Here is a 100046-nt window from a genome sequence, read left to right on the forward strand (position 1 = left end):
GGGGGGCGGGGGGGGGGGGGGGGGGGGCGCGCGCCCCCGCCCCCCCCCCCCGGGGGGGGGGCGGCCCCCCGCCCCCCCCCCCCCCCCCCCCCCCCCCCCCCCCCCCCCCCGCGCGGCCCCCGGGGGGGGGCCGGCCGCGCGGCGGGCACGCGGCGGGTCACTTCACCGGCATCGCCAGGTACTGGTACTCCAGGAACTCGTCGATCCCCACCCGGCCGCCCTCACGGCCCAGCCCCGACTGCTTGATGCCGCCGAAGGGTGCGGCCGGGTTGGACACGAGCCCCGTGTTGAGGCCGACCATGCCGACCTCCAGGCGTTCGCTGACCCTCAGCGACCGGTCCAGGCCCGCGGTGAAGACGTAGCCGACGAGCCCCCACGGGGTGTCGTTCGCCACCCGGATCACCTCGTCCTCGTCGTCGAAGGTGAGGATCGCCGCCACCGGCCCGAAGATCTCGGTGTCCATCAGCCGGCTGCCCGGGTCCACGCCGGCCAGCACGGTCGGCGGGTAGAAGCGGCCGGGCCCATCCGGAGTGGCGCCGCCGACCAGCACCCGGGCGCCTCGTCCGACGGCGTCGGCGACCAGTTCCTCGACCTTGGCGCGGCCCGCGTCGTCGATCAACGGGCCCACGTCCACGCCGTCCCGGGTGCCGGGTCCCACGACGAGCGCCCCCATGCGTTCGGCGAGCCGCACCGCGAACTCGTCCGCCACGGAGCTGTGCACGAAGAAGCGGTTGGCTGCGGTGCACGCCTCGCCCATGTTGCGCATCTTGGCGATCATCGCGCCGTCCACGGCGGCGTCGAGGTCGGCGTCGTCGAAGACGATGAACGGCGCGTTGCCGCCCAGCTCCATCGAGGCGCGTACGACGGTGTCCGCGCACTGGGCGAGCAGGATCCGCCCGACCTGCGTGGAGCCGGTGAAGGACAGCTTGCGGATGCGGCCGCCCCTCAGGAGCGGCTCGACGACCTTGTCGGCCCGTGACGTGGTGACGACGTTCAGCACACCGTCCGGCAACCCCGCCTCCCGGAGGATCCCGGCCAGCGCGAGGCTGGTCAGCGGGGTCTGCGGGGCCGGCTTGAACACCATCGTGCAGCCCGCCGCGACCGCGGGCCCGATCTTGCGGGTGCCCATGGCCAGCGGGAAGTTCCACGGGGTGATCAGCAGACAGGGGCCGACGGGGCGGCGCGTCAGCAGCATCCGGTTGCGGCCGTCGGGCAGCACGCCGTAGCCGCCGCCGTCGATGCGGACCGCCTCCTCGGAGAACCAGCGGAAGAACTCGGCCGCGTACGCCACTTCGCCGCGGGCCTCGGCCAGCGGCTTGCCCATCTCGGAGGTCATCAGCAGGGCGAGTTCGTCGGTGCGGGAGAGGATGATCTCGTAGGCGCGGCGCAGGATCTCACTGCGTGAGCGGGGCGCCGTCCGGGCCCACTCCTCCTGTGCCGCGACGGCGGCTTCCTCGGCGAGCCGGGCGTCCTCGGGCCCTGCGTCGGCGACCTGGCAGAGGATCTCGCCGGTCGCTGGGTCGTCCACCGGCATCGTGGCGCCGGCTTCGGCGTCCAGCCACTTGCCGCCGATGAACAGCTGCTTGGGTACGTCGTTCAGGATGCTCACGGTGTGTCTCCAGGCTGGTCGGCACGGGCGGGGGCGGCGGGGTCGAGCAGTTCCGCGAGATGCACGGCGCGGGTTCCCCGGCCGCCCGCGAGCTGGTCGAGGTGGTCGATCTGGGTGGCACAGCTGAAGCCGTCGGCCACCACGGTCGGTCTGCCGTCGGCCGCCGCCGCGTCGAGGTGCGGTCGGAGCGACAGGTCGGCGACGGCCATCGAGGTGTCGTAGTGCTGTTCCTCGAAGCCGAAGTTCCCGGCGAGTCCGCAGCAGCCCTCCGCCTCGGTCACCTCGTCCACCCCGAGGCGGGTCAGCAGATCGCGGGGGCGGCGGCTGCCGAAGGTCGCGTACTCGTGGCAGTGGGTCTGCAGCAGCACCGACTCCGGTAGCGGGGGCGGGCTCCAGTCGGGTGCGGCGAGGTCGGTCAACGCGCCGGTCAGGGTGTGGACCCGGGCCGCGACCCGCCGGGCGGCGTCGGTGCCGAGCAGTTCGGGCACATCGCGTTTGAGCGCGGCGGCGCAGCTGGGCTCGGCCACGACGATCGGCAGCTCGCTGTCGGGTCCGCCGTCGAGCCGGGCCACGGTACGGGCCATGACCCGCCGCGCCACGGACAGTTGGCCGGTGCTGACCCAGGTCAGCCCACAGCACAGACCCTCCCGCGCGGTGCTGGGTATCCCGGCGTCGGCGAGCACGCGTGCGGTGGCCCCTGCCACCTGGGGGCGGAAGGCGCGCGTGAAGCTGTCGACGAAGAGCAGTGCGGTCGGCTCGTCGGTGGCTGACGTGCGCAGGGCGGACCGCAGCGAGCGCCGGGAGGCGAAGGCGGGGATCGTACGTTTCCTGGTGACGCCGCCCACCCGCGCGAGCAGCCTGCCGACGGGCCCGCGGAGCAGCGCGTTCAGGGGCCTCGCGACCCGGGCGGCCAGGGCAGAGGTGAACGGCAGCCACCCAAGTGAGTAGTGGGAGCGGGGCCGGATCCGCCCCCGGTAGTGCTGGTGCAGGAACTCCGCCTTGTACGTGGCCATGTCGACGCCCACCGGGCAGTCGGTGGAGCACGCCTTGCAGGACAGGCACAGGTCGAGGGCGTCGCGGACGTCCGTCGAGCGCCAGCCGTCGTGGACGGTCTCGCCGCGCAGCATTTCCTGGAGGGCTCGTGCCCGGCCCCGGGTGGAGTCGTTCTCGTCGCCCGTGGCGCGGTAGCTGGGGCACATCACGCCGCCCGCCGACGCGTCGGAGCGACAGCGGCCGATGCCGACACAGCGGCGGGCGGCGCCCGCGAAGCCGTCCTCGTCGTGCGGGAAGGTGAAGAGCGTCGGTCGGCCGTCCGGTACCGGCGGGCCGTGCAGGGCCAGGTCGGCATCGAGCGCGGCCGGTGTCACGATGACGCCCGGGTTCAGCAGGCCTTCCGGGTCGAAGGCGCGCTTGAACGCGGCGAACGCCCGGATCATCCGGTCGCTGTACATGACCTCCAGAAGTTCACCGCGCGCCCGGCCGTCGCCGTGTTCGCCCGAGAGCGTGCCGCCGTGCCGGACCACCAGGGCGGCGGCCTCCTGGAGGAAGCGGCGGGCGGCGGCCCGGCCGGTGTCCGTGGCGAAGTCGAAGTCGACGCGGACGTGGACGCAGCCCGCGCCGAAGTGCCCGTACAGCACGCCGGTCAGTTCGTGCGCGGCCAGCAGCGCGCGGAAGTCCCGCAGGTAGTCGGCCAGGTCCTCCGGGGCGACGGCCGCGTCCTCCCAGCCGGGCCAGGACTCCCCGCCGTCCAGCAGGCGGGCGGCCAGGCCGGCGCCGTCCTCGCGGACCCGCCACAGGGACCGCCGCTCCCCCGGGCTCGCCACCAGCCGCCCGTCGACCATCCGTCCCCGAGCCTTGAGAGTGTCCAGGAGTTCGGCCGCGCGGGCGGTGACCAACTCCTCCTCGTCGCCGTCGAGTTCGACGTACAGCCAGGCCCGTCCGCCGGGCAGTCCGGTGACGGAGTCCGTTCCCCGGCGGGCACGCATGGTCGCGACGATGGCCTCGTCCATGCCCTCCACGGCGGTGGGCGACCAGCGCAGGATCTCCGGTACGTCCTCGGCGGCGTCCACGACGTCGTCGTAGCCGAGGGCCAGCAGGGCCGAGGCGGGAGCCGTCGCCACCAGGCGGACGGTCGCGGCGACGACGACCGCACAGGTGCCCTCGGTGCCGACCAGGGCGCGGGCCATGTCGAAGCCGTGCTCGGGCAGCAGGTGCTGGAGCTGGTAGCCGGAGACCTGGCGCGGGATGCGGCCGAGTTCGGTCCGGATGAGTGCGCGGTGCTCCGCGACCAACTTCCGTACCTCGTCCGCGATTTGGGCGACGCGCTCGACGGACGCGGTGTCCGCGGGATCGGCCGCGCGCAGCCCGGTGCGGTCGGCGATCGCGTGGACTCCGTCGGCGGTGACGATCTCCAGCGACTCGATGTGGCGGCCTGTCCGCCCGTGACGTACGGACCGGTTGCCGCAGGCGTCGTTGCCGATCATGCCGCCGAGCGTGCACCGGCTGTGCGATGACGGGTCGGGGCCGAAGGTGAGCCCGTGCCGCCCTGCGGCTGTGCGCAGTTCGTCGAGCACGACTCCGGCCTCGACCTTGGCGATTCCGGCCACGGGATCGATGTCCAGCACGCGGTTCAGGTGGCGGGAGAAGTCCAGGACGGCACCCGGGCCGATCGCGTTGCCCGCCATGCTGGTGCCGCCGCCGCGTGCCGTGACGGGGATGCCCAGTTCCCGGCAGGCGTTCAGTACGGCGGTGACGTCGGCGGCGGAGCGGGGGAAGGCCACGGCCCGTGGCGGCACCCGGTAGTTGGAGGCGTCGTACGCGTAGGCGGCGGTCCGGCCGCCGGTGTCGAGCCGCATCCCGGGGGCGGTCCCGGCGAGCAGTCGCGACAGCGCCTCGGTGCCGTCGGGTGCCGCCGAGCCGGGCCCGCGAGGCGGCAGCGTCGCCGCCTCGTGGCCCGTGCGAGGGTCCGGACCAGCGGTCACGGCGCCGAGGTTCCGGTCTCCACGGCGGCGGACCAGGCTCGCAGCCCGTCGTCGATCGCCGTCTCGTCGACGACGAGCGCCGGGATCATCCTTACGACCTGGTTCCAGGCTCCGCACAGCAGCAGGAGCAACCCCTCGTCCACCGCGGCCCGTTGCACACGTGCCGCCGTCGCGGAGTCGGGCTGCCCGTCCTCGGTCACGAACTCGGTGCCGAGCATCAGGCCGAGCCCTCGTACGTCCCCGATGCCGGGGGTGTTCGCGGCGACCGTCTCAAGACCGGCCCGCAGCCGAGCACCCATCGCCTCGGCGTTCTCGACGAGCTTCTCGTCGCGTACGACGTCGAGCGTGGCGCAGGCCGCGGCGCAGGCGACGGCGTTGGCGCCGTAGGTGCCGCCCTGCGAGCCCGGCCAGGCCTTCTGCATCAGTTCCTCGGAGGCGGCGATGCCCGACAGCGGGAAGCCGCTGGCCAGGCCCTTGGCGGTGACCAGGATGTCCGGGGTGACGCCGAAGTGGTCGTGGCCCCAGAACCGGCCGGTGCGGCCCACTCCCGTCTGCACCTCGTCCAGGATCAGCAGGAAGCCGTGGCGGTCCGCCCGCTCACGCAGCCCTTCGAGGAAAGCCTGGTTCGCGGGCACGTACCCGCCCTCACCGAGGACCGGCTCGACGATGACGGCGGCCGTGTCGTCGGGCGAGGAGATCGTCTGGAGCGTGTAGTCGAGTTCCTGGAGGGCGAAGCGGGTGGCGGTCTCCTCGTCCCAGCCGTACCGGAAGGTCGTCGGGAAGGGGGTGACGACCACCCCGCTCATCAGCGGCGAGAAGCCGGAGCGGAAGCGGGTGCCGGAGGTGGTCATGGAAGCGGCGGCCACGGTCCGGCCGTGGAAGCCTCCGTGGCAGACCAGGACGTTCGGCCGGCCGGTGGCCTGTCGGGCCAGGCGCAGTGCGGCCTCCACGGCCTCGCTGCCGGAGTTCATGAAGAACAGACTGTCCAGCCCGGCAGGCAGCACCTCGCCGAGCCTGTCGACCAGCTGCCGCAGCGGCTGGTGCATGACCGTCGTGTACTGGCCGTGGATGAGCGTGCCGACCTGCTCCTGGGCGGCGGCCACGACCCTGGGGTGACAGTGGCCGGTGCTGGTGACACCGATGCCGGCGGTGAAGTCGAGATAGCGGCGGCCGTCCTCCCCGTACAGGTGGACGCCCTCGCCCCGGACCGCCACCACGGGCGTGGCCTGGCGAAGGTGCGGCGACAGTGTGGTCATGTTCGTCTCCCGGCGCTGTGTCGGATGTCGCTCGGTCGGATGTCGCTCGGTCGTTTCTCGCTCGGCGTCTTCAGCATTTCCAGGGAGCCGGACCGCCACAACGTCTGATCTGTCCGCTCCGGGCACGGCATTTGGACGATGTGTCAACCTCCCGGGGCCGGGCACGTCGTCAACGACCCGGTCAACAGCCGCCGGACCGGCCTTGCGCAGGTGGCGGGTGCTTGTCAGGGTGGCCGGGCACGTATGGAGGCACCGTGAGTGAGAAACACCGGACGGCCGGAGCGCGGCGCGGGTACGAGCCGAAGGCCGTGACGGGCCCGGAGGCGGTGACGGGCCGTTCCCTCACCGTGGGTGACGTGCTGGGGCTTCCCGTGCTGGCCGCGGGGCAGCCCCGGGTGGTCGCCGGCGAGTCCGGTCTCGACCGGCGGGTCCAGTGGGTGCACATCACCGAGCTGACGGATCCCGCTTCGTTCCTGAAGGGCGGGGAGCTCGTCCTCACCACCGGTATGCCGCTGCCGGAGCAGCCCGCCGAGGTGCGGCGGTACGTGGACGAGCTCGCCGACATCGGTGCGGCGGCGCTCGTGATCGAACTGGTCCGCCGGTACCACCGTCCGCCCGAGGCGCTGGTGCGGGCCTGCCGGAGCCGCGGTCTGCCGCTCGTCACCCTCTCCGAGGACGTCAACTTCCTTGAGGTCACCCAGGTCGTCCACGCGCTCATCGTCGGCAACCAGATGCAGGCGATGCGCAGGACCCAGCAGATCCACGAGGCGTTCACCGCGCTGACGCTGCGCGGCGCCTCCCCGGAGGAGGTGGTCCGGGCGGCGGCGGAGACGAGCGGCCACACCGTCGTGCTGGAGAACCTGGTCCACCACGCGGTGATCTGCGAACCCTCGGGCCATACCGTCGAGGAGGCGCTCTCCGGGTGGGAGCGGCGTTCCCGGGCGACGCCTGCCCGCGACCACACGGAGGTGCTCGGTCCCGAACACTGGCTCGTGGCACCGGTGGAGTACCGCGGCGAGCCGTGGGGCCGCGTCGTCATGCTCCCCGCCCCGGCCCGTACCCCCCGTACCCCGTCGTTCGGCCCCGAGGACGTGGCCGTGCTGGAACGGACGGCGATGACCCTGACCATCGCCCGTCTCATCCACGCCACGACCTGGGAGCGGAGCGCGCACCGCAACACGCTGCGGGACATAGCCGAGCAGCGCCACCGCTCCCCCGACGAGGCCCGGGCCCGCGCCGCCGCGCTGGGTCTGCCCACCGAGGAGTGCCACTTCCTCGCCGTCCTGATCGACACTCGCACCCACCCGGGCGGCGAGGAGCTGGAAACCCGGCTGGCCGAGGACCTGCGGACGGTGACCGTGCCCGCCCTCGTGGGCGAACTGGCCCCAGGGCGCGTGGGCGTGCTGCTGTCCCTGCGCCCCTCGGGGTCCTGGCGACCCACGGTCGAACAGCTCGGCCGCACCGCGCTGAACCTGGACGCGGGCGCCGTCGTGAGCGTCGGCTCCGAGGTCACCGACCTCTCCCGCGCGGCCCGCTCCTTCCGCGAGGCGACACGAGTCGCGGAGGCGGCCCTGCCGCACTCCTCGGACAAGCCCTTCCACGAGCTGTCCGACATCGGTCTGCGGCACCTCCTGTACGCGCTGCGCCAGGACCCACGTGTGCAGAGCTTCGCCGAGCGGCAGCTCGCCCAGCTCATCGACCACGACAGCCGGCACGGCACCAGCCTGCTGACGACGCTGCGCCACTACCTGGACGCCGCCGGCAACAAGACCACCGCCGCACGCCGGGGCGAGCTGTCCCGGCAGACGCTCTACCAACGGCTGCACACCATCGAGCGGATGCTCGACCTGGACCTCGAGTCCGGTGAGCGCCGGACCGAACTGCATGTGGCCCTCATCGCGCTCGACGTGTCCCGGCTGGGCTGACGCCCCTTCAGGCGACCGCCGCGGCGCCCCGCTCTTCCCCCTCTCCATGGATCGGCTCTCGGTGGATCGGCGCGTCCGAGCCGGTCAGCGGGACGCCCGTGCCGCCCCGCCGGGCCGCGACGATCTCCGCCGCGATGGACAGGGCCGTCTCCTCGGGCGTACGGGCTCCCAGGTCGAGCCCGATCGGCGAGCTGAGCCGGGCCAACTCCCCTTCCGTCAGGCCCACTTCACGCAGCCGACGTTCGCGGTCGTTGTGCGTGCGGCGCGAGCCCATCGCGCCGACGAACGCGACCGGCATCCGCAGAGCCTCCTTCAGCAGGGGCACGTCGAACTTGGCGTCGTGGGTGAGTACGCACAGGACCGTGCGGGAGTCGGTCGTGGTGCGCCGGAGGTAGCGGTGCGGCCAGTCGACGACGATGTCGTCGGCGTCGGGGAAGCGGGCCCGGGTGGCGAAGACGGGTCGGGCGTCGCAGACGGTCACGTGGTAGCCGAGGAACTTGCCGACCCGGACCAGCGCGGACGCGAAGTCGATCGCACCGAAGACGATCATGCGGGGCGGCGGGACGCGCGTCTCGACGAGCAGCGTGATGCCACCAGGACAGTGCGATCCTCCCCCGGACTCCGTCCGGGGGGACCCCCATCTCGTCGCGCTCGCCGAGAGCTCGATCGTTCCCGTGCTGCCGTTGTCCAGCATGGCGCCGGCCTGCGCCGCCGCCGTCCGGTCCAGCTCGGGGTGTCCGCCGAGCCCTCCCTCGTACGACCCGTCGGGCCGTACGAGCAGGGCCCGGCCCAGGAGTTCGGCCGGGCCCCGGGCGACCCGGGCGAGGGCGGTCGGCTCGCCCTGGGCCGAGGCCGACAGCGCCGACCGGAACACCGTCCGGGCGGGCGCCGTCGCGCGCACCGGTGTGACGAGGATGTCGATGATCCCGCCGCAGGTCAGGCCGACGGCGAAGGCGTCCTCGTCGCTGTAGCCGAACCGCTCCAGCACGGTCTCGCCGTCTGCCAACGCCTGTTGGCAGAGGTCGTACACCGCTCCTTCCACGCAGCCGCCGGACACCGAGCCGATGACCGTTCCCTCGCTGTCGACCGCGAGTGCGGCGCCGGGGCCGCGCGGGGCGCTGCCGCCGACGGCCACGACGGTGGCGACGGCGAAGTCCCGGCCCTCCTCCGCCCAGCTGTGCAGCTCCTCGCTGATGTCAAGCATCCACGCCCGCCATGAGGACACGGTCGGGACGGATGGGCAGGTTCCGGTGGCGTACGCCGGTCGCGTGCCAGACCGCGTTGGCGACGGCGGCGGCCGCGCCCACGATGCCGACCTCGCCGATGCCCTTGATCCCGACGGGGTCGTCCGGGTCGGGGTCGTCCACCCAGTCCGCCTCGATGTGCGGTACGTCGGCGTGCGCGGCTACGTGGTAGCCGGCGAGGTCGGCGCCGTAGTGGCCGCCGGTACGGTGGTCGCGTACCGCCTCCTCGTGCAGGGCCATCGAGATGCCCCACGTCATTCCGCCGACCAACTGGTTGCGGGCGGTGAGGGGGTTGACGATCCGGCCCGCCGCGAAGACGCCGAGCATGCGGCGCACCCGTACCTCGCCGGTGGTGACGTCCACGGCCACCTCGGCGAACTGGGCTCCGAAGGAGTGGCGTTCCTTGGGAGCGAGGGCGCCGATGGCCTCGGTCGTGTTCGAGCGCGCCGTGATCCCTTCCGGTGGAATGCCGTCGGTGAGGGCGAGTTGCTCCCGCAGGTCGCCGGCCGCGGCGGTGATCGCCCAGGCCCAGGAACGGGTGCCCGCCGAGCCTCCCGCGATCATCGCCGGTCCGAGGTCGCTGTCGCCGAGGCGCACCTGGATTTGGTCCGGTGTCACCTCCAGGGCGTCGGCCGCGATCAGAGTGAGCGCGGTCCGGGCTCCGGTGCCGATGTCCGCCGCGTTGATCCGCACGGTGAAGGTTCCGTCCGCCTCCGCCGTGATCGCCCCCGTGGACGGCATGGCCATCGCGCCGAAAGAGGCGGCCGCCGTGCCGGTGCCGAGCAGCCAGCGCCCTTCGCGGCGCAGTCCGGGCCGCGGATCGCGGTCCGCCCAGCCGAACCTGCCCGCGCCCGTCCGGAAGCAGGCGAGGAGGTTGCGGCTGCTGAACGGCAGCCCGGACACGGGGCCCAGCTCGGGTTCGTTGCGTACGCGCAGTTCGATGGGGTCGAGGCCGCACTTCTCGGCGAGTTCGTCGAGCGCCGACTCGATTGCGAACGACCCCGGCGCCTCGCCCGGCGCGCGCATCCAGGTCGGGGTGGGCACGTCGAGCCGTACGACCCGGTTGGCCGTGTGGTGGGCGTCCGCGTCGTACATCACCCGTGCCACGCCGGCGCTGGGCTCGACGAACTCGTGCACGGTCGAGGTGAGGCTCAGCGAGCTGTGGTCCAGCGCGCGCAGCCGCCCGTCGGCGTCGGCGCCGAGCCTGACCTGCTGTGTGGTGGGGCTGCGGTAGCCGGCCAGCGAGAACATCTGACGGCGGGTCATGACGACCCGGACCGGGCGCTGCAGGACGGTCGCGGCCATCACGGCGGCCACCTGGTGCGGGCGGACGCCCTTGCTGCCGAAGCCGCCGCCGACGTGTTCGGACCGCACCCACACCGAGGCCGGGTCCAGCGAGAACAGGTTCGCCAGTTCGCCCGCGACCCAGGTCGTGCCCTGATTGGAGTCGACGACCTCGAGCCGGCCGCCGTCCCAGCGGGCCGTCGCCGCGTGGGGCTCCATCGAGTTGTGGTGTTCCTCCGGAGTGGTGTACTCCTCGTCCACCACGAAGGCTGACGCCGCGAGTTCGGCCTCCAGTTCGCCCTTCGCCACCACACCCGGCATATGGCCCTCCGCCGCGTACGCGTCCGGGTGTCCCGCGTAGAAGTCGACGTCGTGCGGTTCTTGCTCGTAGTGCACCACGAGTGCTTCGGCGGCTTCCCGGGCCTGCTCGGAGGTGTCGGCTACGACCAGGGCGACCGGCCAGCCCATGTGCGGCACCCGGTCGTGCTGGAAGACGGCGACGGTCGGGTCCGGCGCGGTCCCGAGCAGGCCCGGGTAGTCGGTCTCGACCCGTGGGGCGTTCTCGTGGTGCAGGACGGCGAGCACGCCGGGCATCCCGAGAACGGGCGCGGTGTCCACCGAGTGGACTCGGCCCCGGGCGACGGTCGACAACACCAGCCAGCCGTGGGCGAGTTCGGCGAAGGGGATCTCTCCGGCGTAACGGGCCGCTCCGGTGACCTTGTCGCGGCCCTCCACACGGGTGTGCGCGGTGCCGACTGCTCCCTTCACCGCCCTGGTGCCGGTCGTGACGGTGGTCATCGGGTGGCCTCCTCGGCGAGTCGGGTCAGCTCGGCCACCACGAGGTTGCGCATCAGGGTCACCTTGTATCCGTTGTGCGGCAGCGGCCGGGCGGCCGCGAGTTCGGCGTCCGCGGCGGCGGCGAAGGCCTCGGCGTCGGCCGGTCCACCTGCCAGTACGCGTTCGGCGGCGCGGGCCCGCCACGGCCGGGACGCGACCGCTCCGAAGGCCAGGCGCACATCGCGTACGACGCCGTCCTGGACGTCGAGCGCGGCGGCGATCGAGCCGATCGCGAAGGCGTACGAGGCGCGCTCGCGCACCTTGCGGTAGCGGGAGTTGGCGGCGACCGGGGCGGGCGGCAGCGTGACATGCGTGATCAGCGCGCCCGGCGGCAGATCCGTCTCGCGGTGCGGAGTGTCTCCCACGGGCAGGTAGAGCCAGCTGAGCGGCACTTCCCCCGGTCCGTCGGCCGTTTCGTACGACACGACCGCGTCGAAGGCGGTCAGCGCCACGCCCATGTCGGAAGGGTGGGTCGCGACGCAGCGGTCGGAGGCGCCGAGGATCGCGTGGTTGTGGTGCTCGCCCTCGATGGCGGGGCAACCACTGCCCGGGACACGCTTGTTGCAGGGCTTGGTCACGTCGGCGAAGTAGCCGCAGCGGGTGCGCTGGAGCAGGTTTCCGCCGACGGTGGCCATGTTGCGCAGCTGCCCGGAGGCGCCGGCCAGCACGGCCTGTGTCAACGCCGGGTAGCGGCGCCGGACTTCGGGGTGCGCGGCGAGGTCGCTGTTGGTGACGGTCGCTCCGATGCGCAGGCTGCCGTCTCGCATCAACTCGATGGTGTCCAGCGGCAGTTCGCGGACGTCCACGAGCCGTGCGGGCCGCTCGACGCCGGTCTTCATCAGGTCGACGAGGTTGGTGCCGCCGCCCAGAAAACGGGCGTCGGGATCGGCGTCGAGCAGCGCGACCGCGCCGGAGACGTCGAACACCCTCTGGTAGCCGAACTCCTTCATGCCGCCGCCTCCTCGGTCCGCGGAAGGTCCGCGGACGTCACGGCCTGCGTCTCGGCGGCCCCACGGGCGACGGCCTCGACGATCGAGACGTACGCGCCGCAGCGGCACAGATTGCCGCTCATCCGCTCACGGATCTCGTCGGCGCTCAGCGGTGGTGGTCCGGCTTCTGGCCGGACGTCGTCGGTGACGGCGCTCGGCCAGCCGGCCGCGTGCTCCTCGATCACCGCTATCGCCGAACAGATCTGGCCGGGCGTGCAGTAGCCGCACTGGTAGCCGTCCAGATCGAGGAACGCCTGCTGCACCGGGTGGAGTCGGTCGCCGGCGGCCATGCCTTCGATGGTGGTGATCTCACGCCCCTCGGCCGCCACGGCGAGCTGCAGACAGGACACGGCCCGACGGCCGTCGAGCAGGACGGTGCAGGCACCGCACTGCCCCTGGTCGCAGCCCTTCTTGGTGCCGGTCATATCCAGACGCTCCCGCAGGGCGTCGAGCAGGGTGGTGCGGTGGTCGACGGAGAGCGTGCGTTTCTCGCCGTTGATGTTCAGACTTATGGCGCTGTGCGTCGAGGGGGTGGCTGGGGCCATGATCAGCCTTCTTTCGCGTTCCCGGAGGGCGTCCGAGGGACGGTCCGGCGGGCAGAAGAGTCAGAGAGGGAATGCTGGTGACACCGGTCACGGGCGTACACACGGGCCGTGCCCAGCGCTAGAGTGGACTCAACCGGACAGTTGTCCGCTCACAGGAAACGTAACGGACAGTTGTCCGGTTGAGCAAGGTCGGGATTCGGACACGGACCCGCGAGGAGGACGAGTGCAGCCGAAGAAGGACGGACCCCAGCGCTCGGACGCGCAGCGGAATCGCGAACGCATCCTGAAAGTGGCCCTGGTCGAGCTGACGAACTCCGCGGACACCCCGCTCAGCGTGATCGCCAAGAAGGCGTGCGTCGGGCAGGGCACGTTCTACCGGAACTTCCCCAACCGGGAGACCCTCGTCCTCGAGATCTACCGCCACGAGATGCAGCAGGTCGCCGACAGCGCGGCCCAGCTGCTCGAGACGCGGGAACCCGAACAGGCACTGCGCGAGTGGATGGACCGACTCGCCGAGTTCGGCATGGCCAAGGCCGGCATCGCGACCGCGATCCAGCAGGCGACGAGCGGCCCGGGGAACCTGGCCAAACCGGGGCACGCCCCGGTCTCCGCCGCGGCCGAACTCCTCCTCCGCGCCAACGAGAAGGCCGGCACCATCCGCCCCGGCGTCACGGCGGACGACTTCACCCTCGCCATCGGCGGCCTCTGGCTGATGGATCCCGCCGGCGACTGGCGGCCACGCGCCACCCGGCTGCTGGACCTGATCATGGACGGGCTGCGCGTGGGAGCGCCCGGACCGGGCACCCCCGGCCGCTGAGCGGCGCAGTTCGGCCACCGCGAGCGAGCGCGCCACCCGCTCGACCGATGCCACTGGCGATGCCGCTGACGATGCCGCTGACATGATCAAAAAGGCGACGGTTTAGCATATGAGCGCCGCCTAGCTCGAAAGATAAACCTGTGACTGTCAATGACGACTCGTTCACCAACTGGAAGACCCGCGAGGAGATCGCGGAGTCGATGATCCCGCTCATCGGGAAGCTGCACCGGGAGCGGGACGTCACGATCCTGCTGCACAGCCGCTCCCTGGTGAACAAGTCGGTGGTCAGCATCCTCAAGACCCACCGATTCGCCCGGCAGATAGCCGGCGAGGAGCTCTCGGTCACCGAGACGCTGCCGTTCCTGGAGACCCTCACCGAGCTCGATCTCGGGCCTTCGCAGATCGACCTCGGCATGCTCGCCGCGACGTACAAGGCCGACCACCGCGGTCTGTCGGTGCGCGAGTTCACCGCCGAGTCCGTCGCCGGCGCCACGGGCGCCAACAAGATCGACCGCCGCGAGCCGCGCGACGTCGTCCTCTACGGCTTCGGCCGTATCGGCCGCCTCGTCGCCCGTCTGCTCATCGAGAAGACCGGCTCCGGAAACGGTCTGCGCCTGCGCGCGGTCGTCGTGCGTCGGGGTGGCGAGCGCGCCATCGACGATCTCGTGAAGCGCGCCTCGCTACTGCGCCGCGACTCGATCCACGGCCAGTTCCAGGGCACGATCACCGTCGACGAGGCGAACAGCACGATCATCGCCAACGGCAACGAGATCAAGGTGATCTACGCGGGCGACCCGTCGGAGGTCGACTACACGGCGTACGGCATCAGGAACGCCATCCTGATCGACAACACCGGCAAGTGGCGCGACCGCGAGGGCCTGTCGGGGCACCTGCGTCCCGGTATCGACAAGGTCGTCCTGACCGCGCCCGGCAAGGGCGATGTCCCGAACATCGTGCACGGCGTCAACCACGACACGATCAAGCCGGACGAGCAGATCCTGTCCTGCGCCTCCTGCACCACCAACGCGATCGTCCCGCCGCTGAAGGCGATGGCGGACGAGTACGGCGTGGTGCGCGGCCACGTGGAGACGGTCCACTCGTTCACCAACGACCAGAACCTGCTGGACAATTACCACAAGGCCGACCGCCGCGGCCGCTCCGCGCCGCTCAACATGGTCATCACCGAGACGGGTGCCGCCTCCGCCGTCGCCAAGGCGCTGCCCGACCTCAAGGCGCCGATCACGGGCAGCTCGATCCGTGTGCCCGTGCCGGACGTCTCGATCGCGATCCTCAGCCTGCGGCTCGGGCGCGAGACCACCCGCGACGAGGTCCTCGACTACCTCCGCAATGTGTCGCTGACCTCGCCGCTCAAGCGCCAGATCGACTTCACCAGCGCCCCGGACGCGGTCTCCAACGACTTCATCGGCTCGCGCCACGCCTCGATCGTCGACGCCGGCGCCACCAAGGTCGACGGCGACAACGCGATCCTCTACCTCTGGTACGACAACGAGTTCGGCTACTCCTGCCAGGTCATCCGGGTCGTCCAGCACGTCTCCGGTGTCGAGTATCCGACCTACCCGGCCCCGGCGGTCTGATCCCGCGGCACTGCCCGTCCCGGCCGCCCCGCCTCGGTGTGCGGGTCGGCCGGGACGTTCGTGTCGTGGCCCTGAGACTTCCCGGACCGCACCTTGCGCAGCAGCTCACGCGGCGACAGGCCACCCATGAAGCACCACACCGCGATGACCGGGTCGCAGATGGCGCAGCCCAGCGACGAGTCGTGGGCGAAGGGGATGATGGGGTTCCCCTTGACCTGGTGCCCCACGCGGTGTGCAGCAGCCAGCCGACACCGATGAAGGTCCACGAATCGAGACCGCGGTACGCGACACAGGTCACGACCGCCGTGAACGCGAACTCCCAGCCGCCCATCCCGCCGCCGCTGAGGTACGCGGCACCCGCCCCCGCGACCATCACGGCGTTGAAGCGCCGCCGGTGCGGTTCCTCTCCAGTGCCTCATACAGATCTGGAGGGGGATTCCCATGCGAAAGAACCCTGTCATAGCCGTGTCCTTCACAGCCGGTGCGCTGGCGGTTCTCGTTGCCGCCCCGGCCCAGGCGGCCGAGTACACATCGGCGTTGAAGGTCCGGGGTGTCCAGTACGACGCACCCGGCAGCGACTCCAACAGATGCACCACCGGCAACACGCACCTGGAATACCTGACCATCAAGAACTACTCGTCCTCGGCGACCGTCAATCTCAAGGGCTATGTCGTCAAGGACAAGACCGGCAACCGTTTCGCCTTCACCGCGAATCACTATCTCCAGCCCGGTGACTATGTGAAGTTGCGCGGCGGCAACGGCAACGACTCCGATGCCAACAACGTCGTCTACCGCGACAACTGCAACTTCATGTGGAACAACGACGCCGACACCATCTACCTCTACAAGCCCGCCGGCAGCCCTGCGGACGTGCACAGCTACACGAAGACCAACAACGACCGGGACCGTAACGGCTACATCGGCTACCACGGCTGACAGCACGCGGTTCGTCGGGCGCCGGGCCGACCCGGTGTCCGGCGAACAGGTGCATCCGCTACGAGGGGACCGGCTCGTTCAACTCACGTTCGGCGACCGCACGGAAGCCGTTCGGCGGGCGGCCGGTGAGAAGTCGGACGGTGCCGGTGGTGCGGTCCTCGGCTCCGTCGGCGATGGCGCGGTCAGGATGGCGCCGTCCGCACGGATGCTGTCGGCATGGGCGTGCGCGCCGGTGAAGTTCTGCATGAACCGAGAGGGCCGCAGCACCGCCCACTCCTCGAACAGGCCGGGCAGCGCCCGATGCACCATTCCCACCGCCGGGCCGCCCTCGGGTATCGCCGAGGAACTGAGGAGCACCGCGCGGCGCACCCCGGCGACGCGGGCCCGCCGCAGAAAGCCCGGCACTCCGCCGCTTGACCGCGTACCCGCCGTGCTCGACGCACTCCTCTGCTTCAAGTTCGACAACCGCCATCTCGCCCTGGCCCTGGAGGCGACCGGCAGCGACAGCCCCTACCAGGCGGAGCACTACGAGCGATGGCACAGCCTGCTCCGGTCGGCACTGGATGAGATTCCCGGCCGCGCCAACGCCGACTTCACCGCCCACGCACTGCTCGCGAGCGTCCGAGCCGACCTCGTCGAGCACCTGGCCGGTCAGAAGGGCGTGCCTCGGGAAGACATGCGGAAGCAGCTGGCGAGCTTCGTCGCCGAGGTCCTCGGCACGGGGCCGGACGAGGCGCGGTAGACGGTCGCACACACAAGTGAGGAGCCGACCGGGTTTCCCCGGTCGGCTCCTCGATGCCGTTACTGCGCCGTTACTGCGAGACGGCGTTACCTCGTTGTGGCGTTACCTCATGGTGGCGCTACCGCGTCACGTCTGCCTGCTGTTGATACGGCGGAGCAGTACGAACCCTGCGAGCAGGAGCAGCGCTCCGGCCGCGGCCGGCCACAACTGCGTCCCGGTGTCGGCGAGTCCGCCCGACGTCGCCTGCGGTTCGAGCACCGAGGCGCCCGACGGTTCGGGGCCCGGCACGGCGCCGCCGAGGTCGTTGTCGTCGCCGCCCGTCGCCGCGGCCTCGTCGCTCTGAACGGCCGACGGGGACGTTTCGGTCTTCGGCACCGCTTCGCCATTGCCCTTGTCCTCGCCGTCGGCGGGGTTGGGGGCCTGGGTGCTGTCGGCGGAAGGCTTCTGCGTGTTCTCGGCGCCGTTGTCGGCGGGCTCGTCGTCCTGGTTGTTCCCACCGGACGGTGCGGTGGCCGTGGGCGACGGGGTGTCCTCGCCACCGCCACCGTTGCCGTTCTCGCCGCCGTTGCCGTTCCCATTGCCGTTGTCCGCGGGGTCGTCGTCCCCGTTGTTCCCGCCGGGCGGGTTCTCGGGCGTCGGCGACGGGGAGTTGCCCGGCTCCTCGCCCCCGCCGCCACCGCCACCGTCACCCGCACCGTCGGCGGCGTCGCACTTCCGGCCTCCGTTGATGCAGTCCACCATCTCCCCCATCAGGTCCTCGTCGAAGACGTTGATGAAGTCGCCGTGGTCGGTGACCGGCTTGTGCAGCTGCTCCGGGAACGAGTCGACCGCGAACAGCGGAGTGGTGCGGCCGCCGTCGTTCAGGCTGGGCGCGTCGATGTCGTAGACGATCCGCTGGACGAGCTGCGGGATGGCCTTGAAGCCGTTCCCGCAGACGCCGTTGGCGTCGGCGAAGGCCACGTGGGTGCGGTGGTTGGCGCTGTCGATGTTGTTGCCGTCCCAGCAGCTCTGGAACTTGAAGGTGCGGACCACGTCACTGCCCTGCGGGCAGAGCGGGTACTTGTCCTTCAGCTGCCGGTCCTCGAACCCGGTGCAGCTCCATGAGGCGTTGGCGTTGGCGGTGCCGTTGACGAACGCCTTCGCGTCACCGGTGATGATGCGCAGCAGCTTCGGCATCTCGGTGACCTTGCTCTGCGGGTTGCCCACGAAGGTCATGGTCACCTGCTTGGGCGTGACGATCTCACCGGCGTTGCCCTCGATGCCGCCGCCGGGAGAACCCGCGTCCTGCTCCTGGGCGCCGTTCTGCAGACGGATCACGGGCCAGAAGTACGAGGACTTGTCGCCCTGGTTCTCGCAGGACGTATCGGCGTTGGCCAGGTCCTGGTCACTCGCGAAGGCGTTGTTGCCCTGGTTGCCGACGTAGTCGTGGAAGTGGTGGGCGCCGTTGGTGACACCGGGGGCCACGATCACGTTGTCGGAGTTGAAGAGGCCGTTCTCGTTCACACCGCAGGCGGTGCTGAAGGTGCCGCGGGAGGCGTTGCCCTGCTTGCGCGGGCTCTGCACGTTGGGCTGGACCGACTTGATGTCCACGAAGTCGGCGGCCACAGGGCCGTTGCCGGCCTGGCCGCCGTTGCCGCCCTGCTGATCGCCCTGCTCGCCGCCCTGACCCTGGCCGTTGTCCTGGTTCTGGCCGTTGTCCTGGCCTTCGCCCTGGTTCTGACCGTCCTGGCCCTGGCCGTCCTGGTTCTCGCCGCCCTGCTGGCCTTCGCCGCCCTGGTCGCCGTTCTGCCCGTCGCCGCCCTGCTCGCCCTGGTTGCCCGAGGCGCGAAGTATGCAGGCCGCGAAGGGCTCAAGGCCCTGCGGACGGTCCCCCACCCGGTCGACGGCAATCGCGATCCGCTCGATGGTCGCGGCTCGCTTCTCCTTCAGCGGGTTCATGATCGAGTTCTCGGCGAAGGCACCGTCCTGCTGGATGGCCTGCGTCGACTGCTGCAACCGCTGGTAGGCCTCGGCGATCTGCTTGTCGAGGAGGGCGAGTTCCTTATCGACCTCCACCTTCGCCTCGTCCGGCACCGCCGTCAGCTGACTGCCCACATCCGGGCAGTCGATCGTGGCGGCTCCCGAGGCCAGGACCTGACCGGCCTGGCTCTGACCGCTCTCGGAGGCCGTCGCGTAGACGTTCGCCGCTACCAGCCCACCTCCACCCAGCATCAGCGCGACCGCTCCAATGGTCGCGCGTCGTGCGCCTGTTGGGCGTCTGCGCGTGTTGCGTCCCAAGGATCTACTCCTACGCTTCTGTTGCCGGAGCCGGCATGGCAATCCCCTGCCCTATACGGAGGGGAGGCCCCGAGTGTTCAAACGTCCCGCGGATTCATAGAAACCTCTCATGAACCAGCCCACCCGAGGGCGCCATACGGCTTCTTGCTCCTCGTCCGCGTACGTCCTCCTCGTCCGGCAGGTGTACACGGCCGGACAATGTGACGGAGAGATACGGGCGACTCCGAAGTGACGAGGACCTTACCCCAGAGAGCGGCGGCGGGCGCGCGTCGCGTCTGCGCCGCCTCCATCGCCACGCAGCGGGCACCGACCCGGAAACGCCTTGCGGCGCCCGGGCAGACAGGCCTGCCGGGCGCCGCGAAGTCATGGTGTTGATGAGGGCGTACCACCGCGTATGTACTGGTGGCGGCCGGAGTTCAGCTGGAGCGATCCAGCTACTGCCGGTAACCAGGGGCGGCCGGCCCGCTGTCGGTCACCGGCCCGAAACGCCGACGGTCACCAGCGCACGGGAAGTTCGCGGGCACCCCTGATCAACAGCCCCCGCATCCACGGCAGCTCGGTCTCGTCGGCGTCCAGCCTCAGGTCCGGGCAGCGTTCCAGGAGGGTGCGGATCGCGATGCGGCCCTCCAGCCGGGCCAGCGGGGCGCCCAGGCAGTAGTGCAGGCCATGCCCGAAGGCGATGTGGCCGCGGGAGTCCCGGCGGATGTCGAACCGGTCGGCCTGCTGGAAGCGCTCCGGATCACGGCCGGCGCCGGCCATGGCGATCAGGACGGTGGAGCCGGCGGGGATGGTCACCCCGCCCATCTCCACGTCCTCCAGCGCCAGCCGGTCCGTGCAGTTCTCCACCGGGCCGTCGTAGCGGAGCATTTCCTCGATCGCGCCTTCGAGCAGCCCGAAGTCGGCGCGCAGATCGGCCAGTTGGCCAGGATGTGCGAACAGGGCCCGCATGCCGTTGCCGATCAGGTTGACCGTGGTCTCGTGGCCGGCGATGAGCAACAGCACGCACATGCCGATGAGTTCGTCGGGCGAGAGCCGGTCGCCGCCCTCGTCCACGGTGTGGATCATCGCGCTCAGCAGGTCCTGCCCGGGGTGGCTCCGCTTGGCCGCGACCAGTTCGGCGAGGTACGCCGGCATCTCCTGGTAGGCGCGCGCCTCCGCCTCCGGACTCGTACGGGCGACCATCTCGTTGGACCAGGCACGGAAGGCGTCCCGGTCGAGCGCGGGCACGCCGAGCAGTTCACAGATGACGGTCATGGGCAGCGGAAAGGCGAAGGAGGCCACCAGGTCCGCCTGCCGTTCCTCCCCCGTGAGCATCGCGTCCAGCAGTTCGTCTGCGATCTGCTGGACGCGAGGGGCCAGGGCGTCGATACGACGTGCGGTGAACTCCCTCGCCACCAGCCGCCGTAGCCGGGTGTGGTCCGGCGGGTCCGACATCAGCATGTGGGCGAGCGCCGGCTGGTCCTGCTCCGTGTTGACGATCTGGCCGATGTTGCCGGACTTGCGCCAGTCCCGGCTGAGCCGGGGGTCGGTGAAGGCGGTACGGCACGCGTCGTAACCGACGACGAACCACACCTCCTCGCCGTCGGTGTCGAGGACCCGGTGCACGGGTCCGGCCGCGCGGAGTTCGGCGTAGACGGGATAGGGGTCGCGGGTGAAGTCCCCTCCGAGTTGCTGCAGATCGACAACAGGCCCTGCTGACATGCTGTTTCCCCCTGATGATCGGTTGACAGCACGCTAACCGGCACTCGGCACGGGACCAACGGTTCTTTCGGCCAGCCGCGTCCCGCCGGAGGACCGGCATGGACTCCGCCGTCCCGTCACTGCCGGAGCGGTTCGGCGGACGGTGGAACGGGCGACTGATAGCCGCCGCTGGCCAGCATCCGCACCTCCCCCGCCGGGCTGATCTCGGCGCGGAGAATGCCGGTGGGATCGCAGTAGACCGGGTTTCCGCCCGGTCCCAGGGTGTCGGTCCGTTCGACGACCACCTTGTCCGTGGTCGCACCGACGCCCGACCCTCCATGGGTGAAGGTCAGCCGGTACCGGTCAGGGGTATGCATGACGACCTCCCACGCTTCAGGCATAAATCAGCGCAAAACGGAACCCCTCCCATGATGCGGCGAGATCGCGCCGACGGCAGCATCGGAGGGCCCGGAAACACCGGCACGGAGCCGTGGCCACTTGCGCCGCCCCGCATACCCGAGCCGCCCCTTCCGCCATTGGTCTGGGCCACTGGGCCCGGGCGGTCGCCCCTCCCGGGGTATGACCCTCTCGCCTCATGGCGCCCGGCAGTGTAGACATGGGCGTATGGTCCGACTCTTGGGTCGATCCTGGGCTCGGTCGACCCCCCGCCTCAAAGGCCTGCGTGCGCGGCGCAGGCGTGACCGCCCTCGCCGAGCGCATGCGCGGCGGGCACGACAGACGCCGCGCCATCCAGTCGATCCCCGGGGGGCCCACGACGACGGGCACGGGTCCTCGGCGGGGCCCCGGTCCGGGCTGGGCGGGCGCAGTCTCGCGGGCCAGGTGTTCGTCCTGCAAGTGGTGATCGTGCTGCTGCTGGTCGTGGCCGCGGTGGTGGCCCTGGTGCTGCAGGTGCGGCACGACAGCACCCAGGAGGCCACGAACCGTTCCCTGGCCGTCGCCGAGACGTTCGCCAATGCTCCCGGCACCCGCGACGCCCTGAGTTCCTCCGATCCCACCGCGGTGCTCCAGCCGCGGGCCGAGGCCGCCCGTGAGCGGTCCAAGGTGGACTTCGTCGTGGTGATGAACACCGACGGGGTCCGCTACACCCATCCCAAGCCCGACCGGATCGGCAAGAAGTTCGTCGGGACCCTCGAACCGGCGCTGGAGGGCCGCTCCTTCACCGAGGAGATCACGGGAACCATCGGGCCGCTGGTGCAGGCCGTGGTTCCCGTCAAGGCGGACGACGGCAAGGTCGTGGGCCTGGTGTCGGCGGGCATCACCACCGAGAACGTCGGCGGTGTCGCGGACCGGCAGCTCCCGCTCCTGCTGACCGCCGCGGCCGCGGCACTCGCCCTGGCCCTGGGCGGGACGGCGCTGGTGAGCAGACGGCTGCTGCGCCAGACACACGGGCTCGGTCCGTTCGAGATGACCCGGATGTACGAGCACCACGACGCGGTGCTGCACGCGGTCCGGGAAGGAGTGATCATCGCCAGCGGCGAGGGGCGGCTGCTGCTCGCCAACGACGAGGCGCACCGGCTGCTGGATCTTCCCCGGGACGCCGAGGGACGGCATGTGCTCGAACTCGGCCTCGACACGGACACGGCCGGTCTGCTGGCCTCCGGGCGCGTGGCGACGGACGAGGTGCACCTGGTCGGCGACCGGCTCCTGGCGATCAACCAGCGGCCCACGGACCTCAAGGGCGGCCCGGCCGGCAGCGTCGCGACACTCCGCGACTCGACCGAGCTGCGTGCCCTGTCCGGCAAGGCCGAAGTGGCCCGGGAGCATCTCAAGCTCCTGTACGACGCCGGGGTGGGCATCGGTACGGGCCTGGACGTGACCCGTACCGCCGAGGAGCTGGCGGAGGTGGCGGTACCGCGTTTCGCGGACTACGTCACCGTGGACCTGGCCGACGCCGTGCTGAGCGGCCAGGAGCCGGAGGCGGGCACCGATCTGCGCCGTACGGCGTTCAGCGGTATCCGCAAGGACGCTCCCCTCTATCCGGTGGGCGAGCGGATCAGGTTCGTCGCGTCCACGCCGCAGGCCCGCAGCATCGGCACCGGCCGGGCCGTGGTCGAGCCCAGCCTGCGGGAGGCTCCGGGGTGGCTCGCGCAGGATCTGGAGCGCACCGCGCAGGTCGTGGAGTACGGGATCCACTCGCTGATCATCGTTCCGGTGCGGGTGGGGCACCTGGTGATGGGCGTGGTCAACTTCTGGCGCTCGGAGAAGCCCGAGCCGTTCGACGAGGAGGAGCTGGCCCTCGCCGAGGAGCTGGTCGCCCGTGCCGCGGTCTCCATCGACAACGCGCGCCGCTACACGCGCGAGCACACCATGGCCGTGACGCTGCAGCGCAGTCTGCTGCCGCGCAATCTGCCCGAGCAGAGCGCCCTGGACATCGCCTACCGCTACCTGCCCGCGCAGGCCGGGGTGGGCGGCGACTGGTTCGACGTACTGCCGCTGTCCGGCGCCCGGGTCGCGCTCGTCGTGGGCGATGTCGTCGGCCACGGGCTGCACGCCGCGGCGACGATGGGGCGGCTGCGGACCGCCGTGCACAACTTCTCCGCGCTCGATCTACAGCCCGACGAGCTGCTCGGACTCCTCGACGAGCTGGTCGGCCGCATCGACCAGGACGAGGCGGCGGAGGACAGCGGTGCCGCGATCACCGGCGCCACCTGTCTGTACGCCGTCTACGACCCGACCTCCCGGAAGTGCGCCGTCGCCCGGGCGGGCCATCCACCGCCTGCCGTCGTCGGCCCCGACGGCACCGTGGAGTTCCCCGAGGTGCCCGCGGGCCCGCCGCTCGGTCTTGGCGGCCTCCCGTTCGAGACGGCCGAACTCGAGCTGGAGGAGGGCAGCCGTCTGGTTCTCTACACGGACGGGCTCGTCGAGGACCGGGATCGGGACATCGACGTCGGCCTGGAGCTGCTGCGCACCGCGCTGGCCGGCGCCGACCGGTCGCCCGAGGACACCTGCCAGGGCGTCCTCAACGCCCTCCTTCCCGACCGGCCCAGTGACGACATCGCCCTGATCGTCGCCGGCACCCGTGCCCTCGGAGCCGACCGCATCGCCGAATGGCAGGTGCCGTCCGACCCGGCCGCCGTCGGCGAGGTGCGCGCGTCGGTGACCCGGCAGCTGGCGGAGTGGGGGCTGGACGAACTGGCCTTCGCCACGGAGCTGATGCTCAGCGAGCTGGTCACCAACGCGATCAGGTACGGCACGGGCCCCATCCAGGTCCGTATGCTGCGCGACCGCAGCCTGATCTGCGAGGTGTTCGACGGCAGCAACACATCACCGCACCTGCGGTACGCGGCCAGCACGGACGAGGGTGGACGCGGACTGTTCCTCGTCGCCCAACTCGCCGAACGCTGGGGCACCCGCTACGCGCCCGCCGGAAAGGTCATCTGGACCGAACAGCCGCTGCCCTGAGGCCCAGCCTTGGGTTCAGCCGTGCGAGGGGGGATCCTCGCGGGGCCCCGGACGGGCCTCGGGCGGGTCCGAAGCAGGCCGGGTCGCGTCGGCCGTGCTCTCCGGTACGTCCCCGGCCTCCTGGGCGTCCCCGGCCGCCACGGGCGCCATGGCTCCGGCTCCCTGGAGGCGCTCCAGGTCGTCGGGGCGTACCTGAATGACGATCAGGGCGATCAGGGCGCCCACGACGGCGATGATCGCCGCGACGACGAACGCGCTCGAAATACCCGAGGTCAGCACCTGGTCGCTCCAGGGCGGCGGGAGTTCACCGGTTCTGCGGAACTCGAGCCGCTGGGCCGGGGTCGCCTCCGCCATGAAGTCGCGTACCTGATCGGTGGCTTCGTTGCGGCTGGCCGTACCGAAGACGGTCACCAGCACCGACAGACCGAGCGAACCGCCCACCTGCTGGGTGGCGTTGAGGATCCCGGATGCCGCTCCCGCGTCCTTCGACTCCACTCCCGAGACCGCCATCAGCGTCAGCGCCACGAAGTTGAGACCCATGCCGAAGCCGAAGACCAGCATGGGGCCCAGGATGCTGCCCGCGTATGTGCTGTCGACCCCGGTCAGGGTCAGCCAGCCGAGCCCGATGGCGGACAGGACCGCGCCGACCGTCATGAAGGGCTTGGGCCCCCACTTGGGCAGCAGTTGTGAGGCGAATCCCGCACCGATGGCGATGATCGCGCTCACCGGCAGGAAGGCGAGACCGGCCTCCAGCGGGCTGAAGCCCAGGATGTTCTGCACGAAGAGCGTCAGGAAGAAGAACATCCCGAACATCGCCGCGGCCAGGCTCAGCATGATCGCGTAGACACCCGCCCGGTTGCGGTCGCGGAACATCCACAGCGGCGTGATGGGTTGTTTCGACCTGCGCTCGATGGCGATGAATGCGGCGAGGAGCACGATGGCGGCGGCAAAGGCCGCGAGGGTCAGGCTGTCGCTCCAGCCGTCCTCCGAGGCGCGGATGAACCCGTAGACGAGCATCACCATGCCGGCGGTGGAGGTGAGCGCGCCGAGGATGTCGAAATGGCCGGGATGGCGCTCGGACTCCCGGATGTAGCGGGGTGTCGCCAGCACGATCAGCAGGCCGATGGGCACGTTGACGAACAGGACCCAGCGCCAGTCGAGCCACTCCACGAGCAGTCCGCCGGCCAGCAGGCCGATCGCGCTGCCACCGGCCGAGACCGCGGCGAACACGCCGAACGCCCTGTTCCGCTCGGGCCCCTCCTCGAACGTCGTGGTGATCAGCGAGAGAGCCGTCGGGGAGGCGATGGCACCACCGACACCCTGCAAGGCGCGCGCCGCGAGCAACTGCCAGGACTCCTGCGAGAGTCCGCCGAGCAGGGAGGCGAGCACGAAGAGCAGGACGCCGAACATGAAGACGCGGCGACGGCCGAGGATGTCGCCCAACCGCCCGCCGAGCAGGAGCAGACCGCCGAAGGTCAGCGTGTAGGCGTTGATCACCCAGGACAGGCTCTCGGTCGAGAAGCCGAGCGAACTCTGGATGTGCGGAAGGGCGATGTTCACGATGGTGATGTCGAGGACCACCATCAACTGGCAGGAGGCGATGACGAGTAGTGCGATCCCCCTGCCTCGGCCCCGCTCCGGGGACTTGGCAGTTTCCGAGGGTGTCGTCCGAGCGCCCGTCATGGCATGTGTCCTGCGTGTACGACGACCTGAAGGCCGACGTTCGCTGTACCGACGGTAGTCCTGAGCGCCGGGCCCCACCAGTCGATCTTGCCGTGGTCCGACTGGCGCCCGGGCCACTCGTCACTCGTCGGCGGTGGAACCCTGTTCGGAGACGGACGCCGTCTGCAGCTCCTGCGATCTGGTGTCGCGCTCGGCGTCGCGCTCGGCGTCGTGCTGCGCCAGCACGGAGAGCAGCCCCGCGACCGACAGCCCGGCGTCGGCCGGGTGGCGCAGGCCGGTCCCCGCCTCGATGTGGTACTCGTTCGTGCGCCCCTGCCGGGTGTGCGTGAGGTAACCACCCTGCTCCAGATCGGCGATGATCTTCTGAACGGCCCGCTCCGTGAGGCGGCAGCGCGCGGCGATGTCCCGGATACGGGTGTTCTGGTCATCGGCGATGGCAGCCAGCACGCGGGCGTGATTGGTGAGGAACGTCCAGCCGGAATGTGTCTCAGGTACTCCACCCATGCGCCACAGCATAGGACCTGCCATTCACGCATTCAAAAGGGCGAAAGAATTTTCATGTATCGCTTGACGTGTGACACTCGGGAGCTGAGCCTGGGGGAGTTAGACACGGCCGGATGCCTCAGGAGCGGCTGCCATGCGAGACACTGCACTCTCCGCGCAGTTCGAGAGCGGGTACGAGCCCGTCTGCGCGGCATCGGTCATCGCGGGGGAGGGACGTCCGTCGGCGCCCCTGAAGATCGAGGCACACCAGGTCGGCGCGCGTACCGCCGTCGTGATCGCCGGTGAGATCGACCTCGACGGCGAACAGCAGCTGAAACAGGAGCTGCGTCGGGCCCTCGCCGAGTCGGTCACCGGCGTGGATCTCGATCTGAGCGGAGTCGACTTCTGCGACTGCTCCGGTCTCAACGTCCTGCTGCGGCTGCGCCGGCGCGCCCTGAAGGACGCCAAGACCGTCGTCATACAGTCCGCCGACCCGGTGGTCGAACGGCTGCTCGCCGTCACCGAGACGTCGTCACTGTTCGCGCCCGCACCCACGGCCGACGCCGCCAGGACCCCGGCCCTTCCGGGCCAGGACACACGCCCCGGTCAGACACACCGCCCCACGGAGGAGGACGCGTTGCCCGGCGATGCCGAGCGGGACCTGCGCGCGGAAGTCGTCCAGCTCAAGCGCGCCATGCAGACCCGGCCGGTCATCGACCTGGCCCGCGGAGTCCTGATGGCCTCGTTCGGCCTGAGCCCGGAGAACGCCTGGAGCGTCCTGGTGGCGGTCTCCCAGAACACCAACACCAAACTCCATCACCTGGCCCAGGAGATGGTGGGCGCCGTCCAGGGCGAGCCCCTGCCCGAACCGCTCCAACAACACCTGGCGGCGGCGGTCGCCGAACTCACCACTCCCCCGCCCGCCAACACGACCGACGCCGGCCCCGACCACTCCAACAACAAGGAGCTGGAGAAGGAGGGAGCCCCGGAATCAGAACCGTGAACGGCGATGGCAGCGGCCTTGGGCCCTGCTCCACCCCGACCGCGGCACCGCCTCAGCCCTCGTCGAGACGCTCCGTGGACATCGATTCGCGGTGCAGTGCCTCCGTCACCTCGCGTTGGTAGTCGGTGTAGGCGGCGCGTAGGGCCGGTGCCGGCCAGGGGGTGGGGAGGAGCTCGTCGGGGAGTACGGGGTCGGTGACCAGGTGGCGGACCATGGCCGCGAAGGTGGCGAAGCGGTCGGCCGGGTGGGTGAGTTGGGCCACGTGGGCCAGTAGTGCGCCCCCGGTGTCGGCCCAGTCGTCGAGCGGCCACAGGGCCGCGGCCAGGGCGCGGGCGGGCTGTTCGGGGCGTGCGGTGAAGCGTTGGGTGAACTCCGTGAGGTGGGCCGGCCAAGGGCGTCGCAGGTTGGCCGGGCGGAGCCAGACGCCCTCGCGCAGTTCCGCCAGTCGCAGGCGGGACAACTCGGCGCGCAGTTCGGCCCGTTCGGCGGGTCCGCGGCCGGTCGTGGTGACGACGACGGTTTCCCACGAACCGTCCCAGGCCCTGGTCCTCGGGTGGACCGCGTCGTCCTGGCGGCGCTGGCGTTCCAGGAGCCGTTCGCTGAGGCGGTAGACCCCGTCGGCGCGGGCCAGGTCGCCCGCCGTCACCATCCGGCTGAGCGCGGCCCGCAGCGTGGAGCCGGCGATACCGAAGGGTTCGACGCTGCGGACCAGGTCCCGTACCGGAAGCTCCGGCGGATGCACGCCGAGCAGGAGGCTCAGGACGACCGACCGCGCGGACAGTGGGCGCGGTTCGACGTCGGCCGGCGACTGAGGGGCGTTCATCCGCATGGACCGCATTGTGCCCGGTCAGGCGAGGCGGGACGCGGGCACGGCCGTGTTCCGCATGCGTTCGGTGCCGCCCGCGCGAGCCCGGAGCGCGCCCCGGAAGCGGCGTGTTACACCCTTGATGCGACCGCAGAGATAGTGCAACACTGACCGTATGGTCCCGATACTCGCGCCCGAGCAGTCCGCCACGCACGACGTCACCAACCAGGCCCCGCCCCTGACTCCGTACGACGCCTCCGATGACGCGGCCCTGCTGGAGGGACTGCGCCGCGAGGGCGCCGACTGGGCCGAGGAGGACGTACGGCGTCTGGGCCGCGTGGCCGGCGGTGAGGAGGCCCAGCTGTGGGGCGAACAGGCCAACCGCCACGAGCCGGAGCTGCGTACGCACGACCGCTACGGCAACCGGATCGACGAGGTCGAGTTCCACCCGAGCTGGCACCGGCTGATGGGGGTGGCGGTGGCCGAGGGCCTGGCCGCCTCGCCCTGGGCCGACGACAGGGCCGGCGCCCATGTCGCCCGTACCGCCGGCGGACTGGTGTGGGGCCACACCGAGGCCGGACACGGCTGCCCCACCTCGATGACGTACGCGGCCGTACCCGCTCTGCGGCGGCAGCCCGAGCTGGCCGCGGTCTACGAACCCCTGCTGGTCAGCCGGGTCTACGATCCGGGGCTGCGCGTCCCGGGCGAGAAGCGCGGGCTGCTGGCGGGCATGGGGATGACGGAGAAGCAGGGCGGCTCGGACGTCCGTACCAACACGACGGTGGCCGCGCCGACGGCCGAGCCGGGCGTGTTCACGCTGCGCGGCCACAAGTGGTTCACGTCGGCGCCGATGTGCGACGTGTTCCTGGTCCTCGCCCAGGCGCCCGGCGGTCTGTCCTGCTTCCTCGTGCCGCGGATCCTGCCGGACGGCACCCGCAACACGTTCCGCATCCAGCGGCTGAAGGACAAGCTCGGCAACCGTTCCAACGCCTCCTCGGAGCCGGAGTTCGACAACACCGTCGCCTGGCTGGTCGGCCCCGAGGGCCAGGGCGTGAAGACGATCATCGAGATGGTCAACTGCACGCGTCTGGACTGCGTGATGATGAGCGCGACGCTTATGCGCAAGACCCTCGTGGAGGCGGGACACCACACGAGGCACCGCGGCGCCTTCGGGGCGCTGCTGGTCGACCAGCCCCTCATGCGCAACGTACTGGCCGATCTGGCGCTGGAGTCCGAGGCCGCCACAACGCTCACCCTGCGGCTCGCGGGAGCCGCCGACCGCGCGATCCGCGGCGACGCGCAGGAGTCGGCGTTCCGCAGGATCGCCACCGCCGTCGGCAAGTACTGGGTGACCAAGCGCGGACCGGCCTTCACCGCCGAAGCCCTGGAGTGCCTGGGCGGCAACGGCTATGTGGAGGAGTCGGGCATGCCCCGCCACTACCGCGAGGCGCCCCTGCTCTCCATCTGGGAGGGGTCGGGCAACGTCAACGCGCTCGATGTGCTGCGTGCCCTCGGTCGGGCGCCCGACACCGCAGAGGCCCTGTTCGCCGAACTCGCCCTGGCGCACGGGGCCGACGCCAGGCTCGACGCGGCCGTGCTCCGGCTCAAGGACCACCTGTCCGACGTGGCGGGAGCCGAGACGGGCGCCCGCCGGCTGGTGGAGCTGATGGCGCTGGCTCTGCAGGGCTCGCTGCTGGTCCGCCACGCCCCGCCCGCCGTCGCCGACGCCTTCTGCGCGACCCGCCTCGGCGGCGACTGGGGTTACGCCTTCGGCACGCTCCCCTCCTCGGCCGACCTGGACGCGATTCTCAACCGGGCCCTGCCGGAAGGCAGTTGATCCTGCCCGGAAGCCGGTTGGCCCTGCCCGGTAGGCCAGGTGTCTAGCTCTGAGGGGTCTCCGCGACATCGGCGGAGACCTGCTCGGCGCCGATCCGCCGGATGCGTTCGGTGCCCCACGCGCCAAGGGAGGCCAGGGCAGCGTTGAGCGAGACACCGTGCTCCGTCAGGGAGTACTCGACCTTCGGCGGCACCTCGCGGTACACCTCCCGATGGACGAGCCCGTCCTCCTCCATCTCCCGCAGATGCTGAATCAGCATCTTCTCGCTGACGCCCGGCAGTCCGCGGCGCAGCTCGGCGAACCGGCGGACCCCGTAGTGGTCCAGCTCCCACAGGATCAGCGACTTCCACTTGCCGGCCACCACGTCCATGGCCGCGTCGATGCCGCAGAAATCTGGGTGCGATGGGTACCGCCCTCGCGGGCGCCCTGGTGAAGGCCGGATACGCGACCACGTGCTGGAACCGCTCTCCGGGGAAGGCCGACGAACTCGTCGCGCAGGGCGCGGAGGTGGCCGCCACGGCCCGGGACGCGGTCCTGGCCGGCCGGCTGGTGATCGTGTGTCTGCTGGACCACGGGTCGGTCCATGAGGTGCTCGACCCGCTCTCCGACGAGCTGGCCGGACGGACCCTGGTCAACGTGACCACGACGTCCCCGGCGCAGTCACGGGAGTTCGCGGAGTGGGCCGCCCGAGCCGGGGTCGCCTATCTGGACGGCGGAATCATGGCCGTGCCGGACATGATCGGCCGGCCCGGGTCGTCGATCCTCTACAGCGGATCGGCCGAGGTCTTCGACGAGTACGAGCCGCTGCTCGAACTGTGGGGTACCAGTACCTACTTCGGTGAGGACGCCGGGCTGGCGTCCCTGTACGACCTCGCCCTGCTCGCCGGCATGTACGTCATGTTCGCCGGTTTCGTGCACGGTGCCGCCATGGTCGCGCCCGCCGGTGTGACGGCGGGCGAGTTCGCCGCACTGGCCGCGCCCTGGCTGACGGCCATGACCGGTGGTCTCCGGGGGTTCGCCGAGGTCATCGACGGCGGGGACTACACGGTGGCGGGACAGCAGAGCCTCGTGTTCTCCGACCTCGGTGACCTCGCGGCCGCCAGTGCGGACCAGGGCATCAGCACCGAGGTGGTCGCCATGGTCCAGCGGCTCATCCAGCGCCAGATCGACGCAGGCCACGGAGACGAGGGCTTCGCCCGGATCATCGAGAGCATCAGGCAGCCGGCCTGAGTCGGGCGCGCGGGGCGCCGGGGGCCGGTCAGGGGACTTCACCGGCCAGGCCCCCTGCCGCTGGGGTCCCGCCGCCTACAGTGGTGCGCCCGGGCAGCACATGGGTGTGCCCGGGCTGGAGGTGAGCGCGATGCCCGTCGCCGACGTCCCGGCGGCTCCCGCAGGGACCAGCCGCAGCACATCGGCCACGATCCAGCCGAACATCCTGCGCTATCTGACCTCGGTCGCGTTCGAGCGCGGTGTCGACCTGCGGCCGCATCTGGAGCAGGTCGGTCTGGACGAGACCCTGATGCGTTCGGCGGCCCTCAGGGTCTCCTACCGTCAGGGCAGCGCGGTGATCCGGCGGGCCCTGGAGCTCACCGGTGACGAGCACCTGGGCATGAAGGTGGGCGCGGCGCAGCACCTGACCGCCTGGGGGCTGCTCGGCTTCGCTCTCATGGCGGCGGAGAACCTGCGGCAGGCCGCCGAGACCGGGGTGACGTACCAGAATCTGTCCGGCGCGATGGTGGTGTGGTCGGCGGGCGAGGAGGACGGCGGTTTCGCCATCCGTGCCGACCTGCCCGATCCCGCCCTGGATCCGGGTGTCGCCGTCTTCCTGGTCGAGGAGGCGCTGACCTCCGCGGTCACGCTCGCCCGGTTGACCGTCGGCCCGGAATTCCGCCCGCGCGTGGTGGAGTTCGCCTTCCCCGCGCCGGCCCACGGCGACCCGTACGGCCCCTTCTTCGGATGTCCGGTCCGCTTCGGGGTCCCGGTCAGCCGTGTCGTCGTCGACCCCGTGTGGGCCAGGGCTCCGATGCCGGGCCGGGATCCGGTGACGTTCGCGTCGGCGCTGGAGACGCTCGACGAGCAGATGGCCTCGCGTCGGCACCACCAGGAGCTGCTGGAGGTCATGGAGATCTCCATCGCGCAGAGCCTCCCGGTGGTGCCCTCGTTCGCCGAGCAGGCGCGTCGGCACACGGCCAGCGAACGCACGCTCCGGCGCCGGCTGGCCGACTGCGGCACCACGTACGAGGCTCTCGTCGACGGAGTGCGCAGGGAGCGCGTCGAACGGTTGCTGCGGCGCCCGGAACTGACCCTCCGTGACATCGCCCATCAGGCCGGTTTCTCGGACGAGCGGACCCTGCGCCGGGCGGTGCGCCGCTGGCACGGCACCTCTTCGCGGCGGCTTCGGGAGGAAATGCTGGGCGCCGAGGGGCCGGCCCGGGGCTGACGCCGGACAGGGGCGCCGCGCAGGCCCCCGTACCTGCCCCCGTACACCCCCGTAGGTCCCCGTCTTCGGCGGGTCGGTCAGCGGCTGCGGATCCAGATGGTCTTCTCCCTGGTCCACTGCTCGAAGGCGTTCGTGGACTTCTCCGCGCCACCGAAGCCGGACTCCTTCCAGCCGCCGAAGGGGGTCGTGATGTCGCCTTCGCTGTAGGAGTTGACCGAGACGACCCCGGCCTGGATACCGCGTGCCAGGCGGAGGGCGGCGTCGAGGTCGCGGGTCCACACGGAGGCCGCGAGCCCGTACGCGGTGGCGTTGGCCAGGGCGATCGCCTCGGTCTCCGAGGTGAAGGTCTGCAGTGTCACGACCGGTCCGAACAGCTCCTTGGTGAGGACGTCGCTGCCCTCGGGGGCGTGGGTGACGACGGTCGGCGGGTAGTAGGCGCCGCGCGGCGGCAGACCGTCGGGCAGGCCCGCGGTGTGGATGTGGGCTCCGTCGGCGCGGGCGGCCTCCACGGCTCCCGCGACCCGGTCGAAGGCGGCCCGGTCGATGAGCGGGCCCATGTGCGTTCGGGGGTCGGCCGGGTCGCCGACGACCAGTTCCCTCGCGGCGACCGTGAACCGGGCCAGGACGTCGTCGGCGATGCTCCGATGAACCAGGATGCGGGAGCCGGCCGTGCAGTTCTGGCCCATCGTCAGGAACGCGGCCTCGATCATGCCGTCGATGAGATCGTCCCCGTAGGCGAGGGCGTCGGCCATCAGGACCTGCGGGCTCTTGCCGCCCATCTCCAGCGAGACGCGCTTGAAGTTGGTCTCGGCCGCGTCCTTGAGGATCCGCCGCCCGGTGGCGGTGGACCCGGTGAACGACAGCGCTCCCACAAGGGGGCTGCGGGCCAGGGCGGTCCCGGCGACCGGGCCGTGTCCGGGCAGGACCGTGAGGACGCCGTCCGGGAGGCCCGCCTCGGCGGCGAGCGCGGCCAGGTGGAGCGCCGAACGCGGTGTCGCCTCGGCGGGCTTGACCAGCAGACAGTTTCCGGCGGCCAGGGCGGGCCCGACCTTCCAGGCGGTCATGGCCAGCGGGTAGTTCCACGGCAGGATCGCCGCGACCACCCCGATGGGCTCCCGGCTCGTCAGGCCCAGGCTGTCGGACCCGGTGGGGGCCACGCGGCCGAAGACCTTGTCGGCCGCTTCGGCGAACCAGCGGATCGACTCGATCGCGCCGGGTACGTCCCCTGCCCGGCACTCGGCGATCGGCTTGCCCGCGTCCTCGCTGTCCAGCCGGGCCAGCAGCTCGGCGTCGCGTTCCATCAGGCCGGCCAGCCGCAGCAGCACCGCGCTCCGCTCGCGCACCGGCGAGCGCGACCAGACTCCCGAATCGAAGACCTGCTGGGCCTGCTCGGCGGCCTTGGCGACGTCCTCCGCCGTCGCGGCGGGGAGCGTGGTGTTCAGCTCCCCCGTGGTCGGGTTGACAACGCGCAGCACGGACCGGCTCTCCACTGTGGTCATGCCTCCTCCACCAGTTCCCATCGGTCGTCGACCCGGCACGCCAGCCCCCTGCGGCGCAGGTCCTCCAGATACCGCGCCATGCCGCGATCGCCTCTCCTGCGGAAGAGCGGGAGGACCTTGGGCAGCAGGTTCGGCGCGAGCATCGCGAACCGGACGAGCCACGACTCGCCGGGCCGGGGATACGCCTCCAGGCGTGGCCTGTCCAGCAGACCGACCACGGCTGCCACGACGTCGGCGGGCTGCTGCGGCGGGTCCTGGAACTGCATGGAGTTGCCGCCGTCCACGGCCTCCTGGCGCAGCATCCGGGTGTCGGTGGCGGACGGGAGCACCGACCCGGCGAGGATGCCCTTGCTCCTCAGGTCGAGCCCGATGGAGAGCATCGCGCCGCGCAGTCCGAACTTCGAGGCCGTGTAGATGGGGGTCTCGCCCAGCGGGAAGATTCCGCCGAGGGAGACGGTGGTAACCACACGGGCGTCCCGGGAGGCCTGGAGCAGGGGGATCGCGATCCTGGTCGCGATCAGCGGGGAGATCAGGTTGAGCGTGATCTCCCCTTCGATGCTCTCTACGCTGCGGACGTCGAAGCGTTCGGCGCTGGTCATGCCCACGTTGTTGACTAGGACGTCCAGCCGGCCGTAGGTGTCGGCGACCCGGTCGAAGAGACGCTCCACCTGGGCGCGGTCCAGGACGTCGCAGCCGATGCCCAGGTGCCCGGCGCCGGGCAGTTCGTCGGCGGTCCTCTCGGCGCGGGCCGTGTCGATGTCGACGACCACGCAGCGGGCACCGCCGGAGGCGAAGCGGCGGCACATCGCTCTGCCGATACCGCCCGCGCCGCCGGTCACCAGCATGACCTTGTCGGTGAAGTCGAAGCCACTCACGACACCGCCTCCGCACGCCGCGGGGACCTCACCGAAGGCGGCTGCCCCTCGGTGCGCCAGCCCATCCGGTCCGCGATCCTGCCGAGGTGCTTCACGATGGTCGCGCTGTCGACGTAGCCGGTGTGACGGGGCGAGTCGACGAACTTCAGACCCCCGGTCAGATCCGGTCGGTCGTTGCGGATCATCTGCGCGAAGCGCTCCGCGTTCGGCAGCCCGTGCCGCGTGTCGTGGACGTACCCGGCGATCAACTGGGCCTGGGTGTCGAAGAGTTGGTACGCCCCGGAGTTGGTCTCGATGAAGCCGACGCCGAACAGCCCCTGGTGCTCGCGGGAGAACGACGACAGGTACAGGTCGGGGTGCTGTTCGTCGCCGAAGTACTTCTGCGCGACCGGCACCTTGTGCACATAGCCGGTGGCCATCAGGACGAGGTCGAAGTCGTCGCTCGTGCCGTCGGTGAAGTGGACGGTGCTGCCCTCGGCGCGGGCTATCCCCGGTTTGGCGGTGATGTCCCCGTGCTGGAGGTGGTGGATCAGCATCGAGTTGACCGCGGGGTGCGTCTCGAACAGCCTGTGGTCCGGCTTCTGCAGGCCCAGACGCCTCGGGTCGCCGTTGACGATCCGCAGGAGGGCACCGAAGACCCGCTGCTCCAGCCACATCGGCAGCTTCGGACCGCCGGCCGCGATGGTGTCCACCGGCCGCCCGAACAGATGCTTGGGGATGAACCAGTAGCCGCGCCGCATGCTGATCACCGCGTGGTCCGCACTGCGCGCCGCGTCGCAGGCGATGTCGCAGCCGGAGTTCCCCGCCCCCACGACCAGCACCCGCTTTCCGCGCAGTTCCTCCGCGCTGCGGAAGCCGACCGTGTGGCGGACCTCGCCGGTGAAGTTCCCCGGCAGTTCGGGGAGGTTGGGGTGCCACTGCGCGCCCGTGCACACCACGACCTCGCCGTGCACGCTCCGCCGTCCGTCGGCCCGGGTGACGGTCCAGGTCCCGTCCGCGTTCTTCTCGACGCCCTCGACGCCGACGCCGAACTCGATCCGGTCCGTCAGCCCGTAGGCGTCGGCGAACGACCGCAGGTACGACAGGATCTGGCGGTGCGGAGGATAGTCCGCGAAGTGGTCGGGCATCGGCCAGCCGCCGTATCCCGAGAGCGTCCTGCTGGAGATGAAGTGGGCCGACTCGTACATCGGACTGCCTGGATTGTCGATGTCCCAGATGCCGCCGGGCCCGGTGTGCCGCTCCAGGTGCGTGTACGGCAGGTTCCTCTCGGCCAGGGCCCTCGCGACCGCCAGCCCGGCAGGTCCCGCCCCGATGACACAGGTGTCGTACTGGGTCTTCTCCACGAGCCCGCCTCCTTTCTCCTCGCACTTCGCCGGTGTTGCCGGAAACCTATGCACCGGGCGCCCGTCGCGAACTGGTCTGCGCGGCCACGGAGGGGACTTCGGCGGCCACAGGTCTGCCTCCCTGGGCCCGGTCTCTCGAGTCCCGGGGTGATCGAGGGCACGTTCACGGCCGACCCCGGCCGGGGACGTCGACACGGGCCGTCAGCGGTCCCACCGGCTTCCCCAACGCCCCCGTCTACGGCGTAAAGAAGGCGGGCGTCATCCATCCGACCAAGGTCACCGCCCTCGATCGCGCGCTCTCTCCCTCCCCCGTGCGCCGCAACTGTTTCTGCCCTGCGTCATCGACACACCGCTCGCACAGGGCTTCTCCAGGCTGCCGCCCAACCGCCCAGCCCCCCCGGGTCTACGCCGGAGACGTCCCCACCGGGTCCTCCCGCACATAGCCGTGGGCCTTGTCGACCACGTTGCGCAGTCGTCTGCCCTCGGCCCTGCGGGTCAGGTTGTCGAGGAACAGGTCGGCGAGGTCGTCGCGCCAGCCGGTGACCTCGCCGGCCGTGTGCGGGGAGACGATGACGCCGGGCAGGTCCCACAGGGGCGAGGCGGCGGGCAGCGGCTCGTGGGCGAAGACGTCCAGGGCCGCTCCGGCCAGGCGGCCGTCGGTGAGGTGCCGGACGAGCGCCTCCTCGTCGACGAGTCCGCCCCGGCCCACGTTCACGAGCCGCGCGCCGGGCTTCATCGACGCGAGCACGGACGCGTCGACCATGCCCCGGGTGGCCGCCGTGAGGGGAGCCGCGAGCACCACGTAGTCCGCCCCGGCCAGGGCGGGGCGCAGTCCGGAAAGGGCGTGCACTGTGCCGAAGTCGGGGTCCGCCGCGCACTCCGTACGTCCTACGGCGGTCACCCGCATCCCGACGGCGCGGAGCATGCGGGCCACGGCCCGGCCGATGGGGCCCGTGCCCCACACGAGGACGGTCCGTCCGTCGATGCGTTCGCTGTCCCGGGGCCGCCACTCGCGGCGCCGCTGGTGTTCCCAGGTGCCCGGGAAGTCCTTGGCGAGGGCCAGGATCAGACCGAGTACGTACTCGGCGATGGGCCGGTCGTAGACGCCGCGCGAGTTGGTCAGCACCACCCGGGGGTTGTCCACCAGGGCCGGGAAGAGCAGTGCGTCGACGCCGGCGGCGGCCACATGCACCCAGCCGGGCGCGCTCGACGGGTCCTCGGGCCAGGCCGCCTCGACCGCCGGGGTGATCGAGTGCCAGCAGAGCAGGGCGTCCGCGCCGGGCAGGAGGTGCGGCAGTTCCTCCTCGGTGGCGTACACCGTGTCCGCGAGGCCTTCGATGTCGGCGGCGTTGTGCGGCAGGATGCCGCGGTGCAGGACGACGAGCCGGTCGGCCAAGGCGGTTCTCCCACGGCGTGAGTCGGTGCGGGGCGGCTGGTACGAGGTACCGCTCCCACCCTCCGGGGGTCGTGGCGGGAGGGTCAATGACCACGGTGTTCTCCCGGGACGGCCGCTGTGGACGGTGTGTCAACCGGTCGGCGGCCACGGAACACACTGTCCACCCGCCGTCTCCCAAGAGAACACCATGTTCATTGACGGTGGATCCGCGCTGAACCAGGGTGATGGCCAACCCCGGACCGCTTCGCCCGGCCACCCCGGTGACGACCGGTCCGCACCGCGTACAGCGCTGTGCGCCTTCCCCCGCCCTCGCGTCCCCCTCCCCAAAAAGATCCCGCGGATCCCCCACGTCCTCCGCGCCCCCACACATCCCCGAATCTCCCGGGTCCCCGAATCCCCCGTATCGCCGCTTTCCAATGCTTGACGTACGAAGCCTCCTTCGCCCGGTCCCCCTGCCGGCGCGCGTCCCCCTCGCCTTCCCGCGTCCCCCAGGAGCCTCAAGCATGTCCCTGACCTCATCGACCACCGGCGGGGCCTCGTCGCTCGACGACGCGCCCGTCAGCTCCTTCCACCGCCGGATCATGGTGGTCGCCATGGGCGGCCCCTTCTGCGACGGCTATCTGCTCGGAGTGATGGGCGTCGCCCTCGGCCTCATCACGCCCGCACTCGCCCTCGACACCCTGTGGACGGGCCTGATAGCGGCCTCCGTTCTGGTCGGTGTGTTCATCGGCGGCGCGGTCTTCGGCCCGATCACCGACCGGGTCGGCCGCCATCTGATGTACGTCCTCAACCTGGCCACCTTCGTGATCTTCTCGGCGCTCCAGTTCTTCGTCACCGAGGCCTGGCAGCTGCTGGTGCTGCGGCTGCTCATCGGCATCGCGATCGGCGCCGACTACCCCATCGCCTCCGCCCTCACCACCGAGCTGGTGCCCCGCCGGATGCGCGGCCCGGCCCTGTCCGGTCTGGTCCTCGCCTGGTGGGTGGGGTACGGCGTGAGCTACTGGGTGGGCTGGGCGCTGACCGGCCTCGGCGACGACTCCTGGCGCTGGATGCTGGCCTCCGGAACGGTCCCGGCGCTCATCTTCCTGTTCATGCGGGCCGGTATCCCCGAGTCCCCGCGCTGGCTGGCCTCGCGCGGCCGCGTGGACGAGGCGAAGGCGGTCGTCCGCAAACACCTCGGCCAGGAGGTGAGCGACGAGGAGCTGCTCGCGGAGGGCCGCCAGGAGAAGCGGGGCGGCTCCGGGCTCGGCAATCTCGTCGAGATCTTCAAACGCGGCTACACGGTCCCCGTCGTCTTCTGTTCCGTGTTCTGGATCTGCCAGGTGGCGCCCGCCTTCGCGGTCCGCTCCTTCCAGCCGCAGATGCTGTCCGCGTTCGGCGTGGGCAGCACGTACGGTGCCAGCGCGCTGATCACCACCATCGCGGTGGCGGGCATCGGGCTCGGCCTGGTGGTCGTCAACCGGATCGGCCGCCGCTCGCTCCTGATCAGCAGCTTCGTGTGCATCAACGTCTCGCTGATCGCGCTGGCGGTCCTGCCGCTGCACTGGGCCTTCGTGGTGGTGGCCCTGTTCGCCGCCTTCCAGTTCTTCGAGGCGGCGGGCAGTGGTCTGCAGTTCGTCTACCCGAGCGAGCTGTTCCCGACCGATCTGCGGGCCACGGGCGTGGGCATCGCCACCGCGATGAGCCGTGTGGGCTCCGCCTCCTCCACGTTCCTCCTGCCGATCGCCGCCGAGGACCTGGGCGTACGCGGCACGCTGGGCATCGCCGTGGCGATCACGCTGGTGGGTCTCGTCGTCTCCTACTTCCTCGCCCCCGAGACCAAGGACCTGGGCCTGACCGAGGCCAGCAGCCGGTCCTGAACCCGCTCGCCCCGTCACCACTTCGCCTTCAAAACACCTCAACCCCCGCCCCACACCGAGGAGTTCACTCCATGCGCAAGGTCGTCAGCTTCGACTGCTACCGGACCCTCATCAACTTCGACACCCGGACCGCCACGCACGAGATCGTCAAGGACCGTCTGGCCGAGTTCGGCGTCGACCCGGACCAGTTCCACCACGACGCGTACGTCATGCGCTTCCAGGGCGTCGTCGACGACTACCGCCCCTACCGCGAGGTCGTCCGCCGCACCCTGCGCAACGTCATGCTGCTGCACGGCCTGGAGTACCGGGACGAGGACGGCGAGGCGCTGATCGAGGCCATCAAGAAGTTCACGCCGTTCCGCGAGGTCCCGGACGCGCTGCGCCGCCTCAAGGGCGAGTACGACATCGCCATCCTCTCCAACAGCGAGGACGACCTCATCTCGTACGCCGTCGACGAACTCGGCGTGGAGTGGGACTACGTCCTCACCGCCGAACAGGCCGGAGCGTACAAGCCGCTGCCGCAGGCCTTCGAGTACCTGATGAAGGCCACCGGGCGCGGCCCCGAGGACATCATCCACACCGCGCAGGGCTGGGAGTACGACATCATGCCGACCAAGCGGTACGAGGGCATGCGGCGGATCTGGGTGAACCGGTACGGCTTCCCGGGGTCGGCCGCCTACCAGCCGTACGAGGAGATCAGCGACCTCTCCGAGCTGCCTCCCCTGCTCGGCGTCTGACCTTCTTCGTCGTCTCCTGGTCTTCTCGTCTCCTCGTCCAGCCGCCGTGAAAGGACATCCCGTGAGCGCCACCACGCTCGGTCAGCCCGGCCCGGTCAACGGCCGGATCTCCCACTGGTTCGCCGAACTGCCCACCCCACGCGCCGCGTTGCCCGGTGACCGCGACGCCGATGTGTGCATCGTGGGCGCCGGGCTGACCGGACTGTGGACCGCGTACTACCTGAAACTGGCCGACCCGTCGCTGCGGATCACCGTCCTGGAGGCCGAGTTCGCCGGGTTCGGCGCCTCCGGCCGCAACGGCGGCTGGGCGTCGGGGCTCGTGCCCGGCGCCCGCGACCGACTGGCGAAGCGGTACGGGCGGGAGGCCGTGCTCGACTACCAGCGCGTGATGAACGAGGCCGTCGACGAGATCGTCGCCGTGGCCGAACGCGAGGAGATCGACGCCGGCATCGTCAAGGGCGGCACCCTGCGGGTGGCCCGCACCCCCGCACAGGCGACCCGGCTGCGCCACAAGACCGAGGCCGACCACGAGTGGGGCGTGCCGGACGCCGTGATGCTCACGCCGGAGGAGGCCGCGGACCGCATCCGCGTCGACGGGATGACGGCCGCGGCCTGGACCCCGCACTGCGCCCGGCTGCAGCCCGCAGCCCTGGTCAAGGGGCTCGCCGAGACGGTCGAACGGCTCGGCGTGACCCTCTACGAGAAGTCCCCGGTCACGGCCATCGAGCCCGGCCGGGCGGTCACCGCGCACGGCACGGTCACCGCGCCCGTCGTCCTGCGTGCGACGGAGGGGTTCACGGCCTCGTTCAAGGGGCTGCGCCGCGCCTGGCTGCCGATGAACAGCTCGATGATCGCCACCGAACCGTTGGCGAAGGATGTGTGGGAGGAGATCGGCTGGGCGGGGCGCGAGACCCTGGGCGACACGGCACACGGGCACATGTACGCGCAGCGCACCCCGGACGACCGGATCGCGATCGGCGGCCGCGGTGTCCCGTACCGCTTCGGCTCCCGCACGGACGACGCGGGGCAGGTGGACGCCCGGACCATCGGCCAGCTCACCGACACGCTGTACGGGATGCTGCCGCAGACCGCCGGTGCCCGGGTGGACCACGCCTGGTGCGGTGTGCTCGCCGTGCCGCGCGACTGGTCCGCCACCGTGGGGCTGGACCACGTCACGGGGCTCGGCTGGGCCGGCGGCTATGTCGGGCACGGTGTGACCTCCACGAACCTCGCCGCCCGCACCCTCACCGATCTGGTGCTCCGGCGCGAGTCCCGGCTGACCCGGCTGCCGTGGACCGGGCACCGGCCCGGCACCTGGGAGCCGGAACCGCTGCGGTGGCTGGGGGTGCGCGGGCTGTACGTCGCCTATCGGTGGGCGGACCGGCACGAGGCGGGTGGGCGGGCCCGGACGTCTCCGATCGCGACGGTCGCGGATCTGATCGCGCGGCGGCCCTGACGCGTGCCGGACCGCGCGGCGGAGCCTGACATGTTTCGCCGGCTCGGGCCGCCTTCTCGCCGCGGGACGCGTGGTGCGTCGGCGGCTGTCAGTCCGGTGTGGTCGCTCGCGCCGTTCCCCGCGCCCCTACGGGGCGGGGCGCGGCGCTGAGCTGGGCAATCGGGCCTTGCGTCGGTCTGTCTCACCCCTCAGAGTGGTCCGGACATCGTGCCGGGTCGGTCGGCACGTCGTCGGACTGGAGCTGTCCCCATGCCGTTCCTCACGGTCGCGGACGTGCTGCGGCTGCCCGTCATAGCCGCCGGTCTGCCCCGGGTGGCGGCAGGCGAGGACCAGCTGTCGCGCAGGGTCCGCTGGGTCCATGTCACCGAGCTGCTGGACCCCGCCTCCTTCCTGGAGGGCGGCGAACTCGTCCTCACCACCGGCATGCCTCACCCGGCCGATCCCACCCAACTGCGCGGCTACGTCGACCAGTTGGCGGATGTGGGCGTGGCCGGGCTGGTCGTCGAGCTGGGGCGCCGCTACCAACACGCGCCGCAGGAACTGGTCACCGCCTGCCGGGAGCGGGACCTGCCGCTGATCGTGCTGGCGCGCGGGGTGCGGTTCATCGAGGTCACCCAGACCGTCCACGCGCTGATCCTGGACGCGCAGGGCGAGCTGTTGCGCCGCGCCCAGCAGGTGCGCGAGCTGTTCACCTCGCTCACCCTGCGCGGAGCGGACCCGGAGGAGTTCGTACAGGCGGCCGCGGACCTCACGGGATGTCCGGTGGTCCTGGAGAACCTGATCCACCACGCGGTGATCTGCCGGACCGCCGGTCCTCCCGACGGACAGGTCCTGGAGGCCTGGCCGCGGCGCTCGCGCACCGCCCCGACGCCGGACCGGGCGGCGGCGAGCGGGCCCGAGGGCTGGCTCGTGGCGCCGGTCGAGGACCGGGGCAGACGGTGGGGGCGGTTGATCATGCTGCCCCACGTGTCCGGCCCGCCGATCGGTCCCGAGCAGACGATGATCCTCGAACAGGCCGCCACCGCCCTCACTCTGGCGCGGCTGACCGGCAGACCCGAGTGGGGCCGGCGCGCGCACAGTTCCGTCCTGCTCGATCTGCTGCACTGGCGCTACCGGAGCCGTACCGAGGCGCGCCTGAGGGCCGAGGCGCTCGGTCTGCCCACGACCGGCCACCGCCTCGTCCCGGTCGTCGTCGACCACGCGGACACCGCCGACAGCGACACCACGGTGACCGGGCACCTCGCCGCGGAACTGCCCATCTCGGGGGTCAAGGCCCTGGTGGGAGACCTGTCCGAACGCCGGACCGGACTGCTGCTCGCGCTGGCCCGCGCCTCGGCCTGGCAGCCGGTGGTGGAACGCGTCGGCCGGGATCTGCGCGGCACGTTCGGGGAGGGGCTCGTCGTGGCGGTCGGCCCCGGCGTCACCGAACTCAGCCAGGTCACCAGATCGTTCCGCGAGGCCGAGCAGATCGCCGACGCGATCGGCCCCGGGACGCTCGACCGCCCCTTCCATGTCGCCTCGGACATCGGCCTGCCGGAACTTCTGTACTCCCTGCGCGACGACGTCCGCGTCCAGCGGTACGTGGAACAGCAGTTGGGACGCCTCGTCCAGCACGACGCCCGACACGGCAGCGACCTCCTTTCGACCCTTCGCGAATATCTCGTCGCCGCCGGCAACAAGTCGATCGCGGCCAAGCACGTCGGGCTCTCCCGGCAGGCCTTCTACCAACGGCTGCGGACCATCGAGCGGCTCCTGGGCAACGACCTGGAGTCCGGCGCCCATCGCACCCAACTGCACGTGGCCGTCACGGCGTTGGACGTGCTCGGCGGTGCGGGCGGGACCGTCCGACCGGCTTCCCTGTGAGTCGCCCGCGGGGATGAACACCGCTGTCGACGGACGCGTATCTGATCCCGGAGCGGCTCCCACAGCGTGCGTGCGCACGTCGGGAAGAGACGAGGGATCATGACTGAACAGCGGTACCACGTCATCGGAATGACCTGCGGCCGCTGTGCCGACGCCCTGGAGACCAAGGTCGGAGGGGTGCTGGGCGTCAACCGGGTGGGCATCGACCTCGACACCGGCTCGGTGACCGTGACGGGCGAGGCGCTCGACGGTTCGAAGGTGTGCGCCGCGATCACCGAGGCGGGTTTCGAAGTGGCCGCCGTGCTCTGACAACCGGCCGGCACACCTCTGGTCGCGGCAGGCCCCGCTGGATACGTTCCACCCATGCCCCCCGAGCCGACCGCCCTGAGCAAGCTCAACACCGAGGTCGTCCTCCGCTACCTCCACGTGTTCGAGACACGGGACCTCGACGAACTCGCGGAACTCGTCGCCGAGGACGTGGTGGTCCACGGCGCCGGGCAGCATGTGCGGGGGCGGCGCCATCCGGAAGGGGCGATATCGAGCCCCGGTCTGTCCAACTGCCGCGTGCGAGTGGACGATCTGTTCGCCGCCGAGGACCGGGTGGTCACCGCTTTCACCCTGACGTACAGGCACGACCGCACCGGGCGTGACCTGACCATGTCGGGCATCAAGTCCTATCGCCTGAGCGAGGGGCGGATCGTCGAGTTCTGGGGTGAGACCGATCTTCACGGCCTCCTCCGGCAGCTCGGGCTCGTTCCGGAGGAGATCCCGCCCTTCTGACGGTGGGCCGGGGTTTCGGACTTCGCACCCCTGTCCAGCGGAAACGGGGCCTTTCACCCTAACGAAGTGCCCGTGCCCGACGACCGGACGGGCGGGGCCGGTCGTCCACTAGCTTCCTTCCCCTGACACCAGGGGACATAGGAGCGACGTGGCCGGAGTGAGCCTCCCGGAACATCCGTACAGCCGCACGGAGGCGACCCGGCTGTTGTGCGCCGGCGTCTATCAGGACGCCGGTTTCCGGCGCCGGGTCATCGATGAACTCGTGGATCACCAGGAGCGGCCGGTGGCCCCTCCGCTGGGGGTCGACGTCCTGCCCGTACTGGCCCATGCCGTGCGTGTCACACGGCAGGAGGCGCGCACGGCAGGGCTGATGCTCGTCGCCTGGCTCGGATTCCTGCTGTCCGACGTCGTGATGTTCTGGGACCGCGTCGCCGACAGCTGGGGCGACGGGGCCGAGGTCGGCTTCGGTGACGTGATCACCGCGTTCTACGCCGGTGACGACAAGCTCACCGCCGGAATGCCCATGCCGTGGTCGCAGTTCTACGCGTTCGTCGCCCTCGGCCTGTGGTTCGCGCACGCCGTGAAGGCGCAGAGCTCCGAGGGGCGTCAGGCGGGCCTCCCCGACCCGGTGGCCAAGGCGGCCGAGGGCTTCGGCCGCACGGTGACCTGGTGTGCGGCGATGTTCGCCGTCTTCTACTGGTACTGGTACGTGGCCGGGGTGCTCCGCGGCACCGTACAGACGCCCTATCCACTGCTGTTTCCGCTGCTCATCGCCTTGATCGCATGGTGGCACCAAGCCACTCAGCGCCGGTCCCTGTGCCACTGGCTGTCGCGCTGGACCTTCCAGAAGACGACTCAACCCGACCTGCCCGCAGGGCCGTTGTACGAGGATCTGCTCGCCAACATCCAGCGCGAGCAGAAGGCCAAACTGACCCTCTACGAAGCGGACAGCCCCTTCGTCGGACTGGGCACACGGCGTCGGGCCTGGTCCTTCGCGATGGAACTGCGCAAGCGCTCCGGGCCGCCGACCGCGCCCGCCGCCCCGGCCGATCCCGCTTCGAACGGGGCCCTGATCCCGCACCAGGACAAGGGACCCCTCACCGCCGAGGGCGCACTCGCCATGATCGAGCCGCAGTTGCTGCGGCTGCGCGACTCGGCGGCACGCACCGGGAAGGACCGGCTCCGCGAGCTGGAGATCGACCGGTTCGTCTATCTGCCGGGCGGTGTGGGCCGTGACGAGGAACTGCACGTCGGCGGCAGCCCGGACGCGAGCGCGACGGCGGCGGGCGGAGCCGGCCGGGACGGTCTGACGGTCTACGACCCCGTCCAGGTCGCCGCCCACCTGAAGGAAGCAGTCGACGAGGGCGGCGAGGGACGGCGCGTGTTCCTCCGCGTCCGCATCGGCACATGGCACGAACAGGTCGTGGTGACGGTCCTGGTCCGCGTCCACACCCAGGGCGGCATGCTCGTACTGGAGGTCTCACCGTACGTACTCGGCCCGGTCCGCAAGGACTTCAGGAACGTGGACGCCCTGGTGGACCAGCTGCCCGAGGGCTGGGCGCGCGGCGCGGTGCGCGCTCTGGGGCACGGTCCCGCGACCGGCGTCAGCGCGGGCATCAGCGCCGTGAAGACCGTCTCCAGGGAACTCACCACCGGCTGGTCCACCCGCGAACCGGCCCCCGACGTGCCCCGGGTCTCGCTGCGTCAGCTGACCGCCACCTCCTGGCTGTCGCCGTATCAGGAGATGGACGTCACCCGGTACATCAAGACCGTCGAGGAGCGCATCGTGAACGGCGTGCGCCAGGCGCTCCACGCACACGGCTACCAGACCGAGCAGTTCGAGCAGCACGTCTACCAGGTCAGCGGCGGAAGCGTCTTCGTCCAGGAGATGTCCGGCGGCTCCGTCGCCACCGGCTCCCACGGCAGCGCCACCTCCCACAACACCGCCCCCGCACCGGCCCACGGCACACCGAGCACCGACCCCAGCTAGGCACCGGACCCCAAGGACCCAGCACATGAGCGACACAGGACACCCCACCCCCGGCCGGCCGACGCAGGACGGCGGTGCCGGCAGCGTGCACATCGGCTCCATGAGCGGCGGCTCGATCGCCACCGGCAGCCATGGCAGCGCGTACTCCGTCAACCAGACGGGGGCAGAGCCGGACGTGCGCCACGCAGAACTGCTCCAGGCGATTCGCTCCCTGCGCGAAGCCCTTCCCGCGCGGGAGCGAAGTGCCGAGGACACGACCCTCGACGGTGAACTCGCCGACGCGGAGGCGGAGATCACACGCACCGGCGCCGCCGGGCCGGAACGCCTCACCCGCCTGCTGACGGGCGTACGCGGCTGGCTGGGATCACAGGCCGCGGCCGCCGGGGCCATTGCCTCGGCGACAGCCGTCGTCCAGGGCATCGCCCAGCTCCTCGGATGACCGACGGGATGACGACGGACGACGGCAGGCAGCCGATGACGAGCGCGGGACGGCGAAACGGAGGGCCGCGGCGATGAGGGTGTTCGACATCGAGCGGCAGGAGTGGGGCGGTTCCCGGCGCGAACGTCTCTTCCACCCTGACCAGTACCTGGACGTGCCGCGGCAGAAGACGGTCCGGCAGCAGACGGGGATCGTGCTCGCGGTCGCCGGGCTCGCCTTCGGCATCTGGGCACTGGCCTGGAAGGACGAGCCGGAACCGTACAAGGACCCCGCCGCCACCAGGCAGGAGACCTCTGAGACGACCTCGGGCGGGACCGGAGACGACGTGCCGCCGGACGGGTCGCCCTCGCAGGACACCACCTTCGAGTCGTCGGCGGCCCTCCCCGAGGACTACGAGTCCCTCCGGGACATCGCGGGGTATCGGGTGGCGTTGCCGAAGGGCTGGGAGCGCAAGAGCCGGTCGTCGCAGTACGGCATCGACATCGTCGACTACCGCAGTCCGGACGGCACCCGACGGCTTCAGGTGTTCCAGGTGATGGAGACCTCTCCGTACTCCTCGCTGCAGGCCGCGCAGATCGAGGCGGAGAAGCTCGACGGATACGAACCGGTCGCCATGGAGGAGGTCCCGAGCGCCGTGGGGCAGGCGGCCGAGCACGAGTACCGCGCGGACGAGATCGCGGGCGAGCTGGGCGGCGGCGGCACCCGGCACGTCATCGACCATCGCTTCGAGGCGACGGACGGCGAACGGTACGCGCTGGTCGCGTACGGCTCCGAGGCCGACGGAACCGAGGACGAACGGGAACTCGTGGACACGGCCCTGCTCTGGTTCTGCCCGCCCGGGACGCAGTGCGACGACCCGGTCGGCTGACCGGGTCGGTCAGCCTGTGACCGGCCCGGTCAGAAGATTCCCTGTCCGGGGACGAGGTTCCCGCGCGGGTCGTACGTCTTCCGCGCGGCGGCGAACTGGGGCCAGGCGGACCCGAAGTGCCGTCGCCAGTCGGCCCGGTCGAAGGGCACGGAGCCGACCGGGTACCGGGTGCCGCCGGCCGCGCGGACGAGGTCGTACGCGGACCGGTTGGCCGCCAGCAGTCGCCGGACCGATGCCGTGTCGTCGGGAGGGGTGCTCCGCAGGATCGCGAAGAGGTAGGGCATGGGGTCGTCGGGCATGCGCAGCAGCGGAGTCCGCAGGTGTTCGCGCACCAGCGGGTAGAGCAGCACGACGCCGCCGGGACCCACGTCGTCCGGGGTGAGCGTGTCCAGGAGCCGGCCTGTCACCTCGGCCGCCTTCCGGCCGGGCACGAGCAGGTTGAGCCATGGATGGGCGTACGCCCACAGCCCGGCTTCCTTGAGAGCGGCGACGGCCGGGGCGAGCCGGTCGAGGAAGTCGTAGTACGGGATGTCCGTGATCTCCGCGCCCGACGGGTCGTGCCGCAGGCCCCGCAGGAGCGCGGTGTCGTCGGGAACGTCTCCCGCGGGCGGTCCGTAGGCGACGGCCTCGATGACGTACCCGCGGAAGGCACCCGTGGCATCCGGAACGATCTGCCCCTCGACGTAGGAGAACCGCCGGTCGCCGACGAGCAGACGCTGGTCGTCCACGAAGGTCCGCAGATCGTCGTACGGCAGGAGGTAGTGGCGTACGGTCTCGGGCGCACGGACCAGCCGAATGGTCGCGCCGACGACCACGGCGCACTGGCCGAGGCCTGCGAGTGCGGCGAGGAACAGGTCTTGGTGGCGGGTCGGGGAGCAGCGCAGCAACTCCCCCGCGCCGGTGACGACTTCCAGCTCCAGGACGTTGTCGACCTGCGCGCCGTGGCGGTGGGTCTGGCCGCCGAGGCCGCCGACGGACAGCGTTCCGCCGACGGAGAGTTCGAGGTAGTCGGTGAAGACGGGAGGGGTCAGGCCGTGGACGAGGGTGGCCTTGGCGACGTCGCTCCACTTCGCGCCGGCGCCGACCCTGACGCCGGTGCTGCCGGGGCCTAGCGGCTGGATTGCGTTGAGCGGAGTGGTCTCGACGACCAGGCCGCCGGCGACCTGTGCCTGGCCGTTCGTGGCGTGGCCCTGTCCGCGTGGGGCGACCGGGATTCCGCGTCTGTCGCAGAACCGCACCATCGCCACGACGTCCGCGACGGAGCCCGGGCGCAGCACCGCGGCCGGTCGGCGGTGCACGATGTGGCCGAAGTCGTCGGCGGCGGCGCTCAGTGAGGCGTCGTCGGTGTGGAGGGTTCCGTCCAGGTCGGGGATGCCGTGCAGCGGCCCGTCGGACGGGGTCACCGCCCAGCTGCGTGTGAAGGGGTCGAAGCCGATCACCGCGGTTCCGGCGGCGGCCAGGCCGCGCAGCACGGAACGTCGGGGCGGTCTGCGGGACATGCGTTCCTCCAGGGGAAGGACCCGATGAACCGGTCAACAGCCGCCCACTCTAGAACCCTTGGCGCACGAGGACACGGCCCCGCGCCGGTGGTCCCCGGGCTTCGTTCGGGTCGTGCCTTCGCCCGCGCCGTCCGCCGTCGGGGCTCGTGGTGTGCGTGACTCAGGCGCGGGACTCGCGCGGCGCGGCCGTCGTGCCCCGTACCTCCAGCACCGGCGTGCTGAGGACGGTCTCGGCGCGACGGGCGGGGTCGGCAATCCGGTCGAGCAGGCACTGTGCGGCGCGGCGGCCGACATCGTGGCCGGCGCTGTCCACGCTGGTGAGCCACAGGTGGCGCAGGCGCGCGAGGTAGGTGTTGTCGTAGCCGACGAGAGAGAGGTCGTGCGGCACGCGTAGGCCGAGTTCCTCGGCGGCCGACAGGGCGCCGACACAGGCGATGTCGTTGAAGGCGAAGACGGCGGTGGGCCGTTCGCCCGCGCTCAGCAGCCGGACCGTGGCCCGGTAGCCGCCCTCCTCGGTCGGGTCGCCCTGTTCGACGACGGCCGTGTCGGCCAGTCCGTGTTCGCGCATGACGGTCTCGAAGCCGCGGCGGCGCAGTTCGCCGACCATGCCCTGCCCGGCGATGTGGGCGATGCGCCGGTGGCCGAGCGCGATGAGGTGCTCGGTGGCGAGCCGGGCCCCGTACTGGTCGTCGTTGACGACGAGGTCGACGTGCGGCAGAACGGGTTCGCGGGCGCCCGCGACGACGGTGGGCACCCGCGTGGCCGCCGTGCGCAGCGCCTCGGGGCCCGGCAGCGTACCGACGGCGATCAGGCCATCGACCCGCAGGTCCGTGAAGGCGCGGGTGAGGTCCTCGCCCAGGCGCAGGTTGAGATGGCCGTCGGCAAGGAGCATGCGCAGGCCGTGGGCGTGCAGCAGGGAGTTGAGGCCGTCGAGCAGTTCCACGAACCAGGGGTTGCGCATGTCGTTGAGGAGCACGCCGACCGTCCGGGTGCGGCGCTCGCTGAGGCTCCGTGCGGCGGCGTTGGGACGGTAGCCGAGTTCCTCGACGGCGGCCAGCACGGCCTGCCGTTTCTCGGGGCGCACGCGGTCGGATCCGCGCAGCACGAGCGAGACCAGGGATTTCGACACTCCGGCCCGTTCGGCGACGTCGCGGATCGTCGGTGGTCTCATGAAATGGACCGTTCCACAGGGATCGATGGCTTGTCAAAGGGTTCCGAGGGTGCTCCAACGGGCTTGACACGTGCGGGAACGGGCCTTCAGTGTGAACCGGGAGAGTTGTGGACCGGTCCAAAGAAGGGCAGTCATGGTGAGTACGCTCGGCGTCGCCGTCGTGGGTTTCGGCTGGATGGGGCGGGTGCACACCCAGGCGTACGCCCGTGTGCCGCACCACTTCCCCCGGCTGCCCGTGCGGCCCGAACTGGTCGCCGTGGCCGACGAGGTGCCCGGCCGGGCCGAGGAGGCCGCGGAGCAGTACGGCTTCGCGACGGCGGCCCGGGACTGGCGGGAGGTCGCCGCCGATCCCCGGGTCCAGGCGGTGAGCATCGCCGCCCCGAACTTCCTGCACCGCGAGATCGGCGTCGCCATGGCCGAGGCGGGCAAGCACATCTGGATCGAGAAGCCGGTCGGCCTCACCGCCGAGGACGCGCGGGCCGTGGCCGGCGCCGTCTCGAAGGCGGGTGTTCGGGGCACGGTCGGCTTCAACTACCGCAACGCGCCGGCCGTCGCGGCGGCCCGCGAACTGATCGCCGCGGGCGAGATCGGCACGGTCACACATGTCCGCATCCGCCTCTTCAGTGACTACGCGGCCCACCCCGAGGGCGCCCTGACCTGGCGGTACGAGCGTGAGCGCGGCGGGAGCGGAGTGCTGGGCGACCTCGCCTCGCACGGTGTGGACCTGGCCCGCTTCCTGCTCGGCGAGATCGCGTCGCTGGCCGCCGACACGGCGGTCTTCGTCCCCGAGCGCGCCCGTCCGACCGGCGCCACCGCGGGTCACACCCGCTCGGCGGGCGGCGAACTGGGCCCGGTGGAGAACGAGGACTACGTGTCCTGCCTCCTGCGCTTCGCGTCCGGCGCCCGCGGTGTCCTGGAGGCGTGCCGGGTCTCGGTCGGCGAGCAGAACAACTACGGCTTCGAGATCCACGGCACCCAGGGCGCGGTCTCCTGGGACTTCCGCAGGATGGGCGAGCTGAGCGTCAGCCGGGGCACGGCGTACCAGGACCAGCCGGTCAGCACGCTGTACGTGGGCCCCGGGCACGGCGAGTACGCCGCCTTCCAGCCGGGCTCGGCCAACAGCATGGGCTACGACGACCTCAAGGTGATCGAGGCCTACAACTTCCTGCGCTCGATCGCCGAGGGCACGGCGTACGGCGCCACGGTCGAGGACGCAGTCCACTGCGCGGCCGCCCTGGACGCGATGTCGCGCTCCGCCGAGAGCGGGATCTGGGCCAGTCCCGCGTAAGGACGGAAGCCCGGGCAAGGACCGTAGCCCGCGTAAGGAACGAGGCCCGCGCCTACGAGGTGTGCCGGGTGAACAGCCCGTGGAAGCCGAAGGGGATGGCGTGCGGCACGTCCGCACGCGCCAGCACCTCGTACGTGCGGGCGTCCAGCACCAGCAGGAACGACGTGCCCCGCGCCGAGTCGAGGACGACCGACAGCACGACGCCGTCGTCCTCGCCCTCCGCGCCGGGAGCGGCCGTCGGTGCCGCCACGAAGACCGGCTCGCCCGGGTAGCAGCCCTCCTCGGACCACTTCAGCGCGTGCCCCGTCGTCACGTCGACCTTCACGAGCTGGTTGAGGAAGTCGTCACCGCTGCGGTCGCGGGCGCCCACACCGTACGCGTAGCGGTAGTCGACGCCGTTGTGCCGCCCGTACTCGATGCGCGGCAGCTCCAGTGACTCCTCCGACAGCGGCCGCACCTCGACCTCGCCGGTCCCGAGGCCGATGCGGTAGCGGGTGGGCAGCGCGAACGGGATCGCGTCGCCCGCGCGCAGTCGGTCCAGATACAGCGCATCGATGACGGAGGCGTCCTCGTACGAGCAGATGTCGAGGACGACGTCATCGCCGTCGTCGAAGGCGTTGATGTGGTGGAACGCGAAGAACGCCGGCCCCTCGTACACACCGCGCACCGAGCCGTCGCGCAGGTCCATGACCGTGAAGCGGGTGCCGCGCTCCGGCTCCCAGCGGTAGTTCTCGATGAACGGCCGGCCGCTGAGGACGATGTTCAGCGGGTTCACCACGAGCGGGAACTCCGCGAGGACCGCGTACCGGCGGGTGATCGCGAAGCTGTGCATGTAGGAGGGGCGGGCGATCCGGCGGCTGCCGATCAGCTCGCGGGCCGTGCCCGTGGCCTGCTGCCGGTAGACGCGGTATTCGCTGGTGCGCGAGAAGTGCAGCAGGTAGTTGACCAGGTCGCCGGTGGTGGGGTCCTGGTGCGGGTGGGCCGTGGTCAGCTGGCCGCTCAGCTTGTCCTCGTAGCCGACCACTCCAGCGGTCGCGAGCGTGTCCCGGTCGAAGGCGACCGGTATCGGCGTCTCGGTGAGTGCCACGAAGCGGTCGCCGAAGCGGGTGATGTTGACGTTCGCGTTCACGGAGGGCCTGCGCGAGAAGCGGGTGAAGAAACGGGCGAACAGCGAGCGGCACGGGTCGGTCGCGAACTCGGGGTAGGCGATCGTCCCCGACTCCACGGCGCGGTGGGCGGCGGTGTCGAGGAACCTGTTGGCGTAGGAGACCTTCCCGTCGTCGATGGTGAAGCGGTGCAGCATCGCCTGTCCGTCGAACCAGTGCCGCAGGGAACGCTCCCCCGCGTCGTAGCGCGCCGGCCCGTTGCGCAGCAGGCTCCCCTCCAGCCAGCCGGGGAGCGTCCCCTTGACCGACACCTCTGCGACTTCGGCCTCGTCGTGCAGCCCCTGGAACCCGGCCGCGAAACCCGGTGTACTCATGATCGCCTCCCGACATGCCACAGTGGACTGTGCTCTTCATTTCATGGCACACCGTCCACAGTGGAATGTCAAGGGAAGAACGGGATGGCCGACCTCAACCCCACCGCGGCTTCGCTGCTCGGTTTTCTGCACGGCGGGGAAGCCAGCGGGTACGAGCTGGTGCACACCGCCGAGCAGCTCATCGGCGACTTCTGGACCCTCACCCGGAGCCAGGTCTACCGCGAGCTGGCGGCCCTCGCCGGCCGCGGGCTCGTCGAGGCCGGGCCCGCGGGCCCCCGGTCGCGGCAGCCCTACCGGCTCACCGACGAGGGCCGGGCCGCCTTCGCCGCATGGCTCGCCGAGCCGCCGGGCTCCGAGCAGATCCGCTACCCGCTGCTGCTCACCATCGCCTTCGGCTCCGCCCTGGACCGGGACCGGCTGACGGAGTTCATCGCCGGGCACCGCGCCGACCACGAGAAGCGGCTCGCGGACTACCGCGAGAGGGTGGCCGCGGGCGCCCCGGACCGCTTCACGGAGGCCACACTGGCCTTCGGCATCCGTTACGAGGAGGCGGTGCTGGCCTGGATGGACGAACTGCCCGCGATCCTGGACGGACGGTAGGGCCTCGGCGTGGGCGGACCGCCCTCGGCGCGGCACCGGACGCAGCACCGGAGGCGGGCAACTGCTAGCGTCCGGCCGCGTGAACGACAGTGTGTATGTGGGAAACGCGGGCAAGGACGCGGCACTGGACCGGGGGTGGCTGCTCGGGCACTTCAAGGACGCCGACGATCCGCGCCACAGCGAGGCCCTGGAGATCAAGTGGGGCGTACACCCCAAGGGCGACGAGCGGGCGCGGTGGGTCGAGGGCGAGGAGCGCACGGCCCTCCAGGTCCTGGTGAGCGGCCGGTTCCGCGTCGAGTTCCCCGGCCGCAGCGTGACGCTGCGACAGCAGGGTGACTACGTGGTGTGGGGGCCCGGAGTGGACCACTCGTGGTTCGCGGAGGAGGAGTCGGTCGTGCTGACCGTCCGCTGGCCGTCCGTGCCCGGCTACGCGGTCCCGGAGACGGACCGAGATCCTCATCCTCAGTAGGATCGACCGCTCATGGACACGAGCACGGTGAACGAGATGATCGCTGTCCCACCGGGGCAGGTCACGCTGTCGGACCGGCGGACGCAGCGCAGTTGGCAGGTCGACCTCGCGCCCTACCGGCTCGGGGCGTTCCCGGTCACGCAGGCGCTGTACGCACAGGTCACGGGTGCGCGGCCGAGCAGCGCCGAGGGCGACCGGCTGCCCGTCGAGGGCGTTTCCTGGTGGGACGCCGTCCGGTTCTGCAACGCCCTGTCCCGGCACGAGGGGTTCGCCCCCGCCTACCTCCTCCACACCGACGACGAAGGCGTCGAGGGCATCGAGTGGAACGCGGCCGCGGACGGGTACCGGCTGCCCACCGAGGCCGAGTGGGAGCACGCCTGCCGCGCCGGTACGACCGGGCCGCGGTACGGGCCGCTGGACGACATCGCCTGGTACCGCGGCAACTCGGACGAGCGCGTCCACGACGTGGGCGGCAAGCAGCCCAACCCCTGGGGCCTGCACGACATGCTCGGCAACGTCTGGGACTGGTGCTGGGACGTCTACGACGCCGAGGTCTACGGGACCTACCGAGTCCTGCGCGGCGGCGGCTGGTTCGACGAACACTGGAGCTGCCGCGCCTCCGCTCGGCGCCGCAGCCACCCGAGCTACCAGGTCGACGACGTGGGGTTCCGCGTCGCACGCTCCGTCACGCCCTGATCCGCGCACTGCGACAGGGAGTTGCCCGGGTCGCCACGGAACCCCGTGGTCAACGCGCCCTCCACACCCGGGCGACCACACCTCACACAACGTTCACATTTGTTGACGCAGCGCATCGGGTTGGACCAAGATCTTCAACGGATCAGCGCTCGCGCCCTCGGCGAGGAGCGCGAACTCCCCCCATGCCCCACCCGTGTTGACCGCGGCCCGCCAGGCCGCGCCGCCACCGGCAGCCGGGGCCTCCCCCACACCGTTCATCTCAAGGAGTCTGTCTTGCTGCGCCACAATTCCGCGCTGCGCGCCGTCGCACCCGCCGCTGTCCTCGCGCTCACCCTCAGCGCGTGCGGCGGTGGCGACGACGCCGGCACGGACGCGAAGAAGTCCTCCCGGCCCAAGGCCACCGCCTCGCAGTCCAAGGCCGCGTCCGGGGGCGAGTTGGCCACCGGCGAGAGCGCCACGGGGAAGGTCGAGGAGGAAGACGGGAAGGTCACTTACGAGATCACCGCCCAGAAGGTCGACCTCGGCACCGAGGCCGAGGCCGCGAAGCTGGTCCAGGACAAGGCCGACGCCAAGGGCATGGCCCTCGCCGTCGCCCATGTGAAGTACACCCACAAGGCGGGCCCGGCCCTCACGAGCGACTCCGACGCGGGCGACGGCACCACCATCTGGGCCGACGGACAGCGCGGCACCCTGCTCCTCGGCTCCGCCGACGACGCCCCCGGCTGCGAGGACCCGTACGACGTCACCAGCTGGAAGTCCGGCGAGAGCCACACCTTCTGTGAGTCGTACCTGGTCCCCTCGAACGCGAGGTCCCTCGAGGTCCACTGGTCGGAGGAGGACGGCGAGCCCTACATCTGGAAGTTCCCCAACAAGTAGGCGGAACGCCCGCGTCATGGCTACACCGGCCCCCGAGCGGGCAAAGGAGGACCAACAGCCGCACGGGGGTGGTGTCATGGCGTGGCGGGCGGGGTGGTTCGCGTCGGTGGTGGCCGGGGCGGTGCGCTTGGTGGGGGCCTTGGTCCGGCCGGTGCTCGTGGCGGTTCTCGGGCCGCCCGGTGCCGCCGTCGCGGGGGCCGTGGCGGCCTCCGGCGGGCAGGCGTTGGACCGGGTCGCGGCGCGGCAGCAGGCGTTACCCGGGCTGCTGAGGATCTCGCGGCGGGGGCGGGTGCCGACCGTGGCCGACGCGCGGGATCCGATCTGGCTCGGGGTGCATCCGGCGCCGCCGGGCGGTGGTGGAGCGGCAGGCCTCGGCCGGGTGCCCGCGTTCATCGACCGGGACATGATGCCGCAGGTGGAGGCCGCGCTCAGCGCGGGTGAGGGGTTCGTCCTGCTGGTCGGCGAGTCGACGGCGGGCAAGTCGCGGCTCGCGTACGAGGTGATGCGCAAGCATTTCGCCAAGTACCACCTCATCGTGCCCGACAGCCGGGAGTCGGCCGTTCCCCTGGTCGACCTCGTCGTGCGGACGCGCCGGTCTGTCGTGTGGCTCGACGAGTTGGACGTGTTTCTGGGGGTCGGCGGGCTGACCGCGGGTCATGTGCAGCGGATGCTGGGCTCCGAGGACTCCAGTGTGGTGATCCTGGCGACGATGAGCGCCCAGCAGCACGGCAAGTTCGGGGCCAGGTCGGGGGCCGACAACGAGCCCGGGTTCGATGTCCTGCGCAGCGGCCGTGAGGTCATCCGGCTGGCCACCACGGTGCGGGTCGACCGTACGTGGAGCGCGGCCGAGATCGCCCGCGCCGAGCGGCACACCGAGGACCCCCGGATCAGGGCGGCGGTCAAGGGCGCCGGCCGGGATGGGCACGGGGTGGCCGAATACCTCGCCGCCGCACCGCAGTTGCTGGACGAGTGGCACAACGCCTGGTCCCCCGGCACCCATCCGCGCGCCGCCGCTCTGGTGACGGCCGCCGCGGACGCCCGCCGTACCGGCTTCCACCAGCCGCTGCCGCAGGAGGTCCTGCGCCGGCTGCACGAGGTGTATCTGGAGCGGCGCGGCGGGACCGCGCTGCGTCCGGAGCCCTGGGAGGAGGCGCTGACCTGGGCGACGGAACCCCTGCACGCCACGTCCAGCCTGCTGCTGCCGCACGACGGTGACCGCTTCCAGGCCTTCGACTACCTCCACCACACTCTCGACGAGCAGGTCCCTCCGCCACGCATCCCGGACACCGTCTGGGAGACCCTCATCGGCCACGCGAACGCCACGGGAGCACTCGACATCGGCACCACCGCCTACCAGCGCGGCGACCTCTCGCACGCCATGGCCGCGTTCGAGAAGGCGGGCCTGGGCCGCGGACGGCTGCCCCGCCAGTGGTACGCGACCTGTGTGGGCGAGGCCGGCAACCCCGCGCGGGCCGTCGAGCTGTACGGGGAGCTGGTGACCGAGTCGACGGGCGAACTGGGCCCGGACGCCCGCGAGACGCTGGAGAACCGCAACGCCTACGCCCGGTACGTCGGCATGGCCGGACGCCCCGCCGAAGCGGCGGACCTGTTGCGCGATGTCGTCGCCGACCGCGTACGGGTGCTGGGTGCCGGCCACTCCCACACCCTCAACAGCCGCAACAACCTTGCCCTGTTCCTCGGGGAGTCCGGCCGGATCGGCCCGGCGCTGACGGAGTTCGAGGCGGTGCTCGCCGACCGCACCCGGCTGCTGGGCGCCGACCATCCGCACACCCTCAGCACCCGCTACGGGCGCGCCTATCTGCTGGGCGACGCGGGCCGCCCCGCGCACGCGGCCCGGCTCTTCGAGAGTCTGGTCGCCGACCGGACCCGTACGCAGGGCCCGTACCACCCGTACACGCTCAACAACCGCCGCCACCATGCCCACTTCCTGGGGGAGGCCGGACACGCCGCACAGGCTGCCGAACTCTTCGAGGAGCTGATCCAGGACTGCCTCCAGGTCCTCGACCCGGACCATCCCGACACCGTCGCGGCCCGTCATGGGCACGCACGCTTCCTCGGCGAGTCCGGGGATCCCGCCAGGGCGGCGATGCTGCTCACAGCGCTGCTGGCCGACGCGAACGGGGACGGCGCGCGGGACGGCGGAACGCACGGCTCCCGCAGCCCGGTCGCCCTGGTGTGGCGGCGCTACCGGGCCTTCTTCACCGGCGAGGCGGGCGATCCCGACCAGGCCGCGCGGCTGCTCGACGAGCTGCTCACCGACAGCCGTGCCGTACTCGACGACGGCCACCCGCATCTGTTCGCGATCCGCGCCGCCCACGCCCGCAGCACGAGCCGCCGCGGCCGGACGCGGGAAGCCGTGGAGCTGTACGAGCGTCTCGTCGACGACTGCCGGTCGGCCCTGGGTGACGACCACCCGCACACGCTGGCCGCCCGCAGTGGTCACGCGCGCGGCCTGGGCGCGGTCGGCCGCGCCGCGGAAGCCGCCGACCTGCTGGAGATCCTCGTACAGGATCGCACCCGCATCCTCGGCGACGACCACCCCGCCACCCTGGGCAGCCGCAACGCCCACGCCCGGTGTGTCGGTGAGGCGGGCGACCGGGCGCGCGCCGCGCGGCTGCTGCGGCAGATACTCCAGGACCGTGTCCGGCACCTCGGCGAGGAGCACTCCTGGACCCTGCGCACCCGGCAGGAGCTCGCCGGATTCCAGTGAGCGGGAAGAACCGACACCCGTTCACCCTTTCGGGCGAGAGCCTCGGGCTGACACACTCCGGAGGGTGCGCGACTTCGACTTGCTCGTCATCGGATCCGGCCCGGGCGGCCAGAAGGCCGCCATAGCCGCGGCCAAGCTCGGCCGCCGGGTCGCCGTCGTCGACCGCCCCGACATGGTCGGTGGGGTCTCCATCCATACCGGGACCATCCCCTCAAAGACGCTTCGCGAGGCGGTCCTCTATCTCACGGGTCTCACCCAGCGCGATCTGTACGGCCAGAGCTACCGCCTGAAGGAGGACATCACCGTCGCCGACCTGACCGCGCGCACCTCGCACGTGGTCAGCCGCGAGGTCGACGTCATCCGCAACCAGCTCTCCCGCAACCACGTCTCCCTCTTCGCCGGCACCGGCCGCTTCGTCGACGACCACACCGTCGCCCTGCGCGAAGTGACCGGCCACGACCGGCTGTTGAGCGCGGACACCATCGTCATCGCCACTGGCACGCGCCCGGCCAGGCCCGCGACCGTCGAGTTCGACGAGCGGACGATCCTGGACTCCGACAACGTTCTCAACCTGGAACGGGTGCCCCGCTCCATGGTCATCGTCGGGGCCGGTGTGATCGGCATGGAGTACGCCTCCATGTTCGCCGCCCTCGGCAGCAAGATCACCGTGGTCGAACAGCGGCCCGGGATGCTCGACTTCTGCGACGTCGAGGTGATCGAGTCGCTCAAGTACCACCTGCGGGAACTCGCGGTCACGTTCCGCTTCGGCGAGACCGTCGCCGCGGTCGAACAGCACCCCAAGGGCACCCTCACCATCCTGGAGAGCGGCAAGAAGATCCCCGCCGACGCCGTCATGTACTCCGCCGGCCGGCAGGGGCTCACCGACGACCTCGACCTGGACAAGGCGGGGCTGTCCGCCGACCGGCGCGGGCGGATCACCGTCGACGAGCACTACCGCACCGAGGTGCCGCACATCTACGCCGTCGGCGACGTCATCGGCTTCCCGGCGCTGGCCGCGACCTCGATGGAGCAGGGGCGCACGGCGGCGTACCACGCGTGCGGCGAGCCGGTGAACCGGATGCACGACCTCCAGCCGATCGGCATCTACACCATTCCGGAGATCAGTTTCATCGGGAAGACCGAGGACCAACTGACCGAGGAATGCGTGCCGTTCGAGGTGGGCATCTCCCGCTACCGCGAACTGGCGCGGGGCCAGATCATCGGCGACTCGCACGGCATGCTCAAGCTGCTGGTCTCCCCCGAGACCCGGAAGCTGCTCGGCGTGCACTGCTTCGGCACGGGCGCCACCGAGCTCATCCACATCGGGCAGTCGGTGATGGGCTGCGGCGGAACCGTCGACTACCTGGTCGACGCCGTGTTCAACTACCCGACGCTCGCCGAGTCGTACAAGGTGGCCGCCCTGGACGCGACCAACAAGATCCGGCAGATCGACCGGCTCAGGGACTGACGGCCCTCCACTCGGAATCCGCCCACGGCGCTGGTGAGCCCTGCTCGCCAGCGCCGCGCGGACACCCTCACCGGACCCCGCACCGGACGCCCTCACCGGACCTCCGCACGGGGCCTGCGTCGGCCGCGGGGGCCGAGAGCATAAGCTCGGCACGTGGCCAAGTACTTCGACGTTCATCCCGAGAATCCTCAGCAGCGGACGATCAGCCAGGTCGCCGACTCCATCCGCGCGGGCGCGCTCGTCGTGTACCCCACGGACTCCTGCTTCGCACTGGGCTGTCAGCTGGGCAGCCGTGACGGCATCGACCGGATCCGTTCGATCCGTCGGCTCGACGACCGACACCACTTCACCCTCGTGTGCCAGAACTTCGCGCAGCTCGGCCAGTTCGTACAGGTCGACAACGACGTGTTCCGCGCGATCAAGGCATCGACCCCCGGCAGCTACACCTTCATCCTGCCCGCGACCAGGGAGGTGCCGCGCAAGCTGCTCCACCCGAAGAAGAAGACGGTCGGGGTCCGTATCCCCGACCACGTGGTCGCCCAGGCCCTGCTCGCCGAACTCGGTGAACCCCTCCTGTCCAGCACCCTGCTCCTGCCCGACGAGGAGGAGCCGATGACCCAGGGCTGGGAGATCAAGGAACAGCTCGACCACGTCGTCGACGCGGTGATCGACTCCGGGGACTGCGGCACCGAGCCGACCACGGTCATTGACTTCTCCAGCGGCGAGGCCGAGATCGTGCGCAAGGGAGCGGGCGACACGGCACGGTTCGAGTGATACGCCGCTCTGCGGCGCGACGGACGGTGGAGCCGCGCCGCACGTCGAGGCACGGCCGGGCTTGGAGCCGAGTGAGGACAGCTCGCGGCCGGGCCGGGAGCTGGGTGGCAACGGCTCGCGGCCGGGCCGGGAGCTGGGTGGCAACGGCTCGCGGCCGGGCCGGGAGCTGGGCGGGGACGGCCGGGACACTTCGGCGGATGCCGAAGCATTCGCCGCCTAGCGTCGGCTCCATGAACGACTCCCGGCGCCTCGTCCGCCGTACTGCCTCTGCCGTCCGGCCGACCACAAGCGGCGATCACGCCAGGCAGGGCGCCGCGTGACACCCCTGGAGGGTCTCGCCGTGTTCGCCGCCGGGGTGGGCGCGGGCGGCATCAACACCGCTGTCGGCTCGGGGACGCTCATCACCTTTCCGGTTCTGCTCGCCACCGGCCTGCCGCCCGTCACCGCCACGGTCTCCAACGCGCTGGGGCTGATCCCCGGCAACATCAGTGGAGCCTTCGGCTACCGGGAGGAACTGCGCGGCCAGCGCCGGCGCATCCTGAAACTGGGCGTCGGCGCCCTGCTGGGAGGCCTGACGGGCGCCACGCTCCTGCTGGCCCTCCCCGCGACGGCGTTCGAGCGGATCGTGCCGGTCATGGTGGGGCTCGCCCTCGTTCTGGTCGCGTTCCAGCCCCTCATCAGCAAGTACCTGCGCGGCCGGCGCGAACGGACCGGCGTCCCGGCCCGCAAGGACGGCGGCCCTCTGCTGTTCACCGGCATGACCCTCGCCAGCGTCTACGGCGGCTACTTCGCCGCCGCGCAGGGCATCATCTACGTGGCGGTGATGGGGACGCTCCTGGACGAGTCACTGCAGCGCCTCACCGCCGTCAAGAACGTGCTGGTCGCCATCGTCAACGCCGCAGCCGCGACGTTCTTCCTCTTCGTCGCGGACTTCGACTGGGCGGCCGTCGCACTGATCGCCTGCGGTTCCGCGCTGGGCGGCCAGTTCGGGGCCAGGATCGGCCGCCGCTTCAGCCCCGTGGCCCTGCGGGCCCTGATCGTGGCGGTCGGCACCGTCGCGATCGTCCAACTGCTGCTCCGCTGAGCCCGCATGGAACCCGAGTGGACTGCTCGGGTTCCACGCGTGCCGGGCGGACTACTCGGTGGCGGACGTGTCCTTCCCGCTGAACGGGCCCTCCAGCGCCGCCCACTGCAACAGCATGATGGTCTTGGCGTCGGCGATCTCACCGGTGCGGATCATGGACAGGGCCTGGCGGAAGGGCAGTTCGACGATCTCGATGTCCTCGCCCTCCTCGTCGAGGCCGCCGCCCTCGTGGGTGCGGGTGGCCGGTCCGTACGAGGCCGCGTAGAAGGTCACGCGCTCGGTGACCGAACCCGGGCTCATATAGACGTCGAAGACCCGCTGGACGTCACCGACCGTGTGGCCCGTCTCCTCGATGACCTCGCGTCGTACGGCGACCTCGGGGTGTTCGTCGTCCTCGTCCAGCAGTCCGCCCGGTGTCTCGACGAGCATCCCGTCCGGGTGGCCGTTGACGTACACGGGATAGCGGAACTGCCGGGTGAGCAGCACGGTTTCGCGGACTTCGTCGTAGAGCAGGATCGTGGCGCCGTTGCCGCGGTCGTGCGTTTCGCGCTCCTGGGTGGACCAGGTGCCGTCGGCGTGCTGGAAGTCGAAGGTCGTGGTGCGCTCCACGTACCAGTGGCAGGACAGCAGTTTCACGTCCCGCACCTTGACCCGGTGGTTTCCCGTCAGGTCGAGGCCGACCCGGTCGAGTCCGGTGCGGCCCCTGCTGTCGGGGGTGTCGACGCCCGCGGTCACCGTGCGCCGACCGGGGAGGAGGTGCGGATGGTGCCGGAGGTGCATGTGCAGGTGGAACAAGTGGTCATGCCCTGCTTCTACCATCCTGGTCCGGTCCGTGTCAGGCAGGTCAGGGACCGGTGGACTCGCCGGTGGTCAACCGCACCACGTTCGAGCGCTCTCCGTAGGTGAAGGCCCGGACCCGGTAGGACGCCTCCTTCTCGGTGGGCAGGGTGATCAGCCCGGTGGAATTGACGTCGGGATCGAGGACCACGACGGGTTCGTAGGCCGCGCCTGTCCTCGTCCGGGCCTCCAGCAGGAACCCCGCCTCGTCGGAGGCGTGGTCCGTCCACGTGAAGAGAACGCCGTTCGCATGCTTGACCGCGGCCTTGAACCCGGTGGGCGCTCCGGCACCCGTGGAACGGAGGGGCCCGCCCGGGACCGTCCGCTCCGAATCCTTGCGAGCGGGCAGCCAGTCGTGGCTGGAGTTCTCGTCCGCCGCCGTCAGCTCCCCCTTCGGGAGGGTGACGTTCACCGGCTCGGAGGCAGGACCGCCGAAGGCACGCAGCCGGTAGAAGAAGGTGGTGTTCGGCATCAGATCGGGGTGCCGGTAGTTCGTCACTTGAGGCGGCAGATACTGCAGGACGGTGTACGGTCCCGACTCCTCCGTCGCGAATTCGAGGACGTGGCCGGAGGCACCCGAACCGCCGCCCCGCCAGCGCAGATCGATGTCGGTGGGTGTGGTGCGCTCGGCATGAAGCACGACCCCCGAGGCGGTGTCGGCCTTCCCCGCCACGGGATGCCGGGCGGTCGTGGGACGCCTGTCCGCCCCGTCCGCGCCCGTCGTCCGGGTGGCGGAGCAGGCCGACAGCGCCAGGACGAGAGCGAGGACGAGCGCTGTCGGCGCCGCGATACGTACGGGAACACTCATGGGTTCTCGGCTACTTGCGCCAGAAGCGGACGTTGCTCCACACGACGGTGGCCGGTCCGTTGCCGCTGTTGGTGCGGTAGGCGCCGAACTTGTCGTAGAAGCTGCCGCCGGGGCTCGCGTAGGTGTGCTGGAGCGAGCCGTTGATGTACGTGCGGTGCGAACTGCCCACCTGGTGAACGGTGTTGACGCGGACCGTGGCGCCGACCGTGCCCGCGTTGGACAGGGTGGCGCCGCCGTGGACCGCGTACAGACGCCCGCCTCGTTCGGCGGCGAGCATGAAGTACGGGCCCGCCGCCGACTCGTTGAAGGTCTGCTTGAGGCTGATCCGGGTACCGCTGAGGCTGCTGATCCGGAAGTAGCCCTCGAACTGCCGGGTGCCGCCGGTGTAGGTGGCGTACCGCCGCTCGGCGCGCTGGTCGCCGCTGGCCGTCGAGCAGGTGAGCTGGAAGGTCAGGCCGTCGACCTGTCCGCAGCCGCGCTCCTGGACGGTGTAGGTGGGAGAGACGGAGGTCCAGCCGCCGGGTTCCACCTCGGCGACGGCGTTCGGCAGGGCCATGAACGTTGAAGCGCACACCGCACCGGTCACGGTGAGCGCCCGAAAGCGCGTGAGCATGTCGGCTCCCTGGGCGTGGGGGGTTCAGTCTGGATTCATAGATATGAACGATGACTGTCTTTTTGAACGACTGACTGGAAGGTAGGACTGGACCAACGGGCCGTCAAGAGGCCCATGTGCACCAGCTGTTCATCGCCGCGACCCGTCGCGGTCGACGAACCATCAGGTCATCCGTCCCGGACTCTTGACTCCGTTCGCCGCAGTCGCGATTCTCGACCCATCGCTTGCACGAGTCATGACAACCAGCCGCGGGGTGCCGAGCCCCGACCGGCCGGCTCATCGACTGCGCCGTCCGCCGACCGAAGACGTGGGTGATGACCATGGCTCAACAGCCGCACCACAGGCGCAGACCGATCACGGTTCTGTCGTTGCTCCTGCTCGTGATGGCCGTGACACTCGGCCCCACCCCCAGTTCCGCCGCGGGGACGGACTGGTGGAACCCGGTCGCGCGGCCGGCACCGGACTCCCAGATCGGCGTCACCGGCGAGCCCTTCAAGGGGACCAACTCCCAGGGCGAGGTACGCGGGTTCGTCGACGCGCACAACCACATCATGGCCAACGAGGCCTTCGGCGGCCGGCTCATCTGCGGCAAGCCGTTCTCCGAGGCGGGAGTGGCCGACGCGCTCAAGGACTGCCCCGAGCACTACCCCGACGGCTCGCTCGCGATCTTCGACTTCATCACCAACGGCGGCGACGGCAAGCACGACCCCGACGGGTGGCCCACCTTCAAGGACTGGCCGGCCTACGACTCGCTGACCCACCAGCAGAACTACTACGCCTGGGTGGAGCGGGCCTGGCGCGGCGGCCAGCGCGTACTCGTCAACGACCTCGTCACCAACGGCGTGATCTGCTCGGTCTACCCCTTCAAGGACCGCAGCTGTGACGAGATGACGTCCATCCGTCTGCAGGCGAAGCTGACCTACGACATGCAGGCCTACATCGACAAGATGTACGGCGGCACGGGCAAGGGCTGGTTCCGGATCGTCACCGACAGCGAGCAGGCCCGGAGCGTCATCGAGCAGGGCAAGCTGGCCGTCATCCTCGGCGTCGAGACGTCCGAGCCGTTCGGCTGCAAGCAGATCCTGGACATCGCCCAGTGCGACAAGGACGACATCGACGCCGGTCTGGACGAGCTGTACGACCTGGGCGTACGCAGCATGTTCCTCTGCCACAAGTTCGACAACGCGCTCTGCGGAGTCCGGTTCGACGAGGGTAGCCTCGGTACGGCGATCAACGTCGGCCAGTTCCTGTCGACCGGCACCTTCTGGCAGACCGAGAAGTGCACGGGCCCGCAGCACGACAACCCCATCGGAGGTGCGGCGGCGCCGAGCGCCGAGGAGGAGCTGCCGGCGGGGGTCGAGGTCCCGTCGTACGACGACGACGCCCAGTGCAACAAACGCGGGCTGACGGAGCTGGGCGAGTACGCCGTACGCGGCATGATGCAGCGCAAGATGATGCTCGAGGTCGACCACATGAGCGTCAAGGCCACCGGCCGCGCCCTCGACATCTTCGAGTCGGAGTCCTACCCCGGCGTGCTCTCCTCGCACAGCTGGATGGACCTCAACTGGACCGAGCGCGTCTACGGTCTCGGCGGCTTCATCGCCCAGTACATGCACGGATCCGAGGGATTCAGCGCGGAGGCGGACCGCACCAAGGCGCTGCGCGAGAAGTACGACGTCGGTTACGGCTACGGCACCGACATGAACGGCGTCGGCGGCTGGCCGGCCCCGCGCGGCGCGGACGCCTCGAACCCCGTGACGTATCCCTTCCGCAGTACCGACGGCGGCTCGGTCATCGACAAGCAGACGACCGGTTCGCGCACCTGGGACCTGAACACCGACGGCGCCTCGCACTACGGGCTGGTCCCGGACTGGATCGAGGACATCCGGAAAGTCGGCGGCCAGGACGTCGTGGACGACCTCTTCCGGGGCGCCGAGTCGTATCTCGACACCTGGGGTGCGTCCGAGGGGCACAAGGCGGGGGTGAATCTCGCCAAGGGCGCCTCCGCGTCGGCCAGTTCGTCGGAGTCCAACCCGTTCACGAGCTACGCCCCCGGCCGGGCCGTGGACGGGAACACGGACACCCGCTGGGCGAGCGACTGGAGCGACGACCAGTGGCTCCGGATCGACCTGGGCTCCACGAGCACGGTCAAGCGTGTCACCCTCGAATGGGAGCGCGCCTACGCGAAGTCGTACCGCGTCGAGGTCTCCACCGACGGCACCACCTGGCAGTCCGCCTGGTCCACCACCGCCGGTGACGGCGGTCTGGACACGGCCCTGTTCAACGGCGTACCGGCCCGCTACGTACGGATCCACGGGCTGGACCGGGGCACTGACTGGGGCTACTCCCTTTACGAGGTGGGCGTCTACAGCAGCTGACGCCCATCGGAACGAAAGGGAACACCCATGGCACGGATGCCGTCGGCCGAACGGCGTCGGCAGCTCACCGAAGCGGCCATCCGCGCGATGACCCGGGACGGCGTCTCCAGGACGACCACCCGGTCCATCGCCGCGGAGGCCGGTCTGTCCCTGAGCGTCTTCCACTACTGCTTCGACTCCAAGCAGGCCCTGATCGAGTCCGTCATCACGACGATCACCGAGCACTCCGTCACGGTGGTCAAGGAGGCGATCAGGCCGAAGGCCACCCTCCGGGAGACCGTCCGGGCCGGCTTCCAGGCCTACTGGGACCATGTGTCCGCGCATCCCGGCGAGCACATGCTCACGTACGAGTTGACGCAGTACGCCCTGCGTGAGCCGGGGTTCGAGCATCTGGCGCGGCGGCAGTACCAGCTGTACTGCGACACCTACACCGAGCTCGTCGAGCAGCTCGCCCGCGGCATGGACTTCGAACTCCGCGTCCCGGCCCCCGTGCTGGCCCGCTATCTGGCCGCCATGACCGACGGTCTGACCCTGAACTTCCTCGTGCTGGGCGACGACGCGGCCTGGGCGGACATCCTCGACACGATCACCGACCATGTCGCGGGCCTCGTGCGCGATGCGGACGAACTCCGGCCCCGCACGGAACCCGGTCCCGCCGGTTCCGCTTTTTCGTCCCCCTGATGTGACCCTTTACAAAAGGCCACTTGAGTGACGAAAGGCAATTCCAGTAAATGCAGCATGCATCAACAATGTTTCACCCAACGCCTCTTTGTGCTCCTGTGCGCCCCCACGGAAAGTGGATCTGGGGAGCCGACAGCAGTTGAACTGGGCAGGACATGACTCAAGCACCGAGCCGGTGGCACGTTCGCCGATTTACGTGAGTCGACTGAGGCAGGTGGTATTCGATGATCGACGCCATGCCCGAACCGGATCGACTATGGACTGTGGGCACTGCGCCAGGCATATTCCCAAGCATCAGCCACGGTATCGCTTTGTTCCGTCACCCGTTGGATTTTCTGAATTCCCTGCCCGCCCGGGGCGATCTGGTCGAGTTACGCCTGGGCCCGCTGCGGGCCTGGATGGTGTGCCACCCCGAGCTGGTCCACCGGATGCTCATGGACGCCCGCACCTTCGACAAGGGAGGCTCACAGTACGACAGGCTCCGCGCCCTGATGGGTGACGGTGTGGTCACCTGCGGCCAGGAGGCACATCGACGGCAGCGCAGGTTACTCCAACCCGACTTCCGCGCCTCCCGCATCGCCGACTACACGGAACTGATGGGCGAGGAGGCCGAGTCGGCGTGCCGGGAGTGGCGGGCCGGGCAGGAGATCGACATCAGTGCGGCGATGATGGCCCTGATGACAAGGGTGACCAGCCGCGTCCTCTTCTCCGACTCGCTCGACGACACGACGGCCGCCCAGGTGCGGAACTCCCTCAGTACCATCGTCCGCGGCCTGTTCATCCGCACGGTCGTGCCGGTCGACGCCCCGTTCCGTGTCCCCACACCGGCAAACCGCCGCTATCGGCGCGCGGTCGACCGCCTTCACGGGATCATCGACTCGGTCATCGCGGAACGGCGAAGGGGCGCCCCCCGCGACGACCTGCTCGGGACCCTGCTGAGATCCGCGCGCGACGGGGGCGAGGACGCAGAGGTCACCGAACAGGAAGTCCACGACCAGCTCATCACCCTCCTGCTCACCGGTGTAGAGGCCCCCGCGCTGTGCGTAGCCTCCGCCTTCAGCCTCCTGGCACAGCATCCGGATGCCGAACGCCGCCTGCACTCCGAGGTCGACGCCGTGCTCGCCGGGCAGCCACGGCCCGGCCTCGATGACCTTTCGCGTCTCGCCTACACCCGAGCCGCTGTCACGGAGACGCTGCGCCACTCCCCACCAGGCTGGCTCTTCACCCGCGTCACGACCAGAGAGACAGAACTCGCCGGGTGCCGTCTCCCCCAGGGTGCCACCGTCCTGTACAGCCCTTACCTTCTGCACCACGATCCCGCGTGGTTCCCCAGTCCCGAAGTGTTTCTGCCCGAGCGCTGGTTGCCGGGGCCGGAGCAGGCCACCGCCGCATCGCACCGCGCGATGCTTCCGTTCGCCACAGGGAGCCGCAAGTGCCTCGGCAACGCGTTCGCCATGGCGGAGGCCACGGTGGCCGTTGCGGCCATCGCCAGTCGCTGGCGGCTGCACCACCTGCCCGGGCCGGTCGGCCTACCCCGCCCCGCGGTGACATTGGGTCCGAGGTCGCTGCCGATGATCTGCGAACCACGCTCAGGCACACCGGTCAGCACACCGCCTCGTACCTCTTCTCTCACTCCCCGAGCCACGGTGACATCCCGCGCACAGGACCCCCGAACGGCAGGTGACAACGGTGTCGACGACGCATGAGGAAATCACGGTCGCCGTGCATGAAGAAAATCCCGCGGACAATTTGAAAGACTTGATCGACGCCAACCTCTACATGCCGTTCCCTTTCCTGAGCAATCGCCATGAATCCGAATCGGCGGCAGGCGTCGACACATGGCTGCGCGCATGGGGGCTGACCGACGACCCGGCGGTGGCGGCCATGATCGCCAAGACTCGCCCGGCCGAACTTGCGGCCTACAACAGCCCCACCGTGGACTGCGACATCCTTCAGATCGTGGCCAACCAAATCGCCTACCAGTTCATCTTCGACGACCAGGCGGAAGAGGTCGGCCGACGGCGGCCGGGCCACCTCCTGCCCATGCTCAGCGAGAGCGTCGGTATTCTGCGCGACGGCCAACCCCCCAGCACGTCACTCGGGGCGGCGCTGGCCGATCTCCACTGCCAGGTCCGGGAACGGTGCACGCCCTCGCAAGCCGCGCGGTGGGCTTGGAACAGCCGTGAGTACGTGCACGCCCTGCTGTACGAGTCGGTGGCCCAGACGCACTCGCCTCCCGTAGAGATGGGGTTGTGCAGTTCGATCCGTTCACTCACCGCCGGAGTCGAGCCCTTCTACCCACTGTGCGAGGCCGCGCAGGCGCACGAACTGGATCCCGAGGAACTCCACCATCCCGTCGTGCGACGTCTGGGGCGACTGTCGGCCGACGCGGCAGTGTGGATACCCGACCTCTTCTCCGCGGTGAAGGAGCAACAGGCGGGCGAGATGATCAACCTGGCCCTCGCCTATCAGCGTGCGTACGAATGTTCCCTGCCACAGGCCGTCGCGCTGGCCGTCCGACGGATCAACAGCACCATCAATGAGTTCGAGACGCTCTACGAGAAGATCAAACCGGAGCTGAGCCCGGCCGGCGTCGGTTACGTGGAGGGTATGTCCGGCTGGATCCGCGGGTGCTACTACTGGTCTCGCACCGTGCCGCGCTACGCGGACACGGCTGCAGTGTCTACCGTCCGCTGATAGCAGACCAATCAACTGACATTACCTGAAGGGAAGGCGCTCAAACCGCTCCGGCTCATGATTCGCCCTTCCCTGTGTACTCATTGCTCAATACGACCACCCGATGTCCGCAAGGGCGTACGCTCGTCGCTGCCTTCCGAAGGATCAACGACAGGAAGCGGTAGGGCATATGGCGCATGGGCTGCGGCAACCGAACTCCGGGAACCATCTGTTGCTGGAGCGCCATAGGGAACTCCGTGCGATCGACGCCGCTTTGGCCAACCTAGGCAATGCAGGAGACGGTGTGCCGCAGCCTCGGCACACCGGACTGCTCACCTTCACCGGCTCGGCCGGGCTGGGCAAGACGGCGCTCCTGGCAGAGGCACGCGCCCGGGCCGTGGCACACGGATTCACGGTCTTCTCGGGCAAGGGCGGAGAGAAGGAGCAGGAGCTGGCCTTCCACGTGGTGCGCCAGCTCGTGCAACCCGCCTTGGCGGCGATGGAAGAGACCGAGCGCCGGGCCTTCCTGGGGAGTTGGTACGACATCGTCGCCACCGCGCTCGGCCTGGAGGCGACGGGCGCCGCCAGGGTGCCGGATCCGACCGGGGTGCGCGACGGACTCGACTGGGTCATGACGCGCCTCACAGTGATGAAGGCGCCCGTCATCCTGCTCCTGGACGACATGCACTGGGCCGATGTCGAGTCCCTGAACTGGCTCGCCTCCTTCGCCCCGCGGACCGAAGACCTCCCGCTGCTGATCGTCGTCGCCTACCGGCCCGACGAACTGCCGAACGAGGGGACACCTTTCCGCACACTCGTCGAACGCCACCGGAACCGCCCCTACTCCCTCGCACCGCTCACGTCCGCGGGCGTGGCACGCCTCGTCAGGGACGAGGTGGGTGAGGGAGCCGAGGACGAGTTCTGCGCCGAATGCTGGACAGCCACCGGCGGAAGCCCGTTCGAGGCCGTCGAGCTCGCCATCCGACTCGGCGAGCGCCGCCTGAAGGGCACACAGGCCGAGTTGTCCGCGATGCGGGACCTCGCCTCGGCGGTCAAGGGACCCGGGCTCCTCGACCGACTGCACCGGCTCGGCTCGACCACCGTCCGCTTCGCGTGGGCCGCGGCCGTCCTCGGTACGTCCATCTCGCCGGAGCTCGCCGCCACCATCGCGGTGGTCGGCAGCGAAGAAGCCGCCGAGGCGACCGAGAGGTTGCGCACCGCCCGGATCCTTAAGGATGCCCCAGGTCAGGGACGCAGCCTGGAGTTCGTACACCCCCTGATCGCCACGGCGGTCTACCGCGACATCTCCGCGAGTCTGCGGGTCGGTCTGCACAACGCGGCGGCAGAGGCGGTCCACGCTGCGGGTTTCGGTCCCACTGCCGCTGCCCGGCATCTGCTGGAAGTCCCGTGCGAGGGCAGGCCCGAGGCAGTCGCATGCCTGCGGGAGGCCGCCCGCGAGTACCTTGGCGCCGGGGCTCCGGAGGCCGCACGGCGCGTCCTGACTCGGGCCCTTCAGGAGCCGCCCCTTCCGGAGGACCGTGCGGCGCTCCTCCACGAACTCGCCTGCTCGACCTTCCTGCTCGAACCCGCGGCCACCATCAGCCATCTTCGGGCGGCTCTGGCGGAGACCGTCGTCGACCCCGATCTGCGGGCCTCCATCGTCTACCGGCTGACCCAGGCCCTGGCCCACACCGACCGGGTGGCCGAGGCCTCGGTCGTGGCCGCCGACGAGGCGCGGCAGGCGACCAATCCGCGCATCCGACTGCGCATGCAAGCCGATCACTTCGTATGGAGCGCGATCCGCACCGACGAGCCCGACTCGGCCGCCCGCTCGCGCAGGCTGACCAGGCTGGCCAAACAGCTGACCGGCCGCGGTCTGGAGGAGCGGTACATCCTGGGCCTGCGGGCCTGGGACGCCATGATGCGCGGTGAGCCGCGGCAGACCGTCCTCGAATGCGCCGAGGAGTCGCTGCGGGGCGGACTGAGCTGGACGGCCGAGAACCGTGGCTTCGAGGTACCCGTCTCGGTCGCCGTGGCCTTCGCCTACTGCGACCAGCCACGCCGGGCCGAAGAGCTGTTCGCCAAGGGTCTGGCGGAGTGCGAGACCAAGGGGTGGCGCGGTTCCCATCTGGCGCTGGGCCAGACGCTCTTCGGCTACATCCGCTACCGTCGCGGCTGCCTCACGGAGGCGGAGGATCTCGTACGTGAGGGACTGCGCACCGCCGACCGGGTGGAAGGAGCGGTGCCGGCCCAGTGGTTCGCCATCGGCATCCTCATCCAGACCCTCCTCGCCCGTGGGCGGACCGAGGAGGCGCGGCAGCTCGCCGACGTCTACCACTACGGCGAGGTGGTCCCGAACGCCGTCATCTACCCGGATCCCCGCACGGTGTACGCCGAGTTGCTCCTGGCCGAGGGCCGGCACTCAGAGGCCGAGCAGCTGCTCTCCGAGGTCGGGGAATGGCTGGATTCGCGGTCCTGGCGCAACCCGGCCTGGTGCCCCTGGCAGCTGAATCTCGCGTCCGCTGTGGCTCCCACCGCTCGCGACCGGGCGATCCGTCTCGCCCAGGACGCCGTCAAGCGGGCCCGTGACTTCGGTGCGGCCTCGGCGATCGGTCAGGCGCTCCACACCGAGGCCGAGGTGACGGGCGGACCTGCGTCGCTCGACCTGTACACGGAGGCGATCGAGCATCTCGAACGGTCGCCCGCCTCGTACGAGTTGGCCCGTGCGCTGGTCGGCCACGGGGCCGCGCTGTCCCGGAACGGCAGGCTGCAGGAAGCCGCGGACCGGCTCTACCAAGGTCAGGAAGGCGCCGTCCACTGCGGTGCCGAGGCGCTGGCGACCCGGGCCAGGGCGGAACTCTCGGCGGCCGGACTGCGGCCACTGCCCCTTCGCTACGGGCAGACGGACACGCTCACCGCTCCGGAACGCAAGGCCGCCGAGATGACGGCCCAGGGGCTCCAGGCAGGGGTGGTCGCGAAGGCGCTGAGCCTCACCGAGCAGGGCGTGACGCGACTGCTCTCCTCCGTCTACCGCAAGATCGGCACCGACGCCGCCGGCCTCGCCAGAGCCCTGGAGACCTTCCCCCGCCCTCGTCCATGACCTGATGGTCAGGAAGCCCGGGTCCGGACCGTCCGGACCCGGGCTTCCTGTTCCCTTCGCCCAGTGGCTCACTCCGCGACCACAGCCGGTCGCGCGCTCCTACGACCGCCGTCACCCGCACCTGATAGCTTCTACATCGCTGTAGAAATATGCGGCGGTCGGAGCCTCCACGGGCTCGGGCCCACCTCTGACGCAAACCGGAGCCCTCATGGCCCTGTGGGACCGCATCAAAGAGTCCGCATCGACGACGCAGACCCAGCTGGTGACGAAGAAGAACGACCTCAAGAGCGGCGCTTTCCGTGACGCCAGCATGGCGATGTGCGCGCTGGTCGCGGCCGCCGACGGCACGATCGACCCGGCCGAGCGCCGCCGGGTGGCCCAGCTCATCGCCACCAACGAGGTTCTGCAGAACTTCCCCGCCGACGATCTCCAGCGCCGCTTCGACGACAACCTCAACAAGCTGGTCGCCGACTTCGACTTCGGCAAGGTCAGCGTCCTTCAGGAGATAGCCAAGGCGAAGAAGAAGCCCGCCGAGGCGCGTGCCGTGATCCAGATCGGCATCGTCATCGGTGGCGCCGACGGCGACTTCGACAAGACCGAACAGGCCGTCGTACGCGAGGCCTGCTTCACCCTGGACCTCCCGCCCCACGAGTTCGACCACTGACCGGAACACGCTCCACAGGCCGGGCAGGCCGGACCACCTCCCCGTCAGACCACGCGACGACGAATCCACCACGCACAGAAGCTGGCCAGAGCGAGTGCGAGCCCGAGGAAGATGCCGGTCTCGGCCCACTGCAGGGTCCAGAAATTCCCGGCGGGTTGATAGACGACCTCTTGCCGGTAGCCGGCCTCGTTCAGGGCGGCGGCGCAGTCCGACATGGATGGGCAGTCGGTCAAGGACATGGGCAGCGGAGCCGGGTCACCGGAGGCGTTGACGGTCTGTTCCGACAGGACCCATGCACCGGGTTGACCGAAGTCCACCTGCCGCACGGAGTCGACGCCGATGGTCACCGGCTTCGCCTCGGTGAACGACAGGTTCGCCTGCACGGATGCCGCCAGGTGCGGCCGGACCCACAAGGGCATGGCGATCTGGACGGCGGCGTAGGTCGCCAAGGTGGCGGCCATCGCGGGAACAGTGCGACGTACGAGGACACCGAGGGTGACCCCGAGGATGAACGCGAAGGCGGCGTGGCCGATGGGGACCATTCCCCGGGCGGCGAAGACCATCGGATCGATGCGCGGGTAGAAGGGATCCGCGCCGGTTCCGCCACTGTTGACGGCCTGATCGATCGGGCCGCTCCACCAGGTCACCGCCAGGGCTGCCAGTGCCGCGGCTGTCACCGTCGCGATTCCGGTGACTGCGAGCTTGGTCGCGAGCCAGCGGGTGCGGCTGACGCTCTGGTTCCACGCGAGGCGGTGGGTACCGGTCTCCAACTCGCGGGCGACCAGCGGCGCGCCCCAGAACATGCCGATGACGGCCGGTACGAGCAGGACGACCGCGAGACCGAGGTAGTACACGGTCTGGTCGGCGCTGGTGATCCGGCCGAACAGGTCGTCTCCCGCGGTGTCGTACAGGTCCGCCAACTGTGGGCCCGTGACGGCGAGGAGCAGGGTGAGGAAGACCAGCACGGTGTAGATCACCGTGGCCTGGGTGCGGAACTGGCGCCAGGTCAGCCAGATCATCGAAGAACCTCCAGCGCGGGTCGGGAATCGCGGACCGCGTCGGCGGGCCGGGTCATGTAGGCCAGGACGATGTCCTCCAGGCTGAGCGGGGTGATCGTCCAGGACGGGTCGTGGACCGGGGTGTCGGTGCGCACCAGCAGGGTGGTCTGGCGGTCGGTGTGGCTGGCGGAGATGACGTACTGGCCCGCAGGAAGGGTGGCCGGGTCACGGCGGGGTCCGGTGAGCCGGTGATGGGTGGCCCTCAGGTCGTCGATGTCTCCCGCCACCTGCACCCGGGAGTCGACGAGCACGATGACGTAGTCGCAGGACCGCTCCACGTCGGAGACGAGGTGGGAGGAGAGCACGACACTCAACTGCTGATCGGCGACGGCCTCCATGAGGTCCCGCATGAACTCCCGGCGGGCGAGCGGGTCGAGCGCGGCGACCGGCTCGTCGAGGATGAGCAGTTCGGGCCGCTTGGCGATGCCGAGAGTGAGGGCGAGTTGCGCGCGCTGGCCGCCGGAGAGCTTCCCGGCCCGCTGTGCGGGGTCCAGGCCGAGTCGCCTGATCCGGTCCCTGGCCAGGGCATCGTCCCAGCCGGGGTTGAGGCGGGCGCCGAGCCTCAGGTGATCGGCGACGCTCAAGGCCGCGTAGGTCGGGGTGTCCTGGGCTACGAAGCCGACCTTGGCCAGTTGCGCGGGCCCCGTGGAGGGTCTGCCGCCGCACACCTCGATGGTGCCTGTGGTCGGGGTGAGCATCCCGGAGGCCAGGTTCAACAGCGTTGACTTTCCTGCCCCGTTGGGGCCGACCAGGCCGACCACCCGTCCGGTGGGCACGTCGAGGTCGCAGTTCTGGAGCGCCCAGCGCTGCTTGTACTTCCTGCCCAGGGCCTGGGCCCGTAAGACGGCGCTCACGCCACGTCCTCTCCTGCGGCGGTCCGAAAGGTGGTCATGAAGAGGGCCTCGATGGATTCCTCGTCGAGCCCTGCCAGGCGGGCCTTGGTCAGCCAGCGTCGCAGGTCCTTCTGGAGCGGGCCGTGCGCGGCGAGCGAGGCGTCGGCCAGCGTCCGCGTCACGAACGTCCCCACCCCCGGCCGGGCGGCCACCAGTCCCTCGTGCTCCAGCTCCCGGTACGCCTTCAGCACGGTGTTCGGGTTGATCGCCAGCCGCCCCGCCACGTCCTTGACCGTCGGAAGCCGGTCCCCCTCGTCCAACAGACCCAGCCTCAGCGCGTGCCGCACCTGCTGGACCAACTGCTGATAGGGGGACAGGCCGGACCGGTCGTTCAGGTGGAACTCAATCACCGGTTCCTCCATTTATCTAGTTGCCTAGTACTTTAGCTTCCTAGGTTGCTAGCTCGTCAAGGCACGCCAGAGCCCAACTGGGCAGCAGAGTGGAGGTGTTGAGCCACGGCCGCGCTCATCGCGACCCCAGCGTCGGGCTGTTCGTTCTCGAAGGCGGGCGCTTGAATGCCTGATCGGCCGAGGGCTCAGAGTGGTGTCGCCGCGTGCAGGATCAGGACCATCGTCACGGTGGAGTTGGCCGATGACATCGCGGAGAGTGCTGTCCCGACGGCCGCCGCCCAGGTGGCCATGCCGACCGTGGTGAACAGGGAGGGCCAGTTGCGCGCGGCGGGCGCGGGGTCCAGGAGGGCCGCCACCCGGCGGGGTACGGGGCCCGGTGCGGCGAAGCCGGCGAGTGTCGGGAGTGGGGTGCCGCGGGAGACCAGTGCCGCCTTGCCGATCGCGCATGCCACGACCCTGCGGCTGCCCACAGCGTGGGCCGCCTCTTCGTCGGACCAGCGTTCCGCCGCGTAGGAGACGGCCGTTCGCAGGGGTCGCAGGTACGGGTTGGCACGGGCCGCGAGCTGTACGACCCGGAGGAAGCGGTGGTGGCGGGCCGTCAGATGGGCGCGCTCATGAGCGAACAAGGCGCGCCGTTCGGCGGGTTCGGGGCGGGACAGCAGGGCGGTGGTGACCACGACCCTGTCGCGGGCTCCGCCGGGCAGGGCGTACGCGTAGGGCATCTCGTCGGGGAGCACCACGACTCCCGTGCCGGGCAGTCCGGCCGGCGCGCGGTGGGCACGGCGGCGCACCCTGCCGTGCCGCCACAGCGTTCCCACGCACACCACGGCCACGGCGAGGAGGGCGGGGATGGCCGCTGTGCCGACGACCATCAGCAGCGCCAGGCACACCGCGCTGCAGACGGCCATGACACCGGCCACGTCGGTCAGCGGCCGATGGCGGTGCCCGGGTGCAGGCGCTGCTCGGCCGGCCGGGCGATCGGCCAAGCCGTCAGAGGCAGGACCAAGGGCAGAAAGACGAACACCCCCTGAGGCTTCAGTCGTCCCTCTCCGTCTCGGGCTGCCCGAGCAGTTCACGCAGCAGTCGCTCGTCGTCCGGCGACAGCGCGGTGACGAAGCTGGCCAGCACCGCCTCCCGGTCCGGTTCGCCGTCCAGCACCTTGCGCATCTTCCGTGCCGCGAGCCCGGCCTCGTCCGACGCGGGTGTCCACGCGAACGACCGTCCCGCGCGCTCCCGGGTCACCGCGCCCTTGGCCAGCAGCCGGGTGAGGATCGTGATCACGGTCGTATAGGCGAGGTCCCCGCCGAGGCGGTCCTGCACCCAGCCCGCCGTCGCCGGACCCTCCGCCTCCCGCAAGGCCGACAGGACCTGCACCTCCAGCTCACCCTGTCCCCGCCGCCGGGGACGCCGCCGGTGATCCGTCAACGCCCTGTCTCCCTTCCGCTGCCGCGCACTCGCACTCGCACTCGCACTCGCACTCGCACTCGCACTTCACGGGCGGTCCATCGTATAGAGATCCGCTCGCGGTCCACTCGCCGGAGAACCGCCGCCTCGTCCGGACGGGCGGCCTCGGGACCGAGTACGACCGACTCACCCCCCACATTTCTACAGTGATGTAGATTTATTTTTCGGGTTCACCATACGGACCCGGCACCGCACACACCGCACAACCGAGGATGAAGGAGAGCAGCGTGGGAGTTTCCCTGGCCAAAGGCGGCAATGTCTCGCTCAGCAAGGAGGCTCCGGGCCTGACCGCGGTCCTGGTCGGCCTGGGCTGGGACGTCCGGACGACGACGGGCACCGACTACGACCTCGACGCCTCCGCGCTGCTGCTGAACGAGGCCGGAAAGGTCGCCTCCGACACGCAGTTCGTCTTCTACAACAACCTCACCAGCCCTGACGGGTCGGTCGAGCACACCGGTGACAACCTCACCGGTGAGGGCGAGGGCGACGACGAGGTCATCAAGGTGAACCTCGCAGGCGTGCCCGCCGACGTCACCCGGATCGTCTTCCCCGTGTCCATCCACGACGCCGAGAACCGTGGCCAGAGCTTCGGCCAGGTCCGTGGCGCCTTCATCCGGATCGTCAACCAGGCCGGCGGCGCCGAGATCGCCCGCTACGACCTGTCCGAGGACGCCGCCACCGAGACCGCGATGGTCTTCGGCGAGCTGTACCGCAACGGCGCGGAGTGGAAGTTCCGCGCCGTGGGCCAGGGTTACGCGTCCGGCCTGGCCGGAATCGCCTCCGACTTCGGCGTCGGCGTCTGAGCGAGCGGCCCCCGCCCTCCGTATCCACGGGCCCGCCCCCTTCACCGGGGGCGGGCCCGCGCCCCGCTTGAAGCGGACCGCACGCCCATCGTTCGAACCACCCAGGGAGAGCAGTTGGCCGGACCGACCCACCTCCGCCCGGAGGACCGAGCGGACTTCGAGGACGTACTGCGCCGGGCGCTGAGCACGACGGACATCCGTACGGCGCTGCTCGCCGACCCCACGAGCGCGGCCGCCACACGGCTGCGCGCCCAGGCGCTTCGAGCCGTGGATGAAATCACGGCAGCGGCGAGTGACGAGTACCGCGAGTATCTCGCCGCACGTACGGTCATGGAACGCGGTCCGCAGTCCCGTACCACCGAGGATCGTGGACGGCAGTCCGGGACGACCGTGGAGCAGGGGCGGCAGCCCCAACCGGCCGATCCCGGAGCGTTGTTGCCCGCCCTCGCCACGCTCACTCCGCCGATCGCCGCGACGGCGGCGGCAGTCCTGCTCGTGCTCGGGTACAGCCTTCGGCTCGCCGACGCGCAGGGCCCGATGGGCGGTTCGCTCGTGACCGCCGGCTGGGTGTTCGCGCTCATCGCGGCCGCGAGCACGCTCGCCGGGCTGACCGCACTGCTGTGCACCGCGTTGCGCACCCGCTCCGGCCACGGCGACCGGACCAGCGCGTCGGCCCGTAACCTGCACCATGCCCGTGCGAGGTGGCAGCGGGCGCTGCTGGAGCGCGGCGTGCTGCCCTACCTCCGCCGGCAGCTCGCCGCCACCCGCTTCGACTGACTCCCCGCACCGCCCCATCCACCACTGCGCCACCCAGCACCGCACCAACCACCACCGCGCCACCTCGTCCCCGTAGCGCCCGCGCCCCGACCGGCCCGGGCAGAGAAGTAGACAGGACCCGCATGTTCGGACTGAGTGAAATCGCGATCATTCTCGTCGTCGTCATCCTCGTCCTCGCCGCCAAGAAGCTCCCCGATCTGGCCCGCTCGGCGGGCAAGTCGGCCCGCATCCTCAAGGCCGAGGCCGCGGCGACGAAGGACGAGCCGACCGGGACGGACGGGCAGACGGCTCCCCGCGTCATCCCGGGCGAGACCGTCGGCCCGCGGCACGACACCCCTCTCACCGACACCGCTCCCACCGACACAGGCCGGCCCTCCGCGGCGCCCGACCCCGCGCAGCCCCGTCCGCAGGACTGAGGCAGCGCGTCACGGTCACCGATCCCGGGTCCCAAGGGCACGCAACAGCATGGGCAGTGAGCGGTACAGCTCGCGCTTCCAGTAGGCGGGCGAGTGCGTCCCGGCGTAGAAGTGGGTGGTCACCGGCGCCCCGACGGACGCCAGGCGGGTGGCCAGGGACCGGGACTGGCGTTGCATGAGGGTCTCCGTGGGGGAGATCGCGTCCTCGGGGAACGGGTCCGCGGGGTCTTCAAGTCCCGGGACCTCCACGTCCGGTGGTGTGCCGGGCGGGTCGAGGGCGCCCGCCGTGCCGTCGCCGCCGGAGAGGTGGACCGGGGTGGCGCGCAGCCGGTCGGCCAGGTAATAGGGGTCGTGGGCCTGCCAGTTGGCCCGTTGCGCGACCGGATCGCCCCACAACGCCCTCCAGTCCAGGCCCAGGTACGTCATCGCGGCCCGTACCGCGTGCGGATGGCGCAGTGGATGTACGAATCCGCTGTAGCTCGCCACCGCCCGGAACAGCCCGGGGTGGCGCGCCGCGTAGGAGAGGGCGCCGAACCCGCCCTGCGATTCCCCTGCGGCCACGCGACGGACGCCTGCTCCATAGTTGCGCTCCAGAAGAGGGCGTACCTCCCTGAGGTGGAAGGTCTCGACCGCCGGCGGGCCGCCCTCGCCACCGTTGAACCAGTCGCTGTAGAAGCCGAACAACGGCATCTCCGGCATCACGACCAGTACGTCCCGCAGGTCGGGCAGTTGCTGGAGATGGGCGTCGTAGTCCTCGGTCCAGGCCTTGTGGTTGCCGTCGCCGCCGACCAGCAGATAGAGCGTCGGCCAGGTCTCACCGGGCCGCCGCCGGTCCCAGCCGTCCGGGGTGAGGAGCCGCACCTTCGCGGTACGGCCCAGCGCGGGCGAGTCCACCGTGAGATCGACCAGGCGCTCACCGGCCTTCTCCTCGGCGATGATCCGGGCGCCGTGCGGTGCGGAAACGGTCGCCTCCGCACATGTGGCGGATACCGCCGCCAGCAGCAGGAGATCGGCGACCACCAGGGCGAGCAGGGTGCGTAGTCGAGCGGCGCTCCAAGGCATGGGCGTTCCTCCGTGCCTGTCAGACGTCAGACGTCAGACGTCGCGGCCGCGCAGCGCCGCGGACGCGAGCAGGAGCAGGGCGGCCGTGTAGCACGCCACCAGGAGCAGGGACGGCCAGGGGCCGAGGCTGCCGACGGTTTCCGCGGTCGCGTCCGAGGTCTGGATCAGCTTCTGCAGGGCGCTCGTCGGGGAGACGCCCGCGATCCAGCGCTGGGCGTCGCCGAAGAGCGGGCCGAGGAGGGAGGGCAGCAGCAGTACGCCGATGACGGTGGTGACGGCTCCCGCGGAGTGGCGTACGAGGGTACCGACCGCGAGGCCGAGGAGACCGGCGACGGCGAAGGACGCGGCGATCCCGAACAGGGCGGGCAGCGGCTCGCCCTGGGCGTACCGGCCGGTGTCGAGCATCGCGCCGCCGGTGAGATAGGCGAGAGTGCAGGAGACCAGGGCCAGGACGTACATCAGCACCGCGATCAGGGTGGCCTTCGCGGCGAGCACGGTGGCGCGGCGTGGGTTGGCCGCGAAGGTGGTCCGGACCGTCCCGCTGCCGTACTCGCCCGTGATCAGCAGGGCGCCGACCACCGCGGCCAGCATCTGGGCGGGGACGGAGGCGGTGAGGCTGCCGCCGAGCACCGTGTCGTCCGGCTGCAGGCTCTCGGTCGCGGCCACGAACACCGCGCCCAGCACGGGCACGACGGCGGTCGCGAGCGTCGTCCAGACCGTGGAGCGCACGCTGTTGAACTTGATCCACTCATGGGCGAGGGCCCCCGGGAAGCCGGCCCGGGCGGTGGTGGGGGTGGTGGCGAGGGTCTTGGTCGCCATCAGGCTGCCTCCTCGCGGTCACGGACCGCGCTCGTCCGGTACTCGGCCGAGTCCTGGGACAGGGCCGTGTAGACCTCCTCCAACGAGGAGTGCGCGGGGGTGAGTTCATGGATCGCGAGACCATGGTCGCGGGCCAGGTCGCCGATGGCGGCGGCATCCGGACCGTCCACCCGCCAGCCGCCCCGCGGGTCGAGACGGACATCGGCGCCCTTCGCCTCCAGCAGGCCCCGCAGCCTCTCGGGTTCCGGGGAGCGGACGAGCGTATGGGCGCGGGAGTTGGTCTCGATGAAGTCGCGCATCGTGGTGTCGGCGAGGAGCCGGCCGCGTCCGATGACGATCAGATGCTCGGCGGTCAGCTCCATCTCGCTCATCAGATGGCTGGAGAGGAAGACCGTACGGCCCTGCGCGGCAAGGGACTTCATCAGATCGCGGATCCAGCGGATGCCCTCGGTGTCCAGCCCGTTCACCGGCTCGTCGAGGATCAGCACATCCGGATCGCCGAGCAACGCGGCGGCGATACCGAGCCGTTGGCCCATGCCGAGCGAGAAGCCGCTGAACCGGCGTCCGGCGACCTCGGTCAGACCGGTCAGGTGCAGCACCTCGTCGACGCGGCGGCGCGGGATGCGGTTGCTCGCCGCGAGCCCGGCCAGGTGCCGGTACGCCGAACGTCCGCCGTGCGCGCCCTTCGCGTCCAGCAGCGAGCCGACGGCGCACAGGGGTGCGGGCAGTTCGGTGTAGGGCTTGCCGCCGACCGTGACGGTGCCCGAAGTGGGCGCGTCCAGGCCGAGGATCAGTCGCATGGTGGTGGATTTTCCGGCGCCGTTCGGGCCGAGGAAACCGGTCACCCGGCCGGGCCGGACCGTGAAGGACAGCCGGTCGACGGCGGTCTTGTCGCCGTACCTCTTGGTGAGTTCGCGTGCCTCGATCATGGCTTCGACGGTAGGGAGCTGCGACGCCCCGGACATCCGCCACCGGGAGTCGGCCGCTACTCCCGCGGGAGTACCCTCACCGCTCCCCCGCCCGGACCAGCCCGGTCTCGTACGCCAGCACCACGAGCTGCGCCCGGTCTCGCGTTCCCAGCTTGGTCATCGCCCGGCTGACATGGGTCTTCGCGGTCAACGGACTCATGATCAGCTCCCGGCCGATCTCCTCGTTGCTCAGTCCTGCCGCGACCAGGGCCATCACCTCGCGCTCCCGGTCGGTGAGCACGGCCAGCCGCTCGGCACCGGCCGCCTCCGGGGCCTTCAGCCGAGCGAACTCCTCGACGACGGACCTCGTGACCGCCGGTGCGAGGAGGCTCTGCCCGGCCGCGACGGTACGGATCGCCGTGCGCAGCCCGTCCGGCTCGATGTCCTTCAGCAGAAAGCCCGCGGCGCCGTGCCGCAGCGCCTCGAAGACGTAGGCGTCGACCTGGTAGGTGGTGAGCATGACGACGCGTACGGCGTCGAGGGTGCGGTCGGCCGCGATGCGGCGGGTGGCCTCGATGCCGTCGACGCCGGGCATCCGGATGTCCATCAGCACCACGTCCGGCCGGGTCAGCCGGACCGCCTCGACGGCTTGCGTCCCGTCGGCCGCCTCCGCGACCACCACCAGGTCGTCGGTCAGGTCCAACAGGGCCCGGAAGCCGGCCCGTACGACGGTCTGGTCGTCGGCGAGCACCACGCGCACGGTCACGGTTGCCCTCCACGGAGTGCCTCGGCCGGGAGCACGACCGGGAGTACGGCCCGTACCCGGAAGCCGCCGCCGGGCTCCGGACCGTACTCGACGCTGCCACCGACCGCGGCGGCCCGCTCCCGCATGCCGACGAGCCCGAAGCCTCCGGCCGCCGGCTGCGGCGGTGGTCCGAGCCGTGACGGCGGCCCTGGCTGCGACGGTTGCCCGGTCCGCGACGGTGGTCCGTCGTCCACGATCTCCACATGCAGCCGGTCGCAGTGCCGGGCGACCGAGACCGCCGCGTGGCGCGCGCCGGAGTGCTTCACCACGTTCGTCAGCGCCTCCTGCACGATGCGGTACGCCGCCAGCTCGACCATCGGCGAGAGCCCGTCCGCCGTGCCGTCGTGGCGCAGTGCCGCGTCCACGCCGCTGTCGGTGAACCGGCCGACCAGTTCGGGCAGTTGGGCGAGTCCCGGAGCGGGTGCCGTGGACTCGTTGTCGTGGTCGCGCAGCACGGTCACGGTGGCCCGCAGTTCTCCCACGGCCTCCTTGCCCGAGTCGCGCACCTGCCGCATCGCCTGCCGGGAGATCTCGGGCCGGGTGTCGAGGGCGTCGAGGGCCACGCCTGCCTGCACCGTCATCGCGGTCACCGTGTGCGCGACGATGTCGTGCAGTTCGCGGGCGATGCGCAGGCGCTCCTCGTGCACCCGGCGGGCCGCCTCCCGCTCCCGCTCCTCCTCCGCGCGGACGGCCCGGGCCGCGTACTCGTCCATCAACTGCCGCCGCGTACGGATGACTTCGCCGAGCAGCAGGGGCACCAGCGGCCAGATCATCTCCAGCATCGGCAGCCCCTGCGGGTTGGCCACGTCACGCCCCACCCGCAGCGCGACCGCGCCCGAGACGAGGGAGGCGACGAGCCCGGTCCACAGGGTGCGCCGCCGGTCGCCCAGCACCGCGACGGTGTACAGGGCGACGATCACCGGCAGGTTGAGCAGCTCCCCGATGTGCCCGTGCAGCGCCCAGCCCGCGCAGGCGGCGCCCGTGACGATCGCGACCGGGACCGGCCACCGTCGGCGCCACACGAGCGCGGTCAGGGAGATCGCGAGCAGCAGCCAGGTGAGCCCGTCCGCCTGCTGGTAGTCGGGGTCGTTCGACGCGGCGTCGGACGCCGTGAACACCCCGACCACGGCGACCACCAGCAGATCCGCGGTCAGCGGCGACAGTGATCGCGCACGCTCCACCAGGCCGTCGAAGCTCGTCACGTCATCACCGTATGGGCCGGATCGTCCCGGCGCATACGCCGCCGGGAGTAGCCCGCGAGACTCGTCGGCCCCCGCGGTCGCTAGGACTTGCGACGGGGCTTTCCGCGTTTCGTTCCCTTGGGGGCGCCGGAGCCGGTCCGGGGGCTCCTGCCGGTCGGCTTGCCCGTTGCCTTGCCCGCGGCCGGTTTCCGACGGGTGCTGCCCTTGTCGGAGCCCTTGCTCTTGGACTGGGACTCGCCCTTGGGCTGCGACTGGGTCGTGGAACGGCCCCGGGTGCTGTTGACGGTCCGGCCGCGGACGATGCCAATGAAGTCCTCGACCAGGTCCGTGGTCCGGTCCTCCGGCCAGGACAGGGCGACACGCGACTCGGGGGCGTCGGTGACCGGCCGGTACGTGAGGTCCTTGCGGTGGTGGAGGCGGGCGAGCGACTGCGGGACCACCAGGAGTCCCACACCGGCCGCCACGAGTTCGATCGCGTCCTCCGTCGTCGCGGGGCGCTCGATCGCGGGGCGGCCCGGCAGCTGCTCCCAGTCGAGGGTGTCGTCGAGGGGGTGCAGCACGATGTCGTCCGCCAGATCCTCGGCGGTCACCTCGTCGACGGCCGCCACGACGTGATCCTTCGGGACCACGACGACGGTCGTCTCGGTGTAGAGGGGGATCGCGCTGAGGTCCGTACGGTCCACCGGCAGCCGTACGAATCCCGCGTCGGCGTCGCCGCCCCGCAGCACGTCGAAGACCTCCGCGACGGACACCGCGTGGAGGGTGAGGGGGACGTCGGGCAGCCGCTCGTTCCAGATCCGCACCCACTTGCTGGGCGTCACTCCCGGGACATACGCGAGCCGGAACGAAGGGGAATCTTCCGAGCCTGTCACCTGGCCAGGTTACCCGGCGTGGTCGGCGGTGGTTCACATGCTCGATACCCTGGACACCATGACGTCGCACCAGAACACCCAGACGATGAAGCCCGCGACCGCGGCCAAGAAACTGGGTGTGTACCTCGAGGCCACCCCCGCCGAGTTCCAGGAGGGAGTCGTCTCGCGCTCCGAGCTGACCGCCCTGCAGGCCGATCCCCCTCAGTGGCTCCAGGACCTGCGACGCGACGGCCCGCACCCCCGACCGGTGGTCGCGGCGAAGCTGGGCGTCTCCATCGCGGGGCTCGCGCGCGGCGGTGTCACGGAGGCTCTCACCACGCAGCAGATCGAGGCGCTCAAGACCGAGGGTCCCGAGTGGCTCCAGAAGGAGCGCGCCACCCAGGCCGAGGTCCGCAAGGAAGCGGTCCGCATCAAGGAGAAGAACGCGGAGCGCCACGGCAAGGGCGACCAGTCGCGTAGGTAACGGTCCTCGGACCGCCTCAGCACTCCCTCGAACCGCCGTGGCGTGCTGTGGAAGACTCGACCCGTGATCATCGAACGCGCGTACGCACACGTGGCTTCGCACGACGAGAACGCATGGCCCTGGTCCGTCCCCTGTGTGCGCGGGCTGCTGGCGGACGGGATGCGGTTCACGGCACCGGTGACCTTCGTCGTCGGTGAGAACGGCTCGGGCAAGTCGACCCTCGTCGAGGCGTTGGCCGAGGGGTTCGGACTGGACTCCTGGGGCGGCTCGCACGACTGGCGGTACGCGAGTCCCCGGGCCAAGTCGGTGCTCGGCGAGCGGATCCGCTTCGAAGCGGCGGCAGCACGAGGGCGACGCATGCTCGGCAGCTGGTCGGCCCGCAAGGGGTTCTTCCTGCGGGCCGAGACGGCGGTGGACGCGCTGGACCGGGAGGGGCTCGCGCCGCATTCGGTCAGTCACGGCGAGGGCTTCCTCGCAGCGTTCCGCGGGAAGTTCCTGGAGCCCGGGCTGTATGTGCTGGACGAGCCGGAGGCGGCGCTGTCGTTCGGCTCGTGCCTCGAACTGCTCGGCCATTTCGACCAGTTGGCGAAACAGGGCGGACAGGTCATCTGCGCCACACACTCGCCACTGCTGACCGCTCTGCCGGGTGCCGACATCATCGAGGTCGGCGACCACGGGATGCGCCGGGTGGCCTGGCAGGACCTCGCCCTGGTCGACCACTGGCGCCGCTATCTCGCCGATCCGCAGGCCTATCTCCGGCACATTCTCGGCTGAGGGCGGACCCGCGAGCACGGTCTGCGGTGATCGCCTGCCAGAATGGCGATCAGCGCAGGCGTTCGGCAGAACCCGCAGATCCCGCCCCGGACGATGGAGGAGCCCCGTGCCGCTGCCCTCACAACCGTTGCGCAAGCTGGGCTTCTTGACCATCGGGCTGTTCGACGAGGCCGACCCCGGCAAGGGCCACGAGTCGACGCTGGAGATCATCCAGCTCGGCGAGCGGCTGGGCTTCGACAGCGCCTGGCTGCGCCACCGCCATCTCCAGTTCGGCATCTCCTCCCCCGTGGCCGTCCTGGCCGCGGCCTCGCAGCGCACCACGCGTATCGAACTCGGTACCGCGGTCATCCCGCTGGGCTGGGAGAACCCGCTGCGGCTGGCCGAGGACCTGGCCACGGTCGACCTCCTGTCCGGCGGCCGGCTCAATCCCGGCATCAGTGTCGGCCCGCCGATGCACTACGACCAGGTCAAGCAGGCGCTCTATCCGGACACCGCCGACGCCGAGGACTTCGGGTACGACCGGGTGGCCCGGCTGCTGGACTTCGTACGGGGCAAACCGGCCACCGACTTCAGCGGGGTCGAGGGCTTCGAAGTGTTCTCCGACCGCGTCCAGCCTCATGCTCCCGGTCTGGGCCGCCGTCTCTGGTACGGCGGTGGAAGCCTGGGGTCGGCCCAGTGGGCCGGTGAGCACGCGATGAACTTCCTGACCAGCAGCGTCGTCAAGGCGGAAGGACCGCAGGAACCCGCGGACTTCGCCGAGGTCCAGCTGTCCCACGTACGCGCCTTCCGTGCCCACCACCCCGACGGCGACCGTGCCCGGGTCTCCCAGGGGCTCGTCGTCATCCCGACCGACAGCGCCTCGCCGGAGCAGCGCGCGAAGTACGAGGCGTACGCGGAGAAGCGGCTCCCTCGGACCGCCGTGCCTCAGGGGCCGGCCCGCCTGATGTTCGCGCCGGACCTCGTCGGCACCTCCGCGGAGATCGCCGAACGGCTCTACGCGCACGCGGCGTTCCGGGAGATCGACGAGGTGGCGTTCGCGCTGCCCTTCACCTTCGAGCACGACGACTACGTGCAGATTCTCACCGACATCGCCACGAGGCTGGGCCCGGCACTCGGCTGGCAGGCGTCGGCCCAGCACGGATAGAGGGCCCATCGGCTGGGCGTGCGGCGTGGTCGGAAGCGGTCGACGGTGTCGTCGGTGTCTGTCAGTCGCTGACCTGGCTGCGTGCCTGGTACAGCAGGTCTCCGTACGCGGGGTGGCGGGCGATCCAGCCCGCGTAGAAGGGGCAGGTGGCCAGCACCCGCAGGCCCGCGGCACGTGCCTCGTCCAGGGACGCCCGGACCAGCGCGGACCCGACGCCCTTGCCCTCGCTCTCGGGGCTCACCTCGGTGTGGACGAACGCGATCAGCTCCTCGGTACGGATGTACTCCGCGAAGCCGGCGACCGTCGACGCCCCGTCGATCCGAGCCTCGTAGCGACGCGCCTCGGGCTTGTCACTGACCTCGATCGCCATGTCTCCTCCTTGAACCCGGTTGAGCCGGTGCACGACACTAGCCCACAGTGGCCAAAACCCGTACGGTCCGCCCGAGTTGCCGTCCGGAGCCCAGACGCGCGGGCGGATCGTTCGGCTAAGTTGACGTTCGATTGCCGAACAACGATCCGCAGGAGGCCCTCTCGTGACAGACCACGATCCCGAACTCGCCGCAGCTGCCGAGATACGGGCCCGGATCGACACGGACAAGCCGCACTCCGCGCGATTCTGGAACTACTTCGTGGGCGGCAAGGACCACTACGAGGTGGACCGTGAGATCGGTGACCACATCAAGGAGATCTTCCCCGGTCTGGTCGATGTGGCGCTCACGAGCCGCCACTTCCTCGGTCGCGCGGTCGAGTACCTCGTCGGCGAGCAGGGCGTCCGGCAGTTCCTGGACATCGGCACCGGTCTGCCGACCGCCGACAACACCCACGAGGTCGCCCAGCGCGTGGCCCCGGACGCACGCATCGTGTACGTCGACAACGACCCCCTGGTCCTCGCCCACGCCCGCGCCCTGCTCACCAGCACGCCCGAGGGCGAGACGGCGTACCTCGACGCCAATCTCTACGAGCCCGAGGCCGTCCTCAAGGCGGCGGCGCACACACTGGACTTCTCCCAGCCCGTCGCCCTGATGATCCTCAACACGCTCGGCCATGTCGCCGAGTACGACCAGGCCCGGGATCTGGTCGCGCGCCTCATGTCCGGTCTGCCGTCGGGCAGTTACCTGGTGATCAGCGACAGCACCGCCACCAGCGAGGGCATGATCGCCGCGTCGGAGGCGTACAACTCCAGTGGCGCCGTCCCGTACTACGTGCGGGCCGTCGACGAGATCGCCGGGTTCTTCGACGGTCTTGAGCTGGTCGAGCCCGGCGTCGTGCAGGTCACGCAGTGGCGTCCGGAGGCCGCCGGTTCGGTGGTCGACGCCTACGGAGCGGTCGGCCGCAAGCCGTAGCTCCACGTCATGGCCGGGCCCGTCCTCGGACGGGCCCGCCTCACCCGTGCGCATCGGACGCACGCTCAGGACACGTCGGTCAGCTTCGGCATCTCGCCCTCGGTCGTGGTGACGTCGATCACGGAGAACTGCGCGCCCTGGGGATCGCTGAGCGCCGCGAACCGCCCGAAGGGGCTGCTCATCGGGCCGAACCGCAGGATCGCGCCACGTTCGGTCGCCTTCGCCACGGCGGCGTCGCAGTCCTCGACCGTGAAGTAGACGTTGACGTAGGACGGCACCTCCGGCGGGAACTCGTCCGTCATCCTCATCCGGCCCAGAACGGTCTCCTCGCCGAGGTTGAAGATCCTGAAGTCGATCGCGTCGTCCTCCATCTGCTGTGCGCGGTAGGGGAAGACGGCGGGGAGGAAGGCGTCCACCTTCTCGGGCTCCCGGGTGAAGAACTCGCCCCAGCAGTAGGCGCCCGGCACGGCCGTCGCCTCGAAGCCCTCGTGGACGCCTGCCTGCCACACGCCGAAGACGGCGCCGCTCGGCTCCTGGGCCAGCAGCATGGTGCCGAAATCGCCGACCTTCATCGGATCCATCAGGACCTGGCCGCCGTTGGCGCGTACCTTCTCTGCGGTGGCGGCGGCATCCGGCGACGCGAGGTACAGACACCACGCCGACTGACCCCCCTCCTCGCCGGGCATGGGCGGCACGACTGCGGCCACCGCCTTGCCGTTCGCGTAGGCCTGCGTGTAGTTCCCGTACTCCGACGACGCCTCGCCGAACGTCCACCCCAGCACGTCACCGTAGAAGCTCTTGGCACCCTCGACATCTCTGAAGCTGGCGTCGGCCCAGCACGGTGTTCCCTCGGGTTGTACGGCCATGACTCTGACTCCCTCGTCATTGAAGGCTCTGGCTTGTCACGCTAGCCAGCCATCGACGGACGCGCGCGGCGAACGCCACGAGATACGTGACGCAGGTCACTTTTGTGCGCCGATGATGTTCCGTGACCGCCTCGGTCCAACACTGCGACACCGCTCGAAGCAGCAGACCAGAGGATGGGACACCGACATGAGTGAGACCGTGAAAGGGCCCGCGAGCTAGTTCCCCTTCATCGAGAAGAAGTACGGCCGCCCCATAGCCGAATGGCAGGGCCTCATCCGCTCCTCGCCCCTCACCAAGCACCCACCGGAAAGAAATGCGTTGCAGGCCATGAGAGAGCCTCCGCAGACTCGTCGATGAGGGAAGCCTGAGACGAGGAGGCGCCATGCCGACCACGCAGACACACGCGGACGCCCTGGTGCATGCGCTGGGCAGCGAGCCGAGGCGGCCGGCGGCCTTCCGTGAGCTGATGCGGCTCGGCTCCGTCGCCGTGCCCGCCATCCGGCGGGGCCTGGCGCACTCCGAGGCCCTGGTACGGGAGCAGTGCTGCAGGCTGCTGGACCACCTGCTCGTGACCGAGGCGCTGGACGATCTGATCGCCATGCTCGACGACCCCAGCGCCCGGGTCCGGATCGCGGCGGTGCACGCGCTGGCCTGTGACCGGTGCAAGAGCGACGCCTGCCGTCCCGGCCAGGCCGTCGTGCTGCCCCGGGGGATCCAGCTGTTGGACCGGGATCCGGACGCCCACGTGCGCAACTTCGCCGCGGAGCTGGTCGGGCTGTCGGTGCACACCCACCCGGAGGCGGTCGACGCCCTGGTCCGTGCCCGGGACAACGATCCGTCGCCCGCTGTCCGGAAGAAGGCCGGCTGGTACGCGCCGGGCGGACCCATCCACCGCAGGACCGCGCCGCGACCGGCCCGCCCGCGCCGCTGACGGCGGGCTTCCCGGGCCGACGGGACCGTTCTCGACCGCACAGGAGACCGTTCCCCGACTGTGCGGGAGCGGTTTCCGTGGCCGGTTGTGACCCATGTTCCGGCACGGGCTGGTGCGGCGTCATACGCTCCCCGCGCCGCACGCGCCCGCGCCGGAACTCCCCCGGGCGGCTCCCCCTTGAACCGTGGGTGCCTACTGTTCTACCTTCACCACATGGTCGGGGCATCAACGCCCGCTCACCAGCGACACAACGTGCGGGCGGCAGTTGGGCCGGGTGATGACAAGTGCGTCCACACCTCGCGCTGATCGAGGACGATCCCGACTTCGCACTGATGTGCCGTACCTACCTCGAGCGTGAGGGTTTCACCGTCACGTGGGCCATGGACGCCCGGGCCGGCAAGGCCGTCATGCACGACGGCGGCATCGACCTCGTCGTCCTCGACCTGGGACTTCCCGACGGCAGCGGTCTCGAACTGCTGCGGGCGCTGCGCTCCACCAGTCGACTTCCGGTCATAGTCGTCAGCGGTCGCGGAGACGAGACGGACCGGGTGGCGGGCCTGGAGATCGGCGCGGACGACTATCTCGTCAAGCCGTTCTCGCAGCGGGAACTCGTCGCCCGTATCGGCGCCGTGCTGCGCCGGTGTCGGCCGCCCGAGCTGCCGACCGTCCTCGACGTCGGGACACTGCGCGTGGACACCGCCGCGCGCCAGGCGAGCGGGAAGGGTGTCCTGCTGAACCTGCGCCCCAAGGAGTACGCCCTGTTGGAGGCCCTCGCGCGGTCCCCCGGCCGGGTCTTCTCCCTCGAGCAGTTGCTGGAGCTGATCTGGGGAGCGTCCTGGCAGCAGTCCGCGACGGTCATCGAGCATGTGTACCGGCTGCGCGGCAAACTCTCCCGACTCCCGGCGCCCGCACCCCGGATCACCACGGTGCGCGGCTATGGATACCGTCTCGATCCGTGAGGACCGCCATGTCCACGAGCCGTCCGTCCAGCACTCCGCAGCCCGTCCCGGACTTCCGGCGCCTCTTCGACTCCACGCTCTCCCCGCTGCTCATCCTCACCCCGGACTTCACGATCGTCGAGGTCAACCGCGCCTATCTGACGGCCACGGGCACGCGGCGGAGCATTGTCGGGCGCCCCATCTTCGATGTGTTCCCCGACAACCCCGAGGACCCGTCGGCCGACGGCGTCACCAACCTGCGCCGCTCGCTGGAGACGGTGGTGGGCACGGGCCGCACGGACACGATGGCGCTGCAGCGGTACGACATCCCGACGGGCGACGAGGGCGGTTTCGTCGAGCGCTACTGGAGCCCGGTCAACACACCGGTCCTGGACGCCGACGACCGGGTGACGCACATCATCCACCGGGTCGAGGACGTCACCGAGTTCGTACGGCTGCGCCGGGTCGGACACGAACGCGAGCGGGCGGCCGCCGAGGCACAGATGCGCGCGGAGGGCATGGAGATCGATCTGTTCGTCCGCGCGCGGGAGATCGGGGAGGTCAACGAGCAGTTGCGCCGGGTGAACGGCGAACTCGACGCGGCCGGGCGGCAGTTGCGGGAGGAGCAGCGGGCCAAGGACCGGTTCATCGCGACGCTCTCGCACGAGCTGCGCAATCCGCTGGCCGCCGCCACCGCGGCGACCGAGCTGCTGGCGCTCGACCTGCCCGGCGGCCATCCGGCGCTCTCCGTCCTGGAACGGCAGCTCGGCATCCTGGCCCGGATGAGCAACGACCTGCTGGACGGCACGCGGGCGCTGACCGGTCGTCTGGAGCTGGTGCCCGAGCGGATGGATCTGAGGACGGCCGTCGAGAGCGCCTGCGCCGACATGCGTGGGCTGTTCGGCCACGAGGGGCGGGCCCTCGCCCTCCGGCTGCCCGACGGCCCGGTGCTCGTGGACGGTGACCGGCTGCGGCTGGCCCAGGTGCTTACGAACCTGCTGTCGAACGCACTGAAGTACACGCTGCCTGGCGGCCGTACGGACGTGTGCCTGTCGTCCGCGGACGGGCAGGCGCAGCTCACGGTCAGGGACGACGGGATCGGTTTCGACCCCGCGCAGGCCGAGGAGTTGTTCGGGGTGTTCATGCGGGCGGCTCCCGCCGGTCCGCACACTCCCGAGGGGCTCGGACTCGGGCTCGCGGTGGCCCGCACCATCGTCGAACTCCACGGCGGCCGCATCTCCGCACACAGCGACGGGCCGGGCAAGGGCGCCTCGTTCGGCGTGCTGCTTCCGACGGCCGCCTCGGACGCGCCGCAGCCGGCCCGCCCGGCGGCCACCGGCCGTGCGCAGCGGCAGCTGGTCATCCTGATCGTCGAGGACAACACGGACCTCGCCGCGACCTACCGCACGCTGCTGGAGCGGCAGGGCCACCACGTCACGGTCGTCCACACGGGCGCGGACGCCGTCACGGCCACCGAGGCCAACCTCTTCGACGTCGTCCTGTGCGATCTCGGGCTGCCCGACATGGACGGCTACACGGTCGCCCGTACCGTACGGTCCCGTCCGCACGGCGCCGGGCTGCGCCTCATCGCGGTCTCCGGATTCAGCCGGGGCACCGACCGGACGCTGGCCCACGAGGCCGGATTCGACGCCCATCTGGCCAAGCCGCTGCCGCTCGCGGAGCTGCTGGACCTGCTGAAGCGCTGACCTGGGTGTGCCGCACCCAGGAGGCGTACACCTGGGAGGACGGCGGTCTGGTCGGCCGGCGCCGCCGCGGCGACCGTGGAGCCATGACCACAACGACGAGCACGAACGACGACACGTCCCGCGCCCCGCACCCGTACGTCGGGATGTGGGTGACCGCCGACGGCTTCATCCGCCAGGAGCTGCTGCCCAACGGCCGGTACGACGAGGCCCGCGGCGAGCGGCAGAGCGCGTACACCGGCAGTTACACCGTGACCGGCAGCCATATCGACTACGTCGACGACATCGGTTTCACCGCCACGGGTGATGTCCGCGACGGGGTGCTGTACCACGAGCACCTGGTGCTCTACCGCGAAGCGACCTGACCGGTCCCGGATCGGGCTGTTCCGGTACCGCCGTACCCCGACGGCGGTACGGGCCGGTCCCCGGGGAGTCAGGCGCGTACGGATGAAAAGCGCAGGTCGGCGCCCTGGCGGGCGTGCGGCGGGGTCTCACTGTCGGTGTGTGATCGGTTGCGGTGGGTCGGCGGGTTTCACACGGTGGGCCCAGATACTGCCGTCCTCGAAAGGAACCGGTATGCGCGCCCTGGTATCACGCGGGCTCCTTCTCCCGCCCCTCGTCTGTGCCGCTCTCGTCTGCGGGCCGGTCGCCACGGCGACCGCCGCCTCCGACGTGTCCACGGGGTCCGTGGGTGGCCCCGTCGCGGTGGCCCCGCTGTCCGCCGACATGACGCTGGAGCGGATCCACGCCCTGGAGGCCGCGGATCACGGAGACGTCCTGACGCCTCTCCTGGACGCACTCATCCCCCTCGCCGACAGGGATCACGGCCCGCTCGACGCGGACGAGGCGGCCGAGCGCGGCAAGGCCGTCACGGAGGCGACCGCGTCCGTCGAGGAGCGGCTGGAGACCATGGAGGGTCCCGCCGATCGGGCCGCGGCCGACCCGGTGTCGGACGCCGTGGCGGGGCTTCAGGAATCACTCGGCGGGCTGCTCTCCGCTCTGACCTCCCTCGACGTGGGAGGAGTCGTCGCCGAGGTGCCGAAGGTGCTGTCGAACGTGATCGGCGTGCTGACGGGGCTGCTCGGTGGCGGCCTGTCCGCTCTGTCGAGCGTGCCGGCGCCGACGGAGTAGTCGCACACCGGCGGGGCGCGTGAGCTGTCGAACGCCCGTCGGCGGGTACGTGTACACCATGACCGATGTCGTGGATTCCGACGAACTCCTGCGCCGTATCCAGCGCGCTCGGGCCTGGGCCGAGCGGGAGGAGGAAACGTGGAAGGCACGGAGCGACGACCTCAGGCGGGGCGATCCCGGCGGCTCACGCGACGCCGACGTGCGGGGGCAGGCCTATGAAGCCGTACGCAAGGTGCTGGACGAGATCCTGACCCCGGGCGTGCATGCCGTGGACGGCTGAGGAAGCCGGGCGAACCGGCCCGACCGAGGGAGCCGGGCCGGTTCGCGCTCCCGACGCTCAGTCACATGCGGGGCGTCGGCCGTCCGACCGTGTGGGCCGTTCCCGGCTCCGTGCGCGCGAGGTGTCGTCGTCGGCCTGTGCGGGAACTGCTCGAACGGTGCGCGGGACGTATGTGTCGCCCTTGAGGCGACGCAGCGGCGTCACGCGGATCCTGACCTCCGGGTGCTTGGTGGTGTTCATGGGGCAACACTGCGCCATCGGTGCCGGAGCAACCAGATCACTGTTGTGGGCAGGACCACTCATCCTGGTACCGGAACCACCAGTCAGCGGGCGTCGGGGAGTCTCAGAGTGAAGACCGACCCGGTGCCGAGTTCGCTGGTGACCGTCACCGTACCGCCGTGGGCCGTGACGAGTTGACGCACGATCGACAGACCCAGGCCGCTGCCGCCGGTGCGCCGGCTGCGGGACTTCTCCGCCCGCCAGAACCGTTCGAAGACGCTGGGCAGATCCTCCGGGGCGATCCCGCTGCCGGTGTCGGCCACGTCGAAGACGACCTCGTCGTCCTGGCGCCGAAAGGTGAGCGCGATCGTGCCGTCGGCCGGCGTGTGGCGAATCGCGTTGGAGACCAGGTTGCCCAGCGCCTGCCGCATCCGGACCGGATCCGCGTCGAGCCATGGTGTGCCGTCCGAGCCGCGCGAACCATCCGAGCGGGACGAATCCTCCGAGCCGTCGGAGCCGTGCGAGCCCGTTGAGCCGGCCACGGCCGTGTGCAGCCGGACTCCCGCCGCCTCGGCCGCCACCCGGTGTGCGGCGACGACCTGTTCGAGCAGTTCGTCGGCGCGGACCGGCTCGCGGTGCAGCCTGAGCGTGCCCGCGTCGGCGGCCGCGAGGTCCTGGAGGTCGTCGATGACCCGCTGGAGGACGACGGCCTCGTCGTGCAGGGAGGCGAGCAGTTCGGGGTCGGGGTCGACGACGCCGTCGCGGGTCACCTCCAGCCAGCCGCGGATGTTGGTGAGCGGGGTGCGCAGTTCATGGGCGATGTCGGCGACCATCGCCTTGCGCTGCGCCTCCATGCGTTCGCGGCGATCGGCCAGGTCGTTGAACGCGACGGCCAGGATGCCCGTCTCGTCCTGGGTGGTCACGGGTACGCGTACGTGCTGCTCCGGCGGCTGCTGGGCGGCGTGCGTCAGCGCTCGCAGCGGCCGTACGAGCCGCGTGGCGACCAGCACCGTCACCGCCACCGTGAGGGCGAGGACGAGGCCGGCCACGCCCGTGACCTTGGCCTTGTTGGCGGCCGACATGTCGAAGTGCGGGACGGCGCTGTCGCCGCGGCCGAGGAACAGTTCGGCGGCCGGGGCGACGTAGGGATCCAGTTGCCGACGCCGGGCCCGGTCGACGCACTCCTGCGCCTTCTTGTTCCGGTCGGCCAGCTGCTCGTCCGTCGCGCCGTCCGCGCCGTCCGCGCCGAAGTTTCTCGTCGGCAGGGGCTTGACCTTGAGGCCGGCCGCGACGGTGAAGGGTGCCGGGAAAGGCAGGTCGACACCGCCCAGGCAGCCCTTGGCGTACGTGGTGAGTTCCGCCAGGGCCTTCTCCTCCGTCGCGGTGGGGGTGTTGAGCCGGCCGTCGGCGCACGGCGTCGGTACCTCGCCGCCGTCCACGGTTCCCGCCTCGTCGGTGAGGACGGAGCGGCCGCTGGGCAGTTGCGTGATGCTGGTGTCGACGTAGTTCTCCGAGAAGCAGTGCCGGCGTTTCTCGGCCAGCTGACGCACACGCTTCCGCTCCGCGGGCGGCAGCAGGTACGGGCCCACCGCTCGCGGATCGATGCCGGTGCGCTGTGCTCCGGGCTCGGTGAAGGTGTCGGTGTGCAGGGGATCCACCACGGCGGCGGCCCTGGGCGGCAGGGCCGTGTTCCGGGTCTCGGAGTCCGCGATCGGCGTACGGTCCGGGGCCGTCAGGGCGATGCGCCGCCCGGTCCTGTCCGACAGTGCGCGGACGGTCTTCCCCACGCCGGACCAGTCGCGATGAGTGGCCGCGTATCCGCTCAACTGCCGCAGGATGTCCATGTCCTCGGTCAGTACCTGCCCCTGCTCCTCCTGGATCGCCCGGGTCGTGGTCTCCACCGCCAGCCAGGCCGTCGCCGCCACCGAGCAGATGGCGATCAGCACCGACGTGATCAGCAGCCGGACCAGCAGCCTCTTGCGCAGCGGTATCGGGCGGGTCATCAGCGGTCCCCGCTGAGCTTGTAGCCCACGCCGAAGACGGTCAGCAGCCTTACCGGTCTGCGCGGATCCGCCTCGATCTTCTTGCGCAGGTTCATGATGTGCACGTCGACCGCCCGTTCGGTCGAGGCCCGGTCGATGCCCCGGGTGCGGTGCAGCAACTGCTGCCGGGAGAAGACCCGTTCCGGCTCGGCGGCCATGGCCAGCAGGATCTCGTACTCGGCCGGGGTGCAGTCCACCGGCGATCCGTCGCACACCACCTCGTGCCGTACGGGATCCACGGCGATCCCGGCGGCCCGTACGACCGGGTCCTCGCGGTGCCCGGCGGCCCGGCGTCCGCTGCGGCGCAGGACGGTGCGGATGCGGGCCATGAGTTCGCGCGGGCTGTACGGCTTGGTCATGTAGTCGTCCGCGCCGAGTTCGAGGCCCAGCAGCACGTCGTCCTCCGTGGAGCGTGCGGTGAGCATGAGGACGGGGATGTCGTCGTCCTGGCGCAGCGCCCGGCACACGCCGAAGCCGTCGATCACCGGGAGCATCAGGTCCAGGACGACGAGGTCGGGCCGACGCTGCCGAACCGCCTCCAGGGCGGCGCCGCCGTCGTGGACCACGGTGGCGGTGTGGCCCTCGCTCAGCAGGGAACGGCGTATCAGCTCCGCCTGTTTCTCGTCGTCCTCGGCAACCATCACATGTGCGCACACGCGGCCGATGCTAAGCGCCCCGAGCGGTGGCGGGACCGTGGGTGAGGGGCTTCCCACGCCCTGACATCTTCCTCACAACCGCCTGCTAGGGCCTGTCGGAAAGGCCCTGGTGCTGGTGGTCCGCCGGCCCGGGTCAGCGTCTGAGCGCGGCAGCGTCGCCCATCACGATCACGGGATCTCGGTCGGGGTCGAGGGTGCGCAGGAGTTCCTTCATGTGTTTCTTCCGGAGGCTGACGCAGCCCTGGGTGGGGCCGTCGTGGTCGACGTGCACCCAGATGCCGCCGCCCCGGTCGGCTCCCAGGGGGCGGGTCCAGTCCAGCGGTGTGGTGCCGGCCTGGCGGTTGTAGTTGATGGCGACCACATAGTCGAACGAGCCGGCCAGGGGCTCGCCCTCGAATCCCGTGCCGCCGATGCCGAAGCCGCCGGACTGGTCGTACGGGAGGCTCGTGCCCGGGTCGGGGCGCAGGCCGCCCGCGTCCGTGAGCGTGTAGACGCCGATGGGTGAGCGGAGGTCGCCCATTCGGTGGTGGTCGGTCCAGCCCTTGAGGGCGTTGTGCGCGGGCCAGGTGGTCCCGGCCTCCCAGCCGGACTCCGTGCGCTCGTACAGCACCGCGGTGGAGGTCGACGAGTTCTTGCCCCGGCCCGTGACCACCAGGGCCTGACGCGTCTTCGCGGGCACCTTGGCCCAGGTCTTCGGGCCCAGGCCGGGCAGTTGCTGAGGCGCCACGGTCATGGCCACGCGGGGCGCGGGGGCGGGTGAGGCTCCCGCACTGCCGTTCACCGATGTCGTGCCGGGCCTCTGATCCGACGTCGCCACCGCTCCTCCTCCGCAGCCGACGAGGACGAGTGAGACGGCCAGAACGGCGACGGGGCGGCGCACGGCACCGTGTGTAGGTGTGATCATGCGTCGACCTTGACCGGTACATGTGAGGAACTCGTCAGGTCGGTTCGGCCTGTCCACAGAATCACTCGGGTGTACTCCTACACCCCCTTCGAAACATTCGACATTCATGGCGACTGTTGTGCGGAATGTAGACAGAGAGCGACTGTCAGGCAAGGGAACCCACGAGACCCATGGGACGCCTCGTCCATCTTGAGCCATCCCGAATCCGCTCCGGTACGGGCCGTTGACGCTCCCCAGAGGCAGCCGTAAGGTCTGCGCAGCCAATCGGAAACATGCTCGAAACTTTCGATACGACAGAAAGGGACGACATGATCACCCGCACGTCCGCAGCTCCCGCGGCCACACCTCCGCCCCGGCGGTCCCGCACCCGAAGAGCCCTGGTGATCGGCATGGCGGGCCTGCTCGCCGCGGCCGGCGTCACCACTCTCGCCGGGACGGCCGAGGCCGCCGGCACGCTCGGCGCCGCGGCGGCGGAGAAGGGCCGCTACTTCGGCGCCGCGGTCGCGGCCAACCACCTGGGCGAGGCCCCGTACGCCTCGACGCTCAACACGGAGTTCAACTCGGTGACTCCGGAGAACGAGATGAAGTGGGACGCGGTCGAAGGGACCCGCAACTCCTTCACCTACGGCGCCGCGGACCAGATCGTCAACCATGCCCAGAGCAGGGGCATGAAGGTCCGCGGGCACACGCTCGTCTGGCACTCCCAACTGCCCGGCTGGGTCGGCGGGCTGGGCGCCGCCGACCTCAGAACGGCGATGAACAACCACATCACCCAGGTCATGCAGCACTACAAGGGCAAGATCCACTCCTGGGACGTCGTCAACGAGGCCTTCCAGGACGGCAGTAGCGGCGCCCGGCGCAGTTCGCCCTTCCAGGACAAGCTCGGCAACGGCTTCATCGAGGAGGCGTTCCGCACCGCCCGAGCCGCCGATCCCGCGGCCAGGCTCTGCTACAACGACTACAACACGGACGGGGTCAACGCGAAGAGCAACGCCGTCTACAACCTGGTGCGGGACTTCAAGGCGCGCGGCGTGCCCATCGACTGCGTGGGCTTCCAGTCCCACTTCAACAGCGCGTCCCCGGTGCCCGGCGACTACCGCGCGAACCTGCAGCGCTTCGCCGACCTCGGTGTCGACGTACAGATCACCGAGCTGGACATCGAGGGCTCCGGTACGGCGCAGGCCGCCAGCTACACCAACGTGGTCAACGCCTGCCTGGGCGTGTCCCGTTGCACCGGCATCACCGTCTGGGGTGTCACCGACAAGTACTCGTGGCGGGCCAGTGGCACTCCCCTGCTGTCCGACAACAACTACAACAAGAAGGCCGCGTACAACGCCACGCTCACCGCGCTCGGCGGAACCGGCTCGGGCGGCGGCGGTGGTGGCGGCGCCTCCTGCACGGTGTCGTACAGCAGGACGGACGACTGGAGCGACCGCTACAACGGCAGGGTGACCGTGACCGCGGGCGGTTTGGCGATCAGCACCTGGACGGTGGCCGTCACGGTGACCTCCCCACAGAAGGTCTCCACGACGTGGAACGGCACGCCGAGCTGGGATTCCAGCGGCAACGTCATGACCATGAAGCCGAACGGCAACGGCAGTCTGGCCGCCGGGGCGTCGACGAGCTTCGGGTTCACCGTCATGAAGAACGGCAACTCCTCGGCGCCCTCGGTCGGTTCCTGTACCGCGTCCTGAGAACGGGCAGAACGGGCCGCGCCCTTCAGGGAGTTCGGTGGCAGCGGAGGCGGGGGGGGGGGGGGGGGGGGGGGGCGCGCCCCCCCCCCCCCCCCCCCCCACCCACAACCACAACACCCCCCACCAAAAAAAAAACCAC

The 100046-nt window shown here is 70.7% G+C and carries 88 protein-coding genes and 3 pseudogenes; 49 read left to right on the forward strand and 42 right to left on the reverse strand.

The annotated features are described in order from the left end of the window. Positions 1-157 precede the first annotated feature (157 nt). The 3 genes from ACIBEI_RS00005 to ACIBEI_RS00015 all read right to left on the reverse strand — a co-directional run bounded on the left by ACIBEI_RS00005 (position 158) and on the right by ACIBEI_RS00015 (position 5846). A complete protein-coding gene (locus tag ACIBEI_RS00005) occupies positions 158-1600 on the reverse strand; it encodes an NAD-dependent succinate-semialdehyde dehydrogenase (protein ID WP_398885005.1) in 1443 nt (480 codons plus the stop codon). Between the two features lie 5 nt (positions 1601-1605). Further along, positions 1606-4464, reverse strand: coding sequence for an FAD-binding and (Fe-S)-binding domain-containing protein (locus ACIBEI_RS00010; RefSeq protein ID WP_398885007.1), 2859 nt, complete (start codon positions 4462-4464; stop codon positions 1606-1608). 122 nt (positions 4465-4586) lie between these two features. Further along, a complete protein-coding gene (locus ACIBEI_RS00015; protein ID WP_398883431.1) occupies positions 4587-5846 on the reverse strand; it encodes an aspartate aminotransferase family protein in 1260 nt (419 codons plus the stop codon). Positions 5847-6154: 308 nt separating this feature from the next. On the opposite strand from ACIBEI_RS00015, the gene ACIBEI_RS00020 reads away from it, so the two are divergent. Continuing rightward, positions 6155-7771 carry a PucR family transcriptional regulator gene (locus ACIBEI_RS00020; protein WP_398885009.1) on the forward strand — a complete coding sequence of 539 codons (1617 nt, stop codon included), beginning with the start codon at positions 6155-6157 and terminating at the stop codon, positions 7769-7771. 7 nt (positions 7772-7778) lie between these two features. Here the strand turns inward: ACIBEI_RS00020 and ACIBEI_RS00025 are convergent, their stop codons facing one another. From ACIBEI_RS00025 to ACIBEI_RS00040, 4 genes are read right to left on the reverse strand one after another with little or no spacing between them, the layout of a single operon-like run. After that, a complete protein-coding gene (locus tag ACIBEI_RS00025) occupies positions 7779-8975 on the reverse strand; it encodes an XdhC family protein (RefSeq protein WP_398883433.1) in 1197 nt (398 codons plus the stop codon). After that, positions 8968-11097: a xanthine dehydrogenase family protein molybdopterin-binding subunit gene (locus ACIBEI_RS00030; protein WP_398883435.1), complete on the reverse strand. Its 2130-nt coding sequence runs from the start codon at positions 11095-11097 to the stop codon at positions 8968-8970. Before ACIBEI_RS00030 ends, ACIBEI_RS00025 begins: the two co-directional genes overlap by 8 nt. Beyond that, on the reverse strand, positions 11094-12086 hold the full coding sequence (locus ACIBEI_RS00035; protein WP_398883437.1) for an FAD binding domain-containing protein: 993 nt from the start codon (positions 12084-12086) through the stop codon (positions 11094-11096). The genes ACIBEI_RS00030 and ACIBEI_RS00035 overlap by 4 nt, the downstream gene beginning before the upstream one ends. Next, complete coding sequence (locus ACIBEI_RS00040) at positions 12083-12670, reverse strand: (2Fe-2S)-binding protein (protein ID WP_398883438.1); 588 nt, start codon at positions 12668-12670, stop codon at positions 12083-12085. Before ACIBEI_RS00040 ends, ACIBEI_RS00035 begins: the two co-directional genes overlap by 4 nt. Before the next feature lie 223 nt (positions 12671-12893). Between ACIBEI_RS00040 and ACIBEI_RS00045 the strand changes: the two genes are divergently transcribed. Both ACIBEI_RS00045 and ACIBEI_RS00050 read left to right on the forward strand, forming a co-directional pair. Next, positions 12894-13487, forward strand: a complete 594-nt coding sequence (locus ACIBEI_RS00045) for a TetR/AcrR family transcriptional regulator (protein WP_398883440.1) — start codon at positions 12894-12896, stop codon at positions 13485-13487. A 140-nt stretch (positions 13488-13627) separates the two neighbouring features. Further along, on the forward strand, positions 13628-15082 hold the full coding sequence (locus tag ACIBEI_RS00050; RefSeq protein WP_398883441.1) for a glyceraldehyde-3-phosphate dehydrogenase: 1455 nt from the start codon (positions 13628-13630) through the stop codon (positions 15080-15082). Here ACIBEI_RS00050 and ACIBEI_RS00055 read toward each other — a convergent pair. Further along, a pseudogene (locus ACIBEI_RS00055) lies at positions 15061-15485 on the reverse strand (DUF6010 family protein); the annotation flags it as partial. The gene ACIBEI_RS00050 and the pseudogene ACIBEI_RS00055 sit on opposite strands and share 22 nt — an antisense overlap. Positions 15486-15523: 38 nt before the next feature. On the opposite strand from ACIBEI_RS00055, the gene ACIBEI_RS00060 reads away from it, so the two are divergent. After that, on the forward strand, positions 15524-16018 hold the full coding sequence (locus ACIBEI_RS00060; RefSeq protein WP_398883443.1) for a lamin tail domain-containing protein: 495 nt from the start codon (positions 15524-15526) through the stop codon (positions 16016-16018). Positions 16019-16052: 34 nt separating this feature from the next. Next, positions 16053-16760 carry a hypothetical protein gene (locus tag ACIBEI_RS00065; protein WP_398883445.1) on the forward strand — a complete coding sequence of 236 codons (708 nt, stop codon included), beginning with the start codon at positions 16053-16055 and terminating at the stop codon, positions 16758-16760. Between the two features lie 126 nt (positions 16761-16886). Here the strand turns inward: ACIBEI_RS00065 and ACIBEI_RS00070 are convergent, their stop codons facing one another. The 3 genes from ACIBEI_RS00070 to ACIBEI_RS00080 form a co-directional block, all read right to left on the reverse strand. Then, on the reverse strand, positions 16887-18971 hold the full coding sequence (locus ACIBEI_RS00070; RefSeq protein ID WP_398885010.1) for a DUF1996 domain-containing protein: 2085 nt from the start codon (positions 18969-18971) through the stop codon (positions 16887-16889). 561 nt (positions 18972-19532) lie between these two features. Then, on the reverse strand, positions 19533-20738 hold the full coding sequence (locus ACIBEI_RS00075) for a cytochrome P450 (protein ID WP_398883446.1): 1206 nt from the start codon (positions 20736-20738) through the stop codon (positions 19533-19535). Between the two features lie 116 nt (positions 20739-20854). After that, entirely contained in the window at positions 20855-21094 is a 240-nt protein-coding gene (locus ACIBEI_RS00080; RefSeq protein WP_398883448.1) for a DUF6296 family protein, read from the reverse strand. A gap of 247 nt (positions 21095-21341) precedes the next feature. Here ACIBEI_RS00080 and ACIBEI_RS00085 point away from each other — a divergent pair, with 247 nt between their 5' ends. Beyond that, the gene (locus ACIBEI_RS00085; RefSeq protein WP_398883450.1) at positions 21342-24140 is read left to right on the forward strand and encodes a SpoIIE family protein phosphatase; all 2799 of its coding nucleotides are present in this window, start codon (positions 21342-21344) and stop codon (positions 24138-24140) included. A gap of 15 nt (positions 24141-24155) precedes the next feature. Here ACIBEI_RS00085 and ACIBEI_RS00090 read toward each other — a convergent pair whose 3' ends face one another. Together ACIBEI_RS00090 and ACIBEI_RS00095 are read right to left on the reverse strand one after the other, a co-directional pair. After that, positions 24156-25823 (reverse strand): MFS transporter, encoded by a 1668-nt coding sequence (locus ACIBEI_RS00090; RefSeq protein WP_398883452.1) that lies wholly within the window; start codon positions 25821-25823, stop codon positions 24156-24158. A gap of 120 nt (positions 25824-25943) precedes the next feature. After that, positions 25944-26327 carry a helix-turn-helix transcriptional regulator gene (locus tag ACIBEI_RS00095; protein ID WP_398883454.1) on the reverse strand — a complete coding sequence of 128 codons (384 nt, stop codon included), beginning with the start codon at positions 26325-26327 and terminating at the stop codon, positions 25944-25946. 133 nt (positions 26328-26460) lie between these two features. Between ACIBEI_RS00095 and ACIBEI_RS00100 the strand changes: the two genes are divergently transcribed. Beyond that, positions 26461-27309: an anti-sigma factor antagonist gene (locus ACIBEI_RS00100; protein ID WP_398883456.1), complete on the forward strand. Its 849-nt coding sequence runs from the start codon at positions 26461-26463 to the stop codon at positions 27307-27309. Between the two features lie 52 nt (positions 27310-27361). Here the strand turns inward: ACIBEI_RS00100 and ACIBEI_RS00105 are convergent, their stop codons facing one another. Further along, positions 27362-28138 (reverse strand): PaaX family transcriptional regulator C-terminal domain-containing protein, encoded by a 777-nt coding sequence (locus ACIBEI_RS00105; protein WP_398883458.1) that lies wholly within the window; start codon positions 28136-28138, stop codon positions 27362-27364. Positions 28139-28289: 151 nt separating this feature from the next. Between ACIBEI_RS00105 and ACIBEI_RS00110 the strand changes: the two genes are divergently transcribed. Continuing rightward, positions 28290-29951 (forward strand): acyl-CoA dehydrogenase family protein, encoded by a 1662-nt coding sequence (locus tag ACIBEI_RS00110; RefSeq protein ID WP_398883460.1) that lies wholly within the window; start codon positions 28290-28292, stop codon positions 29949-29951. 43 nt (positions 29952-29994) lie between these two features. On the opposite strand, the gene ACIBEI_RS00115 is transcribed toward ACIBEI_RS00110, so the two are convergent. Next, positions 29995-30321 (reverse strand): winged helix-turn-helix transcriptional regulator, encoded by a 327-nt coding sequence (locus ACIBEI_RS00115; protein WP_398883462.1) that lies wholly within the window; start codon positions 30319-30321, stop codon positions 29995-29997. Positions 30322-30353: 32 nt separating this feature from the next. Between ACIBEI_RS00115 and ACIBEI_RS00120 the strand changes: the two genes are divergently transcribed. Both ACIBEI_RS00120 and ACIBEI_RS00125 read left to right on the forward strand, forming a co-directional pair. Then, complete coding sequence (locus tag ACIBEI_RS00120) at positions 30354-31181, forward strand: NAD(P)-dependent oxidoreductase (RefSeq protein ID WP_398883464.1); 828 nt, start codon at positions 30354-30356, stop codon at positions 31179-31181. A gap of 130 nt (positions 31182-31311) precedes the next feature. Next, positions 31312-32391 (forward strand): AraC family transcriptional regulator, encoded by a 1080-nt coding sequence (locus tag ACIBEI_RS00125; RefSeq protein WP_398883465.1) that lies wholly within the window; start codon positions 31312-31314, stop codon positions 32389-32391. A 77-nt stretch (positions 32392-32468) separates the two neighbouring features. On the opposite strand, the gene ACIBEI_RS00130 is transcribed toward ACIBEI_RS00125, so the two are convergent. From ACIBEI_RS00130 to ACIBEI_RS00145, 4 genes are all read right to left on the reverse strand, one after another. Further along, positions 32469-33911, reverse strand: a complete 1443-nt coding sequence (locus ACIBEI_RS00130; RefSeq protein WP_398883467.1) for an aldehyde dehydrogenase family protein — start codon at positions 33909-33911, stop codon at positions 32469-32471. Further along, positions 33887-34765, reverse strand: coding sequence for an SDR family NAD(P)-dependent oxidoreductase (locus tag ACIBEI_RS00135; RefSeq protein WP_398883469.1), 879 nt, complete (start codon positions 34763-34765; stop codon positions 33887-33889). The genes ACIBEI_RS00130 and ACIBEI_RS00135 overlap by 25 nt, the downstream gene beginning before the upstream one ends. After that, the gene (locus ACIBEI_RS00140; RefSeq protein ID WP_398883471.1) at positions 34762-36108 is read right to left on the reverse strand and encodes a flavin-containing monooxygenase; all 1347 of its coding nucleotides are present in this window, start codon (positions 36106-36108) and stop codon (positions 34762-34764) included. The genes ACIBEI_RS00135 and ACIBEI_RS00140 overlap by 4 nt, the downstream gene beginning before the upstream one ends. A gap of 403 nt (positions 36109-36511) precedes the next feature. Then, entirely contained in the window at positions 36512-37504 is a 993-nt protein-coding gene (locus tag ACIBEI_RS00145) for a D-2-hydroxyacid dehydrogenase (RefSeq protein ID WP_398883473.1), read from the reverse strand. A 503-nt stretch (positions 37505-38007) separates the two neighbouring features. Between ACIBEI_RS00145 and ACIBEI_RS00150 the strand changes: the two genes are divergently transcribed. The 9 genes from ACIBEI_RS00150 to ACIBEI_RS00190 all read left to right on the forward strand — a co-directional run bounded on the left by ACIBEI_RS00150 (position 38008) and on the right by ACIBEI_RS00190 (position 47496). Further along, positions 38008-39363 carry an MFS transporter gene (locus tag ACIBEI_RS00150; protein ID WP_398883475.1) on the forward strand — a complete coding sequence of 452 codons (1356 nt, stop codon included), beginning with the start codon at positions 38008-38010 and terminating at the stop codon, positions 39361-39363. Between the two features lie 71 nt (positions 39364-39434). Beyond that, complete coding sequence (locus ACIBEI_RS00155) at positions 39435-40100, forward strand: HAD-IA family hydrolase (protein WP_398883476.1); 666 nt, start codon at positions 39435-39437, stop codon at positions 40098-40100. Between the two features lie 61 nt (positions 40101-40161). Then, complete coding sequence (locus ACIBEI_RS00160) at positions 40162-41556, forward strand: NAD(P)/FAD-dependent oxidoreductase (RefSeq protein WP_398883478.1); 1395 nt, start codon at positions 40162-40164, stop codon at positions 41554-41556. A 249-nt stretch (positions 41557-41805) separates the two neighbouring features. After that, a complete protein-coding gene (locus ACIBEI_RS00165; protein ID WP_398883480.1) occupies positions 41806-43419 on the forward strand; it encodes a PucR family transcriptional regulator in 1614 nt (537 codons plus the stop codon). A gap of 99 nt (positions 43420-43518) precedes the next feature. Beyond that, positions 43519-43728 (forward strand): heavy-metal-associated domain-containing protein, encoded by a 210-nt coding sequence (locus tag ACIBEI_RS00170; RefSeq protein ID WP_398883481.1) that lies wholly within the window; start codon positions 43519-43521, stop codon positions 43726-43728. Positions 43729-43782: 54 nt separating this feature from the next. Beyond that, the gene (locus tag ACIBEI_RS00175) at positions 43783-44199 is read left to right on the forward strand and encodes an ester cyclase (RefSeq protein ID WP_398883483.1); all 417 of its coding nucleotides are present in this window, start codon (positions 43783-43785) and stop codon (positions 44197-44199) included. Positions 44200-44347: 148 nt separating this feature from the next. Then, positions 44348-46189, forward strand: a complete 1842-nt coding sequence (locus ACIBEI_RS00180; protein ID WP_398883485.1) for a hypothetical protein — start codon at positions 44348-44350, stop codon at positions 46187-46189. A gap of 25 nt (positions 46190-46214) precedes the next feature. Next, a complete protein-coding gene (locus tag ACIBEI_RS00185; RefSeq protein WP_398883487.1) occupies positions 46215-46628 on the forward strand; it encodes a hypothetical protein in 414 nt (137 codons plus the stop codon). 73 nt (positions 46629-46701) lie between these two features. Beyond that, the gene (locus tag ACIBEI_RS00190) at positions 46702-47496 is read left to right on the forward strand and encodes a hypothetical protein (RefSeq protein ID WP_398883489.1); all 795 of its coding nucleotides are present in this window, start codon (positions 46702-46704) and stop codon (positions 47494-47496) included. A 29-nt stretch (positions 47497-47525) separates the two neighbouring features. Here ACIBEI_RS00190 and ACIBEI_RS00195 read toward each other — a convergent pair whose 3' ends face one another. Together ACIBEI_RS00195 and ACIBEI_RS00200 are read right to left on the reverse strand one after the other, a co-directional pair. Beyond that, entirely contained in the window at positions 47526-48995 is a 1470-nt protein-coding gene (locus ACIBEI_RS00195; protein ID WP_398883491.1) for an FAD-binding protein, read from the reverse strand. Positions 48996-49155: 160 nt separating this feature from the next. Beyond that, positions 49156-50166 (reverse strand): LacI family DNA-binding transcriptional regulator, encoded by a 1011-nt coding sequence (locus ACIBEI_RS00200; protein ID WP_398883493.1) that lies wholly within the window; start codon positions 50164-50166, stop codon positions 49156-49158. Between the two features lie 133 nt (positions 50167-50299). Here ACIBEI_RS00200 and ACIBEI_RS00205 point away from each other — a divergent pair, with 133 nt between their 5' ends. Further along, positions 50300-51454: a Gfo/Idh/MocA family protein gene (locus ACIBEI_RS00205; RefSeq protein ID WP_398883495.1), complete on the forward strand. Its 1155-nt coding sequence runs from the start codon at positions 50300-50302 to the stop codon at positions 51452-51454. A gap of 52 nt (positions 51455-51506) precedes the next feature. Here ACIBEI_RS00205 and ACIBEI_RS00210 read toward each other — a convergent pair whose 3' ends face one another. Beyond that, positions 51507-52934, reverse strand: coding sequence for a carotenoid oxygenase family protein (locus ACIBEI_RS00210; RefSeq protein WP_398883497.1), 1428 nt, complete (start codon positions 52932-52934; stop codon positions 51507-51509). Positions 52935-53018: 84 nt separating this feature from the next. Between ACIBEI_RS00210 and ACIBEI_RS00215 the strand changes: the two genes are divergently transcribed. The 8 genes from ACIBEI_RS00215 (at position 53019) to ACIBEI_RS00250 (ending at position 61632) form a co-directional block, all read left to right on the forward strand. Continuing rightward, entirely contained in the window at positions 53019-53534 is a 516-nt protein-coding gene (locus ACIBEI_RS00215) for a PadR family transcriptional regulator (protein WP_398883499.1), read from the forward strand. A 79-nt stretch (positions 53535-53613) separates the two neighbouring features. Further along, positions 53614-54003 carry a signal peptidase I gene (locus ACIBEI_RS00220; RefSeq protein ID WP_398883501.1) on the forward strand — a complete coding sequence of 130 codons (390 nt, stop codon included), beginning with the start codon at positions 53614-53616 and terminating at the stop codon, positions 54001-54003. Between the two features lie 12 nt (positions 54004-54015). Further along, positions 54016-54699 (forward strand): formylglycine-generating enzyme family protein, encoded by a 684-nt coding sequence (locus ACIBEI_RS00225; RefSeq protein ID WP_398883503.1) that lies wholly within the window; start codon positions 54016-54018, stop codon positions 54697-54699. Positions 54700-54972: 273 nt separating this feature from the next. Further along, a complete protein-coding gene (locus tag ACIBEI_RS00230) occupies positions 54973-55575 on the forward strand; it encodes a hypothetical protein (RefSeq protein ID WP_398883505.1) in 603 nt (200 codons plus the stop codon). 16 nt (positions 55576-55591) lie between these two features. Beyond that, complete coding sequence (locus ACIBEI_RS00235; RefSeq protein ID WP_398883507.1) at positions 55592-58306, forward strand: tetratricopeptide repeat protein; 2715 nt, start codon at positions 55592-55594, stop codon at positions 58304-58306. 64 nt (positions 58307-58370) lie between these two features. Then, complete coding sequence (gene sthA / locus ACIBEI_RS00240) at positions 58371-59774, forward strand: Si-specific NAD(P)(+) transhydrogenase (RefSeq protein WP_398883509.1); 1404 nt, start codon at positions 58371-58373, stop codon at positions 59772-59774. Between the two features lie 153 nt (positions 59775-59927). Continuing rightward, complete coding sequence (locus ACIBEI_RS00245; RefSeq protein WP_055611488.1) at positions 59928-60548, forward strand: L-threonylcarbamoyladenylate synthase; 621 nt, start codon at positions 59928-59930, stop codon at positions 60546-60548. A gap of 316 nt (positions 60549-60864) precedes the next feature. Then, entirely contained in the window at positions 60865-61632 is a 768-nt protein-coding gene (locus tag ACIBEI_RS00250; RefSeq protein WP_398883512.1) for a sulfite exporter TauE/SafE family protein, read from the forward strand. Between the two features lie 51 nt (positions 61633-61683). Here the strand turns inward: ACIBEI_RS00250 and ACIBEI_RS00255 are convergent, their stop codons facing one another. The 3 genes from ACIBEI_RS00255 to ACIBEI_RS00265 all read right to left on the reverse strand — a co-directional run bounded on the left by ACIBEI_RS00255 (position 61684) and on the right by ACIBEI_RS00265 (position 63890). After that, positions 61684-62367: an NUDIX domain-containing protein gene (locus ACIBEI_RS00255; RefSeq protein WP_398885012.1), complete on the reverse strand. Its 684-nt coding sequence runs from the start codon at positions 62365-62367 to the stop codon at positions 61684-61686. Between the two features lie 109 nt (positions 62368-62476). Next, positions 62477-63277, reverse strand: coding sequence for a fibronectin type III domain-containing protein (locus tag ACIBEI_RS00260; protein WP_398883514.1), 801 nt, complete (start codon positions 63275-63277; stop codon positions 62477-62479). A gap of 10 nt (positions 63278-63287) precedes the next feature. After that, positions 63288-63890, reverse strand: a complete 603-nt coding sequence (locus tag ACIBEI_RS00265) for a hypothetical protein (RefSeq protein WP_392784542.1) — start codon at positions 63888-63890, stop codon at positions 63288-63290. Positions 63891-64204: 314 nt separating this feature from the next. Here ACIBEI_RS00265 and ACIBEI_RS00270 point away from each other — a divergent pair, with 314 nt between their 5' ends. The 6 genes from ACIBEI_RS00270 to ACIBEI_RS00295 all read left to right on the forward strand — a co-directional run bounded on the left by ACIBEI_RS00270 (position 64205) and on the right by ACIBEI_RS00295 (position 73389). After that, entirely contained in the window at positions 64205-66268 is a 2064-nt protein-coding gene (locus tag ACIBEI_RS00270) for a discoidin domain-containing protein (protein WP_398883516.1), read from the forward strand. Between the two features lie 27 nt (positions 66269-66295). Beyond that, positions 66296-66949, forward strand: coding sequence for a TetR/AcrR family transcriptional regulator (locus ACIBEI_RS00275; RefSeq protein WP_398883518.1), 654 nt, complete (start codon positions 66296-66298; stop codon positions 66947-66949). A gap of 326 nt (positions 66950-67275) precedes the next feature. Then, positions 67276-68655: a cytochrome P450 gene (locus tag ACIBEI_RS00280; protein WP_398883519.1), complete on the forward strand. Its 1380-nt coding sequence runs from the start codon at positions 67276-67278 to the stop codon at positions 68653-68655. Further along, positions 68639-69646, forward strand: a complete 1008-nt coding sequence (locus ACIBEI_RS00285) for a (-)-alpha-amorphene synthase (RefSeq protein ID WP_398883521.1) — start codon at positions 68639-68641, stop codon at positions 69644-69646. The genes ACIBEI_RS00280 and ACIBEI_RS00285 overlap by 17 nt, the downstream gene beginning before the upstream one ends. Positions 69647-69815: 169 nt before the next feature. Further along, complete coding sequence (locus tag ACIBEI_RS00290; RefSeq protein ID WP_398883523.1) at positions 69816-72725, forward strand: ATP-binding protein; 2910 nt, start codon at positions 69816-69818, stop codon at positions 72723-72725. Between the two features lie 208 nt (positions 72726-72933). Continuing rightward, positions 72934-73389 carry a tellurite resistance TerB family protein gene (locus tag ACIBEI_RS00295; RefSeq protein ID WP_398883525.1) on the forward strand — a complete coding sequence of 152 codons (456 nt, stop codon included), beginning with the start codon at positions 72934-72936 and terminating at the stop codon, positions 73387-73389. 343 nt (positions 73390-73732) lie between these two features. Here the strand turns inward: ACIBEI_RS00295 and ACIBEI_RS00300 are convergent, their stop codons facing one another. From ACIBEI_RS00300 to ACIBEI_RS00320, 5 genes and pseudogenes are all read right to left on the reverse strand, one after another. Further along, positions 73733-73996, reverse strand: coding sequence for an SEC-C metal-binding domain-containing protein (locus ACIBEI_RS00300; protein WP_398885014.1), 264 nt, complete (start codon positions 73994-73996; stop codon positions 73733-73735). A gap of 408 nt (positions 73997-74404) precedes the next feature. Then, positions 74405-75301 carry an ABC transporter ATP-binding protein gene (locus ACIBEI_RS00305; RefSeq protein ID WP_398883527.1) on the reverse strand — a complete coding sequence of 299 codons (897 nt, stop codon included), beginning with the start codon at positions 75299-75301 and terminating at the stop codon, positions 74405-74407. After that, the gene (locus tag ACIBEI_RS00310; RefSeq protein ID WP_398883529.1) at positions 75298-75702 is read right to left on the reverse strand and encodes a GntR family transcriptional regulator; all 405 of its coding nucleotides are present in this window, start codon (positions 75700-75702) and stop codon (positions 75298-75300) included. The genes ACIBEI_RS00305 and ACIBEI_RS00310 overlap by 4 nt, the downstream gene beginning before the upstream one ends. A 173-nt stretch (positions 75703-75875) precedes the next feature. Continuing rightward, positions 75876-76729, reverse strand: a pseudogene (locus ACIBEI_RS00315) (M56 family metallopeptidase). Then, entirely contained in the window at positions 76726-77115 is a 390-nt protein-coding gene (locus ACIBEI_RS00320; protein WP_398883531.1) for a BlaI/MecI/CopY family transcriptional regulator, read from the reverse strand. Before ACIBEI_RS00320 ends, ACIBEI_RS00315 begins: the two are co-directional and overlap by 4 nt. Positions 77116-77381: 266 nt before the next feature. On the opposite strand from ACIBEI_RS00320, the gene ACIBEI_RS00325 reads away from it, so the two are divergent. The 3 genes from ACIBEI_RS00325 (at position 77382) to ACIBEI_RS00335 (ending at position 79150) form a co-directional block, all read left to right on the forward strand. Then, complete coding sequence (locus ACIBEI_RS00325; protein ID WP_055617887.1) at positions 77382-77957, forward strand: TerD family protein; 576 nt, start codon at positions 77382-77384, stop codon at positions 77955-77957. Between the two features lie 114 nt (positions 77958-78071). Continuing rightward, a complete protein-coding gene (locus ACIBEI_RS00330) occupies positions 78072-78734 on the forward strand; it encodes a hypothetical protein (protein WP_398883533.1) in 663 nt (220 codons plus the stop codon). Positions 78735-78856: 122 nt separating this feature from the next. Beyond that, complete coding sequence (locus ACIBEI_RS00335) at positions 78857-79150, forward strand: twin-arginine translocase TatA/TatE family subunit (protein WP_398883535.1); 294 nt, start codon at positions 78857-78859, stop codon at positions 79148-79150. A 15-nt stretch (positions 79151-79165) separates the two neighbouring features. On the opposite strand, the gene ACIBEI_RS00340 is transcribed toward ACIBEI_RS00335, so the two are convergent. The 6 genes from ACIBEI_RS00340 to ACIBEI_RS00365 form a co-directional block, all read right to left on the reverse strand. Next, positions 79166-80212 (reverse strand): alpha/beta hydrolase, encoded by a 1047-nt coding sequence (locus ACIBEI_RS00340; protein ID WP_398883537.1) that lies wholly within the window; start codon positions 80210-80212, stop codon positions 79166-79168. A 33-nt stretch (positions 80213-80245) separates the two neighbouring features. Then, positions 80246-81031 carry an ABC transporter permease gene (locus ACIBEI_RS00345; protein WP_398883539.1) on the reverse strand — a complete coding sequence of 262 codons (786 nt, stop codon included), beginning with the start codon at positions 81029-81031 and terminating at the stop codon, positions 80246-80248. After that, positions 81031-81960 (reverse strand): ABC transporter ATP-binding protein, encoded by a 930-nt coding sequence (locus tag ACIBEI_RS00350; RefSeq protein WP_398883541.1) that lies wholly within the window; start codon positions 81958-81960, stop codon positions 81031-81033. The genes ACIBEI_RS00345 and ACIBEI_RS00350 overlap by 1 nt, the downstream gene beginning before the upstream one ends. Positions 81961-82036: 76 nt before the next feature. Next, a complete protein-coding gene (locus ACIBEI_RS00355; protein WP_398883543.1) occupies positions 82037-82705 on the reverse strand; it encodes a response regulator in 669 nt (222 codons plus the stop codon). After that, entirely contained in the window at positions 82702-83946 is a 1245-nt protein-coding gene (locus ACIBEI_RS00360; protein ID WP_398883545.1) for a sensor histidine kinase, read from the reverse strand. The genes ACIBEI_RS00355 and ACIBEI_RS00360 overlap by 4 nt, the downstream gene beginning before the upstream one ends. Positions 83947-84026: 80 nt before the next feature. Next, on the reverse strand, positions 84027-84818 hold the full coding sequence (locus ACIBEI_RS00365; protein WP_398883547.1) for a LysR substrate-binding domain-containing protein: 792 nt from the start codon (positions 84816-84818) through the stop codon (positions 84027-84029). A gap of 37 nt (positions 84819-84855) precedes the next feature. On the opposite strand from ACIBEI_RS00365, the gene ACIBEI_RS00370 reads away from it, so the two are divergent. The 3 genes from ACIBEI_RS00370 to ACIBEI_RS00380 all read left to right on the forward strand — a co-directional run bounded on the left by ACIBEI_RS00370 (position 84856) and on the right by ACIBEI_RS00380 (position 87199). Further along, positions 84856-85281, forward strand: a complete 426-nt coding sequence (locus tag ACIBEI_RS00370; protein ID WP_398883549.1) for a DUF5997 family protein — start codon at positions 84856-84858, stop codon at positions 85279-85281. 63 nt (positions 85282-85344) lie between these two features. After that, positions 85345-86055, forward strand: coding sequence for an AAA family ATPase (locus tag ACIBEI_RS00375; RefSeq protein ID WP_398883551.1), 711 nt, complete (start codon positions 85345-85347; stop codon positions 86053-86055). Positions 86056-86161: 106 nt separating this feature from the next. After that, positions 86162-87199, forward strand: a complete 1038-nt coding sequence (locus ACIBEI_RS00380; RefSeq protein ID WP_398883553.1) for an LLM class flavin-dependent oxidoreductase — start codon at positions 86162-86164, stop codon at positions 87197-87199. Positions 87200-87260: 61 nt separating this feature from the next. Here the strand turns inward: ACIBEI_RS00380 and ACIBEI_RS00385 are convergent, their stop codons facing one another. Continuing rightward, positions 87261-87569 carry a GNAT family N-acetyltransferase gene (locus ACIBEI_RS00385; protein WP_398883555.1) on the reverse strand — a complete coding sequence of 103 codons (309 nt, stop codon included), beginning with the start codon at positions 87567-87569 and terminating at the stop codon, positions 87261-87263. Between the two features lie 163 nt (positions 87570-87732). Between ACIBEI_RS00385 and ACIBEI_RS00390 the strand changes: the two genes are divergently transcribed. Further along, entirely contained in the window at positions 87733-88542 is an 810-nt protein-coding gene (locus ACIBEI_RS00390) for an SAM-dependent methyltransferase (RefSeq protein WP_398883556.1), read from the forward strand. A gap of 65 nt (positions 88543-88607) precedes the next feature. Here the strand turns inward: ACIBEI_RS00390 and ACIBEI_RS00395 are convergent, their stop codons facing one another. Next, positions 88608-89408, reverse strand: a complete 801-nt coding sequence (locus ACIBEI_RS00395) for a VOC family protein (RefSeq protein WP_398883558.1) — start codon at positions 89406-89408, stop codon at positions 88608-88610. A 187-nt stretch (positions 89409-89595) separates the two neighbouring features. On the opposite strand from ACIBEI_RS00395, the pseudogene ACIBEI_RS00400 reads away from it, so the two are divergent. The 7 genes and pseudogenes from ACIBEI_RS00400 to ACIBEI_RS00430 form a co-directional block, all read left to right on the forward strand. Continuing rightward, positions 89596-89709, forward strand: a pseudogene (locus ACIBEI_RS00400) (DUF4287 domain-containing protein); the annotation flags it as partial. Between the two features lie 82 nt (positions 89710-89791). Beyond that, the gene (locus ACIBEI_RS00405) at positions 89792-90340 is read left to right on the forward strand and encodes a HEAT repeat domain-containing protein (protein ID WP_398883560.1); all 549 of its coding nucleotides are present in this window, start codon (positions 89792-89794) and stop codon (positions 90338-90340) included. A gap of 284 nt (positions 90341-90624) precedes the next feature. Next, entirely contained in the window at positions 90625-91299 is a 675-nt protein-coding gene (locus tag ACIBEI_RS00410) for a response regulator transcription factor (RefSeq protein ID WP_398883562.1), read from the forward strand. An 8-nt stretch (positions 91300-91307) separates the two neighbouring features. After that, positions 91308-92984, forward strand: a complete 1677-nt coding sequence (locus ACIBEI_RS00415) for an ATP-binding protein (RefSeq protein ID WP_398883564.1) — start codon at positions 91308-91310, stop codon at positions 92982-92984. 83 nt (positions 92985-93067) lie between these two features. Next, a complete protein-coding gene (locus ACIBEI_RS00420) occupies positions 93068-93346 on the forward strand; it encodes an Atu4866 domain-containing protein (RefSeq protein WP_398885016.1) in 279 nt (92 codons plus the stop codon). Between the two features lie 211 nt (positions 93347-93557). Next, positions 93558-94112 (forward strand): hypothetical protein, encoded by a 555-nt coding sequence (locus ACIBEI_RS00425; RefSeq protein WP_398883566.1) that lies wholly within the window; start codon positions 93558-93560, stop codon positions 94110-94112. Between the two features lie 58 nt (positions 94113-94170). Continuing rightward, on the forward strand, positions 94171-94392 hold the full coding sequence (locus ACIBEI_RS00430) for a hypothetical protein (protein ID WP_269651902.1): 222 nt from the start codon (positions 94171-94173) through the stop codon (positions 94390-94392). Positions 94393-94449: 57 nt separating this feature from the next. Here ACIBEI_RS00430 and ACIBEI_RS00435 read toward each other — a convergent pair whose 3' ends face one another. The 4 genes from ACIBEI_RS00435 to ACIBEI_RS00450 form a co-directional block, all read right to left on the reverse strand. Beyond that, entirely contained in the window at positions 94450-94632 is a 183-nt protein-coding gene (locus ACIBEI_RS00435; RefSeq protein WP_398883569.1) for a hypothetical protein, read from the reverse strand. 83 nt (positions 94633-94715) lie between these two features. After that, positions 94716-96614 carry a sensor histidine kinase gene (locus ACIBEI_RS00440; protein WP_398883571.1) on the reverse strand — a complete coding sequence of 633 codons (1899 nt, stop codon included), beginning with the start codon at positions 96612-96614 and terminating at the stop codon, positions 94716-94718. Next, entirely contained in the window at positions 96614-97309 is a 696-nt protein-coding gene (locus ACIBEI_RS00445) for a response regulator transcription factor (RefSeq protein ID WP_398883572.1), read from the reverse strand. The genes ACIBEI_RS00440 and ACIBEI_RS00445 overlap by 1 nt, the downstream gene beginning before the upstream one ends. A 133-nt stretch (positions 97310-97442) precedes the next feature. Continuing rightward, complete coding sequence (locus tag ACIBEI_RS00450) at positions 97443-98213, reverse strand: L,D-transpeptidase family protein (RefSeq protein WP_398883574.1); 771 nt, start codon at positions 98211-98213, stop codon at positions 97443-97445. 308 nt (positions 98214-98521) lie between these two features. Between ACIBEI_RS00450 and ACIBEI_RS00455 the strand changes: the two genes are divergently transcribed. Next, on the forward strand, positions 98522-99907 hold the full coding sequence (locus tag ACIBEI_RS00455; protein ID WP_398883576.1) for an endo-1,4-beta-xylanase: 1386 nt from the start codon (positions 98522-98524) through the stop codon (positions 99905-99907). Positions 99908-100046 lie beyond the last annotated feature (139 nt).

The sequence above is a fragment of the Streptomyces sp. NPDC050988 genome, from assembly GCF_044456225.1.
Lineage (GTDB): Bacteria > Actinomycetota > Actinomycetes > Streptomycetales > Streptomycetaceae > Streptomyces.

Excerpts from the sequence above, each read along its gene's own strand:
- ACIBEI_RS00100 (WP_398883456.1), top strand. The coding sequence starts at position 26,461 with ATGCGAGACACTGCACTCTCCGCGCAGTTCGAGAGCGGGTACGAGCCC.
- ACIBEI_RS00215 (WP_398883499.1), top strand. The coding sequence starts at position 53,019 with ATGGCCGACCTCAACCCCACCGCGGCTTCGCTGCTCGGTTTTCTGCAC.
- ACIBEI_RS00080 (WP_398883448.1), bottom strand. The coding sequence starts at position 21,094 with ATGCATACCCCTGACCGGTACCGGCTGACCTTCACCCATGGAGGGTCG.
- ACIBEI_RS00170 (WP_398883481.1), top strand. The coding sequence starts at position 43,519 with ATGACTGAACAGCGGTACCACGTCATCGGAATGACCTGCGGCCGCTGT.
- ACIBEI_RS00350 (WP_398883541.1), bottom strand. The coding sequence starts at position 81,960 with ATGATCGAGGCACGCGAACTCACCAAGAGGTACGGCGACAAGACCGCC.
- ACIBEI_RS00195 (WP_398883491.1), bottom strand. The coding sequence starts at position 48,995 with ATGTCCCGCAGACCGCCCCGACGTTCCGTGCTGCGCGGCCTGGCCGCC.
- ACIBEI_RS00455 (WP_398883576.1), top strand. The coding sequence starts at position 98,522 with ATGATCACCCGCACGTCCGCAGCTCCCGCGGCCACACCTCCGCCCCGG.
- ACIBEI_RS00345 (WP_398883539.1), bottom strand. The coding sequence starts at position 81,031 with ATGGCGACCAAGACCCTCGCCACCACCCCCACCACCGCCCGGGCCGGC.
- ACIBEI_RS00275 (WP_398883518.1), top strand. The coding sequence starts at position 66,296 with ATGGCACGGATGCCGTCGGCCGAACGGCGTCGGCAGCTCACCGAAGCG.
- ACIBEI_RS00385 (WP_398883555.1), bottom strand. The coding sequence starts at position 87,569 with ATGGCGATCGAGGTCAGTGACAAGCCCGAGGCGCGTCGCTACGAGGCT.
- ACIBEI_RS00040 (WP_398883438.1), bottom strand. The coding sequence starts at position 12,670 with ATGGCCCCAGCCACCCCCTCGACGCACAGCGCCATAAGTCTGAACATC.
- ACIBEI_RS00395 (WP_398883558.1), bottom strand. The coding sequence starts at position 89,408 with ATGGCCGTACAACCCGAGGGAACACCGTGCTGGGCCGACGCCAGCTTC.
- ACIBEI_RS00205 (WP_398883495.1), top strand. The coding sequence starts at position 50,300 with ATGGTGAGTACGCTCGGCGTCGCCGTCGTGGGTTTCGGCTGGATGGGG.
- ACIBEI_RS00415 (WP_398883564.1), top strand. The coding sequence starts at position 91,308 with ATGTCCACGAGCCGTCCGTCCAGCACTCCGCAGCCCGTCCCGGACTTC.
- ACIBEI_RS00115 (WP_398883462.1), bottom strand. The coding sequence starts at position 30,321 with ATGGACGTGGTGGCCGGCAAGTGGAAGTCGCTGATCCTGTGGGAGCTG.
- ACIBEI_RS00030 (WP_398883435.1), bottom strand. The coding sequence starts at position 11,097 with ATGACCACCGTCACGACCGGCACCAGGGCGGTGAAGGGAGCAGTCGGC.
- ACIBEI_RS00335 (WP_398883535.1), top strand. The coding sequence starts at position 78,857 with ATGTTCGGACTGAGTGAAATCGCGATCATTCTCGTCGTCGTCATCCTC.
- ACIBEI_RS00035 (WP_398883437.1), bottom strand. The coding sequence starts at position 12,086 with ATGAAGGAGTTCGGCTACCAGAGGGTGTTCGACGTCTCCGGCGCGGTC.
- ACIBEI_RS00340 (WP_398883537.1), bottom strand. The coding sequence starts at position 80,212 with ATGCCTTGGAGCGCCGCTCGACTACGCACCCTGCTCGCCCTGGTGGTC.
- ACIBEI_RS00265 (WP_392784542.1), bottom strand. The coding sequence starts at position 63,890 with ATGCTCACGCGCTTTCGGGCGCTCACCGTGACCGGTGCGGTGTGCGCT.
- ACIBEI_RS00015 (WP_398883431.1), bottom strand. The coding sequence starts at position 5,846 with ATGACCACACTGTCGCCGCACCTTCGCCAGGCCACGCCCGTGGTGGCG.
- ACIBEI_RS00090 (WP_398883452.1), bottom strand. The coding sequence starts at position 25,823 with ATGACGGGCGCTCGGACGACACCCTCGGAAACTGCCAAGTCCCCGGAG.
- ACIBEI_RS00125 (WP_398883465.1), top strand. The coding sequence starts at position 31,312 with ATGCCCGTCGCCGACGTCCCGGCGGCTCCCGCAGGGACCAGCCGCAGC.
- ACIBEI_RS00370 (WP_398883549.1), top strand. The coding sequence starts at position 84,856 with ATGCTCGATACCCTGGACACCATGACGTCGCACCAGAACACCCAGACG.
- ACIBEI_RS00450 (WP_398883574.1), bottom strand. The coding sequence starts at position 98,213 with ATGATCACACCTACACACGGTGCCGTGCGCCGCCCCGTCGCCGTTCTG.
- ACIBEI_RS00085 (WP_398883450.1), top strand. The coding sequence starts at position 21,342 with ATGGTCCGACTCTTGGGTCGATCCTGGGCTCGGTCGACCCCCCGCCTC.
- ACIBEI_RS00120 (WP_398883464.1), top strand. The coding sequence starts at position 30,354 with ATGGGTACCGCCCTCGCGGGCGCCCTGGTGAAGGCCGGATACGCGACC.
- ACIBEI_RS00425 (WP_398883566.1), top strand. The coding sequence starts at position 93,558 with ATGCGCGCCCTGGTATCACGCGGGCTCCTTCTCCCGCCCCTCGTCTGT.
- ACIBEI_RS00190 (WP_398883489.1), top strand. The coding sequence starts at position 46,702 with ATGAGGGTGTTCGACATCGAGCGGCAGGAGTGGGGCGGTTCCCGGCGC.
- ACIBEI_RS00185 (WP_398883487.1), top strand. The coding sequence starts at position 46,215 with ATGAGCGACACAGGACACCCCACCCCCGGCCGGCCGACGCAGGACGGC.
- ACIBEI_RS00310 (WP_398883529.1), bottom strand. The coding sequence starts at position 75,702 with ATGGAGGAACCGGTGATTGAGTTCCACCTGAACGACCGGTCCGGCCTG.
- ACIBEI_RS00110 (WP_398883460.1), top strand. The coding sequence starts at position 28,290 with ATGGTCCCGATACTCGCGCCCGAGCAGTCCGCCACGCACGACGTCACC.
- ACIBEI_RS00290 (WP_398883523.1), top strand. The coding sequence starts at position 69,816 with ATGGCGCATGGGCTGCGGCAACCGAACTCCGGGAACCATCTGTTGCTG.
- ACIBEI_RS00270 (WP_398883516.1), top strand. The coding sequence starts at position 64,205 with ATGACCATGGCTCAACAGCCGCACCACAGGCGCAGACCGATCACGGTT.
- ACIBEI_RS00155 (WP_398883476.1), top strand. The coding sequence starts at position 39,435 with ATGCGCAAGGTCGTCAGCTTCGACTGCTACCGGACCCTCATCAACTTC.
- ACIBEI_RS00210 (WP_398883497.1), bottom strand. The coding sequence starts at position 52,934 with ATGAGTACACCGGGTTTCGCGGCCGGGTTCCAGGGGCTGCACGACGAG.
- ACIBEI_RS00200 (WP_398883493.1), bottom strand. The coding sequence starts at position 50,166 with ATGAGACCACCGACGATCCGCGACGTCGCCGAACGGGCCGGAGTGTCG.
- ACIBEI_RS00260 (WP_398883514.1), bottom strand. The coding sequence starts at position 63,277 with ATGAGTGTTCCCGTACGTATCGCGGCGCCGACAGCGCTCGTCCTCGCT.
- ACIBEI_RS00235 (WP_398883507.1), top strand. The coding sequence starts at position 55,592 with ATGGCTACACCGGCCCCCGAGCGGGCAAAGGAGGACCAACAGCCGCAC.
- ACIBEI_RS00025 (WP_398883433.1), bottom strand. The coding sequence starts at position 8,975 with ATGCTTGACATCAGCGAGGAGCTGCACAGCTGGGCGGAGGAGGGCCGG.
- ACIBEI_RS00225 (WP_398883503.1), top strand. The coding sequence starts at position 54,016 with ATGGACACGAGCACGGTGAACGAGATGATCGCTGTCCCACCGGGGCAG.
- ACIBEI_RS00435 (WP_398883569.1), bottom strand. The coding sequence starts at position 94,632 with ATGAACACCACCAAGCACCCGGAGGTCAGGATCCGCGTGACGCCGCTG.
- ACIBEI_RS00420 (WP_398885016.1), top strand. The coding sequence starts at position 93,068 with ATGACCACAACGACGAGCACGAACGACGACACGTCCCGCGCCCCGCAC.
- ACIBEI_RS00060 (WP_398883443.1), top strand. The coding sequence starts at position 15,524 with ATGCGAAAGAACCCTGTCATAGCCGTGTCCTTCACAGCCGGTGCGCTG.
- ACIBEI_RS00405 (WP_398883560.1), top strand. The coding sequence starts at position 89,792 with ATGCCGACCACGCAGACACACGCGGACGCCCTGGTGCATGCGCTGGGC.
- ACIBEI_RS00295 (WP_398883525.1), top strand. The coding sequence starts at position 72,934 with ATGGCCCTGTGGGACCGCATCAAAGAGTCCGCATCGACGACGCAGACC.
- ACIBEI_RS00430 (WP_269651902.1), top strand. The coding sequence starts at position 94,171 with ATGACCGATGTCGTGGATTCCGACGAACTCCTGCGCCGTATCCAGCGC.
- ACIBEI_RS00440 (WP_398883571.1), bottom strand. The coding sequence starts at position 96,614 with ATGACCCGCCCGATACCGCTGCGCAAGAGGCTGCTGGTCCGGCTGCTG.
- ACIBEI_RS00165 (WP_398883480.1), top strand. The coding sequence starts at position 41,806 with ATGCCGTTCCTCACGGTCGCGGACGTGCTGCGGCTGCCCGTCATAGCC.
- ACIBEI_RS00095 (WP_398883454.1), bottom strand. The coding sequence starts at position 26,327 with ATGGGTGGAGTACCTGAGACACATTCCGGCTGGACGTTCCTCACCAAT.
- ACIBEI_RS00150 (WP_398883475.1), top strand. The coding sequence starts at position 38,008 with ATGTCCCTGACCTCATCGACCACCGGCGGGGCCTCGTCGCTCGACGAC.
- ACIBEI_RS00130 (WP_398883467.1), bottom strand. The coding sequence starts at position 33,911 with ATGGGAACTGGTGGAGGAGGCATGACCACAGTGGAGAGCCGGTCCGTG.
- ACIBEI_RS00070 (WP_398885010.1), bottom strand. The coding sequence starts at position 18,971 with ATGCTGGGTGGAGGTGGGCTGGTAGCGGCGAACGTCTACGCGACGGCC.
- ACIBEI_RS00175 (WP_398883483.1), top strand. The coding sequence starts at position 43,783 with ATGCCCCCCGAGCCGACCGCCCTGAGCAAGCTCAACACCGAGGTCGTC.
- ACIBEI_RS00105 (WP_398883458.1), bottom strand. The coding sequence starts at position 28,138 with ATGCGGATGAACGCCCCTCAGTCGCCGGCCGACGTCGAACCGCGCCCA.
- ACIBEI_RS00075 (WP_398883446.1), bottom strand. The coding sequence starts at position 20,738 with ATGTCAGCAGGGCCTGTTGTCGATCTGCAGCAACTCGGAGGGGACTTC.
- ACIBEI_RS00010 (WP_398885007.1), bottom strand. The coding sequence starts at position 4,464 with ATGCGGCTCGACACCGGCGGCCGGACCGCCGCCTACGCGTACGACGCC.